At 62.2% G+C, this 113,152-nt stretch carries 102 protein-coding genes and 3 pseudogenes (1 of these 105 only partly in view); 66 read left to right on the top strand and 39 right to left on the bottom strand.

Features of this window, described 5'->3' with window-relative positions:
- The 3 genes from AC3A4M_RS15605 to AC3A4M_RS15595 all read right to left on the bottom strand — a co-directional run.
- Window positions 1-294, bottom strand: a 294-nt coding sequence (locus tag AC3A4M_RS15605) for a formate/nitrite transporter family protein (protein WP_498736724.1), incomplete at its 3' end; no start/stop codon positions are given.
- 426 nt (window positions 295-720) lie between these two features.
- Complete coding sequence (locus tag AC3A4M_RS15600) at window positions 721-819, bottom strand: DUF4193 family protein (protein ID WP_498736740.1); 99 nt, start codon at window positions 817-819, stop codon at window positions 721-723.
- A gap of 206 nt (window positions 820-1,025) precedes the next feature.
- Window positions 1,026-1,919 carry a LysR family transcriptional regulator gene (locus AC3A4M_RS15595; RefSeq protein ID WP_498736723.1) on the bottom strand — a complete coding sequence of 298 codons (894 nt, stop codon included), beginning with the start codon at window positions 1,917-1,919 and terminating at the stop codon, window positions 1,026-1,028.
- Between the two features lie 216 nt (window positions 1,920-2,135).
- On the opposite strand from AC3A4M_RS15595, the gene AC3A4M_RS15590 reads away from it, so the two are divergent.
- The 6 genes from AC3A4M_RS15590 (at window position 2,136) to AC3A4M_RS15565 (ending at window position 9,651) form a co-directional block, all read left to right on the top strand.
- A complete protein-coding gene (locus AC3A4M_RS15590) occupies window positions 2,136-3,857 on the top strand; it encodes an alpha/beta hydrolase fold domain-containing protein (protein ID WP_498736721.1) in 1,722 nt (573 codons plus the stop codon).
- Between the two features lie 50 nt (window positions 3,858-3,907).
- On the top strand, window positions 3,908-5,476 hold the full coding sequence (locus tag AC3A4M_RS15585) for an ABC transporter substrate-binding protein (RefSeq protein ID WP_498736719.1): 1,569 nt from the start codon (window positions 3,908-3,910) through the stop codon (window positions 5,474-5,476).
- A gap of 60 nt (window positions 5,477-5,536) precedes the next feature.
- On the top strand, window positions 5,537-6,478 hold the full coding sequence (locus AC3A4M_RS15580; RefSeq protein ID WP_498736717.1) for an ABC transporter permease: 942 nt from the start codon (window positions 5,537-5,539) through the stop codon (window positions 6,476-6,478).
- On the top strand, window positions 6,475-8,316 hold the full coding sequence (locus tag AC3A4M_RS15575; RefSeq protein ID WP_498736715.1) for a dipeptide/oligopeptide/nickel ABC transporter permease/ATP-binding protein: 1,842 nt from the start codon (window positions 6,475-6,477) through the stop codon (window positions 8,314-8,316). Before AC3A4M_RS15580 ends, AC3A4M_RS15575 begins: the two co-directional genes overlap by 4 nt.
- Window positions 8,313-9,167 (top strand): ABC transporter ATP-binding protein, encoded by an 855-nt coding sequence (locus AC3A4M_RS15570; protein ID WP_498736713.1) that lies wholly within the window; start codon window positions 8,313-8,315, stop codon window positions 9,165-9,167. The genes AC3A4M_RS15575 and AC3A4M_RS15570 overlap by 4 nt, the downstream gene beginning before the upstream one ends.
- A 316-nt stretch (window positions 9,168-9,483) precedes the next feature.
- Window positions 9,484-9,651: a hypothetical protein gene (locus tag AC3A4M_RS15565; RefSeq protein ID WP_498736711.1), complete on the top strand. Its 168-nt coding sequence runs from the start codon at window positions 9,484-9,486 to the stop codon at window positions 9,649-9,651.
- A gap of 243 nt (window positions 9,652-9,894) precedes the next feature.
- Here the strand turns inward: AC3A4M_RS15565 and AC3A4M_RS15560 are convergent, their stop codons facing one another.
- Window positions 9,895-10,860, bottom strand: a complete 966-nt coding sequence (locus AC3A4M_RS15560; protein WP_498736710.1) for a PaaX family transcriptional regulator — start codon at window positions 10,858-10,860, stop codon at window positions 9,895-9,897.
- A gap of 186 nt (window positions 10,861-11,046) precedes the next feature.
- Here AC3A4M_RS15560 and AC3A4M_RS15555 point away from each other — a divergent pair, with 186 nt between their 5' ends.
- The 3 genes from AC3A4M_RS15555 to AC3A4M_RS15545 all read left to right on the top strand — a co-directional run bounded on the left by AC3A4M_RS15555 (window position 11,047) and on the right by AC3A4M_RS15545 (window position 14,421).
- On the top strand, window positions 11,047-12,414 hold the full coding sequence (locus AC3A4M_RS15555) for an MFS transporter (RefSeq protein ID WP_498736708.1): 1,368 nt from the start codon (window positions 11,047-11,049) through the stop codon (window positions 12,412-12,414).
- Window positions 12,415-12,508: 94 nt separating this feature from the next.
- Window positions 12,509-14,251: a CocE/NonD family hydrolase gene (locus AC3A4M_RS15550; RefSeq protein WP_498736707.1), complete on the top strand. Its 1,743-nt coding sequence runs from the start codon at window positions 12,509-12,511 to the stop codon at window positions 14,249-14,251.
- A complete protein-coding gene (locus AC3A4M_RS15545; protein WP_498736705.1) occupies window positions 14,251-14,421 on the top strand; it encodes a DUF3237 family protein in 171 nt (56 codons plus the stop codon). The genes AC3A4M_RS15550 and AC3A4M_RS15545 overlap by 1 nt, the downstream gene beginning before the upstream one ends.
- Before the next feature lie 78 nt (window positions 14,422-14,499).
- Here AC3A4M_RS15545 and AC3A4M_RS15540 read toward each other — a convergent pair whose 3' ends face one another.
- On the bottom strand, window positions 14,500-15,210 hold the full coding sequence (locus AC3A4M_RS15540) for a hypothetical protein (RefSeq protein ID WP_498736703.1): 711 nt from the start codon (window positions 15,208-15,210) through the stop codon (window positions 14,500-14,502).
- 227 nt (window positions 15,211-15,437) lie between these two features.
- Here AC3A4M_RS15540 and AC3A4M_RS15535 point away from each other — a divergent pair, with 227 nt between their 5' ends.
- From AC3A4M_RS15535 to AC3A4M_RS15500, 8 genes are all read left to right on the top strand, one after another.
- Window positions 15,438-16,187 carry a response regulator transcription factor gene (locus AC3A4M_RS15535; protein WP_498736701.1) on the top strand — a complete coding sequence of 250 codons (750 nt, stop codon included), beginning with the start codon at window positions 15,438-15,440 and terminating at the stop codon, window positions 16,185-16,187.
- On the top strand, window positions 16,184-17,755 hold the full coding sequence (locus tag AC3A4M_RS15530) for a sensor histidine kinase (RefSeq protein WP_498736700.1): 1,572 nt from the start codon (window positions 16,184-16,186) through the stop codon (window positions 17,753-17,755). Before AC3A4M_RS15535 ends, AC3A4M_RS15530 begins: the two co-directional genes overlap by 4 nt.
- Before the next feature lie 22 nt (window positions 17,756-17,777).
- The gene (locus AC3A4M_RS15525; RefSeq protein ID WP_498736699.1) at window positions 17,778-18,788 is read left to right on the top strand and encodes a phosphodiester glycosidase family protein; all 1,011 of its coding nucleotides are present in this window, start codon (window positions 17,778-17,780) and stop codon (window positions 18,786-18,788) included.
- Window positions 18,785-19,933 carry a GtrA family protein gene (locus AC3A4M_RS15520; RefSeq protein WP_498736698.1) on the top strand — a complete coding sequence of 383 codons (1,149 nt, stop codon included), beginning with the start codon at window positions 18,785-18,787 and terminating at the stop codon, window positions 19,931-19,933. The genes AC3A4M_RS15525 and AC3A4M_RS15520 overlap by 4 nt, the downstream gene beginning before the upstream one ends.
- Window positions 19,930-20,565 (top strand): DUF4956 domain-containing protein, encoded by a 636-nt coding sequence (locus AC3A4M_RS15515; RefSeq protein WP_498736696.1) that lies wholly within the window; start codon window positions 19,930-19,932, stop codon window positions 20,563-20,565. The genes AC3A4M_RS15520 and AC3A4M_RS15515 overlap by 4 nt, the downstream gene beginning before the upstream one ends.
- A complete protein-coding gene (locus tag AC3A4M_RS15510) occupies window positions 20,562-21,353 on the top strand; it encodes a polyphosphate polymerase domain-containing protein (RefSeq protein WP_498736695.1) in 792 nt (263 codons plus the stop codon). The genes AC3A4M_RS15515 and AC3A4M_RS15510 overlap by 4 nt, the downstream gene beginning before the upstream one ends.
- 40 nt (window positions 21,354-21,393) lie before the next feature.
- Window positions 21,394-22,998 carry a carbohydrate-binding domain-containing protein gene (locus AC3A4M_RS15505; RefSeq protein WP_498736694.1) on the top strand — a complete coding sequence of 535 codons (1,605 nt, stop codon included), beginning with the start codon at window positions 21,394-21,396 and terminating at the stop codon, window positions 22,996-22,998.
- Between the two features lie 81 nt (window positions 22,999-23,079).
- Window positions 23,080-23,217, top strand: a complete 138-nt coding sequence (locus AC3A4M_RS15500) for a hypothetical protein (protein WP_498736692.1) — start codon at window positions 23,080-23,082, stop codon at window positions 23,215-23,217.
- A gap of 462 nt (window positions 23,218-23,679) precedes the next feature.
- Here the strand turns inward: AC3A4M_RS15500 and AC3A4M_RS15495 are convergent, their stop codons facing one another.
- Window positions 23,680-23,865, bottom strand: a complete 186-nt coding sequence (locus tag AC3A4M_RS15495) for a hypothetical protein (RefSeq protein ID WP_498736690.1) — start codon at window positions 23,863-23,865, stop codon at window positions 23,680-23,682.
- 325 nt (window positions 23,866-24,190) lie between these two features.
- Here AC3A4M_RS15495 and AC3A4M_RS15490 point away from each other — a divergent pair, with 325 nt between their 5' ends.
- The 3 genes from AC3A4M_RS15490 (at window position 24,191) to AC3A4M_RS15480 (ending at window position 26,741) form a co-directional block, all read left to right on the top strand.
- On the top strand, window positions 24,191-24,988 hold the full coding sequence (locus AC3A4M_RS15490; protein ID WP_498736739.1) for a hypothetical protein: 798 nt from the start codon (window positions 24,191-24,193) through the stop codon (window positions 24,986-24,988).
- A gap of 1,080 nt (window positions 24,989-26,068) precedes the next feature.
- Entirely contained in the window at window positions 26,069-26,536 is a 468-nt protein-coding gene (locus AC3A4M_RS15485) for a hypothetical protein (protein ID WP_498736689.1), read from the top strand.
- A gap of 1 nt (window position 26,537) precedes the next feature.
- Window positions 26,538-26,741, top strand: a complete 204-nt coding sequence (locus AC3A4M_RS15480; RefSeq protein WP_498736687.1) for a helix-turn-helix transcriptional regulator — start codon at window positions 26,538-26,540, stop codon at window positions 26,739-26,741.
- 108 nt (window positions 26,742-26,849) lie between these two features.
- On the opposite strand, the gene AC3A4M_RS15475 is transcribed toward AC3A4M_RS15480, so the two are convergent.
- Both AC3A4M_RS15475 and AC3A4M_RS15470 read right to left on the bottom strand, forming a co-directional pair.
- A complete protein-coding gene (locus AC3A4M_RS15475) occupies window positions 26,850-27,071 on the bottom strand; it encodes a hypothetical protein (protein ID WP_498736686.1) in 222 nt (73 codons plus the stop codon).
- Between the two features lie 1,295 nt (window positions 27,072-28,366).
- Window positions 28,367-29,134, bottom strand: coding sequence for a YoaK family protein (locus AC3A4M_RS15470; RefSeq protein WP_498736684.1), 768 nt, complete (start codon window positions 29,132-29,134; stop codon window positions 28,367-28,369).
- 236 nt (window positions 29,135-29,370) lie between these two features.
- Between AC3A4M_RS15470 and solA the strand changes: the two genes are divergently transcribed.
- From solA to ligK, 8 genes are all read left to right on the top strand, one after another.
- A complete protein-coding gene (solA, locus tag AC3A4M_RS15465) occupies window positions 29,371-30,567 on the top strand; it encodes an N-methyl-L-tryptophan oxidase (RefSeq protein ID WP_498736682.1) in 1,197 nt (398 codons plus the stop codon).
- 387 nt (window positions 30,568-30,954) lie between these two features.
- Window positions 30,955-31,614 carry a GntR family transcriptional regulator gene (locus AC3A4M_RS15460; protein ID WP_498736738.1) on the top strand — a complete coding sequence of 220 codons (660 nt, stop codon included), beginning with the start codon at window positions 30,955-30,957 and terminating at the stop codon, window positions 31,612-31,614.
- Between the two features lie 188 nt (window positions 31,615-31,802).
- On the top strand, window positions 31,803-32,774 hold the full coding sequence (locus AC3A4M_RS15455) for a DUF6282 family protein (RefSeq protein WP_498736680.1): 972 nt from the start codon (window positions 31,803-31,805) through the stop codon (window positions 32,772-32,774).
- Entirely contained in the window at window positions 32,771-33,538 is a 768-nt protein-coding gene (locus AC3A4M_RS15450; protein ID WP_498736678.1) for an ABC transporter ATP-binding protein, read from the top strand. The genes AC3A4M_RS15455 and AC3A4M_RS15450 overlap by 4 nt, the downstream gene beginning before the upstream one ends.
- Window positions 33,535-34,425, top strand: coding sequence for an ABC transporter permease (locus tag AC3A4M_RS15445; protein ID WP_498736676.1), 891 nt, complete (start codon window positions 33,535-33,537; stop codon window positions 34,423-34,425). Before AC3A4M_RS15450 ends, AC3A4M_RS15445 begins: the two co-directional genes overlap by 4 nt.
- A gap of 32 nt (window positions 34,426-34,457) precedes the next feature.
- The gene (locus AC3A4M_RS15440; protein ID WP_498736674.1) at window positions 34,458-35,516 is read left to right on the top strand and encodes an ABC transporter substrate-binding protein; all 1,059 of its coding nucleotides are present in this window, start codon (window positions 34,458-34,460) and stop codon (window positions 35,514-35,516) included.
- A 191-nt stretch (window positions 35,517-35,707) separates the two neighbouring features.
- Window positions 35,708-36,757 carry an amidohydrolase family protein gene (locus tag AC3A4M_RS15435; protein WP_498736672.1) on the top strand — a complete coding sequence of 350 codons (1,050 nt, stop codon included), beginning with the start codon at window positions 35,708-35,710 and terminating at the stop codon, window positions 36,755-36,757.
- A gap of 92 nt (window positions 36,758-36,849) precedes the next feature.
- A complete protein-coding gene (gene ligK, locus AC3A4M_RS15430; RefSeq protein WP_498736737.1) occupies window positions 36,850-37,533 on the top strand; it encodes a 4-carboxy-4-hydroxy-2-oxoadipate aldolase/oxaloacetate decarboxylase in 684 nt (227 codons plus the stop codon).
- Window positions 37,534-37,695: 162 nt separating this feature from the next.
- On the opposite strand, the gene AC3A4M_RS15425 is transcribed toward ligK, so the two are convergent.
- On the bottom strand, window positions 37,696-38,586 hold the full coding sequence (locus AC3A4M_RS15425; RefSeq protein ID WP_498736670.1) for a LysR family transcriptional regulator: 891 nt from the start codon (window positions 38,584-38,586) through the stop codon (window positions 37,696-37,698).
- A gap of 23 nt (window positions 38,587-38,609) precedes the next feature.
- Between AC3A4M_RS15425 and AC3A4M_RS15420 the strand changes: the two genes are divergently transcribed.
- The 6 genes from AC3A4M_RS15420 to AC3A4M_RS15395 all read left to right on the top strand — a co-directional run bounded on the left by AC3A4M_RS15420 (window position 38,610) and on the right by AC3A4M_RS15395 (window position 45,500).
- Window positions 38,610-39,890 carry a CaiB/BaiF CoA transferase family protein gene (locus AC3A4M_RS15420; RefSeq protein WP_498736668.1) on the top strand — a complete coding sequence of 427 codons (1,281 nt, stop codon included), beginning with the start codon at window positions 38,610-38,612 and terminating at the stop codon, window positions 39,888-39,890.
- A 39-nt stretch (window positions 39,891-39,929) separates the two neighbouring features.
- Window positions 39,930-41,312, top strand: a complete 1,383-nt coding sequence (locus AC3A4M_RS15415) for an SLC13 family permease (RefSeq protein WP_498736666.1) — start codon at window positions 39,930-39,932, stop codon at window positions 41,310-41,312.
- 132 nt (window positions 41,313-41,444) lie between these two features.
- Window positions 41,445-42,647, top strand: coding sequence for an acetyl-CoA C-acetyltransferase (locus AC3A4M_RS15410; protein WP_498736664.1), 1,203 nt, complete (start codon window positions 41,445-41,447; stop codon window positions 42,645-42,647).
- 438 nt (window positions 42,648-43,085) lie between these two features.
- Entirely contained in the window at window positions 43,086-43,883 is a 798-nt protein-coding gene (locus tag AC3A4M_RS15405) for a hypothetical protein (protein ID WP_498736662.1), read from the top strand.
- Window positions 43,876-44,982 (top strand): ImmA/IrrE family metallo-endopeptidase, encoded by a 1,107-nt coding sequence (locus tag AC3A4M_RS15400; RefSeq protein WP_498736660.1) that lies wholly within the window; start codon window positions 43,876-43,878, stop codon window positions 44,980-44,982. The genes AC3A4M_RS15405 and AC3A4M_RS15400 overlap by 8 nt, the downstream gene beginning before the upstream one ends.
- A 62-nt stretch (window positions 44,983-45,044) precedes the next feature.
- Window positions 45,045-45,500 (top strand): ATP-binding domain-containing protein, encoded by a 456-nt coding sequence (locus tag AC3A4M_RS15395; RefSeq protein WP_498736658.1) that lies wholly within the window; start codon window positions 45,045-45,047, stop codon window positions 45,498-45,500.
- A gap of 412 nt (window positions 45,501-45,912) precedes the next feature.
- Here AC3A4M_RS15395 and AC3A4M_RS15390 read toward each other — a convergent pair whose 3' ends face one another.
- The 3 genes from AC3A4M_RS15390 to AC3A4M_RS15380 form a co-directional block, all read right to left on the bottom strand.
- Complete coding sequence (locus AC3A4M_RS15390; protein ID WP_498736656.1) at window positions 45,913-47,079, bottom strand: HNH endonuclease family protein; 1,167 nt, start codon at window positions 47,077-47,079, stop codon at window positions 45,913-45,915.
- On the bottom strand, window positions 47,076-48,296 hold the full coding sequence (locus tag AC3A4M_RS15385) for an adenine-specific methyltransferase EcoRI family protein (RefSeq protein ID WP_498736654.1): 1,221 nt from the start codon (window positions 48,294-48,296) through the stop codon (window positions 47,076-47,078). The genes AC3A4M_RS15390 and AC3A4M_RS15385 overlap by 4 nt, the downstream gene beginning before the upstream one ends.
- A gap of 262 nt (window positions 48,297-48,558) precedes the next feature.
- Window positions 48,559-48,945 carry a MerR family transcriptional regulator gene (locus AC3A4M_RS15380; RefSeq protein ID WP_498736652.1) on the bottom strand — a complete coding sequence of 129 codons (387 nt, stop codon included), beginning with the start codon at window positions 48,943-48,945 and terminating at the stop codon, window positions 48,559-48,561.
- Window positions 48,946-49,273: 328 nt separating this feature from the next.
- Here AC3A4M_RS15380 and AC3A4M_RS15375 point away from each other — a divergent pair, with 328 nt between their 5' ends.
- From AC3A4M_RS15375 to AC3A4M_RS15360, 4 genes are all read left to right on the top strand, one after another.
- Window positions 49,274-50,095, top strand: coding sequence for an enoyl-CoA hydratase/isomerase family protein (locus AC3A4M_RS15375; RefSeq protein WP_498736650.1), 822 nt, complete (start codon window positions 49,274-49,276; stop codon window positions 50,093-50,095).
- Between the two features lie 57 nt (window positions 50,096-50,152).
- Window positions 50,153-50,446 (top strand): DUF1330 domain-containing protein, encoded by a 294-nt coding sequence (locus tag AC3A4M_RS15370; protein WP_498736648.1) that lies wholly within the window; start codon window positions 50,153-50,155, stop codon window positions 50,444-50,446.
- 97 nt (window positions 50,447-50,543) lie between these two features.
- Window positions 50,544-51,662 (top strand): Gfo/Idh/MocA family protein, encoded by a 1,119-nt coding sequence (locus tag AC3A4M_RS15365; protein ID WP_498736646.1) that lies wholly within the window; start codon window positions 50,544-50,546, stop codon window positions 51,660-51,662.
- Window positions 51,663-51,802: 140 nt separating this feature from the next.
- Window positions 51,803-52,381 (top strand): recombinase family protein, encoded by a 579-nt coding sequence (locus tag AC3A4M_RS15360; protein ID WP_498736644.1) that lies wholly within the window; start codon window positions 51,803-51,805, stop codon window positions 52,379-52,381.
- Between the two features lie 180 nt (window positions 52,382-52,561).
- On the opposite strand, the gene acnA is transcribed toward AC3A4M_RS15360, so the two are convergent.
- The 4 genes from acnA to AC3A4M_RS15340 all read right to left on the bottom strand — a co-directional run bounded on the left by acnA (window position 52,562) and on the right by AC3A4M_RS15340 (window position 57,901).
- Window positions 52,562-55,249: an aconitate hydratase AcnA gene (acnA, locus tag AC3A4M_RS15355; RefSeq protein ID WP_498736642.1), complete on the bottom strand. Its 2,688-nt coding sequence runs from the start codon at window positions 55,247-55,249 to the stop codon at window positions 52,562-52,564.
- Between the two features lie 299 nt (window positions 55,250-55,548).
- Window positions 55,549-56,343 carry a citryl-CoA lyase gene (locus AC3A4M_RS15350; protein ID WP_498736641.1) on the bottom strand — a complete coding sequence of 265 codons (795 nt, stop codon included), beginning with the start codon at window positions 56,341-56,343 and terminating at the stop codon, window positions 55,549-55,551.
- Window positions 56,343-57,575 carry a CaiB/BaiF CoA transferase family protein gene (locus AC3A4M_RS15345; RefSeq protein WP_498736639.1) on the bottom strand — a complete coding sequence of 411 codons (1,233 nt, stop codon included), beginning with the start codon at window positions 57,573-57,575 and terminating at the stop codon, window positions 56,343-56,345. Before AC3A4M_RS15345 ends, AC3A4M_RS15350 begins: the two co-directional genes overlap by 1 nt.
- On the bottom strand, window positions 57,572-57,901 hold the full coding sequence (locus tag AC3A4M_RS15340) for an IclR family transcriptional regulator domain-containing protein (RefSeq protein ID WP_498736637.1): 330 nt from the start codon (window positions 57,899-57,901) through the stop codon (window positions 57,572-57,574). The genes AC3A4M_RS15345 and AC3A4M_RS15340 overlap by 4 nt, the downstream gene beginning before the upstream one ends.
- Before the next feature lie 154 nt (window positions 57,902-58,055).
- Between AC3A4M_RS15340 and AC3A4M_RS15335 the strand changes: the two genes are divergently transcribed.
- The 4 genes from AC3A4M_RS15335 to AC3A4M_RS15320 are packed head-to-tail and all read left to right on the top strand — an operon-like array spanning window position 58,056 to window position 63,102.
- Complete coding sequence (locus AC3A4M_RS15335) at window positions 58,056-59,468, top strand: FAD-dependent oxidoreductase (RefSeq protein WP_498736636.1); 1,413 nt, start codon at window positions 58,056-58,058, stop codon at window positions 59,466-59,468.
- Entirely contained in the window at window positions 59,452-60,807 is a 1,356-nt protein-coding gene (locus AC3A4M_RS15330; protein WP_498736634.1) for an MFS transporter, read from the top strand. The genes AC3A4M_RS15335 and AC3A4M_RS15330 overlap by 17 nt, the downstream gene beginning before the upstream one ends.
- Window positions 60,797-61,591 (top strand): IclR family transcriptional regulator, encoded by a 795-nt coding sequence (locus AC3A4M_RS15325; RefSeq protein ID WP_498736632.1) that lies wholly within the window; start codon window positions 60,797-60,799, stop codon window positions 61,589-61,591. The genes AC3A4M_RS15330 and AC3A4M_RS15325 overlap by 11 nt, the downstream gene beginning before the upstream one ends.
- An 11-nt stretch (window positions 61,592-61,602) precedes the next feature.
- Window positions 61,603-63,102, top strand: a complete 1,500-nt coding sequence (locus AC3A4M_RS15320; RefSeq protein ID WP_498736630.1) for an aldehyde dehydrogenase — start codon at window positions 61,603-61,605, stop codon at window positions 63,100-63,102.
- Window positions 63,103-64,151: 1,049 nt separating this feature from the next.
- Here the strand turns inward: AC3A4M_RS15320 and AC3A4M_RS15315 are convergent.
- Entirely contained in the window at window positions 64,152-65,273 is a 1,122-nt protein-coding gene (locus AC3A4M_RS15315; protein ID WP_498736628.1) for an NADH:flavin oxidoreductase/NADH oxidase, read from the bottom strand.
- 62 nt (window positions 65,274-65,335) lie between these two features.
- On the opposite strand from AC3A4M_RS15315, the gene AC3A4M_RS15310 reads away from it, so the two are divergent.
- Complete coding sequence (locus AC3A4M_RS15310; RefSeq protein ID WP_498736626.1) at window positions 65,336-65,650, top strand: ArsR/SmtB family transcription factor; 315 nt, start codon at window positions 65,336-65,338, stop codon at window positions 65,648-65,650.
- 475 nt (window positions 65,651-66,125) lie between these two features.
- Here the strand turns inward: AC3A4M_RS15310 and AC3A4M_RS15305 are convergent.
- Both AC3A4M_RS15305 and AC3A4M_RS15300 read right to left on the bottom strand, forming a co-directional pair.
- Window positions 66,126-66,285 (bottom strand): annotated as a pseudogene (locus AC3A4M_RS15305) (IS30 family transposase); the annotation flags it as partial.
- 257 nt (window positions 66,286-66,542) lie between these two features.
- Window positions 66,543-66,995: a MerR family transcriptional regulator gene (locus AC3A4M_RS15300; protein ID WP_498736624.1), complete on the bottom strand. Its 453-nt coding sequence runs from the start codon at window positions 66,993-66,995 to the stop codon at window positions 66,543-66,545.
- A gap of 14 nt (window positions 66,996-67,009) precedes the next feature.
- Here AC3A4M_RS15300 and AC3A4M_RS15295 point away from each other — a divergent pair, with 14 nt between their 5' ends.
- Window positions 67,010-68,206 (top strand): MFS transporter, encoded by a 1,197-nt coding sequence (locus tag AC3A4M_RS15295; protein WP_498736622.1) that lies wholly within the window; start codon window positions 67,010-67,012, stop codon window positions 68,204-68,206.
- A gap of 76 nt (window positions 68,207-68,282) precedes the next feature.
- Entirely contained in the window at window positions 68,283-68,705 is a 423-nt protein-coding gene (locus AC3A4M_RS15290) for a Gfo/Idh/MocA family oxidoreductase (RefSeq protein ID WP_498736620.1), read from the top strand.
- An 86-nt stretch (window positions 68,706-68,791) separates the two neighbouring features.
- Here AC3A4M_RS15290 and AC3A4M_RS15285 read toward each other — a convergent pair whose 3' ends face one another.
- The 12 genes from AC3A4M_RS15285 to AC3A4M_RS15230 all read right to left on the bottom strand — a co-directional run bounded on the left by AC3A4M_RS15285 (window position 68,792) and on the right by AC3A4M_RS15230 (window position 82,078).
- Window positions 68,792-69,607 carry an HpcH/HpaI aldolase/citrate lyase family protein gene (locus AC3A4M_RS15285; protein ID WP_498736618.1) on the bottom strand — a complete coding sequence of 272 codons (816 nt, stop codon included), beginning with the start codon at window positions 69,605-69,607 and terminating at the stop codon, window positions 68,792-68,794.
- 2 nt (window positions 69,608-69,609) lie between these two features.
- Entirely contained in the window at window positions 69,610-70,125 is a 516-nt protein-coding gene (locus AC3A4M_RS15280; protein WP_498736617.1) for a MaoC family dehydratase, read from the bottom strand.
- Window positions 70,122-72,224 carry an acetyl/propionyl/methylcrotonyl-CoA carboxylase subunit alpha gene (locus tag AC3A4M_RS15275; protein WP_498736615.1) on the bottom strand — a complete coding sequence of 701 codons (2,103 nt, stop codon included), beginning with the start codon at window positions 72,222-72,224 and terminating at the stop codon, window positions 70,122-70,124. Before AC3A4M_RS15275 ends, AC3A4M_RS15280 begins: the two co-directional genes overlap by 4 nt.
- Before the next feature lie 9 nt (window positions 72,225-72,233).
- Window positions 72,234-73,844: a carboxyl transferase domain-containing protein gene (locus AC3A4M_RS15270; protein WP_498736613.1), complete on the bottom strand. Its 1,611-nt coding sequence runs from the start codon at window positions 73,842-73,844 to the stop codon at window positions 72,234-72,236.
- Window positions 73,845-73,899: 55 nt separating this feature from the next.
- Window positions 73,900-74,097, bottom strand: a complete 198-nt coding sequence (locus AC3A4M_RS15265; protein WP_498736735.1) for a hypothetical protein — start codon at window positions 74,095-74,097, stop codon at window positions 73,900-73,902.
- Entirely contained in the window at window positions 74,046-74,213 is a 168-nt protein-coding gene (locus AC3A4M_RS15260) for a hypothetical protein (RefSeq protein WP_498736741.1), read from the bottom strand. Before AC3A4M_RS15260 ends, AC3A4M_RS15265 begins: the two co-directional genes overlap by 52 nt.
- A gap of 101 nt (window positions 74,214-74,314) precedes the next feature.
- Window positions 74,315-75,850, bottom strand: coding sequence for a class I adenylate-forming enzyme family protein (locus AC3A4M_RS15255; protein WP_498736611.1), 1,536 nt, complete (start codon window positions 75,848-75,850; stop codon window positions 74,315-74,317).
- 430 nt (window positions 75,851-76,280) lie between these two features.
- Window positions 76,281-77,996 carry an acetolactate synthase catalytic subunit gene (locus AC3A4M_RS15250; protein ID WP_498736609.1) on the bottom strand — a complete coding sequence of 572 codons (1,716 nt, stop codon included), beginning with the start codon at window positions 77,994-77,996 and terminating at the stop codon, window positions 76,281-76,283.
- Window positions 77,997-78,160: 164 nt separating this feature from the next.
- A complete protein-coding gene (locus tag AC3A4M_RS15245) occupies window positions 78,161-78,970 on the bottom strand; it encodes an SDR family NAD(P)-dependent oxidoreductase (RefSeq protein WP_498736607.1) in 810 nt (269 codons plus the stop codon).
- 67 nt (window positions 78,971-79,037) lie between these two features.
- Window positions 79,038-80,120 carry an amidohydrolase family protein gene (locus AC3A4M_RS15240; RefSeq protein ID WP_498736605.1) on the bottom strand — a complete coding sequence of 361 codons (1,083 nt, stop codon included), beginning with the start codon at window positions 80,118-80,120 and terminating at the stop codon, window positions 79,038-79,040.
- On the bottom strand, window positions 80,121-80,735 hold the full coding sequence (locus AC3A4M_RS15235) for a carboxymuconolactone decarboxylase family protein (protein ID WP_498736603.1): 615 nt from the start codon (window positions 80,733-80,735) through the stop codon (window positions 80,121-80,123).
- 119 nt (window positions 80,736-80,854) lie between these two features.
- On the bottom strand, window positions 80,855-82,078 hold the full coding sequence (locus tag AC3A4M_RS15230; protein WP_498736601.1) for an MFS transporter: 1,224 nt from the start codon (window positions 82,076-82,078) through the stop codon (window positions 80,855-80,857).
- Window positions 82,079-82,537: 459 nt separating this feature from the next.
- On the opposite strand from AC3A4M_RS15230, the gene AC3A4M_RS15225 reads away from it, so the two are divergent.
- The 4 genes from AC3A4M_RS15225 (at window position 82,538) to AC3A4M_RS15210 (ending at window position 88,232) form a co-directional block, all read left to right on the top strand.
- Window positions 82,538-83,413: a LysR family transcriptional regulator gene (locus tag AC3A4M_RS15225; protein WP_498736599.1), complete on the top strand. Its 876-nt coding sequence runs from the start codon at window positions 82,538-82,540 to the stop codon at window positions 83,411-83,413.
- Window positions 83,414-83,783: 370 nt separating this feature from the next.
- Window positions 83,784-85,244 carry an aldehyde dehydrogenase family protein gene (locus AC3A4M_RS15220; RefSeq protein WP_498736598.1) on the top strand — a complete coding sequence of 487 codons (1,461 nt, stop codon included), beginning with the start codon at window positions 83,784-83,786 and terminating at the stop codon, window positions 85,242-85,244.
- A gap of 424 nt (window positions 85,245-85,668) precedes the next feature.
- The gene (locus tag AC3A4M_RS15215; RefSeq protein WP_498736596.1) at window positions 85,669-86,994 is read left to right on the top strand and encodes an SLC13 family permease; all 1,326 of its coding nucleotides are present in this window, start codon (window positions 85,669-85,671) and stop codon (window positions 86,992-86,994) included.
- A gap of 278 nt (window positions 86,995-87,272) precedes the next feature.
- Window positions 87,273-88,232 carry a D-2-hydroxyacid dehydrogenase family protein gene (locus AC3A4M_RS15210; protein WP_498736593.1) on the top strand — a complete coding sequence of 320 codons (960 nt, stop codon included), beginning with the start codon at window positions 87,273-87,275 and terminating at the stop codon, window positions 88,230-88,232.
- A gap of 123 nt (window positions 88,233-88,355) precedes the next feature.
- Here the strand turns inward: AC3A4M_RS15210 and AC3A4M_RS15205 are convergent, their stop codons facing one another.
- Window positions 88,356-88,613 (bottom strand): hypothetical protein, encoded by a 258-nt coding sequence (locus AC3A4M_RS15205; RefSeq protein WP_498736591.1) that lies wholly within the window; start codon window positions 88,611-88,613, stop codon window positions 88,356-88,358.
- A 257-nt stretch (window positions 88,614-88,870) separates the two neighbouring features.
- Here AC3A4M_RS15205 and AC3A4M_RS15200 point away from each other — a divergent pair, with 257 nt between their 5' ends.
- From AC3A4M_RS15200 to AC3A4M_RS15190, 3 genes are all read left to right on the top strand, one after another.
- A complete protein-coding gene (locus AC3A4M_RS15200; RefSeq protein WP_498736589.1) occupies window positions 88,871-89,101 on the top strand; it encodes a colicin E3/pyocin S6 family cytotoxin in 231 nt (76 codons plus the stop codon).
- The gene (locus tag AC3A4M_RS15195; RefSeq protein WP_498736588.1) at window positions 89,094-89,417 is read left to right on the top strand and encodes a hypothetical protein; all 324 of its coding nucleotides are present in this window, start codon (window positions 89,094-89,096) and stop codon (window positions 89,415-89,417) included. Before AC3A4M_RS15200 ends, AC3A4M_RS15195 begins: the two co-directional genes overlap by 8 nt.
- Window positions 89,418-89,609: 192 nt before the next feature.
- On the top strand, window positions 89,610-90,410 hold the full coding sequence (locus AC3A4M_RS15190) for an ImmA/IrrE family metallo-endopeptidase (RefSeq protein WP_498736586.1): 801 nt from the start codon (window positions 89,610-89,612) through the stop codon (window positions 90,408-90,410).
- 481 nt (window positions 90,411-90,891) lie between these two features.
- Here the strand turns inward: AC3A4M_RS15190 and AC3A4M_RS15185 are convergent, their stop codons facing one another.
- Both AC3A4M_RS15185 and AC3A4M_RS15180 read right to left on the bottom strand, forming a co-directional pair.
- A complete protein-coding gene (locus AC3A4M_RS15185) occupies window positions 90,892-91,803 on the bottom strand; it encodes a TIR domain-containing protein (protein ID WP_498736584.1) in 912 nt (303 codons plus the stop codon).
- Between the two features lie 435 nt (window positions 91,804-92,238).
- Window positions 92,239-94,230, bottom strand: a complete 1,992-nt coding sequence (locus AC3A4M_RS15180; protein WP_498736582.1) for an ATP-binding protein — start codon at window positions 94,228-94,230, stop codon at window positions 92,239-92,241.
- Between the two features lie 487 nt (window positions 94,231-94,717).
- Here AC3A4M_RS15180 and dprA point away from each other — a divergent pair, with 487 nt between their 5' ends.
- Together dprA and AC3A4M_RS15170 are read left to right on the top strand one after the other, a co-directional pair.
- Window positions 94,718-95,629, top strand: a complete 912-nt coding sequence (gene dprA, locus AC3A4M_RS15175) for a DNA-processing protein DprA (protein WP_498736580.1) — start codon at window positions 94,718-94,720, stop codon at window positions 95,627-95,629.
- 578 nt (window positions 95,630-96,207) lie between these two features.
- Complete coding sequence (locus AC3A4M_RS15170; protein WP_498736578.1) at window positions 96,208-97,260, top strand: DUF4192 domain-containing protein; 1,053 nt, start codon at window positions 96,208-96,210, stop codon at window positions 97,258-97,260.
- 616 nt (window positions 97,261-97,876) lie between these two features.
- Here AC3A4M_RS15170 and AC3A4M_RS15165 read toward each other — a convergent pair.
- Window positions 97,877-98,182, bottom strand: a complete 306-nt coding sequence (locus tag AC3A4M_RS15165; RefSeq protein WP_498736576.1) for a hypothetical protein — start codon at window positions 98,180-98,182, stop codon at window positions 97,877-97,879.
- Window positions 98,183-98,192: 10 nt separating this feature from the next.
- The gene (locus tag AC3A4M_RS15160) at window positions 98,193-98,459 is read right to left on the bottom strand and encodes a helix-turn-helix transcriptional regulator (RefSeq protein ID WP_498736574.1); all 267 of its coding nucleotides are present in this window, start codon (window positions 98,457-98,459) and stop codon (window positions 98,193-98,195) included.
- A gap of 387 nt (window positions 98,460-98,846) precedes the next feature.
- On the opposite strand from AC3A4M_RS15160, the gene AC3A4M_RS15155 reads away from it, so the two are divergent.
- The 10 genes and pseudogenes from AC3A4M_RS15155 to AC3A4M_RS15110 all read left to right on the top strand — a co-directional run.
- Window positions 98,847-99,308 carry a MobC family plasmid mobilization relaxosome protein gene (locus AC3A4M_RS15155; protein ID WP_498736572.1) on the top strand — a complete coding sequence of 154 codons (462 nt, stop codon included), beginning with the start codon at window positions 98,847-98,849 and terminating at the stop codon, window positions 99,306-99,308.
- Between the two features lie 5 nt (window positions 99,309-99,313).
- On the top strand, window positions 99,314-100,954 hold the full coding sequence (locus AC3A4M_RS15150) for a relaxase/mobilization nuclease domain-containing protein (RefSeq protein ID WP_498736569.1): 1,641 nt from the start codon (window positions 99,314-99,316) through the stop codon (window positions 100,952-100,954).
- A 30-nt stretch (window positions 100,955-100,984) separates the two neighbouring features.
- The gene (locus AC3A4M_RS15145) at window positions 100,985-102,217 is read left to right on the top strand and encodes a hypothetical protein (protein ID WP_498736567.1); all 1,233 of its coding nucleotides are present in this window, start codon (window positions 100,985-100,987) and stop codon (window positions 102,215-102,217) included.
- A gap of 197 nt (window positions 102,218-102,414) precedes the next feature.
- On the top strand, window positions 102,415-102,624 hold the full coding sequence (locus tag AC3A4M_RS15140; protein WP_498736565.1) for a hypothetical protein: 210 nt from the start codon (window positions 102,415-102,417) through the stop codon (window positions 102,622-102,624).
- A 164-nt stretch (window positions 102,625-102,788) separates the two neighbouring features.
- Window positions 102,789-103,856, top strand: a complete 1,068-nt coding sequence (locus AC3A4M_RS15135) for a PDDEXK nuclease domain-containing protein (RefSeq protein WP_498736563.1) — start codon at window positions 102,789-102,791, stop codon at window positions 103,854-103,856.
- Between the two features lie 853 nt (window positions 103,857-104,709).
- Window positions 104,710-105,075, top strand: a complete 366-nt coding sequence (locus AC3A4M_RS15130; protein WP_498736561.1) for a hypothetical protein — start codon at window positions 104,710-104,712, stop codon at window positions 105,073-105,075.
- A gap of 32 nt (window positions 105,076-105,107) precedes the next feature.
- On the top strand, window positions 105,108-105,644 hold the full coding sequence (locus tag AC3A4M_RS15125; protein WP_498736559.1) for a hypothetical protein: 537 nt from the start codon (window positions 105,108-105,110) through the stop codon (window positions 105,642-105,644).
- 473 nt (window positions 105,645-106,117) lie between these two features.
- A complete protein-coding gene (locus AC3A4M_RS15120) occupies window positions 106,118-107,011 on the top strand; it encodes a dihydrodipicolinate synthase family protein (RefSeq protein ID WP_498736557.1) in 894 nt (297 codons plus the stop codon).
- A 415-nt stretch (window positions 107,012-107,426) separates the two neighbouring features.
- Window positions 107,427-107,987: an HD domain-containing protein gene (locus AC3A4M_RS15115; RefSeq protein ID WP_498736555.1), complete on the top strand. Its 561-nt coding sequence runs from the start codon at window positions 107,427-107,429 to the stop codon at window positions 107,985-107,987.
- 66 nt (window positions 107,988-108,053) lie between these two features.
- A pseudogene (locus AC3A4M_RS15110) lies at window positions 108,054-108,304 on the top strand (helix-turn-helix domain-containing protein); the annotation flags it as partial.
- Window positions 108,305-108,371: 67 nt separating this feature from the next.
- Here AC3A4M_RS15110 and AC3A4M_RS15105 read toward each other — a convergent pair.
- Together AC3A4M_RS15105 and AC3A4M_RS15100 are read right to left on the bottom strand one after the other, a co-directional pair.
- Window positions 108,372-108,611, bottom strand: a pseudogene (locus AC3A4M_RS15105) (IS110 family transposase); the annotation flags it as partial.
- 272 nt (window positions 108,612-108,883) lie between these two features.
- Entirely contained in the window at window positions 108,884-109,486 is a 603-nt protein-coding gene (locus AC3A4M_RS15100; protein WP_498736553.1) for an NAD(P)H-dependent oxidoreductase, read from the bottom strand.
- A gap of 643 nt (window positions 109,487-110,129) precedes the next feature.
- Between AC3A4M_RS15100 and AC3A4M_RS15095 the strand changes: the two genes are divergently transcribed.
- Complete coding sequence (locus AC3A4M_RS15095) at window positions 110,130-110,918, top strand: MOSC domain-containing protein (RefSeq protein WP_498736551.1); 789 nt, start codon at window positions 110,130-110,132, stop codon at window positions 110,916-110,918.
- Complete coding sequence (locus tag AC3A4M_RS15090; protein WP_498736549.1) at window positions 110,915-111,853, top strand: PDR/VanB family oxidoreductase; 939 nt, start codon at window positions 110,915-110,917, stop codon at window positions 111,851-111,853. The genes AC3A4M_RS15095 and AC3A4M_RS15090 overlap by 4 nt, the downstream gene beginning before the upstream one ends.
- A 977-nt stretch (window positions 111,854-112,830) precedes the next feature.
- Here AC3A4M_RS15090 and AC3A4M_RS15085 read toward each other — a convergent pair.
- Window positions 112,831-113,152, bottom strand: partial view of a GntR family transcriptional regulator gene (locus tag AC3A4M_RS15085; protein WP_498736547.1) — the 3' end only. It continues 365 nt past the right edge of the window; only the last 322 of its 687 coding nucleotides appear in the window; its start codon lies off the right edge, out of view; its stop codon occupies window positions 112,831-112,833.

Below are 113,152 nucleotides of genomic sequence, written 5' to 3'. Positions count from 1 at the left end.
GACGGTCACGCCGGGTCGCTTGTCCAGCAGCGCCAGGGGCGTCAGGACGAACACCCCGGTCAGCAGGTCGTAGCCGAGCAGGTACAGCAGGATGAAGCCGACAGGGAAGAGGATCGCCCCCGCCAGCGGAATACCGGTAGTCACGCTGACCGTGACGGCGAACGCGGCCGCCAGGGAAAGCAGCGCACCGGCCATCGCCGCGCGCACCACCGTGTCACGGGTGGACATGAATACCTTCGACTCACCCGCGTCGATCATCGTCGTGATCAGATCACTGGGCTTCACATAGGACATAGGGATAGGCTCCAGGGGCTCAGGCATTTTATGCGGCCCAGGCTGGGCAGCATGGGAAGACTCTATTTGTCCGGTATTTCGGCCAGGTTTCCTCAGGGTTCTGCCGCGTTACTTTTGGTCCACCCTGTCGGGTCGTCTGCGGTGAGAAGCCTGCCCTGTCCTTGCCTCTGCAACTCCTGGATACGCCTAGGGATCCTTGCTGTTCAGACGACCCGGCGTAGACCATGCGGTAGGGCCGTGGTCCAGCCGATACGTCGGCGCCTGCCCACCGCCAGTCCGACCATTCCCACGGCTGTGGTGGACAGCAGGAACCCGTCATATGCGCCCTTATCGGCGTTAGGCGGATGTCGAACAACGTTCAAGGGCCTCTGTTCCGGGATGAGCGCTTGCGGTTTAGCGGACAGCCTTCGCAGTCCCGGCAGTACTTCATTCCGTCCTTCTCACTGGCGACTTGGAGCGGGGGATAAGGAAGCAGGACATGCAGGTGATCTCGTCCTGGCGCGGCGGAACGGTGGTGACGACCAATTCCTCGGCGCACAGCTCGGCCCTGGGAGGTTCGATGCCTGCAGCGGTGTCGGCCTCCGGGCAGTTGAGGTTGTACCTTCGCAACTCTGGTCAACCAGAGTCGTGCTCCAAGCCCTGACATCCTCCGGTTGGAGTTTCGGCAAGCCGGACCATGATGCGTTGGAAGGGCGGGTCTCCGCTAACGTTTCTTCTCCCCTAGGGGCAGTCTACTCACGCGTACTCTGCGGGCCCGGTCGATCGGCGATCACTTCTTCAGCGGCCCTGAGGAAGTTCAGTAGGGTGGGTGTTTCGCGAGAGGCCTTCCATACCATGGAGGTGTCCAACGCGAGATGTCCGGCGAGGGGGACGATCGTGAGGCCATCGGGTGTCAGCATGGTGCTTCCCATGGTGGAGAAGCTCAATCCCAAGCCTGCCCGCGTGAGCGCGATGGCCGTCATTCCATCCCGGACCTCGGTGATCCTGAACGGTCGCATTCCTGACATTTCCAGCTCCGATTCAACGGCGCTGCGCATCGTGAGGCCGGGTCCGTCCGGAAGCAGGATCAATGGTTCCTGCCGAAGTAATTCGACCGGTACGGCTTTCCACCGTTCGAGCCGATGGCCGTGGGGGAGCAGCACCGCCAAACGGGTTGTGCCCACCTTCCGGTGAACGTGTCCGGGTCCGGCCGGGCCTCCTACAAACGCGACGTCCACATCGTCGTCGTCGAGCCGGTTCAGGACCTCGTGGTTGCGGCGCGTGGAGTCAACGAGAAGTTCGATCTGCGGATAGCGGTCGCGGACGGCAGCCGCCACGTCAACCAGCACGTCCGTTGCGAAACCCGCATTGAAGCCGATGCGTACGATCCCGGATTCGCCCTGTCCTGAGTTGCGGGCCTGGATGCCGGCAAACCGAGCGGCTTTAAGGGCTGCCTGGCATGGCCCCATGAATGCCCTGCCGGCATCGGTCATGCGCACCGTGCGGCGGTCCCGTTCCAGCAGCCGTACCCCGAGCTCTTTTTCCAAGTGGGCGATGTGCTGGCTGACCGCAGGCTGCGCTATATAGAGCCTCAGTGCGGCTCGGCGGAAGTTCAACTCCTCTGCCACGACTAAAAACGTTTCCATCCATCGAAGCTGCATCCGTCACCCTGATTCGTTTTTACGATCACAGTAGTCGATTTTTATTGTTGGACGCTTATCAATTCGCGCTGCAGAATCTTAGAGATCGAATGTGACCGGCGCCACCGCCGTTCAGTGCCCCTTTGAAGGAGAAATGAAGTGACCATGTGGCCCACCGCCCCGGGACGCCTTGCCGACGGACCTCGAGCCTATCCTTGGCCGTTGCCAGAAAGCGGTCCGGACGGGGAGACGTTGTACGAGCACCTTGTCTACTCCTGCGAAGCGGGCTACCGCCCGCTTTTCCTTGACCTGCGCGTTCCCGGCCCCGGGCGCAATCCTCGTCCCGTCGTCGTCTGGATTCACGGCGGGGGATGGCTGCATGGATCCCGGCGCCGCCGCGCCCCTGACCTGCACGAGCACCGGGTCGTCGAGACGATCGTCGGTGCCGGATATGCGGTTGCGCTTATCGATTACCGCCTGGCCCGTGAAGCGGCACACCCCGCCCAAGTCGACGACGTCCGCTCCGCTTATTCCTGGCTCAGGAGCAATGCTGGGGCGTTCGGGCTCGACCCCGAGCGGATGGTTCTCTGGGGTGAGTCCGCGGGGGCACACCTGGCGCTGATGGCGGCGGTTTTGGGCAACGGCGGCCAGCCCCTTCCCGGGCTCCGCTGCATCGTCGACTGGTACGGCCCGACCAACCTCGAGGCGATGGGAGGCAGGGAACAACCCGGCTTCAATGCCGAGGATGATCCCGTCACGGCACTGGGCGGGGGCCGATGGCATGCCCGTGATCTTTCGCCCCTCCACCACGCGGGCGGAAACCTGCCTCCCACGTTCATTGCCCATGGCCGGCAGGACGACGTAGTTCCCCCGGAACAAAGCCGGGCCCTGCACAACGCCTTGCGCGCAGCCGGAGTGGAGTGCGATCTTCTGGAGGCCGAAGGCGGTCATGTCTTCGCCGGCGGAAATGCACTGCCGCTGGTGACGGCGGCATCGCTGGACTTTATCGAGCATCACCTCGGGCAGGAACCGCTGGAGCCCTTGGATCCCCAACTCGTGGATCTGAACCACGCCATGGAGGCCAGCGGAGACACCCCCATCTACACGGACCCAGCCGGACTCCCGGTGGATCCTGTAACGGCCCGGGCCCGCGGAGTGAGACTGCGCGATACTTTCTACCCGCGCCAGTTCTTTCCCGTGGCACGGGTCGAGGACATCACCATCCAAGGACCAGGTGGTGACCTTGCCCTTCGCGTCCAGCATCCGCTGGAGACCAGCGATGCCACTGTCCTGTACCTGCATGGAGGCGGATTCATCATCGGCGACCTCGATTCGCACCAGGCCAACGCAAGCCGCATCGTGGCCGAGGCCGGGGCGCACCTGGTCCAGGTGGATTACCGGTTGGCCCCCGAAAACCCCTTCCCCGCCGGGTTGGAGGATGCCATCGCGGCTCTCGAATGGACCCTCGCCCACCTGCACGAATTGGGAGGGAACCCGGCGAAGGTCGTCGTCGCCGGAGACAGCGCCGGAGGCAGCCTCGCCGCGATGCTGGCCCAGTGGTGCCGGGACCGTGGCATCCCCCTGGCCGCACAGTTCCTGATCTACCCGTCCACCGATCTCACCCGGATGGCGGGTGATGTCGTCACCCTCCAGTACCTCGGACATGACAAGGCGCACGACCCGGCCAGCCAACGCGCGGCGTCCCCGGCACACGGGAACCTTGTCGGGTTGGCCCCGGCCCTGATCGGCGTGGGGCGGCACGATTTCCTTTACTCCGATAACGCTTCCTTCGCCCGACGGCTAAACGACGCCGGAAACCCCGTTTTGTTCCGGCGTTTCCCCACCCTCAACCACGGGTTCTTCAGCTACGGCACGGTCTCGCCGACCTCGGATCAAGCGGCGGGACTGCTGTGCCGGGACCTGCACCGGATCCTCCACGGCTAGTGCCCCGACTACACATCAACCATTCACACCAAGAAAGAGACATGACACCAATGAACAAGCGGACCCGCGCCATTAGCGCCCTGGCAGCCGGCATCGCCGCCTCGACCCTCGTCCTGAGCGGATGCGCCGCTTCCGGCTCCTCTGCGGGCGGGGCAACCGGCGCCGCCGCGGACAAGACCCTGAACGTATCCACCAGCTTCGCACCCATCAGCATGGACCCCTCCAACAGCGGCAACGGCCGCGCCGGCAGCATGCTGCTTCCCGCCTACGAACCCCTGGTGCGTACGAACTCCGAGGGCGAACTCATCCCGGCCCTGGCCACGGAATGGAAGGTGGCGGACGACAACAAGTCTGTGACCTTCACCCTGCGCGAGGATGCCAAGTTCAGCGACGGTGAACCGGTCACCGCCCAGACGGCGAAGGAATCCATCGAATACTTCGTCGAGGCCGGCGGGCCCTTCTCCGTCAACCTGTCCTCCATGGAAGAGATCACCGTCGAGGGCGACCACACGCTCACGGTGAAGATGTCCACCCCGAATCCCGACCTTGCCAGCATCTTCAGCTCGTACTGGCTCGCGGGCGATTTGATCAGCCCCGCCGGCCTCGAGGACCCGGAAGCCCTCGGCACGCAGACCTTCGGTGCAGGCCCCTACGTCCTGGACCCCGCGGCGACGGTATCGGGCAAGACATACACCTATGTCCCGAACGAGCACTACTACGACCAGGACGCCATCGAGTGGGACAAGGTGGTCATCGGTGTCTACGAGGACCAGAACTCGGCGGTCCAGGCATTCAAGACCGGCCAGCTCGACATGATGATCTCCGACCCGATCACAGCGAACGCCAACAAGGACGGCCTGCCCGAGGGCGCCCGCATCGTTTCGGACCCCGTGCAGTGGACCGGCCTGATCCTCAACGACCGCGCCGGCGATGTCGCCGAGCCGCTGGGCGACATCCGCGTCCGCCAAGCGATCAACCACGCCTTGGACCGCGAGACGATCACCACGGCCCTGTTCGGGGACTTCGGAACCCCCAACGCACAACTGCAGGTCGAAGGCTTCACCGGCCATGACCCGGCCAACGACACCGCATACCCCTACGACCCGGAAAAGGCCAAGACGCTCCTCGCCGAAGCCGGGTACGCGGACGGATTCGCCATGAAGATCGGTTACGTCAACAACACGCTGAACTCCACCCAGGCCCAGGCCATCGCCGGCCAGCTGCAGCAGGTCGGCATCACCGTGACCTTCGGCGAAGCCCAGAACTTCGGCGACCTCCAGACCCGGATGAACCAGAACGAGTTCGCCGGCGTGATCGGCCAATCCAACTCCGGCGCCCCGTTCATGGCGAAGTTCCAAACCCTGGATCCCAACGGCTCGTTCAACTACTACCACTCCCAGGACCCCGAACTGACGTCGCTGCTCGACGCGGCCGCGGCCAAGCCGGCCGGTGAGGCCGAAGATGAGTGGAAGGCCGTCTACGCCAAGGCGAACGAGCTGGCCTGGTTCGCTCTGGTATCCGCCCTGGACGTGACCTATTTCGCCGGTCCGGGCATCGACGTTCCGCAGCCAGGACAGGCCCTGATCGTGGACCTGGTCGACGTCAAGCCCGCCTCCTAGCAATCATGCCGGGGACCGCCCGCGGTCCCCGGCAACACCTTCGCCCATTCGAGGAAAGATATGATCCGCCTCATCATCAACCGACTGTTGTGGTCGGTCCCACTGATGTTCGTCGTCACCTTCCTGACGTTCGTACTCAACGCGCTCTCCCCCGGCGACCTCGCCCAAACCATGCTTCAGGGCAACGGCAGCCCGGAACAAGTCGAAGCGCTGCGGCGCGAACTAGGCCTGGACCAGCCATTGTTCGTCCAATACGCCAACTGGGTCGGTCAGGCCCTGCGCGGCGACCTCGGCGCCTCCGCGTTCACCGGTGAATCCGTCGCCGCACTGCTCAACAGCCGGATCGGGGTGACCTTGTCCATTATGTTCGGTGTTCTCGTCGTCTGCCTGGTCGCGGGCATCGGACTGGGTGTCCTCAGCGCGCTCCGCGGCGGCGCCGTCGGCCGAGCCATCGACGTTCTGTCCCTCGGCGGCCTCGTCTTCCCTTCGTTCTGGGTGGCCCTGGTCCTGATCGCCGTATTCGCTGTGACGCTGCGCTGGTTCCCCGCCACCGGCTACACCCCGCTCACTGCCGACCCTGCCGCATGGTTCATGTGCCTGGTTCTGCCGGTAGTGGCCGTGGCCCTCCAAGCCATCACCCGCGTCGCCAAGCAGACCCGCGACGCGATGGCCGACGCCATGACCCGGGACTACATCCGCAGCCTCCAGGCCTGCGGACTGCCCTGGGCAACAATCGTCTTCAAGCACGCGCTGCGCAACGCCTCACTGCCCGTGGTCACCGTACTCGGACTCGTCATGGTCGCCGCCATCACCGGCACCGTGTTCGTGGAGAAAGTCTTCGTCCTGCCCGGGCTGGGAAGCCTCGCCGTGCAGGCAACCCAGCAGTTCGACATCTTCCTGCTGCAGGGCGCCACCCTCTACTTCACCCTCATCACCGTTATTATCAACCTGGTCGTGGACCTCAGCTACGGCTGGCTCAACCCGAAGGTACGTGTCTCGTGAGCGAAGCCACCGAAACAGACGTGAATTTCAAGGCGCAGGGGCCAGCCGCCCAGGCAAAGCCCTCCACCTACCTCAGCCGGCTGCTGCGCAAACCCCTCGCCGTCGCATCCATCGCGTGGATTATCCTGATTTTCGCCGCAGGGCTGCTGGCCCAGTGGATCACACCGTTCGACCCTCTCGAGCAGAACCTCTTAACCATCAAGCAAACCCCGGGTGCTGAACACCTGCTCGGCACGGACGCCTTCGGCCGAGACGTCCTCTCCCGCCTGATCCACGGCACCATGCCCACCCTGGTCGGCAGCGTCCAGGCCGTCCTGGTCGCGTGCATCCTCGGCTTCCTCCTCGGTCTCGCGGCCGGGTTCTGGGGCGGCTGGTGGGACAAGGTCATCAACCAGGTCATCGACCTGCTCCTGGCCCTGCCGATGCTCGTGATCCTGCTCTCAATTCTCGCCGTCTTCAACCGCGACATGACTGCGGCGATGGTGACCTTCGGGCTCATGGGATGTGCCGGCATCGCCCGCGTCGTCCGCTCGTCGGTACTCAGCGTCCGCGAAGAGCTCTACATCGACGCCGCACGCATCTCCGGCCTGGGAGACCTCGCCATCATCGCCCAGCATGTCGTCCCGCGGGCCGTAGGCCCGATGATCGTCCAGGCCTCACTTTTCGCAGCCTTCGCCGTCCTCACCCAGACCGGCATCAGCTTCCTTGGCCTCGGCGTGCAACCGCCCGCCCCCACCTGGGGAGGGATGGTCTTCGAAGCGGCGGCTGCCATCAACGACTTCCCATGGCTCCTGGTCCCCTCAGGAACGGCGATCGCCGTCACCGTCCTGGCCTTCGGCCTGCTCGGTGACGCCACACGGGACGCGGCAGCCGAAGGCTGGACGCGCTCCACGGCCCGCCGGTCCAAAGACGACGCTGTCCCCGCCTCCGTCCCCGGCGAACCCTCGGCGGCGTTCCTCTCCGTGCGCGGATTGACGATCGTCGCTGACTCCGATGCCGGACCGAGGACCCTGGTGAAGGGTCTCGACCTCGACCTGGAGCGCGGTCGGACATTGGGCATCGTCGGCGAATCCGGATCCGGCAAGACTCTGTCCAGTCTTGCCCTGATGGGCCTTCTGCCGGCCGGCACGCACGTTACGGCCGGAACCATGCGGCTGGACGGCAAGGACTACGACCTGCGCGATGCCAGCAAGATCCGCCGGCTCCGTGGCAACACCATCGGCATGATTTTTCAGGAGCCCATGGCCGCGCTGGATCCATGCTTCACCATCGAGCATCACCTCGTCGAAGTCATCCGGCTCCACACGAAGCTTTCACGCACCGCCGCACGGGAGAAAGCCGTCCAACTTCTCGAACTGGTCCGCATACCCAACGCCCGGGATGTGGCCCGGCGCTACCCGCACCAGATCTCAGGAGGCATGGCCCAGCGCGTCGGCATCGCCCGGACCCTGGCCGCCGGGCCAAGGCTGCTGCTTGCCGACGAGCCGACGACCGCCTTGGACGTCACTGTACAGGCCGAGATCCTGGACCTTATCCGAGACCTCAGCACCGTCGAAGACCTCGCCGTCGTCCTCGTGACCCACGACTGGGGCGTCGTCGCTGACATCTGCGACCACGCGCTCGTCCTGTATCACGGCGACACTCTCGAGTCGGCGCCCGTGGAAGCCATTTTCAGCGCCCCGCGCCATCCCTACACGCGAGCACTGCTGCGGGCCAACCCCCACAATGCCGTCGTCGGGCAGCCCCTGCCCACCATCCAGGATTCGTTGCAACAACTGCTCAGGGTAGAGCGCGACGAAGCAGAACCCGTCGAAATGGCCGAGGAGAGCGCCCGATGAATCGACACCTACTCGAAGTCAAGGATCTCAACGTCGTCTACCGCTCGTCCCGCAAGCGCACGTTCCATGCGCTCAAGGACATCAACCTCGCCATCGCGCCCGGCGAAACGGTAGGGCTCGTCGGCGAGTCCGGCTCCGGTAAGAGCACCATTGGCAAGGCCGTCCTCGGCCAAGTGCCCGCAGCTTCCGGCCAGATACTGTTCGACGGCGAAGACATTACCCACGCCCCACGCCGGCGACGCCGCGACATGGGCCGAGACCTGCAAGTGGTGTTCCAGGACCCCTACTCATCGCTGAACCCGACGCGCACAATCGGCCAGACATTGGCGGAACCCCTCCTGCGCGGTTCCGGCCTTGACCGCAGCGGCATCCGCCAGCGCATCAACGAGATCCTCGAGCGGGTAGGCATGCCCGCTGACACGGCCGACCGCCATCCCGGACAGTTCTCAGGAGGGCAGCGCCAACGCATCGCGATCGCCCGCGCCGTTATCGCCAAACCCCGATTGATTATCTGCGACGAACCCGTCAGCGCCCTGGACTTGTCCGTCCAGGCGCAAGTTCTCAACCTCCTCAACGAACTACAGCAGGACATGGGCCTGGCAATGCTCTTCATCTCGCACGACCTGACGGTAGTAAGACACATCTCCCACCGAACCGTCGTCCTCTACCAAGGCCAGATCGTGGAGCAAGGCGACGCCCAAACAGTGCACGACGAACCCGACCATGACTACACGAAGGCCCTGATCGATGCCGCCCCAGTGCCCGATCCCACCCTCCAAAGGGCCCGCCGCGAGGCCCGGCGCCGCCGGCGCGCCGCCTCGGAACACCCGGTTCCATCTCCCGTCGCCTAGACAGGACGGAAAAGACCGCCGCCACTATTGACACAACCATTGTCCGCAATGAGTGCCCGTACCGATGCCTCGGTGCGGGTACTCGCGCTCCCGACCATCGTTCCTCTCGTCCACTGTCCGCACCCGCACTCGCACTCGCTAGTGGGGATTTCCAAAGCGACAATTCCTGCCACACCACGCCGTTACACTTCTTCCATACGAAAGGTAGACCTTGTCCACTCCCACCACCGTCACTGGTGACGGACAAACGCCACCCCTCGACGGATGCCCCGCAGGGCAGCCACCGGCGCCTGGATCGGCAGCGTCCCGGAATACTATGACTTTTTCATCTACGCGCCGCCGCGCTGATCTTCCCCGCTTTTTCTTCGGGCCTCTCGGGGAGGCCAGCGTGGTACTGGCCTCCTTTGGCACCTTCGGGGTCGCCTACGTGATGCGCCGGCTCGGTTCGTTCATCATGGGGCACTTTGGTGTGATGCACCCCTGAGGCCGCGTCCCGCTCGAGGAGGCTTGGAGGCGTACAGCCCCTTGGTGGGTCATGCGCTGTTATCGGCGTTCGCAGTCGCTGTAACGCGAAGATGCCTCAACAGAAAAAGTCTCCACAGATACCTGGGCCATGCCGCAGATGGTCTCCGACAGGCGTCCGTCAGGTTCTTCGATTCGGTGCTCCGGCTCGACGGGTTTTTGCGTTGGTACGCTCCTGTGCGTGGATCATTTTGTGATTCAAGTGTCATGACGGAGTGAAGATGCTGGGGGTTTCATGGCCGGCTGGTTCCGGGATGGCCTCCATGCGCATTTCGGTGGCCGCATTCGGCGCTGTGTCTTCGAGGATTCGCTGGATGTGAAGGGCTGCCAGATCTGTCAGGCCGGAGTGGACCTGCAGGAAGACCTCGCGTGCCGTGGCCAGGGGCCAGTCTGGCGGGAGCAGCTCGTGGGGGAGTCCGGGGTCGTCCCACGGGAAGGCCCGCCACTGGTCCATCGCCTCGACCCGGGCCGTGAAGGCCTCGGTGGCATCAACTGAGCGGTTTGCTATTTTTCCCAGCCATGTTGAGTACTTTGTGATGAACCGGTCGTAGTGTTCAGGGGCGTATTCCAGCGGCCACGCGGCGATTGGGTGTTTGCCTAACCGGTCGGAGTCTTCCATCCGGAAGAGCATGTAGTCCTCCAGGCCGAAGGCGGTGCAGGTCTGCTCCGTCGCCTCCAGCCGGTCCTGCGGTGAGACCCAGAGTGCGCCGTAGGCGGGGGCGAAACCTAGCCATCTGAGCCGTGCCCGGAACAGTTCGCGTACTTCCCTGGCGGTTTCCGGGATGGTGAAGGCAATGACGGTCCAGCGCTTATCCCATCGCTGGGACGGATCACCGAAAGCGGAAATCTGTTCGAAGCCAACCTGAAGTCTTGCCCGCGAAATGTCCGTGAAGCGGTAGGCGGAATTCCTTCCGGCGCCGCTGTTTTCGAGCACCCCTCGTGCGGTCAACCGGCTGAGGGCCGTGGTGGCCGCAGACCGGGTCAGGCCAAGATCCGCCGCCAGCCGGAGGATAGCGCGGGCCGGCAGGAACTGGTCGGTATGCCGCCAGAACTCGCCGAGCATGGTGACCAGCAGGTGCTGGCTGTTGCCGCCCTTCTGCGGGCGGGGAAAATCGACGGCGATGTCGCCTATCCCGTGGGCGGCCGTGGTGGGGGATCGTTCATCAGGCACGCTCCTATCTTCCACCGGAGCAGTGCAGGGACAAAACAAATCGAACAGATGTTTGCACTTATATTGACGCTCGCTGGAATAACTGCTTAACATGATTGTGAAGGGTGACGCAGGGCACAATCCGCCGGGCAAGCCCTCGCCGGCATTTTTTTACCTTCCAATCCACGATTTTCCAGGAGATCCGCTATGTCCGCAGGTCCCGCTTCGCCTTCTCCCGGCCCGTCTGCGATGATGCAGGAGCCGGTCCCGTCGCAGGAAGGCCGTTATGCCCGCAAGGCGGCAACGGCCAGCTTCGTCGGAAGCACCCTTGAGTATTACGATTTCTTCATTTACGGGTCGGCCTCGGCCCTGGTCTTTAACCGTATTTTCTTCCCCGGCATCGACCCTTACCTGGGAACCATCCTCTCGATGGCAACTATCGGCATCGGATATGTGATCCGGCCGCTGGCAGCCGGATTCATCGGGCACTTCGGCGACCGGCTGGGCCGCAAAAAAATGCTGGTTTTCACCCTGGTCCTGATGGGCGTCTCGACCTTCCTGATCGGCTGCCTGCCGCCTACAGCGGCGATCGGTGCCCTGGCCCCGGTCCTGCTGGTCTTCCTGCGGGTGCTGCAGGGCATCTCGGCGGCCGGTGAATCCATTGGCGCTGTCACCATTTCGATGGAGCATGCTCCCAGCCACCGGCGTGCCTTCTACAGCAGCTGGGTCAACACCGGCGCGGTGGCCGGCATCCTGCTGGCATCCCTGGCATTCCTGGCCGTGTCCACGCTGCCCGAAGAGCAGCTGCTCTCCTGGGGCTGGCGTATTCCCTTCCTTGCCAGCATCGTGGTGGCCGCCATTGGCCTCTACATCCGGGCAACTCTGCCGGAACCGGAAGTGTTTGAACATGCCAAGGAAGAAGATGTCCGCCATGAACTTCCCCTGAAGGTCGTCTTCCGTGACCACTGGTCCACGGTCGTGAAAGTCATTTTCTTCGGGCTGTGGTCCGTGGTGTCCTCCATCTTCGCTGCCTTCGGCCTGGCCTACGCCACCGGTGAGCACGGCATCCCGGGAAGCACGATGCTCATCGTGACCATCGTTACCGCCGCCTGCGGCATCATCGCACAGCCGGCCTTCGGGCTGCTGGCGGACCGGATCGGCCGCAAGCCGGTCTTCATCAGCGGCAACCTCATCGTCGCAGCCGGGATCTTCGCCTACTTCTGGTCGATCAGCCAGGGCAACATCCCGCTGATCTTCGCCACCGGCATTCTCGTCATGGTCGTCGGCTACGGCATGGTGAACCCGCTGGGCCCGGCCATGACCGCCGAAATGTTCGAGACCAGAATCCGATACTCCGGGGCAGCCATCGCCTCCCAGCTCGGGCTGGTCGTCACCGGATTCGCGCCGACCGTCGCCGCCGCCGTCGTCCGCCCCGGCCCCGACGGCTGGATCCCCGTCGCTATCTTCACGGCAGCCTGCTGCCTGGTCTCGGCGCTGGTCACCCTGATCTGGGTCAAGGAAACCTACCGCATCCGCACAGAGGACCTGGGCAGGAAACCCCTTCCCATCCGCTAAACCCCGCGGCACCGCCCCGGGGAGCTGCCCTGCCCGGCGGGCAGCTCTCAGGCGCTTCTACCCCAGTACCATCACCGATTCGAGGACAACCATCGTGGCACCGGCCTACCCAGTACTGATCGAAAACGCGGAAACCGCCATGAGCGACGGCACCATCCTGCGCTCAACCGTCTACCGCCCCGCGGCCGAGGGTGACAGGTTCCCGGTGCTGCTGACCCGGACTCCCTACGGGCGCGACCTCGCCGTGAACTCGGCCTACCTGAACCCGGCCACGGTCGCCGCCCGCGGCTTCGCGGTCATTCTGCAGGACTGCCGCGGCCGCTTCGGCTCCGACGGCACCTTCATCCCGTCCGTCCATGAAGACTCGGACGGGGCGGACACCGTCGCCTGGGCAGCCCGACTGCCCTACTCCAACGGCGCGGTGGGCATGTGGGGCCGATCCTACTTCGCCGAAACCCAATGGCGCGCAGCCCGCAGCCGCCCAGCAGCACTGAAAGCCATCGCACCCGGCGTGTCCGCCGGAGGCAACGCGAACAACGGCGCCCTGTACCGCGGCGGCGCCTTTGAACTGGGGTCGCGGCTGAACTGGGGACACGCCTCCGCCTCCCTGAATGAAATCCGCCGCGAACACAACGGCACGGCGCTGGACCGCGAACTGGCCGCCTGGAAAGAAGCCGACGCGGCCTTCGCCGACGGCAGCATCTTCGACGTCCTGCCGCTGCGCGACCTGAAATCCAGGGTCGGTTCCTTCATGAACACGCACATCCTGCCCAGCGCGGGGGAGGGGCCGGGCAGCGACACCGCGCTACTGTGGGACAGCGCCTCCGCAGAGCCGATCGACGTCCCCACCCTGCACATCGGCGGATGGTTCGACATCTTCGCCCCGAACACCCTGGACCAGTACCGGCGCCAACAAGAACACAGCCGCACCCGGCCCGACATCACCCCCAGAATCATCATGGGGCCATGGAGCCACACCAACTTCACCGGCACCTTCCCGGACGTGTCCTTCGGGCTGACCGCCTCCGCCTCCGCCATCGACGGCTACGGAGACCTCTCCGCCATCCACACCGCCTGGTTCGACGCCGTCCTCAACCAAAACCCCGCCGCACTGGAACACATCCCCGCGGCCCTCGTGTTCTTCATGGGCGAGAACCGCTGGCGCGGCTTCGACCAACTACCCGAACCGCAAGGACGCCTGGAACTCTACCTGGCAGCGGCCGAGTCCCTCCTATCCAGCCCAGATGCCACCGGCACGGCCGAATATTTCTACGATCCCCTGGACCCGGTTCCCACCACCGGCGGCGCCACCATGCTCTACGGTGCCGCGTACCCCGGGCCGGCCAACCAAAGCGAAGTCGAGGCCCGGGACGACGTCCTCGTCTTCACCTCAGCCCCCCTCGACGCCCCGCTCACCGTGTTCGGCGAAGTAACAGCCACCCTGCACGCATCCTCTACCGCCACAGACACAGACTTCGTGGTCCGGCTATGCCGCGTGGCCCCCGACGGGACCTCCACCAGCATCACCGACGGCATCATCCGTGCCTCCTGGCGCGACGCCTGCACGCCGGACGGCCGGTTCACTGACGGTGTTGCCCGGACTCCGATTGAGCCCGGCAAGGTCTACGAATACGCCGTCAGCCTCTGGTCCACCGCATACACCTTCGCCCCCGGAGACCGGATCCGCGTCCAGGTCACCTCCAGCTGCCATCCCCGCTGGGACAGGAACCTCAACACCGGCGCCCTGCCCTACGATTCCTCCGACGCCGTCATCGCCCGCCAGAGCATCAGATACGGACCCAGCACCCCGAGCCGGCTGACCTTAGGGACCCTCTAATGAGCCCCGCACCAGTACCGGGTTTGGATTTCTTCGCAAGCCTGACGATCCACGTCGGCCCGCCCATGGACATCGACCCGACCCCGTCCGGGCACCGCACTATCATCCCCATCACCGGCGGATCCGTCGAAGGACCAGAGCTGAGCGGGATTATCCTCCGCTGGAGCTGACTACCAGATCCTTTGAAGCCCGACCCTGACCGAGCCGGAAGCCAAAAACGCCATCGAAACCGACGACGGCGAACAGATCTACGTTGAAAACGTCGGGCTGCGCTCCGGCAGCCGGGCAGACGTCGAGCGGCTCGTCCGCGCGGTTGGACTGGCGGACTGTTCAATGTACTGGGAGTACGACGCTCCGGTCGGTACCCCGGTGTCCCGCCCCAAAACTCCCGCGGCGGCCCGCAGGACTTCCCTCAGCAGCTGCCCGGCCCCGTAGATACGGAAATTGCCCACACGGCCGGGGTTACCCGCCCTGTGCTCCAGCATCACAGACACCCGTTGGAGGGTGCCGTGTTCCTCATTCAACTGGCTGCAGAACTCCAGACCTGACTCAATGGGATAGGAATACTCCTCTTCATCGTCCTCATCGAGCACGAACATTTCCAGTTCCAGGGGCAAAGAAATGCTGCGCATGACGGCCGCATCCGTGATCGTGTACAGGGCGGCGACGAGCTTCTCGTTTACATGCTCGTCGCTTGCATAGTCCTGGTCAGGGATGCTTCCGACCGGCAGCGGCTCGGCGACAAACTGGCCGCGGAGCAGTTCTTCGACGTCCCGTAGGAGCGGGCACGGGCCCACTCCGGCTGCTTCACGTGCTGCGGCTATCAGCCGCGGGCCGACGGTATCTGACATGATCGCGGCGCCTTTCTCCTCGAGCGGCAGGACTGGCAGAAACGGCACCATGTCGGTGTCGCCCTGCTGCGCCACCATTCCGGGCCTGCAATTAAAGCGAGCTCCCAAGGATCAAATTTAGCGGCTTGTCGTATGCGCCGTTATCGGAAGGAAAAGATAGCGGGTGGCACACAGTTTCGTCACAGGTTCAAGACAGGTACGGATAATGTGCGCGGGACAGAATTAGGGTTAACCCAGCGGCAGGCGTCCGACGCTGCCGATGCTTTTGTCGTGCGGCAAGGCGCGCAATCCGCAGGAATGCCGTCGGACCGCTACCCGATCTGAAGGTCATCTACATGCCCGATTTCCCGCACCAGTCCACGACCCGCGAGCTGCCGCGTCTCGCGCACCCGGACGGCAGCCCGATCCGTGCGCTGGTTGTCGACGACGAGGCAAGCCTGGCTGAACTGGTCAGCATGGCACTTGGCATGATCGGCTGGGACGTCGTCACCGTGGGAGACGGGCAGGCGGCGGTCAGCGCCGCCCGCGAGTTCCGCCCCGACGTTCTGGTCCTTGATGTGATGATGCCCGGCCTTGACGGCTTGGAAGCGCTCGAAAAGATCCGTGCCTTTGCGCCCGAGGTGCCGGCGTTGTTCCTGACGGCTAAGGACGCGGTGCGGGACCGGATTTCGGGACTGTCAGCGGGTGGAGATGACTACGTGACCAAGCCTTTCAGCATGGAGGAACTCGTCCTGCGGCTGCATCGCCTGGTCCGGCGGTCGGGCGTGGCGGCCTCCGATTCGGCGGAGTTGGTGGTGGGCGATCTGGTGCTGAACCTTGACACCCGCGAGGTCAGCCGCGGCGGCGAGGACATCCCGCTCACCTCCCGACAGTGGGAACTGCTGCGTTACCTGATGGAGAATCCCAGGCATGTGTTGAGCAAGTCCCAGATCCTGGACAACGTCTGGCGGTATGACTTCGGCGGCCAGGCCAACGTCGTCGAACTCTATATCTCCTACCTGCGCAAGAAGATCGACGCCGGCCGCGCGCCCATGATCCACACCGTCCGGGGCGTCGGCTATGTCCTGAAACCCGCCGCTTCGTGAGCGCCCGTAATACCTCGAAGTCCCCACAGCGGGCGCCCGGGGGCGACCGCCACCTTCGCACCAGGCTGATTCTCGCCACGCTGGCCCTGCTGACGGCCATCTGCGTAGCGATCGGCGTCTTCAGCCATCTGTCAATGAGCAGCTACCTCACGGGCGAGATCGACGACGGACTGACCCACGCGGCGGGGCGCGCCGGCTTCCCGGGCGGGCCGCGGCCGGGAGACGACCAGCCGCCCCCCGGGGGCGTCAACCCGGAAAACGCAGCCGGGCAGCGTCCGGGCACCCTTAACGCGCTGCTCAGGGATGGAGCCGTGCAGAATTCGGCCCTGGTGCAGGACGATGGCGGCACCCAGCCGCTGTCCGAGGCGGACCTGGCGGTGCTGGCGGGCGTCGATCCGGCCAAGGGACCCATGGACCTGGTCCTCTCCACCGGACGCTACCGCGTGGACGCGGCAGTACTGCCCATGCAGGTGGCACCCGACGGCACCGTCCTGGTCACCGGCCTGTCAACGGCCGAGAGGGACCGCGCCCTGGCCTCGCTCGATATCACGATGGCGGGCCTGTCCTTGGCCGGCCTGTTGGCCACCGGGCTTGTCGGTACCCTGATCATCCGCCGCTCCCTGCGTCCGCTGGAAGAGCTCGCCGCCGTTGCGAACTCCGTCTCGCAGCTGCCGCTCGAGTCGGGCGAAGTGGAAATTCCCGTGCGGGTTCCGCCGGCCGTGTCACACCCGGGATCTGAAGTGGGGACGGTCGGCCTGGCGCTCAACAAAATGATTGACCATGTCACGAACGCCCTCCGCGCCCGGCATGCGAGCGAAACGAAGGTCCGGCAGTTCGTTGCCGATGCCAGCCACGAACTGCGCACCCCGCTGACGGCCATCCGCGGCTACACTGAGCTCGTCCTGGGCAGCGCACAGGTCAGCCCTTCCGAGCGGGCCGCGCTGGAACGCGTGGACAGCGAGTCCAAACGCATGTCCGCACTCGTAGAAGACCTCCTGCTGCTCGCCCGGCTGGACGAGGGTCAACGCGGGGAGCCGTCCGAAGTGGAGCTCACAGAACTGATCATCGAGGCAACCAGCGACGCCCAGGTGTCCGCCCCGAACTACGAGTGGAAACTGGAGCTGCCGGAGGAGCCCGTGGTCGTTCCCGCTGTGGAAGACGAGCTGCGGCAAGTGCTGATCAATTTGCTCTCCAACGCGCACAAGCACGCACCCCCGGGGACCAGGGTGGTGACCGCGCTTCGGGTAGCCGACGGCAAGGCCCGGATGACGGTAACTGACAACGGCCCCGGCATCGACCCGGCTTTCGTCGACACTGTCTTCTCCCGGTTCAGCAGGGGAGACTCGGCCCGCACCGGCTCTGCCGGCGGCACCACCGGCACCGGAAAAACCGGCAGTTCGGGGTTGGGGCTGGCCATTGTCCAGGCCCTGCTGGCGGCGAACGGCGGGACGATCAGCGTTGACAGCCGGCCCGGCTGCACCCGCTTCACCGTGGTTCTCCCGACGGGCGTCCCCGACCAAGGGAACGTTTCACAGGAGCGGCACAAGAACGGTCAATTCCGGGCATAGGGTACCTCCGTAAAACGGAGGTATGACACCAAACAGCACCCGTCCCCTGGGGCGCATCCGCAAAACGGTCCTCGCCTCCACCCTGGCCCTGGCCCTCGCGGCAGGCGGCGCCGCCGTCTGGGCCGTCGACCGGTTCGTGGTCGAAAAGGTCGAGATCTCGAACGTCTCCGACTATGAGGCAAGCCGGACCACGGCCATGACATCCGCCGGCTCGGCCACCACGGACTCCACCGCCGACGAGCCCGGCATAACCGAACCCGCCGGCACAGAAGAAATACTTACGGACACTTCCTACCAGTCCGGCGGCGACAGCATCGACATCTCCACTGTGGTGACCGGCTCCGGAGACGAGCAGGTCACCTACTACGTGGCGGACGTGGTTGTCTCCGACGCCACCACTCTCCGATCCGCCTTCGCCCAGGACAGCTTCGGCGAAAACATCACGGAAACGACATCGGACGTCGCCGAAGACAACAACGCGGTCTTTGCCATCAACGGCGACTACTACGGCTTCCGGGACACCGGAATCGTGATCCGCAACGGTGTCGTCTACCGGGACGAGGGCGCCCGCCAGGGTCTCGCCTTCTACAAGGACGGCACCGTCGCGGTTTATGACGAGACCACCACGACCGCCCGGCGGCTGGTGGACGACGGCGTGTGGAACACCCTCTCGTTCGGGCCGGCGCTGCTGGAAAACGGCGAGATCATCGACGGCATCGAGGACGTCGAGGTGGACACCAACTTCGGCAACCACTCCGTCCAGGGCGAACAGCCGCGCACCGCCGTCGGCGTGATCGAGGAGAACCACCTGGTGTTCGTCGTCGTTGACGGCCGCGCCGCCGGTTACAGCGCCGGCGTCACGATGACCGGACTGGCCGGCATCATGCAGGAGTTGGGCGCGGTCACCGCGTACAACATCGATGGCGGCGGCTCCTCGAGCATGTACTTCAACGGCGAACTGGTGAACAACCCGCTGGGCAAGGGCGAGGAACGCGGCACTTCCGATATTCTCTACATCGGGCAGCAGCGATGATCATCCTGATTCCCGCCTTCGAGCCGGACTTGAAGCTCATCACCCTCGTCGAAGGCCTGCGCGGCGCCGATCCGCGGCTCACCGTCCTGGTGGTCGACGACGGCAGCGGACCGGACTTCGGCCCGGTGTTCGCCGCCGCACGGTCGGCCGGCGCCACCGTCATCGGCTACCCGCGCAACCGGGGCAAGGGCCAGGCGCTCAAGACCGGTTTCAACTACCTGGCCCGGCACTATCCGGGCGTAGGCGTTGTCTGCGCGGACAGCGACGGCCAGCACACGGTTCCGGACATCCTTCGCGTAGCGGCCCGGGTCAGAGACATCAGCAACGACGACGGCGGTACCGGGGAAGTGCCGGGAGGTTACATTATGGTGTTGGGGGAGCGGCGTTTCGATGGCGCCGTTCCGGCCCTGAGCCGGATCGGCAACACCGTGACCCGGGCGCTGTTCCGGCTGGCATCCGGCACGGCGCTGCACGATACCCAGACCGGACTGCGCGGCTATCCGGCGGCGATGCTGCCGTGGCTGCAGAGTGTGCGCGGGGACCGCTACGAGTACGAGCTCAACCTGCTGCTCCGCGCCGGTGAGGCCGGACACCGGATCGACACCATCGGGATCGCCACGGTCTACCTGTCCGGGAACCAGTCCTCGCACTTCCGTCCGCTGGCCGACTCCGCCCGGATCTACCTCCCCCTGCTGAAGTTCGCGCTGTCGTCCTTCGCCGCTTTCGGCATCGACCTCGCCGCGTTCATCGTCCTCGGCTTCGTCCTGGATTCGCTGCTGGCGGCCGTGGTCGGCGCACGCATCATCAGCTCAACGGCCAATTTCCTGGTCAACCGCAGCCTGGTGTTCCCCGGCGGCCGGCATACGCGGCTCGCCGCAGCCGGCCTGCGGTATTTCGGCCTCGTCGCCGCGCTGATGGGCTGCAATTACGCGCTGCTCTTCCTGCTGACCACCACAGGCCTGCCGGAGGTTCCCGCGAAGGTGCTGACCGAAGCGCTGCTCTTCGGCGCGAGCTTCACCCTCCAGCGGCGGTTCCTGTCGGCTGAAGCTCATATGCCCGGTTTGGGTTCGACACAGGAACGGCATAGCAACGTCCCGGATCGTAGAAAACGAACACCACACCATCATCTGGAGAACATCGCATGAACATCCTCATCCTGATCGCAGCGGACCTGGCCGCGATTACCCTGCTGACCTTCGCCCTCTACCTGCGCCGGCACCGCCGCCGCGACCTCGCGGTTTCCTACCTCGGCATGAACGTCGGCGTGCTCGCCGTCGCTACTGCCTTGTCCGGTTCCTCGGCCGCCCTCGGCCTCGGCCTGGGCCTGTTCGGTGTTTTGTCCATCATCCGCCTCCGGTCCTCGGAACTGGCGCAGCATGAGGTGGCCTATTACTTTTCCGCCCTGGCCCTCGGGCTGATCGCCGGCGTGGGCAGCGACCCGCTCTGGCTCCCGCTGGTCCTCATGGCCCTGATCCTCGTCGTCATGTTCGTCGGCGACCACTCCCGGGTGCTGCCCGGGTACCGCCACCAGATCGTGGTGCTGGACCAGGCGATCAGCGACGAAGCGCTCCTGCGGGAACGGCTCGCCCTGGTGCTCGGCGCGCGGATCCATTCCGCCACCGTGTCCGAACTGGACCTCGTGAATGACAAGACCATCGTCGAGGTGCGTTACGAGGCCGCCCCGCAGCCCGGACAGGCCAGGTTCGCCCGGCAGTTGCCGTTCGAAGCTCCCCAGCCGCTGCGCGTGACCGATCCGGCCGCAGTGAGGGTTCCGTGAACGCCGCGGCCCGGCTGGCGGACGATCTTTACGGCCGCCCGTCGGTGGGACTGGAGGAGCTCAACGCCGCAGCTGCCTTGCAGACCAGGGTCGACCGGAAATACGTGGTCGGCGAAGACGAGGCGGCGCTGGTCCTGGGCAGCTTCCACACGGAGGTCCGCGTGCTCGAAATGCAGGGCAAGAGGTCCTTCGCCTACGACTCCGTCTACTTCGATACCCCGCATCTGGAGAGCTACCTGCTGGCGGCCCACGGACGCCGGCGACGCTACAAGATCCGGACCCGCACGTATGTGGACAGCGCCCTCAGCTTCCTGGAAGTTAAAACTGAGGGGGCCCAGGCCGCTACCGTCAAGGAACGCATTCCCTACGGGCTCGGCGACAGCCACCGCATCAATACCGAAGGCCTGGCCTACATCAACGAAACCCTGCAGGCGGCGGTGGGGACCACGCCGTCGGACGCCCTTTCCCCGGTCCTCGAGACGGGCTATGACCGCTTCACCCTGTACCTGCCGACCTCCGGCAGCCGGGCCACCATCGACGTCGGGGTTGCCTTCCGCCAGCCTGACGGTCCGGCGAAGGTCCTCCACCGGGCGGTGATCCTCGAAACGAAATCCGGATCCGCCGTCAGCGGGCTCGACCGCCACTTGTGGGCGCACGGGATCCGGCCCAGCAGGATCTCGAAGTTCGCCACCGGATTGGCCGCCCTGAACCCCGGGCTGCCGGCGAACCGCTGGCACCGCACCCTTGCCAACAGCCTGACCCTGCGGTCCCTGAGCCGCGCCAGCTGACCCACCCACACCTTCACCCAAGACGTTCAAAGGAACTCCCATGCCCAATCAGAACTCCTCCGTCCGCCGGATCACCGGCCGCGCCGCTGCCCTGAAGACCTCGGTGGGAGCACTCGCCCTTGCCGTGTCGTTGGCAGGATGCAGCGCGGCTGCATCCACCACGGGCTCCTCAAGCATCAACACCGCCGGGTCGGCCACAGCCGCTACCGCTGCTGGGACCTCGCAGAACTCCGCCACGGACGCCAGCGCGGACGCCATCACCGAGGACACCCACTACGATGCCGACGACCTCACCTGGGACTCGGCAGACGAAGTGGGTGTCACGCTCGCTGACGCGGCGAGCAGCGCAGACAGTGACGGTGTCACAATCGACGGCGACACCGTCACCATCACCGCGGCGGGCACCTACCGGCTTTCCGGCAGCCTGTCCGACGGGCAGATCGTCATCACCGCGGGAGAGGAAGACGTGGTCCGCGTCATCCTCGACGACGTGGAGCTAACCAGCAGCACCGGTTCACCGTTCGTGGTCAATTCCGCCAACGAAGCCTTGGTCTTCCTAGCGGACGGCAGCACCAACAGCCTCACCGACGCCGGGACCTACTCAGACACCGGCACCGACGCCCCGAACGCACCCCTGTACTCCATGGCGGACCTGACTATCGCCGGCACCGGAGCGCTGACGGTCAACGGCAACTCAAACAACGGCATCGTCTCCAAAGACGGCCTGGTCCTGGCCGCAGGCGACGTCACGGTAAACGCAGCCGATGACGGCATCGTGGGCAAGGACTATCTGGCCCTGCTTGGCGGCCGCTACAACGTCAGGGCCGGCGGGGACGGCGTGAAGGCAACCAACGAGGAGGACGAGGGCCGCGGCTGGTTCACCGTCTACGGCGGGGAGCTGACCGCGTCCTCCGGCGATGACGGCCTCAAGGCGGCCACACTGCTCACCGTCAACGCGGGAACAGTGAACGTCATCGACTCGGTGGAGGCAGTCGAAGCGCAGCACATCGCGATCAACGGCGGCACTGTGGACGTCACCGCCAGTAACGACGGCGTAAATGCCGCGGGCGGCACCACGTCCACGGCCGCAACACAGGGCGGAGCCGGCGGCGGAATGGGCGGCCCGGGCGGTGGCGGTTCGATGGAAGTCGGCGACTACACCGTCAGCGTGACAGGCGGAGAGCTCACGATCAACTCCGAAGGTGACGGCCTGGACTCCAACGGGAACGCCAGCATCACCGGCGGCACCGTGGTGGTCAACGGCCCCACTAGCGACGGCAACGGCGCGCTGGATGTGAACGGCGATTTGACCGTCGACGGCGGAACGCTCGCGGCCGCAGGAAGTGCAGGGATGGCGGGAACGCCGGCGGAATCCTCGACGCAGTCGGGGATACAAGTAACCTTCGGATCCGCCGTTCCGGCTGGAACGCTCATCCAGATAGCCGACGCCGACGGCAACATCGTCGCCTCCTTCACCCCGGCCAAAGACACCGCATCGCTCGTCTACTCCACGGCGGAAATTACGGCCGGCGAAACCTACACCGTCCACACCGGCGGCACCGAGGGAAGCCTCGACGGGGCAGAAGAAGCCGGTACGGTCGTCGCCGGAGAGTACTCGCAGCAGCACTTCGGTCCCGGCTTCTAATACTCGCGCCCGCAGCAGCCGCCGCCGTCCCCAGAGGACGGCGGCGGCCTCTGGGGACGGCAGAGGCCAGCGGGAATATCCATGAGGCATATAAGAGAACAACGACGTGAACTTTCCGGGCGGACCACGTGCGCCATCGACGGCCAGCCCGAGTGCCGGTTCTGGGCCAGCCACTCGGTCTCCGACGTGTCGGACAAGTTCCATACCTTCAACCAGTAGATGACAGCGCCGCCAGCGCGTTTGGTGCACCGCCACCACCGGGCGGCGTTCCTCAGGCGAGTACTCGCTGAGCATCGGAGTACCCTACAGAGACGTCAAATGGTTCCCTGGCAGGGACACCCAGAACGGTCCAAGTCGCGCTCTGGCCGTACGTATCATGCTGCCGCGGCCCGTCCGCCGACCTGGCCGCCCAGTGCGGCGGCCACGTCTGGCCCGCTGGCTGCGCCAACACCCACCTCCTCGCTACCCTCCCGCCCAGTGCCTTCCCCGGCTGCGACGAAACTGAGGTCCACCAGTTCCTCCGGGCCTACGCCGCCCGGTAGGCGACCTCGCCCCTTGGTCCTGCTGTCATATGCGCCGTTATCGGCGGTTGAGTCCGGGGCGTGACCGTCTTGAGGTGAAGGTCCGGGTTGTGGCCGGTGGGGTGGAGGGTTGCCGCGTGGGAGGACGGGGTGGCCGCGGTTATTGGGTGCAGGCCTGGACCCCTATTTCCGGGGCGGTCTCTTCCACCCGGCCGCGGTAGCGGACATCGTCGGGCCCGGTGGCTTCGATCTGGTCGCCAGGACGAAGGTCGAGGCCATCAAGGCGGGCAGGAGTGGGAGTACGTTCGACCGGTTCGGTTTCGGACGTCATGGAGGGAACAGTCACGGGTGTTCCTGCTTTCGTAAGGTGGGTAGCAGTGAGCCGGGTAAGTCTCTGCCGCCCGCCATTTCCGGCTGGCCGCTGCATCCGGCGAGGCATCGGTGCCTGACGTGTTGACGGGTGCAGCGCTTCGGAATACTCCCTTACGTATTTTCACTCCAACCGGGGTGTTGGGCGGCAGACGAATCAGTAGGCCCGGCGCGGTGCAGCGTCCTTCTTTTCCTTGATGGCAGGGGAGCGGGGCGGAACTTCCCTGCATCTGGGCCAGTTGTAGAGGTAGGCTGCGGTGATTCCGCCGGCCAGCCCGAGTAACAAGGAGCGCGACGTGGGAATGTTCGACAAGCTGGTCCAAAAGGGCAAGAAAATGGCCGTTGACTATGCCAAGGAACAACTGTCCGGGCGTGACAGTAAGCAGCGCAGCGACGACGGCTACCGCAGCGATGCCGGGTACCGGCAGGACAACCGGTACGCTCAGCCGTATCCTTCCGCCGGCGGCCCGCAGAACAACCAGCAACCAGGCGCGGGCAGGCCGATGCAGGGCACCGGCCAAGGCACCAACGCGGACCAAGAGGCGATCGCCAAGTACAAGTACATGCTGCGCACGGCACCGCCGGAAGACATGGAAAGGGCGCATGCCGAGGCCTTCGCCCGGCTGAGCCCGCAGCAGCGCAGGATGCTGCAAGAGGAGTTGAACACCCAGCTGCCCTCATCCGAACGTCCCCGTTCCGACGCTCCCAACGACTTGGCCAGATCAGCGACACGGGCCGAAATGTCGAGGCCCGGGTTCATGGAGAAGATCCTTGGTTCCGGCACCAAGAGCGGCCCCGGACGCCGTACAGGCGCAGGACTGGCCGCAGGAGCGGCAGGTGGCCTGGGCCTCGGGCTGCTGGCAGGAGTCGCCGGCGGTTTCGCCGCCTCCGCCATCGCCGGTCCCTTGCTGGACGGTTTCTCCGGACTCGAAGAGGGGATCACCGGCGCAACTGAAGGACTCGACGAGGGGATCACCGGTGCCACCGAGGGACTGAGCGACGGTGTCACAGCCGCCGGAGAAGGCCTCACCGATCAAGCCCGAGGACTCTTCGACGGTCTGCTCGGCGGCGGTGAACTCCCAAACGACTGGCAACTCTGAAACCCCTGCCAAGCTGAAGAGCCGGTATCGCGCGGTCGTCGTGCAGGCCGTGGAGCATGGCCTGTTGCGATGGGCGGGCGCCGTACGCGCTCCGAACGGTCATGCCCTGGGCTTGAGCCCGCGAGGATGTGTGGGCACTGGCACTCAGACGAGGGCGCTGAAGGCCTCGGCTTTGTCCTTTGTTCCCTGGACGATGATTTGGTCATGTAGAGCACGGTCTGCGGGGTGGTGTGTTCCCCTTGCCCGCCTCTGCGTTTTACGGCGACCACGGTGATGTATTTGGAGCGAAGCTGCAGTACGTCCAGCGGGCGGTCCTGTGCCACGGCGGCCGGGTGGTGCGGATCATGACGAAGTTGTCTTCGAATTCGACGTGTTCAGCATGGCCCCGCGGACCAGGCCCAAGTCATGTTCAGGCCGGATCACGTGGTGCACCGCGCTACCAGCCAGTTGCGCTGGACGCTAAAGAGAGTTGTGTTTGCGCCGGTACATTGGCAGGTTTCTGCCATCAATTACCCTGTCTATTCCCCTGGATGCGGTGCTACGTTTGACCCCAGATGCTCTACCGGGATACCGCATTTAGAAGAACTCTTGGGGAGGTTGGCTAAATGTTCGCGGGGCGTCTCAAAGGGTGTGCTCCCTCGATGATGTTGGGGATCCGAGGGAGCCGCACCTTTGCCAGGAATGCGGCTTCCAAACGCGTCATATGCGCCGTTATCGGCATTTCCGCCGTCGATGCTGGTTGGCCCAGACGTCGGGAACGGGGCCACAGGCCTTTTTGGTTCCATTCGGTTGCTTTCGAATGTTGGGTCGTCGTTAGGCGATTCCGGCTGTATTGGCATCCTTCGATCGTGGGGCGTCTCCTTTTTGACGATGAGGACGACAAAGGTTATGAGTGTTGGCATGATGCAGGACGCCCGGTGAGGAGGTAGGCGGCCGCTGTGGAGGGACCCGCGCCTATGGGTGCGGTTGTAGCCCCGTCGCAGCGCGTTTATAAAGCACCGCAGCTGATTTGACACGGCCCGGGGAGTAAAAGAAACTTTACATGTAAAGTGGACTGTACACGCATAGGGGGAGCCAGACATGACGATCCAACGGGCGCGCACTAAATGGGGACGCACAAAGTTCGGAACCGGGCGCACGCCGGCTATGGCTATCGCCATTCCTTGCGGCTTGATCCTCGGTGCAGCGCTGGGCGGACTGTCCGTTCTCGTTGGTATCACTGAATCGAACCCCGTACTCGGTGGCTTGGTATTCGCCCTCTGCCTCACCATGCCGGCAATCGCCCTTGTGTACGTCCTTATTGTTGATCGGAACACGCTCGACGGAGCGGCTGAACGACCGGAGGATTCCGTCGAATCCGGATGGTATGACCGCGCGGCTGCAGGTTCCTTCACAGATCTCATCCTCGCGCTCGGAGTGGGCGCGACTATTCTTGCGTTCATACCCCGCGACTTCCCTGCAGACCTGAAGCTCGTCCTTCCAGCAGTCATCGCGTTGTGCTTCGCCTCCTTCGGCATCCGGTACCTGATCCTTCGACAAAAGGGCTGAGGTGAGGAACCTCGTCAACGAATCCCGTCAACGGCTCCAGTGGTCCCAACAACGGCTCGCCGACGAACTAGGCGTATCGCGTCAAACCATCATTTCCATCGAACGCGGGAAATTTGACCCGTCGCTGCCGCTGGCCTTCCGGCTGGCAGCGATCTTCGGCAGCACGATCGAGGAGCTCTTTTTCCCTGACGACCAAACGTCCTGACGACGACTGAACAGTCAGATGACCCGCTGCCTCGGCCACTCATCCTCAGTTACCGCTGCCCTCGAAGACGAAAGTCTCCGGCATCAGTGAACGTCTGCCAGGCCAGGCCTATGGTTCCTGATGTCCCAGGCTCAAGGTCATCTCCCAGTCCTTTTTGCTGTAGCGCAGGGCAGTGGCTTCCTTCTTGAACCGGACGGATACGCGGGAGTTCCCATGGACGTCTTCTATCCGTCCGGCCTCCCTGACCTGACCGTCCCGGCCGCGGAGATTCACCGTCGCACCGATCAGTGCAGTTTGGTTCCAATCGTGAACTATCCGGGAAATGGTCATCTTGTCCTGGTCGCATCGGCTATGGCGGGGCTTCTCCGGCCGCGGGCCGGTGTGCTGGGATCCGGGCGGGCGCGCCTCCACTGATCCCCCCGGATCACAATTACTCTATCAATTAGATTTATCCCAGTCACCACCCGGAAGCTAGAAACGTACTGCGGTGCTAAAGCGTGCCTCTGGTACCGGTAGGGCTGCAGGATGCTGCCGGGACAGCCGCGGCGGAGAAGGGATCAGCATGCAAACAGTAATGATGGACGGCGGCGAAGGGGGAGCGTTGGAAGCGCTGGTTGGTGAGGCCATGGTGGCGCTCCTTGCTGCCGCAGGGGTGGTCCATGTGTTGGCATCGCTGGTGATGCTGGCCAGTACGAAACGCATGCGTCCGGGTGCCAGGACTTTTTTACTGGCTGTGTCCCTCTTGGTCCCTGTTATCGGGCCGGTCCTGGCTGTGTTCACAGCCTGGTCGGCACGTCAAGCCGCCAGCTCTGGACAACAGTCAGGGCGGTGGGTCTGACCGTTGGCCGTTACGAGGCTACCGTCTTGCGGCGACAAAGCCGGGTTATGGCTCTTTCAGCCGATACAGACAGGGTACGAACTATACGAAGTCCTGACAGGAGAATGACGTCTTAGACTGCAAACAGAATCTTCGTAAGTGGCAGGAAACAGTAATCCAAAGGCACTGACTCCTTTACTCATTTTGAGTAGAGGAGTCAGATTCCATCGTTGCTCCAACCGGCCTTGGGCATCGCTTACCCGTCCGCCACGGCTTCTCCCGTGACGCCGTACGGTAATGCCCTCGCCCAGTTCAACGGTGAAGGACGCTGCCAAACCATGCACGGTTAGGTCGAAACACACCTTCCCGAACACTTCTCCCAAGCGCCGAACGCGTACCTCACAAAGCATTGTGGGCAGCAAAGTTCCGCTGCCCACAACCGGGGACAATCCTCATAGGTTATCCACCGCTACGGCTGCCGGGGAGCTACCCCAACGGCTCCCAAATCTTCAGCCGTGGATAACCCGAATTGACCCCAATCATGGACATCTCAAAGCCACCGTAGGTTCCGGCATGACAACCAGAAATCAATCAACGATTGTCTTTGGCAATCCCCACTGAGATTTCCTAGGGTCGAAAGTAGGAACGGCTTTGCTGCTTTGCAACTTGTCTCGCCCTCATACAGCACCATCGTGCGTCCGAAGTTCTGACACCTTCAGACCATTACTGGGCCGCAGAGGGTCACAACAGCCGACGAACCGCGTCATATGCTCCGTTATCGTTCGTTTGAAGGCGGTCCGTTGCTGGCTCACACCGATACCCTGGCCCTCAGGGCGGGTCGAGTACCGCGGCCTAGGAAATCGCGAACCACTGGCGGCAGGGAAACCAACAGAATGAGGCAGGAACCGAAGATCAGCACGCCAAATCCGAGCCACCAGTAGCCGACTGTTCCCACGATCCCGCCCACAAAGAAGAGCCCGACCAGGGCACTGAGTACACCAAGCTTTTCGCTATCGGCAGCTACGCGGGGTGCATTGCCAGTGCGATAGACCAATCGACCCAGCTCCGCGGCAATATCCGTGACCATACCCGTGACATGCGTGGTGCGCACGGGGAAGTCTCGAATCCTGGTGATGAGAGCATTCTGCAACCCCATAGTGAAGCACAGCGGCGCCACGAGCACTTCTTCGTACCAGGGGCCCTCCACCATGCCGGCGAGCAGCCCGATGAGTAACATCAACAGTCCCTCGATCACCAAGACATTTGCATAGCGGCTGGAAAGCCGTCGTCGTCGGCCCCAGATGAAGACGACGGTGCAGGTCATAGCCCCGAGCACGAACGAAAAAATGCTCAGTAGGCCCGCGCCAACCATTCCCCAGTCGGCAGCCATGACATGATCGGCCGACGATGCAGTCATGCCGGTCATATGGGAGGTGTACAGTCCGACTGCGACGAAGCCGACTGAATTCAGGGCGCCTGCGATCACGACCAGGAGGTAGGCCAGATGCCGATCGAACAGCGGTGTGCGCCGTGGGCCGGAGAGCAACTGGGCGTAGCGGAATATCCGGGGCAACATGCAGCCACAGTAGTGACACCGGGTAACGGCAAGATTATATCCGCGTAAAGATTCCTCGTAACTTCAGGCTAAACGAGCTGCAAATAACCGCCCGTTTCCTGATCGCCAGTCACAGCCCTGACCACATAATGGAGCTCAATGGGAGTGAGCCAATTTTCAAGGACGGGGTCGTCGCGGTAGGCCAGAAAATGGGATCAAGATTCAGGCATGATGGAAAGGCAATGAGAGGAGGGGCCATGCCCCAGGGGTACACCCATATTGTGGTAGGTGCCGGAGCGATCGGCTCCGCAGCTGCCTATTGGCTGTCTCGACGGCCCGGAACCCGCGTTCTGGTCATAGAACAGTTCGATCTTGTCAACACGCTTAATTCTTCCGGCGATGTTTCCCGGATCATCCGCCATGCCTACCACAGCACGGACTACACCAGGCTGACGGGCGCGATGTTTGAAACCTGGTCGGAGATCGAGGAACGCTCCGGCTTGAAGCTGTACACCAAGACCGGCGGCCTCGACATGGCCACATCGTCGGACGAAAGCCGGGCAGAACTTGATACATACCGCAGTGCACTGGCTGCTGAAGGTATTCCTTACGAAGATCTCACGGCCGCTGAAATTCGCGCCCGGTATCCTCAGTGGCGCGTGGACGACGACGTCACCGGCATGTATCAGGAAGCCGGTGGTCTGGTTGATATCCGAAAGACGGTGGCGGCCCATACGTCCCTGGCCATGGCCAACGGAGCTGAATTCCGTCCCCATACTAAGGTCACCGGCATTGATGTGCACGCCGCAAGCGTTACCGTGCGGACTTCGGCAGGGCAGTTCCATGCGGACAACCTGGTCGTTGCGGCTGCATCCTGGCTTAGTGAGCTCATGCCTGATCTCGGCCTCAACTACCGGCTTACCCTGTCGCAGGAGCAGGTTAGCTATTTCACGTCCCGGAACCTTCCCGAGTACACGCCTGAGAAGTTCCCCATTTGGATTTTCCATGGGGAGCAGACCTTCTATGGTTTCCCCGTCTACGGAGAGCCTGCCATCAAACTAGCCCGTGATCTACGTGGCCGATTCATCAGCAGTGACGAACGCGTCTATGAAGGAGACGATGCGGAGGCGGTCGTCCTTCGCAGCTTCCTTGAACGGTACCTGCCGGGTGCTGTTGGTCCTGTGTATGCCAATAAGACCTGCGTGTATGACATGGCACCGGATAGGGATTTTGTCATGGACACCCTTCCCGGAAGTCCGCACGTCGCTGTATTCAATGGAGCAGGTCATGCCGGAAAATTCGCAAGCCTCGCCGGCAAGATCCTTGCCGAGCTGGTCACTGACGGAAGCACTGCCCTTCCGATCGAGCCGTTCTCGCTTCTTCGCCCGGCAATCACGGATCCCGCCTTCAAACCTGTTTTCCGATTTGCTGAAAAACACCAGGATCTGCTCTAACCACTCGCTAGCGTGCTCATGATCTAGCCAGCGTGGAACTAGAGGAATCGTTGCTGGCTCCACCGAGTGCACCGCCGCGCTCCGGTGACATCAAGGTCCGGGCCAGCTCGGTTTTTTGTCACGACCCAACAATCGGGTCCTGACTTCGAGAGAGACCGCTGGGCTCGACCTCTTTCTCTAGCCGTTGACGTATGCGCCGTTATCGGCGGTTGTTCTTTGAACCGTGGCTGCGAGGCGGTTTTGAAGCCAGCTTTTCCGGGGCAGGACCGTCGCCTTTCGAGCGAGGGTTTGATTGGAAACTTTCTTCTGCAGAGGAACGGTTGAGTATTGTAAACGATATTGTTTACAATACCCTAAGTGGCCGTACTAGTTGTGGAGGCGAACGGGATGACAGCCATTGACGGAGTGGGGAGCAGGGCTCTTCCGGCCAGTGAGCTTGCCGGGGTGCTGCGGGAGGCCATTGTCCGTGGAGAGTTTGTGCCCAAGCAGCGGTTGGTGGAGGCTGATCTTGCGGCTGAGTATGGTTCCAGCCGGGGTAATGTGCGCGTGGCTCTTTCGGAGCTGATCGTCGAGGGTCTCGTGGAGAAGATCCAGAACCGGGGTGCACGGGTCAGAGCGGTTTCGGTCGAGGAAGCCGTGGAGATCACTGAGGTCCGCGGGGCATTGGAAGCACTATGTGCGCGGAAGGCGGCGGAGCGTATTTCCGATCCGGACGCGGACGAGCTACGCGGGCTCGCTCACCGCATGGAGGACGCCGTTACGCGAGGGGACCGGGAGACGTATTCGGAGTGCAACCAGCGGCTTCATGCCAAGATCATTGAAATCAGTGCCCAGCACACGGCGGCGGCCACGATCGACCGGTTGCGGGGGCAGGCTGTGCGTTTCCAGTTCCGTCTGGCCAGGCAGCCGGGCCGCCCCAGCGTCTCCCTCCCGCAACACCTTGCGATTATCGATGCGGTGTGCAGGCACGACCCGGATGCGGCATCAGAAGCCATGAGGCTGCACCTGGAAAGCGTCGCTGACGCGATCCGTGCCGCGGGCGCATGATAAGCCGCGCCTCCTTGTGACCGACCCGCAACGGATATAGAGCCCCGGCAAGTGATGAGCCGGGGCTCTTCTTTTTATCGTGATGTGCTTCTCCTGTGGAAACCGGTACTGCCCCGGAACGGCGTGACTCTTGACACATGTTGCCACGATTGCTAACAATAGTGCTAACAAACTTTCGAAGGAGGCCCATGTCACATCATCCTCAGCCCACCGAACGCGCACGGGAACTTGTGCGGAACTCGTACGACGTCCACGTCCACATCGCACCGGATGTGATGAAGCGGCGCATTGATGACATTGGTCTGGCGGCCCGTTACGCACAGCTGGGTCTGGCCGGGTTCGTCATCAAGTCCCACTACACTCCGACCGCCGAGCGTGCAGAGCAGGTGCGGAAGATCCAGCCCGGGGTGGATGCCCTGGGCGCCATCACGCTGAACGCCTCGGTGGGCGGATTGAACCCGGTTGCTGTCGAAATCGCCGCCCGCGGCGGAGCCCAGTTCGTGTGGCTGCCCACGGTGGACAGCTCCAATCAGCGCTCGTGCCTCGCGGAGGAACCCGAGGGCGCCAAGCCTCCCATGTGGGCGCAGCTGCAGGAGGACCTGAAGGCGGCGGGCATGGAAGCACCGTCTGTAAACCTCTTCGGCGAGGACGGGGAACCGGTCCTCGCCGCCCGCCAGGTGCTCGAGGTGATCGCGAAACATGACATGACGCTGGCCACCGGTCACCTGCACTCGAACGAGTCCGGGCAGATCGTCCCGGTGGCTGTGGATGCCGGCGTCAAGCGGATAGTGATTACCCACCCCGAATTCACGTCGCAGCGCATGGTCCTGGATCGACAGCGCGAACTTGCCGACCGGGGTGCTTTGCTGGAGCGCTGCCTGACGACTCCGCTGACCGGCAAAGTTTCCTGGGACGTTTGGTTTGACCACATCCGTGATGCCGGCCCGGAGAACTCCGTCGTCAGCAGCGACCTGGGTCAGCCGTTCAATCCGCCGGTCGAGGACGGGCTCGCGATCGCCGCGGACCTGTTGCTTGAGCGCGGATTTACCGAAGAAGAGGTGCGGATCATGACGGTGCACAACAGCCGCTGGCTCGCCGGCGCCGAACCGCTTGACGATGCCCCGTCGCATCACCACGCCAAAAAGGGGGCAACGGTATGAGCGCAGTGCTGGAGGTCAAAGGGCTAACCAAAAGATTCCTTCGCGAGGACACCGCAACGATAGCCTTGCGGGACTTCAACCTCTCGATCGAGGAGGGCAGCTTCGTCACGATCCTGGGCCGCAGCGGCTGCGGGAAGTCGACCATGCTGAACCTGCTCTCCGGGTTGACGAAACCAAGTTCCGGCACCGTGGAGTACCAGGGGGTCCCGCATACGGGGCCGACCGTCGACATCGGTTACCTCACCCAGTCCGACACGCTGATGCCGTGGCGCGAGGTGCTGCGCAACGTCGAAATGCCGATGGAACTGCAGGGCGTGCCCCAGCAGGAGCGGAAGCGCCGCGCGATGGAGCTGATCGGCAAGGTAGGGCTGTCCGGGTTCGAGCACACCTATCCGGCCGAGCTGTCCGGCGGCATGCGACGCCGGGCCAGCCTAGCGCGCATGCTCGCAGGCGGGGCGGGCACAGTGCTCATGGACGAGCCTTTCGGGGCTCTTGACGCGCAATTGCGCAGCGAGCTGCAGGAGGAGCTGCTGGAGCTGTGGCAGGCGGAGAGGTTCACGGTCGTCTTCGTGACCCACGACATTGAAGAGGCGCTTATTCTCGCCGACCGCGTCGTGGTGCTGGGTCCGCTGGGCCGGTTCCTGCGCGATGAACAAATCAACATCGAGCGTCCGCGGTCCCTCGACGAGACCCGCGTGCACCCGGAATTCGTCCGGCTCCACAAGGAGCTTGCAACTGCCCTGAAGGAAGGAGCCACGGCATGATCATCAGCAAGAAGGCACCGGAAGCCACCGAGGTCGCCACCGAGATCGAGCCCGACGCGCCGCGCCAGGCCTCCGCCGGCGGGCCCATCCGGGAGACCGTGCAACGCACATGGTGGGACAGGAACCGCCGCGAAGTCGTGGTCTGGGCGCTGCGCGCCCTGTTGCTCGGAACGTTTCTCATCGTCTGGGAGCTTGCTTCCGGGACGCTGATCGACGGCACATTCATCAGCAAGCCCACCGACATCGCCGAGCGCCTCGTCGAATGGATCCAAGACGGCACCCTGGCCATTCACACCTGGATCACACTCCAGGAGATTCTCCTGGGCTTCTTCATCGGCGCGCTGGTCGGCGCCGTCGTCGGATACATCCTGGCCTCCATCAACCTGCTCTATCAGGTACTGGACCCCTTCATGCTGGCCCTGTACTCGATCCCCAAGGTGGCGCTGGCTCCGCTGTTCATCGTGTGGTTCGGCATCGGTATCGAGATGAAGGTGCTCCTCGCCGCGGTCAGCGTTTTCTTCCTCGTCTTCCTCAACACTGCGGCCGGCGTCCGCGAGGTGGACAAGGGCCTCATCGACGCTGTTCGGCTCATGGGCGGCACACGCTGGGACATCGTGCGCAAAGTCGTGCTGCCCGCTTCGATGACAGGGTTGCTCACCGGCCTGAAAGTGGCCATCCCCTACGCGCTGATCGGTGCGGTCATCGGCGAGCTCGTCGCCTCCAACCAGGGACTGGGCTACCTCATCAACGCAGCGGCTGCACAGTTCGACACCGCCGGCGTCTTCGCGACCATCGTGGTGCTCACCATCGTCGCGGCCATCCTCAACCTCGGCGTCACTACCTTGGGGCGCCGCGTCAACAAATGGAAGCCCGCGGACCAGCACTAGCGTGCCGGTCCTGACAGAAAGTGGATGAAAACATGACCCTGACCCCCACCACCCGCGGACTCAGCCGACGGCACTTCCTGGCCTCCGTCGGAGCCGTCTCCGCCCTTGGCGTCTTGACCGCGTGCAATCCGGCCGTCACCGGCGGCGGGGAAGGCGGAAATTCCACAGCGGCCCTGAACATCGGCCAGATCAGCGATTCCGTGGCCTTCTTCCCGCTCTTCGTGGCGGAGCAACAGGGATTCTTCACGGAGGAGAACGTCACCCTGGGCGACCGTCCGCGTCTGGGCACCGGCGCCAAGCTGGCGGCCGCCCTGAGGTCCGGCAGCATTGACCTCGGTGCCGGCGTCATCACCGACGCCTTTAACCTGGCATCCATCGACGACAACGCCCGCCTCGTCTCGTCCCTGGTATCTGAGTACTACGTCGACGTCGTGGTGGGCTCAGGATTCACCGGAGCAGACGCAGAATCTTCTCTGGAAGAGAAGATCAATGCCCTCGTCGGCAAGAATATCGGCATCACCGGACCCGGCTCCGGAACCGAAGCGGTGCTGACGTACCTCTTCCAACTGGTGGGCAAAGACGCGCAACGGGACGCCACGCTGGTCAACCTCGGCGCCGCCGCATCGGCGGCAGTCGGAGCGCTGACTGCCGGCCGGGTCGACGCCCTGTCGTTCTTCCAACCCATCGGCCAGATGGTGGAGACCGCCGGCGACGGCTCGATCCTGATCTCTCCGCAGCGCGGTGACGTCCCGCAGCTGGCCGGGGCGCTGCACGGCGTGGTGTTCAGCTCAGAGGCCCTGATCGGACAGAAGGCGGAGCAGGTGGCCGGCTTCAACCGGGCCATCGACAAGGCCCTCGCCTTCGTCCGCGACGACAGGGAAGCGGCCCGGAGCCTGCTCGAGGAATACCTGCAGCAAACCTCAGCTCCCACCCTGGATGCGCTGATGGAGATCCTTCCGCAGGAGCTGGCGGAGTCCTCGGCGATCAACCAAGAGGCCTACGAGACCGCCCGCACCTTCCACTTGGAGAGCGGGCTGGTCGAGGACGCACCGGAGTACGACACCTTCGTGCTCGAAAGCGCCGCCGGGTAACTGTAACTTCATCCCGGATAACACCACCGGCCCCGCCGGCCCCGCGCACCGCCATCCGTCCTCGCTACTGCGGATGGAGGTGACTCTTCCACGGCTGGCGAGGTCATGGTCCGGTCCCTGAGGCCGCCCCCGGCCGGCACCGTTCACGCCGCATTTTCCTAGTGCAGCACTTTTTTCGAGGAGGACCACCGATGATCATCGACTGTCACGGCCACTACACCACCGCACCCCCGGCACTGGGGGCGTGGCGCGACCAGCAGATCGCCGGCCTTGAGGACCCGTCGGTGGCTGCCAGCCCCACAGACCTGCAGATCAGCGATGACGAGTTGCGGGAAAGCATCGAGGGCAACCAGCTGCGGCTGATGGATGAGCGCGGGATCGACATGACGGTCTTCTCGCCCCGTGCGTCCTTCATGGCCCACCACGTCGGGGATTTCGAGACATCCTCGCAGTGGGCGGCGATCTGCAACGAGCTCTGCTACCGGGTCAGCGCACTCTACCCGGAGCGTTTCGTGCCCGCAGCGATGCTGCCTCAGTCCCCCGGCGCGGACCCGGCCACCTGCCTGCCGGAGCTCACGCGGTGCGTCGAGGAGTACGGAGCCGTCGCCCTGAACCTCAACCCAGACCCCTCGGGCGGGCACTGGAGCGCTCCACCGCTGACGGACCGTTCGTGGTACCCCATCTACGAGAAGATGGTCGAGTACGACATCCCGGCGATGGTCCATGTCAGCACCAGCATCAATCCGGCCTTCCACACGACCGGCGCCCACTACCTCAACGCCGACACCACCGCGTTCATGCAACTGGTGCAGGGCGACCTGTTCGCCGACTTCCCGACGTTGCGCCTAATCATCCCGCACGGCGGCGGCGCGGTGCCCTACCACTGGGGCCGCTTCCGCGGCCTGGCCATGGCGCTGGGCAAGCCGCCGCTGGAGGAACACGTACTGGGCAACGTCTTTTTCGACACCTGCGTCTACCACCAGCCCGGTATCGACCTGCTGCTCAAAGTCGTCCCGAGCCAAAACATCCTCTTCGCCTCCGAGATGATCGGCGCTGTCCGCGATATCGACCCGTGCAGCGGTCACCACTTCGACGACACCCGCCGTTACACCGAAGCGGCCGGGCTGTCGGCGGCCGACCTGTCCGCCGTCCAGGAGCATAACGCCCGCACCGTCTATCCACGCCTCGACGCCCTGCTCACCGCGCAGGATCGCCGGTCCCGCGCGAAGACCGCACCATGACCGCCCAGGCAAGCCCACCCGAGGAGCGCCCAGTGACGCCAGAACCCGCAGGCATCGACCAAACCATCGACCATCAGAGGAGCCGGCCCGCCATGCAGGAGCTCGGAGTTGTCCACCGCACCATCGCCCGAGCGGCACGTGCCGACGTCGAGGCACTGGCGCCGTTCGGGGTCAGCACCATCCACGAGGCCATGGGCCGACTGGGCCTGATGCGCCCCTACATCCGGCCGGTTTACCCGTCCGCCAAAATGTGCGGCACGGCGGTGACCGTGCTGCTGCAGCCCGGCGACAACTGGATGCTCCACGTTGCCGCCGAACAGGTACAGCCCGGCGACGTCCTCGTGGCCGCGTGCACGACCGAGAGCGAGGACGGCTTCTTCGGCGAACTGCTGGCCACCTCCGTGCGCGCCCGCGGCGCGGCCGGACTCGTGATCGACGGCGGCTGCCGCGACGTCGGAGCGCTGCAGGAAATGGACTTCCCCGTCTTCAGCCGTGCGATCAACTCCAAGGGCACCATCAAAGCCACCCTCGGCTCGGTCAACGTCCCTGTCGTGTGCGCCAACGCCCTGGTCAACCCCGGCGACGTGGTCATCGCCGACATCGATGGCGTTGTCGTCGTCCCCGCCGCCCGGGCCGCCCAAGTTGCCGAAGCGGCCCGTCAGCGCGAAGACAGAGAAGAGTCCAAGCGCCAGCGCTTCGCCGCAGGCGAGCTCGGTCTCGATATCTACTCAATGCGGGAACCCCTGGCAGCCGCCGGCCTGCGCTACATCGACTAACAAGAAGCCCGACCGGGACCGAACCTAAAGTCATATCAATCGGGACGCGCAGGGGCCATTTCTATCCTGCGATAGAAACACCGGCTGCAGTTCTTCCCGCACACACAGCGTGACAGAAGCGCCGTTATCGGATGGGAGGATCATTCGGGGGCCGAAGCGCTTTTAGGAGTCCACGACGTCGAATTGCTTCGCTCTGGCCTGCACGGCGTCACGCACGAGTCGAACCGATCGTGTTACAGGTTTGCTTCCTGAGCGCACAAGATCGATGTTAATGCGTTCGTGCGGGTGGATTGGTACCCACCGGCCCAAAGGACTGCCGAAAGACCTCGGCTGAGGCGCCGCAACTCCAATCCCCATGTCACTTTCCACCATGAAGATCACGTGCCTGATGCTGGAGACCTGTGCAACGATTTTCGCCTTTGGGAGGTGCCTGATGAGACCGGCGCCGACCGTTGTGTCCGGGCGCATGGCCACCAGGGGGAACTCGCCGAGTTCGTCCCAGGTAATCCGGTCGCGGGTGTAGAGCGAGTGCCCTGGCATCACATAAGCCGACATCACAGTTGAAGCCAGAGTTGATTGCGGTGCCAAGCCCTGTGAGAGGGAAGCGGGGCCCGTCAGCAGTGCGAAGTCCAGGGATCCGCGCTCAACATGCTCCAGAAGTTCGGGGGACGCCGCCTCGAGAAGCACAGGCTGGATGCCCATGTGGATCTTCCGCAGTTCGGCGATGACCGGAGTGACGATGGAGGCGGCCAAGGCTGGGTTCGCGCCGATGTTGACGACACCTGACAGGTCGTCGGTCAATCCAAGGGCGGTCTCAACAAGGGTGCGTTGGGCAGCTATCAGTCCCAGCGCATCCTCGAAGATCCTTTTTCCCGCGTCGGTGATCGAGACTCCGTGGCGCCCTCTGTTTAGGAGGACTATGTTGAGTTCCTCCTCCAACGCCGTGATTTGACCGCTCATCACAGACTGGGCCACACCGAGGTGCTCGGCGGCGGCACGCATCGATCCCGAACGCGCCGCTTCCACAAAGTAAATCACTCGCTCAACCCGCATGTGTTCACTATATGCAGTCACCCGTGTTCAATAATCCCTTCTTCCGACGAACACCTTTAGCTGCCAGAGTGGTTTGCATCACTGTTAGACGTCGAATCGAGGCAGCCATGGAGAAACCGACTCCTCCACCACTTACAGGCATCCGTGTGCTGGATGTTTCAACCGTGTTAGCGGCTCCTCTGACTGCCGCACTGCTCGGCGAGCTCGGAGCGGACGTCATCAAGGTCGAGCAACCCGGCCGCGGTGATCCCGCACGCCAATATCCACCTCTCGTTGATGGCACAGCAGCGACCTGGGAACAACATGGACTGGGAAAACGCAGTGTTGCCATCGATCTCCATACCAGCGCAGGGATTGATCTGCTGCATTCGCTGGTCAAGGAGTGCGAGATCATCATCACCAACTTCCGCCTCCCGACCCTCGCTCGTTTCGGGTTAGAGTTCGACGATCTGACACGGCTGCGAAAGGACGTGGTGATGCTGCACCTCACCGCGTTCGGACGCACAGGCCCCTACTCAGATCTGCCCGGTTTCGCCCGGGTCGTGGAGGCCTTCGCGGGCCTGACGCATCGGACCGGCCATCCGGATGGCTCACCCATGTTCTCCGGCTATCCGATAGCGGATGGAGTCGGAGGTATCTACGGAGCTTTTGCAGTCATGACCGCGCTGCGCCAACGGGACCTGACCGGCCAACCGCAGCTGGTGGACCTCGGACTGTACGAGCCGATGCTCAGAATGATGGAGGATTCGATCCCTGCCTATCAGGCCACAGGCGAGTCCCCGGGCAGAATCGGCAATGACAATCCCTCGATCGTGCCGAACGGCCTCTTCAGAACCCGGGACGACCGGTGGGTGGTTCTACCGGTCTCCACCGACCAGATGTGGCAACGACTCGTCAAGCTCCTCGACAACTCTGAGCTTTCCCAGTTGACGACGATGGAGCACCGTCTGGCAAGACGAAGCGAGGTTAACGAGGCCGTGTCGGAATTCGCCGCCAGCCACGACCTCGACGAGCTCCTCGTGCTCCTGCACGGGGCCGGACTCGCAGCCGGGCCGGTCAACACAGCCGAAGACATCGTGCACGATCAGCACATCGTAGCCCGCGGTTCAGTACTCAATGCCAGGGATAGACATGGACGGGAAACTCTCCTCGTCGCCCCTGCCGGCCGGTACTCAGGCTTTGACCATGTTGACCGCTCTCCGGCGCCGGAAGTCGGCGAGCAAACCAACGACATTCTCGGCAGGCTTGCCGGACTCCCTCCCGAGCAGATCGCCCACTTGCGGGATCGCGGAGTGATCCAGTGATGCCTCCCGCCTCGATCCTTCCTATTGCTGGAGACTTCCATGACCCCTGCTGACCTGTCCATCATTGTTCTCGTCGGTTTGTTCCTGCTGGCACTGGTGCCCCGTGCGCACATGGGCCTGGCCGCCTTTACCGGATCCTTGATCGTCGCGTTATACGCGGGCATATCAACGGACCAGCTCGTCTCGTACTTCCCCTCGAACTTCGTCATCCTGATCGTGGGAGTGATGTGCCTGTTCGGAATACTCCAGGTGACCGGTGCAATGGACTGGTTCCTCAGGGGTGCGACCCGAGCCGTGGGAAACAGACGAGTACTGATTCCCGTTGTGCCGTTTGTCCTGGGAGCCGTGATTGCCGGCGTCGGCACCCTCCCATTAGCGGCCTGTGCCATCGTCGCGCCAATCGGAATGGCTCTGGCGCGGCAGCACCGGATCCCTACGTTCCTCATGGCATTCGTGGTGATGAACGGGGTCCTCAGCGGCCTGTTCTCACCGGTCGCGGTGTTCGGCCTGACCGCGAACAAGCAGCTAGCCGACCTTGGCGTTCCGTTGCCAACGCACAGCAGCTTGGTGATCTTCCTGGCATCCGTCGCCATCGGTCTGCTGCTAACAGTTGCCTTGATGGTGGTCTACCGCAAGCAGCTGCTGTCCACGGAAACGACAAGTCCAGGATCAACGCTGCCGGGTCCGGCTGCAGGCATTGTTGCCCAAGGCCCCGTCTCCGGCACGTTGTCTCCTCTCAACAAGTCGACGGGATCGCAGACATCGGCGGCGCCAACTGCCGGCATCGCAACGCAGGTCTCCTCCGAGGCCCAGGAAACGACGTCGGGAACAGAGCACCCGAAATCCGCGAAGATCCTCTCCATCGTCGCCTTTGCCGTACTTGTCGTAGCAGGCGTCGGATTCCGCCTCGATCTGGGTTACACAGCATTCGTTCTCGCTTTCATCCTGATCCTCGTTCTTCGACTCGAGCCCACCAAGATCATCGAAAAGGTCCCCTGGGGCGTTGTCGTCCTGATCGGCGGTCTGCTCACCTACGTGGGCCTGATGCAGGAACTCGGTGCCTTCGAAAGACTGAGCGAGATCCTTTCCGTTGACGACTCTCCGGCACTCTCCCTCCTGGTCCTGTGCTACATCGCCGCTCTTACCTCGTTCCTGGCAAATTCGATTGCGGTGATTGTCACCACGCTGCCGTTGCTGCCACCACTCATCGCGGCCGGTGTGGACCCCCTCGGCGCGGTCATGGCGTTGCTGTTCTCGGCCGTGCTTGTCGATAACAATCCGGTGGGATCAGCAGGCGGACTGGTGATCGGTGCCACCGCCGCGGAAGACCGCCAGGGGCTGTTCAGGCGGATGCTGGGATACGGACTGGGCGCTGTGGTCCTGGCACCGGCAGCCATGTGGGCAATCTTTGGCCTCTGGTGAGATAGACGGCCAGCTAACCCAAGGGGCCAAGCCCTGCAGCAGCGGGTTGGCCCTGTTCAGACACACTCCCCTTCGGCCCGAACCGGCCGCCTCGAGCACGAATAACTACCTCTACCCAAGGAGCGGGTTCCCATGCCAGAAGCAGTGATCGTTTCCGCTGCACGCACTCCGATAGGCCGCGCCTTCAAAGGGTCGCTGAAAGACCTGCGCCCGGACGACCTGGCCGCCTTCGCTATCCAAGCAGCCCTTGAAAAGGTACCAGCACTGGACCCAGGCACAATTGATGACGTCTATATTGGCTGCGGCCTGCCTGCCGGAGAGGCAGGCTTCAACATCGCGAAGGTAGTCAACACCCTGCTTGGCCTCGACACTGTCCCCGGCGCGACAGTAAACCGCTACTGTGCTTCCTCGGTACAGACAACCCGGATGGCTTTCCACGCGATCAAAAGCGGGGAAGGCGACGTATTCGTCTCCGCCGGGGTCGAGGCAGTATCGCGCTCCGGCAACGGCAACGCTGACATCGCGGGGTGCGAGAATCCGCTTTTCGAGGACGCTCGTGCCCGTACCGAAGCCGCCGGCTCGCCCTGGCACGATCCGCGGCGGGACGGCAAGCTCCCGGACCCATACATCAGCATGGGCCACACTGCAGAGAACATCGCCGCGCTGCGCGGAATCTCCCGCACAGAGCTTGACGAGTTCGCTGTTCGCTCACAAAACTTCGCAGAGAAGGCAATCGCAGACGGTTTCTGGACACGGGAAATCACCCCGGTTCCCCTCCCCGACGGTAGATCCGTTTCTACAGACGACAGCCCCCGCCCTGGCGTCACCTACGAAAACGTCTCGCAACTCGCACCCATCTTCCGACCGGACGGAGTCGTCACCGCGGGCAACGCCTGCCCGCTCAATGACGGCGCCGCCGCCGTGCTAATCACCAGCGACACCAAAGCTTCCGAACTGGGACTCAAACCGCTGGCCCGCATCGTCTCCACCGGCGTGTCGGGTCTCTCCCCGGAGATCATGGGACTAGGCCCAGTCGACGCAACCCGCAACGCGCTCAAGCACGCAGGCATGACCATCAACGACATAGACCTCGTCGAGATCAACGAGGCTTTCGCAGCCCAAGTCATCCCCTCCTACCAGGACCTCGGAATCGATCTGGACCGCCTGAACGTAAACGGAGGCGCCATCGCGCTCGGGCACCCCTTCGGCATGACCGGAGCCCGCCTGCAGGCCACTATGCTCAACTCCCTCGACTTCCACGACAAAACGACCGGACTGATCACCATGTGCGTCGGCGGAGGGCAAGGCATGGCGCTAATTCTCGAACGGATATAACGCAAGCAATATCCGCAAAGGTCAGACGGAGGAACAGGCGATCAGATAATCGTGGGCCGGCTTATCGCCGATGCTCGATTAGAGGCAATCGAACACGTCTCTTCCTGCCGCGCTGTCCCGACCGAAGATCATCGGACATGGCAACCTATGTGCCCTTCAGTAAACGGCGAGAACTGCTCAGCGGTAGAACAAATCCGGTGGATCGCACTCAATGCGATTCCCAATTTCATAGGCGCCGTTATCGGCGCTTCGAGCTTCTACTGAAGCTTCCTGGAATCGTTATAGGCCTTATTTCTTCGCCTGTCGGGAGGGAGATGCGCAAACATTTGGATTCTCTCGCTCTCTGAGAGACCCGAGGAAGTGACAGTTTCATCAGGAGTGACACGCAGAGAGTAAAAATTAGAACTCTAGTTACTGGCGATACTGTAGGCTGGCGTTATGACTGCTGAAGATGAAGCAATCGCAAGCCTCCGGGACTCCGGACTGCTCGACCTTCTGACCTGGGCTGCCCCGGCCGCCTTCGCTGCCACCGATCAGATCTACGACGAGGACGCAGGGCACGACCAGGGAGTCATCGGCTACCTCAACTTCAAACATCTGACTGATTTGATGGATCGTGCGACGTCGAATGGGCGGTTCGTGCTGGGAGAGGATGTGGATGGAACTGGGACGGACGTTCTGGCGCGCGGGATCGCTCCTGAGGCGTTCCGCTCCATGCCGGCCCTTTCCCCTAATGCGATCGCTCGAAGCAGCTACCGGCAGTCACCGGGCTGGGTCGCTGAGGGCTACCGCGTGCTGCTGCAGTCCTACATCTTCGGCCGCATCGACGACATAAAATGGGGGCAGCGCAGCGACGCCAAACGCCGGGTCGCGTCGCAGTCCTTCAACGGCCAGGACGTATTATTCGACGATACCGACTTCGGGCTGGAGTCCATTCCCGGCATTCCTGATAGTGACGACTTCGTCGGCGTGACGCTCGTAGCAGCGCATGCCTTCAATCCGACGACGAAGCAGTTCGAGCTCTACATCGGCCAGAGCAAGAACCCTGTGTACCCGATGGACACTTGTTGGTACTGGCGTCAGCTGCTGCTTTCAGGCGGTACTCCGATGGTCGGCTCGAGCATGACGGCGCCACCGGTCCCACTTGGGGACGCAGCATCGACCGATGTGGAGGATGTCGTCGTGCGTATCAAGAAGCCGCTCGCGGGCCAGGGGACGGGCGCGTCGAATGGATAGCCTGCGTCGGCCTTCACAGACGCTAGCCGCGGCAGCTTCATTCTTCAACGGCGAGCGTCTGGCAATGGCGCGCCAACTCGCAGGATTGAAGAAGGCTCATCTCGCCGCACTGATCGAGATGTCACCAGCCTCGGTGACCGCCTGGGAGAGCGGCGCAAAGCAACCTAACCGTGCGACCTTGGCCAAACTGGCACTCGCGCTGAAGGTCGAGCCACAGTTCTTCGGGGGTGGCGCGCCGCCCCACGTGAACAAGCCTCACTTCCGGTCGCTTCGCTCCACGCCACAGATCGCACAGGACGAGGCTGAAGCCTACGGACAGTTCGTCGCTGAGGTAGCTGACATGCTGGAAAACGCAGTTGAGTTTCCCGAAGTGTCGCTGCCCGATCTCCCTGTGGACCCCGAAGGGCGCTCCATGACTCCGGAGGAGGCGGCCAGGGAGGCCCGTGAGTTCTTTGGCGTCGGCCCAGGCCCGATCCAGCATGCTATCCGCCTCGCCGAGCGGGCAGGAGTGGTCGTCGTCTTCAGCGAGCCTGGGATCGTAGCCATCGACGCCTACTCGCTCCACACTGCAACGAGGCCGATTATCGTTCTGAATCCCGTCAAGGATGACTATTACCGGCAGCGGTTCGACGTCGCTCACGAGCTCGGGCACCTGATCATGCATCACGATGCCGAGCCCGGCGGCAAGGTCGCAGAGGAGCAAGCCAATCGTTTTGCATCTGAATTCCTGATGCCCGCCGAGGAGATTGCACAACTCCTGCCGGCCTCCACGGCTGGACGGGCATGGGCACAGCTTGCCGAGCTAAAAGAGCATTGGGGGGTGAGTCTGGCCGCACTGCTGTACCGGGCTCGCGCTCTCGGCATAATGGGGGACGTCTCGTACCGTAATGCCGTGATTCGCATGTCACAAAACGGCTGGCGCCGGGCCGAGCCCGGCCGAGTGGCATCGCTTGAGATGCCATCGATGTTGCCCCGCGCACGCGAGGTCATGAGCTCGGTAGGAATCAACGACGATGAGTTTCTATCAGGTTCCGGACTCCCCACTGATCTTTATCAAATCGCGGCATCTCGTGTGCCTCTGTCCGAGGCCCGATCGTGAGGTAGTCCGAGGCATTTGGCTAAGCGCCGGCAGATCGGATCAACGGGGCTCGACGCCGACGCTTGAAGGGCAGGATCGTCGACATTGTCGTCGATGAGAACCGCATCCAGTTCGATGTATGGCTGGACCGCACCGTTACCGAATTGGACGTTGACGGTTACGACCTGCGATACGTCGCGGAATCCACGGTCAGCTTCGATGTATTTCTACAGGGCAGCACCGATGAGGACGACGAGACCGCCTACACCTCGGTGCCATTCCAGGTCGCCTATGCCGTTTCGATTCACAAGGCGCAGGGTCTCGAGTACGACTCGGTGAAGGTAGTAATCACCCATACCAGTGAGGACGACATCTCGCACAACATCTTCTACACCGCGATCACGAGGGCGCGTGAGCACCTCAAGATCTTTTGGTCTCCGGAAACCCAGAAGGCGGTTCTTGAAAAGCTGGAGCACAGTCGTAGCGGCAAGGACGTCGCCCTCCTGAAAGCGCGGCGTGGTGTTGTCCCCGCCCGCTAACCTGTATGAGACAAGGTGGGTTTCTTGGCTCTTGTAAATTTTGGGCCGCTTGCCGCGGTGCCCAGCCCTTGGCCTAGGCGACTTTGCGAGCAGTCGCGGCGGACGACGACGAGAGCTTCGCGGAGGACGGACCGGTCCTAGTTGGTGCCGGTAAGTCCGAGATTGGTTCGTCTATACACCCCGAGCGCAGCAAGTCTCGCATTACACCGCGAGGCCCTGAAGACCGGTGTCAAACGCCCGGCACGAAGTGCGCCGCAGGTCGCAATTTCACGCCATAATGTCGGGCAGGCGCAGGGGTTGAACCTGCCGTTGGCACCGGGCCTACCTGCGCTATGCCTCTCGCGGCAGCGTCGCGTCTCTGCGCGGAGCGTTCACATCCCGTCGCATTGACTGGATCCTCTTCTGCCGATCTCTACTTGTTGCCCTTGGCACGGTTGTGCGTCTGGCACAACATCGTCAAGTTCGAGAGGTTTGTTGCCCCGCCCTTCGACCATGCGGTCACGTGGTCGGCGTCCATCTCTTTAAGGTTGTAGATACGGATCTTGTTGGTGTCATGGCCAATCGCACAAAGCGGGCAATTTGAGACGGAGTCGGCCTTGGCCTTGGTTGTCTGCTGCTCGTAGGCGACTCGCTTCATCTTGTCGTCGAACATGCGGATTGACAGCAGCTGCGGCTCGGTCTCGCCGCTGAGCAGAAACTCGTAGATTCCCTTGCCATTGTGCACCGCGGAGTCGGCGCGCAGCTCCTCGACCTTAGTATCGATCTTGGCAGCGCTGTAGGACTGCGAGTGATAGCGCTCGTACAGCCGACCCCATTCCAGACCCCGCATCTCCCTGTCAGGCGGACGGGCGAAAACGGATCCGATCCAGTCTATAACTGATGTGAAGTAGGTCTTCAAACCGTTGATGTTCTGGTCCTGCCGGTGTTGCGCAAGGTAGGCGTCGACGCTTACGCCTTGAGACGAAGAAACCCAGTCCAGCGCGACAGCGAGTATGTCCTGACGCTTGGGGTCGCCCTGGATATACGACTGCCACTTCTGCATGTTCGCGTTGTGTGAGTTGCTGAACTCAGCCTTCGCCATGGTGATGAAAGGCCCGGAGTAAATCGCGTTCAAAAGCTCCTGCTTGTTGAGTGGAAGGCCAGCGATGTTGATTGTCTGGAACCACGCCTTGATCTCGTTCTCGGTGCCCTCGCACTCATAGATGTCGAGTTTGGTGTTGAGGATCTTTTGCTGTTGGTCCTTCGACAGTGAGGAGAAGGTCTGCTCCTTACCATCAACTTTGATCGCGAACTTGCCGGTTACGAACCGTCCGAAACTGGTGATGCGTTGCTGACCGTCCAGGACCTCGAGCACCCCGTCTTCGACGTTGAAGTACATCAGCCCGAGCGGGTAACGCTTCAGCAATGAGTCGATGACCGCCACGTCACGCTTGCCGTCGTTGTAGATGTAATTACGCTGGTACTCGGGCTGGATGACGAGCTTGCCGTCCAGGCCGAACAAGCCCTTGCCCTCGAGCTCGTTGTATACGAAGCCCTCTACTACCCGTTCCACGGTGTAGTGCTTGAGTTCAGTCTTCATGGGCAGTTCTTCTTCCTGACGAGGATGCGGTGGTAGGTCAATACGAAGAATTCGCCCTCTACTTCGTAATGCGTTTTACCGGCGGGCGGAGTCTCGACCTTAACCGCAGGCGCATCGTTCAGTTTGCCGACTTGTTTCCTCGTGCCATCGGCACTGACTTGAGTCTGTTTGGGGTACTTCTTCGACTGTTGACCGCCGAAGCTCGTCGTAATGCCCACGATCTCGAACTGATCGGGGTTATAGCGGTCGAGGAATGTGATCGGAACGCCCATCAGGTCGGAGTAATCGCTTGGAATAGCATCAACGAAGCCAACTTCGAGAGCATTGAAGTTGTCGTATTGCCGATATCCGAGGCCGCGCACTTCCTTGTGCTTGCTGAACTTGATGTTGTCCGCCATGGTCATCAGTTGAAGGGGCTCGTGGCGGCGACCGTGCTCCAAGTTTGTGAACCAACAGGAGTTACCCAAGCGCGTGTAGTCGTAATCGTCGTCCGATGGGTAGCCAAGCTTCGCTGCTTTGGTCCGATCGGCTTCCTTAATCGGAGCTCCCTTGGGCACACCGAAGACCATGTCGGTGTTGTTGGCTGTCGCACCCTTCCATAGCTTGTTCGCTTTGATGAGCGGAAAGATCTCCTTGGCGGTTGAAGCATTGCTGTTACCTATGATGGAGAACTTCTTGTTGGCTTGGACGAGCCAGCCGACAAACTCCCGGAACAACGAGAAGGGTGGGTTGGTAATGACGATGTCGGCCTCGTCGCGTAGCGCCGTTACCTCAGCGCTGCGGAAGTCCCCGTTGCCCTCGAGATACTCCCACTGGAGGTCGTCGATGTTGACGACGCCGTCGCCGTTTATGTCGTTCGACTCTAGCGTGAACTTCTTGCCGTTGACCCGAGTTTTCGCGGCGTCGAACTTCGGGTCGGCAGTCTCGAACAAGGTCGGAGCGTAGAACGCGCCAGCAGGGTTACTGTCAGGAGCATACGACGTCGAGATGAGCCTCTTTATCCCGAAGTCAACGAAGTGCAGAGCAAAGAACTTCGCAAAGTTGCTCCACTCCGGGTCGTCGCATGGCAGCAGGATCACCTTGTCTCGGAAGACGTCGCGGTCATACTCGAGATACGCGTTCATCTCGCGCTCGATGTCAGCCCACTGAGTGTAGAACTCGTCGTTCTTCGCGTTCTTCGCCGCTGAAAAATTGCTGTTCAGCGCCAGAGTGGTCATGCTTGTTCTGCCCCATTCACCCGGATCTTCCGCACCACAGGGTATGGGGCGCGTGATACATCGTCATCCTATCGACTGGAAGCGGTTCCCCTGACATACGACGCGGCATCGACGCCGTGTGCCTGGAGGCTCAACGCTTCTCCATGGACTGCAACGTCGATGATCGGCAAGAAAATGGATTGAGACGTTGTCTCAAATAAGGATCGTTTGATGGGACGGCGGCGAGTGCGTGGTGGAACTAGTGCGTTCCGTGACGGCCGACTCAGGCGGCCGGCGTGGTGCGGCGCGCGAGGGTCTCGTTCGCAGCCTCGATGTAGCTGGCGATGGAGTCGCGGTTGCGGGTGAGGAAATCGATGCGTTGGGTCATCCGGTCGCGTTCGTCGCCGAGGATGGCGAGCAGTTCCGGCTGGATGTCCTCGGGGACGATTCCGCGCGGCTTGTCCAGGCAGGGCAGGATCAGGGCGATGATCTTGGTCGGGACGCCGCTGTCGATGAGGCCGCGGATCTGGATGGCGCGGTCGATCAGGTACGGGTCGTATTCCCGGTAGCCGTTCTCGAGACGCCGGGGGATGATCAGCCCCTGCTCCTCGTAGTAGCGGAGCGACCGGGTGGGCGTGTTTGAGAGTTTCGCGAGCTCTCCGATTCGCATGTCGTGCACCTTCGAACGGGGTGAGGCGGCGTCCGGCTTGACCTTCACACTAGTGTCAACCATATACCGTAAGGTTTATGACCCTAGTACAACACAGCCCCGCAGAGACGGGTGTAGGAACACATTCCCCCGCCGAAGACGGTCCCACCCGGCGCGTCGAGCCGATCGCGGCACCAGTGCCCGCAGCACCGTCCCATTGATCCAGCGCCCACGAGCGCGCATTCCCGAGCCGAACCTTCGGCCCCATGATCTAGCTGGCAGTCATCTAGCCGATGACCCAGCTTTCACAGCCAGCCCGCCGCGGGCTGCGAGCAGAGAAGGAACACCCATGTCAGACAAGATCGTCACCGTCATCCACGAATCGCCCTCCTACTGGCGAGTCATCATCGACAACCCGCCCATCAACCTGTGGGACCCGTCGCTGTTCGCTGACCTGAACGTCCTCATGGACGACATCGAGGGCGACGCCGACCTGAAGGTCATCGTATTCGAGAGCGCCAACGAGGACTTCTTCGTCAATCACCACGACCTTGGCAACAGCGAGCTCCCCGACCGTCCCGGCGCCAAGCCGTTCTCCTCCTGGCCAACGTTCGTTACGCGCCTGTCGAACTCCTCTGTCCTCAGCATCGCAAAGGTACGCGGCCGCGCACGAGCCCAGGGGTTCGAGTTCGCCCTCGCGAGCGACATCCGCTTCGCCTCCCGCGAACGAGCACTCTTCGCGCTCGTGGAAGCCGCCGGCGCGTCCGTCCCCGGTGGCGGCGGCACCGAATGGCTCGTCGCGCTCGTGGGACGCTCCCGGGCCCTCGAGATCGTCCTCGGGGCCGACGATTTCGACGCCGACACAGCCGAGCTCTACGGCTTCGTCAACCGGTCCATCCCGGACAGCGAGCTCGACGACTACGTCGACGCCTTCGCCCGCCGCGTCAGCCGCTTCGAAAAGCGCGCCCTGCAGTTGGCCAAGAAGATGGTCAACGCCCGCGCCGGCGTGCCCTCGGAAGCGGACCTCTGGACCTCCAACCACATCCTCTCCGAGGTCAACAACTGGCCAGAAGGTGCGGCAGCACTCACCAAGCTCCAAGCCGCCGGGTTCGGCAAGGAAGGCGAGTTCGAGCTGAACCTCGGACACCAGATCGGCAACCTCCCCGCCTGACCCGGCCGACGTATCCCACCACGCCACCACTCTCGAATCGCCTTGGAAGGACCTGCCATGAGTGCTTACGTCGTCTACGTCCGGGACCGCATCACCGACCCCGATGAGTTCCGCAGGTACGAGGAAAAAGCTCCTCCCGCGTCGGCCGGGCACACCGTGAACCCGCTCGCCTTCTACGGCGCCGTCGAGACCCTCGAGGGCGCACCCGTCGACGGTGCCGTCATCCTCGAGTTCGCCACCATCGACGAGGCCCGCGCCCTGTACGACAGCCCCCTCTACCAGGAGGCCATGAAGCACCGCCTCAAGGGAGCCGAGTACCGCGTTTTCATCGTTGAGGGTGTCCCGGCCTGACCCGCGTTCCCGTGCCTTCGGCGGCCGGTTCATCCGACCGGGCCGCCGACGGCACCCCCGCGGAGCACCCATCAGGCACGAAAAAAGGAGAACAGCGATGACACAAAACAAGAAGATCGGCGTCGGCATCATCGGCGTCGGCGGATGGGCCACGTACGGCCACCTTCCCGCGGTGAAAACCGTCCACAGCATCGAGGTCGTCGCGGTCTCGAGCCGCACGAAGGCCAAAGCCGAAGAACTTGCCGCAGAGCACGGCATTGCGCACGCCTTCGACGACTACAACGACCTCATCGCCCACCCCGATGTCGACCTGGTGGTCATCCCCGCGCCCGCACCCCAGCACAAGGAGTTGATCCAGGCCGTCATCGTCGGTGGCAAGGACGTCTACAGCGAGTGGCCCCTCACCACCAACACGGCCGACTCCGAAGAGATGCTTGCCCTGGCCGAGGCGAAGGGAGTCCGACACGTCGTTGGACTGCAACGCCGGCTCTCTCCCAGCGCCCAATACACCGCCGAACTCATCAAACAGGGGTTCATCGGCCAGATCCGCGGCGTGACCATGTCGGTCGGCGTCGACGCGTTCGGCGCCGAGCTGCCCGAGAGCGTGTCTTGGGTGCTCGACCCGACGAACTTTGTCCACCTCCTGCCCGTCTACTTCGGGCACTTCGGCGACCTGCTCTTCACCACGGTCGGGCCGCCGGCGACCCTCACGGCCCTGACCTCAAACCACATCCCGGAAGTCACCATCAAAGAGACCGGAGAGAAGGCGACGAGCGGCGTACCGACAGAGGTTGTGGCCATCGGCGAACTTCGTGACGGGGGGCTGTACTCCATCCAGCTCGAGGGCGGCCAGAAACACAAGACGGGCCTGCAGATAGTCATCACCGGTTCCGATGGCGCTCTGCGCATCACCAATCCCCGCGGCTTCCAGAACGAGAACGACAACACCGTCGAGGCCATGGCCTCAGACGCGACCACCTTTAGCGCCATGCCAATCCCGGACGAGTACACGTACCTCGACCAGGGCAACCTCGACGCCAGCGTCCACGACGTCTCCTACCTCTACGCCGCCTACGCCAACGACGTGCTCGAGGGCACCTCGACCGCCCCCGACTTCCGTGACGGCGTCCGCATGCATCACCTCATCGACCAGATCACCCGCACAGCCGGGCACTTGACCGCCCGGCGTTACACCGCGGTTACGCCGCGCTCATGATGTCTCATCAAACGTTCGTTTGCTAAGACCTAAGCTTGGCTTGTCGCCGAGCAGAAGCAGTCGCGGGGTTCCGCAGGCTGCATCGTCTCATCAATATGTCTCACTTCTGATACTCTCAGGAAAAGGAAATATCACCTCTAATGGGACGAGGGGGAATGGCTAGCATCGGATACGCCAGGGTCAGCACTCTGGATCAGAACGCGGACCTGCAACACACTGCGCTAAAGGCGGCGGGCTGCAAAAGGATTTTCACGGATCATGGGGTGAGCGGAACGAGGGCAAGCCGGCCTGAACTCGAGAAGCTCCTCGATCACCTGCGGGACGGTGACGAGGTGGTGGTCTGGAAGCTGGACCGGCTGGGCCGCAATACGCGCAACCTGCTGGCGCTCATCGATAATTTGGAGGGGCGGGGTGTCCATTTCCGCAGCGTCACGGAAGGCATCAGTACGACGGGGCCTATGGGCAAGGCCATGCTCACCGTAATGTCCGCATTCGCCCAGCTGGAACGTGACCAGCTGGCCGAGCGCACCAGGGCAGGTATGGCGGCGGCCGCTGCCAACGGCCGGAGGGCAGGGAGGCGCGAAATCAGTGCAGGGGACCGCAACGTTAAACGCGCCTGTGAACTGAAATCCCAGGGCCTTAAGCCTGCCGACATCGGCAAGATCATCGGAGCCAGCCGCGCCACCGTCTACCGGTACCTCAGCCTGGACGCCGACTGAGGGGAGGTGACGTCAGCCGTGATGAACCAACGCGCTGTTATGCACGGGAAGGCGTCCGCAAAGAGTTGGGAAGGGCAAACAGGACCGCATCAATGAGGATGTTCGGCTGCTCGACCGCTTTCTCGCGACTGATTGCATCGTAGGGTCCCCGACAGGGCTCCTGAACAACGCCCTTTACAGCTACTGAATTAGAGATTCCTTCTTGAGGCTGGACCGCAGGACGTAGGGGAGGATGCCGCCGTGGCGGATGTAGGTGGCTTCCAGGGGTGTATCGACCCGCACTGTGACAGTGAACGACGTGGTCTTCCCGTCTGCATGGAGGGCCTGGACACGGGCTGTGTCCGGCCACCCGCCGCCGGTGAACTCCGTCAGTCCTGTGATCGAGAGCTCTTCGGTGCCGTCCAGGCCGAGCGTCTCGGCGGTTTCGCCTTCAAAGTACTCCAACGGCACCACACCCATGCCGACGAGATTCGATCGGTGGATCCGCTCGAAGGACTCGGCCAACACTGCTCGGACCCCCATCAGCCGGGTGCCTTTGGCTGCATAGTCACGTGCAGAGCCGGTGCCGTATTCACGACCGGCCAGCACCACCAGGGGCGTGCCGCGCTCGGCGTACCGGGTGGCAGCGTCGAAGATGGTCATCTCTTCGCCATCGGGAAGCAGCCGGGTGAACCCGCCCTCGGTGTCCTTAGCGAGGTGGTTGCGCAGCCGGGCGTTCGCGAAGGTCCCGCGCACCATGGCCTCGTGGTTGCCCCGTCGCGAGCCGTAGGTGTTGAAGTCCCGGCGCGCCACGCCCCGGTCCAACAGGTATTGGCCGGCCGGGCTATCGGAACGGATCTGGCCCACCGGGCTGATGTGGTCGGTGGTGACGGAGTCCCCGAGTTTTACCAGGACACGTGCTCCGGTCAGGTCCCGGACGGACTCCGGCTCGAGGCCGACCCCCTTGAGGAAGGGTGAGCTGCGCATGTAGGTCGATTCGGTGCCGAAGTCATAGGTAGCACCGGAAGGGGCATCCAAGTCCTGCCACTGCCCCGATCCGGAGTAGGCGTCGCCGTAGTTGTCCAAGTACATCTGGCGGGTGACGACCCGGGAGAGTTCACGTTCGACTTCTTCCGGGGAGGGCCAGAGGTCGCCCAGATAGACGTCCCGTCCGTCGCCGTCATGTCCGAGCGGATCCTTCTGGATGTCGACGTCCATGGTGCCGGCCAGGGCATAGGCGATTACGAGCGGCGGGGACGCCAGGTAGTTCATGCGCACGTCCGGGCTGACCCTGCCCTCGAAGTTCCGGTTGCCCGAGAGGATCGATGCGAGCGTCAGGCTCTTCTCTCGGGCGGCTGCCGAGATCCGTTGCGGCAGTGGCCCGGAATTGCCCATGCAGGTGGTGCATCCGTAGCCGACGACGTGGAAGCCCAGCTTCTCCAGGCACGGCAGCAGTCCGGCCTTCTCAAGGTACTTGGTCACTACTTGGGATCCCGGGGCCATCGAGGTTTTCACCCACGGCGGGACCGCGAGTCCGCGGTCCACGGCGTTCTTCGCCAGCAGGGCAGCAGTCATCATCATTTGGGGGTTGGACGTGTTGGTGCAGCTAGTGATCGCGGCAATAGCCAGCGTTCCGTGCTTGAGGGTAATCGGGGTTCCGTCTAGGTCCACCTCGACGGGCAAGTCAGCGGATCTGCCCGAGTGCAGGTCCGTCAGGTCCGCACGGAACTGCTCGTGGGCCCGATTCAGCTCGATCCGGTCCTGGGGCCGGTATGGACCGGCAATGGACGGGACCACGGTGGACAGGTTCAATCGGAGGTACTCCGAATAAAGCGCCGGCCTGCTGTTCCCGTCACTCCATAGCCCCTGCGCTCGGGAGTATGCCTCGATCAGTTCGACCTGCTCCGAGGAGCGGCCGGTCAGCCGGTAGTAGTCGATCGTGGCCGCGTCGATCGGGAACATCGCCGCGGTGGAGCCGAACTCGGGAGACATATTGGCGATGGTGGTCCGGTCGGCCACCGGGACCTGGGCCAGTGCCGGTCCGTAGAATTCGACTATCTTGCCGACCACGCCGTGCTTCCGGAGCATTTCCGTTACCGTCAGCACCACGTCGGTCGCTGTCGTTCCGGCCGGCAGGTCCCCGACGATCTCGACGCCGACCACCGGGGGGATGAGCATGGACAGCGGCTGGCCGAGCAGCGCGGCGGTGGCTTCGATGCCCCCGACACCCCAGCCGAGCACCCCGAGGCCGTTGACCATGGTCGTGTGGCTGTCCGTTCCGATACATGTGTCGGGGTAGGCCAGGACCTTCCCGTCCACCTCGGTCGTCATCACGCCCCGGGTCAGGTGCTCGATGTTGATCTGGTGAATGATGCCGGTGCCCGGTGGGACGACGCGGAAGTTGTCGAGGGCATCCTGGGCCCAGCGCAGGAAGCGGAACCTCTCCCGGTTGCGCTCGAATTCCAGCTCTGTGTTGCGTTGCAACGCGGAGGGGTTCCCGAAGCTGTCCACGATCACCGAATGGTCAATGACCAGCTCGCCCGGGATCACCGGATTGATCAGGGAGGCATCCCCGCCGAAGCGCTCCACCGTCTCGCGGAGGGTGACCAGGTCGTGGACCACCGGGGCACCTGCCATATCTTGCATGACCACTCGGGCCGGCCTGAACGGGATCTCTGCGCCCGAATGTCGGCCGTCCCGTTCATTCCGGTGCAGCAGGGCCTCGATGCTGTCAGTGCTGCCACCGTGGCGGATGACGTTCTCGAGCAGCACCTTGAGGCTGAACGGCAGGGAGTCCGCACCCTCAATGGAGGCGACGTCGATGTACTGGATTTCTCTGCCGCCGATGGTGAGGGTGGACCTGAGTGTGCTGTCGATAGTGGATGTCATGACCGTCTTTTTCCTGCCTCTTGCTGTTCGGCGTCGTTGCCTGCCCGGCCCCACCCGGCCTGTGCCTCAGTGGATTCCGAGGCGGACTGTGCCGCATTATGCCGCGAAGGCAGCTGGGGCATGATTTTCTCCCGGAGTATGGGACTGTCCATGGTTTCTCCAATTGGCATGGTTTCTGGCAGCACCGCATTGGTGGGCAATGAATTGTCCGGTGCGCCGCAGCGACCGGACACGCGGCACGACTGTGGACAGCTGGTCGGGAGTGGCCGGCCCCGGGCGCGCGGCGTCGGCTGGCTCTATTAAGGGACGTCTCGGGGTTCGGGTCCCAGATAGTCGGGTAGGACGGACCGGTGTTCCGGTCCCTTGTTGCGCAGGCCCGACCGGGATTCCTCCCAGGCATGCGCGAGGGCTCCAATGGATCGGGACAGGATGAACAGGCCACGGCCGAGGACCGGTTCGAAGCCCAGTTCTGCGTAGATGATGGCGGTGGCGCCGTCGATGTTCATCGGGATGGGCCGATCACGGTTCAGGTTGATCTGTCGTTCGATCTCCAGTGCCACCTCCAGGTGCCGCCCCTCGACGACCCCTTCGTCGCGGGCCGTCTCGACGGCGGAGACCAGCGGCTCCCGCCGGGGATCGACCGGATGGAAACGGTGGCCGAAGCCCGGCACGTATCGGTTGTCGGAGCGCAGGCGCGCAATTTCGACCCCGACGGCCTCCGGAAGAGGCCTGGAATCGTCGAGGATGGTCCGGAAGACTTCCATGAGTTCCTGGCCGGCGCCGCCGTGGACATCACCGAGGACGTTGGTCGCGGACGCCATGGCGCTGTTGATGCCGACCCCGCAGGTCATGGCCATGCGGGCGATGGCGATCGAGGGGGCCTGCGGCCCATGGTCGACGCCGGCCACGAGGGCACGCTCCAACAGTTGCGCCTGGGGCACGGTCGGCAGCTCCCCGCGGGTCATCAGCCAGATCATCGAGGCCATTCCCACGTGCTCTGAGGAGATCAGCTGCTCCACCGGGTAGCCGTAGTACCGGATGATGCCGGGCGAGATGTCGGAGATGGAGGTTTTCCACCAGTCGGAGCGGCTCATCAGATAACCCCTTCGGATCGGAAGGACTCGATGTCATTAGTCGAATATCCGAGCGCGACGAGCACGTCGTCGGTGTGTTCTCCCAGGAGTGGGGGCCTAGTAGTGGGTCCTACGGCGGCGCCGTCCACGTGGACCGGCGCGCCGAGCAGGCGGACGGATCCCCCGGGGCCGATCGTTGCGTCTGTAACGCCCTGAAGCGCTTCGATCTGCAGGGTGGACACGAGTCCCCGCTCGGTAATCTGCTCAGACTCCAAGGCGTCGGCGACGTCCATGACAGGGCCCCCCGGGATTCCGGCCGCGGACAGGACCTCGTTCCAGTGAGAACTGGGTTGCTGTTTGAGGACGCCCTCAATCTCCTTCTTGAGTTCTTCGCGATTGGCCTTGCGGTTTTCCCGCTCGGCGAACCGCGGGTCGGTGGCAAGTTCAGGGCAGTCCAGGCGGCGGCACAGGTCCTCGAACTGCTCCTGCTTGTTGGCCGAGATGTTGAACTTGCCGTCTGCCGTGGTGAATGTTCCCGACGGCGCCGCCGTGCGGTTCTCGTTCCCCATCGGGATGGGGAGGCTGCCGCCCACGAGGTAGTCGGAAGCTACCCAGCCCATGGCGGTGAGGGTGGCTTCCAACATGGAGACGTCGAGGAAAGCGCCTTCGCCTGTGCGGCCACGGCGCACCAGGGCAGAGGAGATGGCGAATGCGGCCGCGAAGCCGCCGACCGTGTCGCTGATGGGGGCTCCCACCCGCAACGGCGCGGTTTCGCTGTCGCCGGTGACCGACATGAGTCCGGACATCCCCTGGATGATCTGGTCGTAGGCAGGGCGGTCGCGCAGCGGGCCGGTTTGACCGAATCCGGAGATGGCGCAGTAGACGAGCCCCGGGTTGATTTCCCGCAGGGTGTCCCAGCTGAATCCCAGGCGGGAGAGCACACCGGGGCGGAAGTTTTCCAGCACCACGTCGTGGGTCTCGACCAGCTGCCGGAAGACCTCCTTACCGCGCTCGGACTTCAGATTCAGCGTCATCGACCGCTTCGCGCTGTTCTGCGCGAGGAATGAGATCCCCAGGTGCCGTTCGCTCAGCTCGGGTGAGGATCCGAGCTTGCGGGCCAAGTCGCCGTTGGTCCGGGCCTCAACCTTGAGCACATCGGCACCCATGAGGGCGAGCTGGTACCCGGCAAACGGACCGGACAATACATTGGCGAGGTCGAGGACCTTTACGCCTTCCAACAGATTCGACTTCACGTCAGTCCTCCTACAGGGCCGATGACATTGATTCTTAGCAGGTCGCCGGCAGATTTCAGCCGGGTCAACGCACGCCGACGTGCCTTCGCCGTGAGCAGGGAGACGGGGCCGGAGATGGACGGGGCAGCGCTGATCCCGCAGGCCTGGTTCCGGATCGACATGGCAACAGATGCCGCGCTGACCTCACGCTCCCCTTCCGTGAACGCATAGCTGTTCTCGAGGACGTTCCGGGCCTGTGCGCGCAACGAGCCGTATGCTACCCGGCACAGTTCCGGGAATGCGGCCGGATCTGCACCCGTCCGGGCTGTTTCGTATGCACTTCTCATCGCATCTCCATTTCGCTGAGCGAATCGGCACATTTCGACCGCTTCCGTTAACAGCCTAAGAAGTTCTTGACACTTTCCGCAAGATCTGATGATCTAGTGTCACGAATCACAGCAAATCATTTCTTCTAGCGAAATACAAAAAAGGGGAGATTCTATGAACCGCATTGAGCGGAAGGATCTGGTTATTGTTGGCTGCGGAGCCGGAGGGCTCTCCACGGCAGTAAGCTTTTTGGAACTGCGTCCGGGTGCCAAGGTCGTGGTCCTTGAGCGCGCTGCGCGTGAAGACCGGGGCGGCAATACCCGATGGACAAAGGGTTTCTTCCGGCTGCATGAGGACGGCCGTCCAACCGAAGACTTCGCAGAGCGCATCGATCGGTACAGTCTCGGCCAGGCCGATTCCGCCATTGTGGAGACGCTTACCGATGAGGCCCAGGCGACCGTGGCATGGGCGCGGAGCAACGGCGTTGACATGGGCTTGGCTGACACCTACTTCCTGACTTCGAAGGGAAGCCGGATGATGCCACGCGGGGGAGGGGCCGCAGTTGTGGAAGCCCTGGCCGCCCGATTTGAGCAACTCGGCGGACAGATCGAATACCAAGCAGAAGCCCTTGACCTCGTTGTCGAGAAGAGCAGAGTGGTCGGGGTAACGGGGCGAGATTCAACCGGAGCGGAAACTACATGGCACGCCCCGACTGTCGTCCTGGCCAGTGGCGGCTTCCAAGGAAACAAGGACCTGTTGGCCCAACACCTCGGCGAACGTGGCAGGACACTCGAAACCATCTGCCCCGGTGGCGCCAACAATCGCGGCGAGGGCATCAGCATGGCACTGCGGGCGGGCGCCGACCAAGCCGGCCAATTCGACATGTTCCACGGAGAGCCAAGTGATCCGCGTGCCTCGAAGGCGGAGGCCCTGGTCATGGTCTACCCCTACGGCATCCTGGTGAACCAGGAAGGGCGGCGCTTCCTTGACGAAGGGCGGGATTCCGTCGACGAGACCTTCGAGGATGTCGCTTACCACATCTGGAGGGACGCCAATCAGCACGCCTACCTCATCGTCGACCAGCGACTCCTGCAGTCCGAATACCAGAAAGCCGTACTCTCCGAAACCGAAGCGATCCTCGCCGATTCCATCGAGGAACTGGCGAGTGCACTCGGCATCGATCCCGATGCACTGACCGCCACAGTGGAGTCCTACAACGCTGCATGCCAGCCAGGCCCCATGGACGTCACCACCAAGGACGGAGCTGCAACCCGAGGGCTCAACCCGCCCAAGTCCAACTGGGCACGTCCCATTGACCAAGGCCCCTTCGGCGCTTGGCCCATGTCCGCAGTCATTACCTTCACCTTCGGCGGTGTCAAAACCGATACTGCAGGCCGGGCCGTTGACCCGGATGGTGAGCCTATTCCGGGCCTCTACGTAGTCGGCGAGGCCGCGGGTCTTTACCACCACAGCTATCCGGGAGCTTCATCAATGCTCAGGGCAATGGTCTTTGGCCGTCTGGCCGCCGCCGACGCCTCCGCCAACCTCGTAGGGAAACCAGGAGATACCCATGCGTACAACGTCTAGTGCCGCACCCAATACTCCGCAGGTCCAGGCGCGACGAGCTACTGTCGCCAGCCTTGTTGGAACCAGCATCGAGTGGTACGAATTCTTCATCTACGGCACCGCGGCCGCCCTCTATTTCGGGCCCCTTTTCTTTCCCAGCGGAGACCCCGCGGTCGGTCGACTTCTGGCGTTCGCGAGCTTCGGGGTGGCGTTCATCGCCCGCCCGCTCGGAGCGATCGTCTTCGGTCACCTTGGCGACAGGATCGGCCGCCGCGCCACTCTCATCGTGACCCTGTCGCTCATGGGCGGCGCCACTGGCCTGATCGGCCTGCTGCCCACCTATGAACAAGTTGGCGTACTTGCCCCGACACTCCTGGTCGCCATGCGCTTTCTACAGGGATTTGCCGTTGGCGGCGAATGGGGCGGCGCTGTCTTGATGTCGGTCGAGAATGCGCCGCCGAACAAGGTCCGCCTCTACGGCTCGGCGCCTCAAATGGGGTCCCCCATAGGCCTCATCACTGCCACCGGGGTCATGGCCTTGGTGGCCCTGATGCCGGAAGCCGAACGTCTTGCTTGGGGCTGGCGCCTTCCCTTCATTTTCGGGTTCGTCCTTGTCATCGTCGGTCTGATCATCAGGCTGGGGGTCGAAGAGTCGAAGTCTTTCACAACGGTTAAGGCAGGCAAGGATCAGCCCAAGGTCCCTCTTGGCCAGCTCCTGCGGTATGCCAAGCTTCCGTTGGTGATTGGCATTGGCTTGCAGGCCTCCGTAAACGTGGTCTTTTACATTGTGGCGACCTACTTCGTCTCCTATGCGGTCAATGTCCTCGACATGGCCCAGGGAACCGCTCTGCTGATCGTCATGTTGGCCGCGGTAGTCGACGTCATCGCATTGCCCCTCCTCGCTTCGCTGGCGGACCGGGTTGGGGCTGGCCGGGTGTTTACCGGGGGTGCCATCGCGGCCGTCGTGATGGGTTTCCCCTTCTTCTGGGGGGTGAACTCCGGCAACCCAGTCTTGATTTTCGTTTCGATCGCGGCAGGAATGGTCGCTGCCCACGCCACCACTTACTCGGTCCTCTCATCAATGATCGCGGAACTGTACCCCGTACAGTTCCGATACTCAGGTACGGCAGTCACCTACGCCATTGCTGCGCTGGTATGGAGTGCCCCGACCCCGATCATCGCCGAAGCCCTCGTATCCGGCACTGGCCGGTGGGAGACTCTGGTGGCAATGATGGTGATCGCAGGCGTAGTCTCGCTGGGGTCAGCCTACGGGTACCGGCGAATCGCGCATCGACGCAGCACCCTAGGCTATGAAGAAGCCGCAACGATCGAAAAAGGAACCCCTGAAAATGTCCGCTGATGCAGGAACCGAATCTGCCCGCCGCGTCGCAGACATCCTCATTGCTCTGGGAGATGCCCACAGCCCGATCGGCGTCAACGAACTCGCGCGGCGGACCGGTTTGAGTCCCACGGTGGCCCACCGCATCCTGCGCGCCCTGATGACACGGTCCCTCGTGGACCAGAACCCGGCAAATCAGCAGTACTCCTTGGGGCTAGCCTCGCTCTTCCTGTCCAGCAACCGGGTGACCAGGAACTCCCTCAGTGAGCTTGCCCGTCCCATGCTCGAGCGCCTCGTGGCTGAGACCGGTCAGACTGCAACCCTGAGCGTGCTCGGAGGACTGCGCAGGATGTACATCGACCAGGTCCTGCCGGATTCCGAAATGAAAATGTCCGTGGAGCTGGGCCGGCCTTACGGCCTTCAGCGCGGCTCGGTTGGTCGGGCAATCTTGGCAGGACTGCCGGACGAAATCGTCAATAAGGCCCTTGAACTGCCGTTCCTGGGCGATGCGGGCACAGCGGAATCCTTCGATAGGTCTGCCGTGATGAAGCGCATCGACGAGGTCCGAAGGTCAGGGGTTGCAGTATCCCGGGGCGAACGCATCCAAGGGGCCGGCGGCGTGGCCGCAGCTATCCATGGGGTCCAGGGGCAAGTCGTCGGGGCGATAAACATCATTGGACCGGTCCACGAATTCACTGAAGTGCGAGTCAAGAAGTTTCGCCAGCTCGTTCTTCAAGCCGCTAAAGACATCGAAGAAACCGCGGTAGCCATGCTCGACGAGCAAGCCAGCGACCAAATACTCTGACAAGGACAAACATGCCGAACAAAGTTCTGACTCCCGAAACCTTCCAGATGCACATTGGCGGAGAATGGGTAGAATCCGAATCCGCCGCAAGATTCGAATCAATCAACCCATACACCAATGAACCCTGGGCCTCCGTGCCTGAAGCAAGCCCCGCCGACGTGGACAGGGCCGTGTGCGCCGCACGTGAGGCCTTCCAGTCAGGGCCATGGGCCTCCTCAACACCCGCGACGCGTGCTGCGCTTCTCAGGAAGTTTGGCGACCTCATCCTTGAAAACGTCGACGAACTCACCCGCGTCCAAGTCATGGAAAACGGCAAACTCATCCGAGAGGTTCACGGGCAAACGCGAGCCCTGGCTAACCACTGCTACTTTTTTGCAGGTGCCGCCGAGAACATCACGGGACAGACACTGGCCAGCAGCGTCCCTAACTTTCAGGTCTACACTGTGCGGGAGCCGATCGGTGTCATCGCCGCCATAACGCCATGGAACAGTCCGCTGGCATTATTGCTCTGGAAGCTTTGCCCGGCCCTCGCGGCTGGCAACACGGTTGTCATCAAGCCATCGGAAATCACTCCAGTATCAACCCTGGTACTGATGCGCTTGCTGGAAGAGGCTGGGTTGCCTACTGGTGTTGTCAGCGTCGTGACTGGCCACGGAGCTGTTGGAGCTGCGCTGGCCCAGCACCCACAGGTGGACAAGATTGCGTTCACCGGTTCCACCCAGGTCGGCCGTATCATCGCAGAATCCGCTGGCCGCCACCTGAAGCGAGTGTCCCTGGAACTCGGCGGAAAATCGCCGAACATCCTCTTCGAGGACGCCGAGATTGACAACGCGGTCAACGGAATCGTTGCCGGCATCTTCGCCGCCACCGGCCAGACCTGCATGGCTGGCTCGCGCATCCTGGTGCAGGAAACGATCTACGACGAGGTTGTTCAAAAACTGGCCGAGAAGGCGAACCAGATCCGCTTGGGTGATCCGTTGGACCAGCATACTGAGATGGGCACGGTGGCCTGCAAAGCCCAGTTCGACAAGGTGCTGTCCTATATCGATATAGCAACGGCCGAGGGAGCCCGGCTCGTGGCGGGAGGTTTTCATCCAGAGGATCCGGGACTGGACCAAGGCCTGTTCGTTCGGCCCACGGTTTTCGCTGACGTTGATAACACCATGAGAATTGCACGGGAAGAAGTGTTCGGACCCGTCGCCTCAGTCATCCGTTTCAAAGACGAGGAAGACGCTGTCAGGATTGCCAACGATACCAACTTCGGTCTCGCTGCCGGAGTCTGGACGCGTGACATCGCCCGCGGAATTCGGATGACCCGATCGCTGAGAGCAGGAACAGTCTGGATCAACAACTACAGGAAGACCAACTACATCGCTCCGTTCGGCGGCTTCGGAGACAGCGGCCTGGGCCGTGAAAACGGGCCCGAAGCCATCTACGAATACACCGAAACAAAAACAGTCTGGATCGATTTGGGCAACAAGATCAACGACCCGTTCAACCCACGGGCCTGACCGACCAACGTACGAGTGGGCTGGCGAAGGGCGGATCGTTCCGGTCCTTCGCCAGCCCGGGCTTTTCTACCTATTCCCGTTCGCGCGGGATCTTCTCCATCCAATAAAACTTCCGTGCATGAAACGCCGCTAGCCGCCGATAGATATGTTGATCCTGTTCCAGTCAGGCTCTCCCGAAAGCCGGCATAGGAGAACCTATGTCAGATTCGGTTGTATTTGAACCTGACACACGGCAACAGCTGCAAGATTGAGCTTCAGCCGCCCGCGACGCCACTCTGAGGCCCAAAAAAGATCGGAACATACCCATGACATACGTTGCCGTCACCGACTGGTCCGAATTAGATGGCCAGCAGGTGCAAATACGGCGAGGCGGCGCGACAATCGATACAGGAACTGTCGATGCCGTAACGGAGGACGGCTCCGTCCTGTGGCTTCAGGGAAACGGAGCGGTCAGCCGGAGGCTCTACGCCGAGACAGAACTCTATGAAGCTTGGAAGAGGGCTCTGCCTAAGTCCGAGTGCAATGAAGATGCCCGACCGGATGGGTGAATCTCTCTTAGACCCGTCCTGCTTTTACTCGATAACCGCTGATATTTCTGCACCTCTTCTCAAATTCCTTCGCCGCGCCCGATAAAATCCGCCGCCCCGTAGCGGGCATTTTTACGGGCGGGGCATATGCCAATTCGAGAACCCTGGAAACACGGCGTTTCCAGCGTTTGCCATTTTGCCGTGGAGTGGTGCATTGAAGGACCGGCTTATGCGACGCGGCCCCGAAGATGGCTGGAAGCCGTTAGCCACCAGCGCCGGGTTGTTACGCAGGCAATTATCCGTCCGGTACTGAGCGGGCATGGAAGTGTGTGGACCCTGGCGTTCCTCATCAGGCCAGGGTCCCCACTCTTACCATCGGCCAACGCTGCATGCCGGTGTCTCCCATGAACCACCGGCGCTTATTGATGTGTGCCGTGCACCGGCGAAAATGAAAGCCGCTGCCGCCGCTGTGCACACGTACGAGGCAACTAGTGTGCACCAACAGCGGAGCAGCCAGGGGCATCAGCGGTAAGCACGTTCGTACTGAATGGGGCGGTACGGCATGTCGTAACGGAGGGCCTCGGCTGCGCGGATGGGGAAGTTGGGGTCCCTGAGTGATTCCCGTCCCACTAGGACGACGTCGGCCTGCCCCGTTGCGATGATTTGTTCGGCCTGGAAGGGCTGATCAATCATCCCTACGGCGGCGACGGGGACGCTGGTGCTGGCCTTGATCACGGAGGCGAAGGGCAGCTGATAGCCGGGGCCGACAGGGATCATGGCATCAGCTACGTTACCTCCGGTAGAGATGTCCACCATGTCGGCGCTGTGCTCACTGAGCCAGCGGACCACTTGCTCGGTGTCCTCAAGCGTCAGCCCGTCGGTGGTCCAGTCGGTGGCAGACAGGCGGACAATAAGGGGTACGCTGTCGCCGACCTCGGCGCGAACGGAGTCCAAGACTTCCAGCACAATTCGCGCCCGGTTTTCGAGCGAGCCACCATACGGGTCCTGCCGTACGTTGCTCAAGGGCGAGAGGAACTCGTGTAGCAGGTAACCATGGGCAGCGTGGATTTCGAGCAGGTCGAAACCAGCGTCGACAGCGCGGCGTGCGGCGGCTGCGAAGGCTGAAATGACCTCGTGGATTCCCTGGGCGTCAAGCTCCTTCGGCGTGGCGAGGCCGGGATATGCAATGGGCGAAGGACCTACCACGTCCCAGCCGCCGTCAGCCGATGGGACGTTGCCTTCCTTGCGTTCACCCCAAGCACGCCAGGTCGATGCCTTCCGGCCGGCATGTGCCAACTGGATGGCGGCCGCAGCCCCTTGGGAGTGAACCAGGTCCGTGATGCGCCGGAAGCCTTCCCGTTGCTCATCATTCCAGAGGCCGAGATCCTGTGGGCTGACACGGCCTTCCGGAAGGACGGCCGTGGCCTCAACAATGACAGCACCGGCCCCGCCTCGAGCTAGCGAACCCAGGTGCATGAGATGCCAGTCTGTGGGCACGCCATCCTGCGCATCAACAGCGTACTGGCACATCGGCGGAATCCAGATACGGTTGCGGATCTCCAAGCCGCGGAGGGTGATCGGTTCGAACAGGGCGTGTGTCAAGGCGTGCTCCTCGTGGCGAAAACGGCGTAGTTCGATAGTCATCGTACTACGATGGATTTCGTAGTACCAGCCGTTCTGCGACATGCGTAAGGGACAATGATGTTGTGCGGACCCTTGATCACCCCTGCCGGAACGACATCAAAATCGACGACGTGCTGAGCGCGTTGGCCGATCCTGTGCGCCGCACGATCGTGAGGCAGTTGGCAGAGGGGCACAGCGACCTAGCCTGCATTTCCTTCGATCTGCCGGTCAGCAAATCCACGAAGACGCACCACTTTCGCGTCCTGCGCCAAGCAGGCCTGATAGAGCAGCACTATCGCGGAACATCGATTCACAATACCCTCCGGCAGGACGACCTCGACGAGCGATTCCCCGGCCTGCTCGGCGCCGTCCTGCGCGCCGAACTGCCACACGAATAGCTACAACGTTCCGACTGCCGTAACCCCGCAGATGACGGCATCACTTCTGCTCAAGGCGGGCGACTTGATAGCAGGCATTAGGGAAGAGTCAGCTGAGCCATCACGCCCACAGGCGTTTCAGCTCAGCTGACGTAAGCCACTTATCATTTCGCCTGGACTTACGCATAGGAGACCCGATTCCGATAGCCCCTCCCATCAACGCCTACTAATTGAGAGTCAACTACCCATGACCGTGACTACGACTGGCTGACATAGTCTTTTGCATCCAGGTGTCCCTTTTGCGGCGCCGGTAGGTGGGGCCTCTCTGTCAAGGGCGAAAGTTGCTTTTGCCAGACCTGATCGAAAAACCTGTAATCGAGAGCTGATACCTCTCAATGAGCCTGCATGGTACACACAGTTTCTCGTTGGAGGGCGGCTCTGAGTTGCGTTAGACCCGCCCGAGAAAGTGTCCGTTGAAGGCTGGCGGTTCAGGTGTTTATTGCAACAGGAGGTCCTCGATCAGTTCCTTCGGTTTCCTGAAATCTAGTCTTTACGCGGTCGGTCGTTCAGTTCCTGGGCGACCAGTCGAGGTCAGCGGCGCTGTGGATGCTCAGGTCCGTGCCCTTGGGGAAATACTGGGGCAGCAGACCGTTGGACGCTCCTACGTTTGTCAACAGTGCCTAGGTGCCGGAAATTTGGCGTTCGCGGACTCCACAGCACTTTTGTGCGGACGGGGCATACGCGAATCCGAGACGTCAGTAGCTGCTTTTTCTCGGCGAAATCGTTAGTGGGTGTCACGGTGGAGGACCGTCGGCGAGACAACTCGCCTACATGAGGAGCCCCGCGGGGGAACGGCAGACTTCTCTCCCATAAAGACGCAGCGGCATGCGCTTGGAGAGCAACAATTCCACGCTTAGGCGGCGGTGCCGGCGGTTCGGCGTTCCAGCGCGGCGTCGGCGGCGTCGATGTAGGCGGTGATGGAGTCGCGGTTGCGGGTGAGGAAGTCGATGCGGTGGCTCATCCTCTCGTGCTCGTCCCGGAGGATGGTCAGCAGTTCCGGCTCGATGTCGTCGGGCACGATGCCGCGGGGCTTGTCCAGGCAGGGCAGGATCAGTGCGATGATCTTCGTCGGGACGCCGCTGTCGATCAGGCCGCGTATCTGGATGGCCCTGTCGATCAGGTGTGGGTCGTATTCCCGGTACCCGTTCTCCAGTCGCCGGGGAACGATTAGGCCCTGTTCCTCGTAATAGCGCAGCGAACGGGTAGGGGTGTTCGAGAGTTTCGCGAGCTCTCCAATCCGCATGATTTTCCCTTCATGCTCGGAGCGCTTGGCGTCCGGCTTGACCTTCACATTAGTGTCAATCATCTACGGTAACGTTCATGACGCAAATTGACCACATCCAGACGGAGATGCCAACCTCTCAGCGCCTCCCCCTGTGGAGCCTGCTCGCGCTGACCGCCAGTGGCTTCCTCACCATCATGCTGGAAACGATGCCGGCCGGGATCCTGCCCGAGATGAGCCAAGGACTGGGCGTGAGTGAATCCGCCGCCGGCCAGTTCATCACGGTGTACGCGATCGGATCGATCGTGGGAGCTATCCCGATCATCAGCTCGACGATGGGGTGGCCGCGCCGTCGCCTGCTGATCGGGTCCCTGATCGGGTACGTGGTCACATGCCTCGTGGTCGCAGTTTCCCCTAGCTACGCGCTAACACTCGGGACCCGTTTCGTGGCCGGCATTTTCGCCGGCGTAGTGTGGGCCATCATCGCCGGGATCGCGGGCCGGCTGGTTCGCAGCGACCAGCGCGGCCGTGCCCTGACCATTGCGCTGGCGGGCACACCGATCGCCCTGGCCATCGGCACACCCGCAGGAACCCTGCTGGCGAGTCTGGTCGGGTGGCGGTTCACCTTCGTCATGATGGCAGTGTTCGCCGCGCTGATCATCGGCTGGGTGCTGGCAACCCTGCCCGCTCTGCCCGGGCAGGAAAAAGGACAGCGGACCCCTATCTCCCGGGTCTTCACTCTGCCCGGTCTTGTGCCCGTCCTGGTCACCGCGATGCTGTACGTCACCGCACACAACATTCTCTACACCTACATCGCACCATTCCTGACACCCATCGGCATGGGCGACGCAGTCAGCGCCGTCCTGCTGGTCTTCGGCATCGCGTCCCTCCTGAGTCTGGTCATTACCGGGGCCCTGATAGACCGGCGCCTACGCACGCTGATGATCATCAGCAACGCGCTATTCGCCCTCGCTACCCTCACCCTCGGACTCGCCGGTGGGTCGCCCGTGATCGTGTACGCGAGTGCCGCCGCCTGGGGTCTGGCATTCGGGGGCGCTGCCAGTCTCCTGCAGACAGCGATGATGAACGCAGCCGGTACCGCTGTTGACGCCGCGCAAAGCGTCATGGTCACCGGATGGAACATTGGCATCGCCGGAGGCGGCATCATCGGCGGCGCCCTTCTGAGCGCCCTGGGAGCACCGGCACTCGGCTGGGCCACCATGATCCTGCTCGTCACCGCCCTCATCATGGTGATCCTCGGACGACGCCATGCCTTCCCTCCCGCTCGCGGCTGACCTGTCTGCCTCTCCATGCAGGCAAATCAAGCACATCCACAAGGCACGTACACAGCACCGAGACCGTGGCAGCATTATGAGCACGGACACCATCGGAGTAGGCGGTATCGGCGCTGGCGGGTGGGGGAAGTACGGCCACATTCCTGCCCGGCGCACCCTTGATCAGTTCGAACTGGTCGCCGTATCCAGCCGTGCGCAGGACCGCGCTGACCTGCTTGCCGACGAGCTGGAAGTCCCTCACGGGTTCGGTGACTACAACGACTTCATCAACCATCCTGACGTCGACCACGTTGTCATCACGACCCTGGGACCGGAACACGCGCACCTCGTCCGGGCAGCCATTGCAACAGGCAGGGACGTCGCGTTCGGCACGTTATCGGCTTGCAGCGCCGTTTTGCTCCTAGCGGCAGTTATGCTCGGGACCTCCTTGCGGTTTCGCTACCGCCTGGCGACTCTTTCTGTGTCATTTTCTCTGCAGGTATTTGGCACACTTGTATAGCGCGTCATGCGGCGCCACGATTCGGCATCCAGGTAACGCCTGACCTTGGACGGCGGTTCTCTGGCTGGTCCGGCATCTGGCTATGCTTATTGGAGACGGCCAACGTTCGCTAATGTGGCCCGCGCATGGCGCAGCAGTGGCTCGTCAACCATCTGCCCCTCGAAGGTGAAAACACCGGTGGCATTCTCGGCCGCGGCAAGGACGCGCACTGCGCGATCGACCTGCTCGAGAGTGGGCGTGAAGGCCTGACGGATGATCGGCATTTGCCCGGGATGGATCGAGGCCTTGGCCCCGAAGCCCGAGGCCGCCGCATCAATGGACTCACGCATCAACCCCGCGTGGTCAGGGATGTTGATGTAGACGGAGTCGATGGCAACCTTGCCGTAGGCGACGGCGGCCAGCAGCACTTGGGAACGGGCATGCATGGCCACGTCCCGGTAGGCGCCGGAATCGTGCCGGGAGGAGGATCCTCCGAGGGACGCAACTAGGTCCTCGGCGCCCCACATCACGCCCACGACGTGGCGGGCGGCAGCAATTTGCGGCGCATTGATGACCCCCAGCGCTGTCTCGCAAAGTGCCACGACGTTGAAATCGGCGACAGTGGCCAAGTCATCGAGCGTCTCGGTCTTGGCAAGCATGATGGTGCGGTACTCGGTCCGCTGGACCGCGGCCATGTCCGCGGCGAAGTCCATGGTGCTGACCGGATTGACCCGCACGATGGTGCGTTCCGGATCCAGGGGGCAATCGATAAGCATGCGACGCGCCTCAGCGCGGTTCTCCGCCGCGACGGCGTCCTCCAGGTCCAGGATGACGGCATCGGCTCGTTCCAGCGCCTTGGCATATCGGTCCGACCGGTCCGCGGGGCAAAACAGGATTGCCGGTCCCATGATGAAGTTTCCCATGCCTAGTCTTTTTCCGCGGTGTTCATGGATGCCGCATGGGCGTCCCTGGTCCACATCATGCAGGTGCGGGTTGCTGTGGCCACGACCACGCCGTCCTGATTCCTGCCGGTGTGCATCATCGTGACAATTCCCTGCCCCGGGCGGGAGTTGGACAGCCGGATGTCCGTGACCGCGGTTTCGGTGTAGAGCGTGTCGCCGTGGAACATCGGATGCGGGAACTTCACCGCGTCGATGCCGAGCTGGCCGATGATGGTTCCCTCGGTCATCTGCGGCACCGATTGCCCGATCATGGTTCCCAGGGTGAACAGGGAATTCATGAGCCGTTGCCCGAAGGGCTGGGTGGCACTCCAAGCAGCGTCCAGGTGCAGGCCCTGGTTGTTCATCGTCAGCGAGGTGAACAGGACGTTGTCGGTCTCGGTCAGAGTGCGCCCGGGACGGTGCGCGTAGACCACACCCTCGCGCAACTCGTCGAGGTAGAAACCGCGTTGCTCCACGCGCTCGGGGGTCTGGGTGCTCATGCGCTGTGCTCCAATTCGGGTCGGATAATTTCGGTGTCGTTGGCTTCGGCTTCCACGATTTTCACTGTGGCAATGATCTGGTTGGCCTTGACTAGGTCGCCGACCTTGAGGTGGCTCATGTGAACGACGCCGTCGCTGGGCGAGAGCATTTGGTGCTCCATCTTCATGGCCTCAATCGATGCCAGGACCTGTCCGGCTATCACCTGCTGCCGGTCACTTACCTGCACGGCTATGACAGTTCCGGGCATGGGGGAACGCACCTCCGGGGACAGCGTTCCTGCGCCGCGGTCCATGGCAGCGAGTTCGCGGGCCAGATGTTCCCGGCGGCTCAATGGGTGGATGGCGGCGGCCCAGCCGTCGCAGGAGAGCCAGATGGTGCCGTCGGCGGCAATCGAGATGCCCACTGGCCGGGTCACCCCGTTGACGGATATGGCACCGGACGTGCTGGGCAGCACCGTGAATTCGTTGCCGTCAACCAGGACGGTGGTTCCAGCACCGGCGGAGCGGACCCGCAGGGACACGACGTGCCCGTCGATCTCGATATACAGTGCGGAATCGACAGGCGTGCCCAGGCGCCACCCGTCTCCCCGGTGCCAGGTGCCGCCAGTGTGTTCCCTGGAGCCCAAGGCCAGGTGCGCGGCCAGCGCCAGATCGCTGTCGTCCACGGAACGGAAGTGCATCTGCTGCATCTTGCGCCCGATCAAGTTGGTGTCCAGCTTGCCCGCCGCAACGTCCTGGTCATTGATGAGCAGCCGCAGGTATTCGATGTTGGTCAGCACGCCCAGCACAACGGTTTGGGACAGAGCCCGGTCCAGCAGGGTGAGGGCATCGGCGCGGTCGGCGCCCCAGGTGATGACCTTGGCGAGCATCGGATCGTAGTGGGCGGAAATTTCCAGGCCGTTGCGCAGCGAACTATCCACACGCACGTGCTCACCCGTTGGTTCCTGCACTTGCAGGATAGTGCCGATGGACGGCAGGAAGTCATGGGATGGGTCCTCGGCATAGAGCCGTGCCTCCACCGCATGGCCGTGCAATTCCACCTGCTCCTGGGTGAAATCGATGGCCTCGCCGGCGGCAATGCGGACCTGCCATTCGACCAGGTCGATGCGCCGGCCGTCGATCCGGACGACCTGCTCGGTCACCGGGTGCTCGACCTGCAAGCGCGTGTTCATCTCCATGAAGAAGAATTCGTCCGGGTTCTCATCGGAGACCAGGAACTCCACTGTTCCAGCTCCCACGTAGTCCACGGAGCGTGCGGCCGCCACAGCGGCCGCACCCAGCTCGGCTCGAATCCTGGCGCCGTAGGCCAGGTTTTCCAGCAGTGGCGCAGGAGCTTCCTCGATGACCTTTTGGTGGCGGCGCTGCAGGGAGCATTCGCGTTCTCCCAGATGCACCGTGTTTCCGTGCCGGTCGGCAAGGACCTGCACCTCGATGTGGCGCGGGTTGCGCACCAAGCGTTCAAGGAACAGCGTGTCGTCGCCGAAGGCGCTTCGTGCGGTACGCCGCGCGCTGGCCAGGTTTTCTGGCAGGTCTTCGGCCGATTCGACGACGAACATGCCTTTGCCCCCGCCCCCGGCGGACGGCTTGATCAGGAGCGGGAAACCGATGTCCAGGGCCGCGGCACCGAGCCGTTCGTCGCTCAGGCCGGGTTCGGCGATGCCCGGCACGACGGGAACGCCGTGGGCAACCACGTGGTTTTTGGAGCGGATCTTGTCGCCCATGAGATTGATGGATTTCACGTCCGGGCCGATGAACGTGATGCCGGCATCCTGCAGGGCCTGGCCGAAGTCGACGTTTTCGGAGAGGAACCCGTAGCCGGGGTGTACAGCCTGGGCGCCGCTGCGCCGGGCGGCATCCACGATTGCCTCGATGCTCAGGTAGCTTTCGGTGGCGGGGCCCGGCCCGACGCGCAGGGCAATGTCGGCCTCGGCAACGTGGCGGGCTCCCGCGTCGGCATCGGAGTAGACGGCGACCGAGCGGATGCCCAGGGCGCGCAGCGTGCGGATGACGCGGACGGCGATTTCCCCGCGGTTGGCCACGAGCACCGTTTGGAAGAGTTCGTTTTTCACGGTTGATCCGTTCTGGAGTCGGGTTCTCATGGTGGGCTGTTACATCCGGAAGACGCCGAAGGATGTCTCCGGCAGTGGCTGGTTGGCGCACACGTCCAGGGCCATGCCCAAGACACGGCGGGTGTCGACTGGATCGATGACACCGTCGTCCCAGATCCGCGCCGTGGAGTAGTAGGGGTTGCCCTGGGCTTCGTACTGTTCCTTGATGGGTGCCTTGAAGGTGTCCTCGTCGGCGGCATCCCAGCTCTGGCCAGCGCCCTCGATCTGGTCGCGCTTTACGGTAGCCAGTACGGAGGAGGCCTGCGCGCCGCCCATGACGGAGATGCGGGCGGCCGGCCACATCCACAGGAAACGCGGCGAATACGCCCGCCCGCACATCGAGTAGTTTCCCGCACCGAATGAGCCCCCGATGACGACCGTCAGTTTGGGGACCCGGGCTGTGGCCACCGCGGTGACCATCTTGGCGCCGTTCTTAGCGATGCCGGCCGCCTCGTAGTCGCGACCGACCATGAATCCGGCAAGGTTCTGCAGGAAGACCAGCGGTATGCCGCGTTGGTCGCACAGCTCAATGAAGTGGGCTCCCTTGAGCGCGGACTCCGAGAAGAGCACACCGTTGTTGGCAATGATTCCGACCTTGTGGCCGTGAATGCGAGCAAACCCTGTCACTAGGGTGGTGCCGTAGTTGGCCTTGAATTCATGGAACTCGCTGCCGTCGGTGACCCTCGCGATGACTTCGCGGACGTCGTAGGGCGCATTCACGTCGGTGGGTACCGCGCCGTAGAGCTCTTCGACGTCGGCCAGCGGCTCGGCGACCTGTGCGGCAATGTCCCAAGGTGGTGCCGGGGAAGGTGGCAGGGTTTCAATGATGTTCCGGACGATCGACAAGGCATGTGCATCGTTTTCGGCCAAGTGATCCACGACCCCGGAAGTCATGGCGTGCAGGTCGCCGCCGCCCAGTTCCTCGGCCGTAACGACTTCACCAATGGCTGCCTTCACCAGGGGAGGCCCGCCCAGGAATATCGTTCCCTGGTTGCGAACAATGACGGTCTCGTCACTCATGGCTGGAACGTAGGCGCCTCCTGCGGTGCAGGAGCCTAGGACGGCCGCGATCTGCGGGATCTTGCGGGCCGACATGTTGGCTTGGTTGTAGAAGATGCGTCCAAAGTGGTCGCGGTCGGGGAAGACCTCGTCCTGCTTGGGCAGAAAGGCCCCGCCGGAGTCAACGAGGTAAACGCAGGGCAACCCGTTTTCCATGGCGATTTCCTGCGCCCGCAGGTGTTTCTTCACCGTCATTGGGAAGTAAGTGCCGCCCTTGACCGTGGCGTCGTTGGAGATCACCAGGACATGGCGTCCGTGCACCAATCCGATTCCGGCAATGATGCCGGCACCGGGACATTCCCCGCCGTACATGTCCTCGGCAGCGAGGGGTGCAATCTCAAGGAACGGGGAGCCCTCGTCGAACAGGGTGTTAACTCGTTCGCGGGGCAGGAGCTTCCCGCGGTTCAGATGGCGCTGGCGTGACTTTTCCGAACCACCCAGGGCCGCGCGGGCCAAGCGGCTACGGAGCTCGTCGACTAGGAGCGATTGCCGCTCGGCGTTCTGCACAAAAGTTGGGTCGGTGATGTCAACGCTGCTGCTCAATGTATCCACGGTTTCTCTTTCGTCGCGGGAATCAAGAATGGGAGTGAAGAAAAGCCGGCGGGCACTAGGACGCGTGTGCGCGTCCCGGTACGGGTTCGGGCTCGCTTTCAAGTCGGCGCGGGGCAACGATGAAGTCGACCCCGTCGAGGGCGGAGCTGCCCACGGCGAGGATTCTGTCTGCTATGTTCACGAAGTATTGCTGCACTTGCTTCAGATGAAGGCGCCCATCGTGGCGGAACCAACGAGCGACACCTGTTCCCATTTCCATGAGCGCCAGACGGGCCATGGTGAGGTCGCCTGCTTGAAGGTACAGACGCGTGTCCCGCGTTCGAGCACCTGGGCGAAGAGCGACTCGTATTTGTCACGGAGCTCCTGCATGGCGGGACGGCTTGCCTCTGAGAGTGCGCGCTTTCGTGCTCGGCGACCTTATCGGTGAATTGTAGGTTCGTGGCTGTGAGGCCAACGTGTGAAGAAGCGCTTCACAGTTCCTGGCCGAAGGTGCTGAGTTTCCTGCGCATGATCTTTCCAGTGGAGGTTTGTGGGAGTGACTTGACGAAGACCACCTTGCGTGGCACCTTGTATGCGGCCAGATGCTCCCGTGAGTAGGCAATGACCTGTTCGGCATCCAGCCCCTGCCCATCGCGGCGCACCACATAGGCACAGGCGAATTCACCCTTGACAGGGTCGGGCAGCGACCCGACTGCGACCATGGCCACGGCCGGGTGGGCGGCAACGACCCGCTCGATTTCCGCCGGATAAATGTTGTAGCCTCCGGTGATGATCATGTCTTTGCGACGATCCACGATGAAGAAGTAGCCCGCCTCATCTTGTATGGCAACGTCTCCCGTGTGTAACCAACCATCGGCTTCGAGTGCCTCCGCGGTGGCCGGTGGATTGCCGAAGTATTCCATCATCACCATGGGTCCGCGCGCCATGAGTTCACCGGGCTGCCCCGGTCCGGCATTTTTGTGGGGGTCGTCGAGATCCGCGACGCGCAGTTCCAGCCCCGGAAGCGCCACGCCTATGGAGCCGCGCACAGGCTCCTTGTCGTGCCAATGTGTGGAGCCCAGCCCGGCTAGTTCCGTCATTCCCCACAGCTCGAGCATCGGGGCATTGGTCAATTTTTCCCAGGCTTCGATCACGGACGTGGAAATGGTCTGTCCGCCGACGGTACTTCGGGTGATCGACGTGAGGTTGGCGGAGGAAACCGTCGGCTCGTTGAGCATCATTGAATACATGGCGGGCACTCCCTCAAACAGGGTGGCGCGGTGTTCAGCAACCAGTTTGAGAGCATCCTTGACATCGAAACGGGCCATTAGCACCACGGTGCCGCCCTGGAGCAACGTCGCGTTGATGACCACGTTTCCATAAACATGAGGTGCCGGGAGTGCCGAAATTACGACGTCGTCATGTGTGCGCCCATGCATCTGGGCGGTTGATTGGCAATTAAGCAGCACGGCCTGCTGGGACTGGACCGCTCCCTTGGGGTGACCGGTGGTTCCTGAAGTGTAGCCAATGGTGGATGGGGAATCGCGAAGGACTTCGGGCCGATGGAAATCAGTAGAGGCATCTGGGGACAGCAAGGATTCGAATGAATCAGTCGCATTATCGGGTCCGTCAAAGCCAACCACGAGCTTCAAGCCTTCCATTTCTTGCCCTATCCCGGCCATCGCCTCAAGCTTGTCGGCCGAGGCAAACAACGCCGAGGACGAGCAGTCGCGCAGCACGAAACGTACCTCTTCAGGGGTCAGCATCACGTTGATGGGGTTGACCACGGCCCCTGCCTTGAGCGCGCCGTGATAGGCCACGACCCACTCCCACCTGTTGCCTGCGTAGATTGAGACCCGGTCCCCGGGGACGATGCCGCGTTCCCACAATCGGGATGCGATGCGGGTGGAGAGCTCGTCGAGTTCGTTGAAACTCAGGGTGCGGGTCGGGGTGATCAATGCAACCTTGTCCCCATATTGTGCTGCGCTAGCGGGAAGTATCTCCCCTGGTCCGTTAAGCGGGCGCATGTCATGTCCTTTGTTCGAGAGGGTGGTCGTGTGGGAATCCCGGCGGGGAGTCAGTCTTGACGGCGAACATATGGTCGGCTTCGTTCCTCGGGCCATCCCTCCGACTTGGATGCCGACTGCGCTGCTGGCCAAGGAACACCGGTTCACCCCGAACCGCTGCTGAAGTTGGACCAGCATGAGAGCGTATCCAAGCAGAGAACCGTAGGAACCCAGCAGGGGCACATCCTGCACTCTTTGAACGCCGCCGTGCGAGGAGACTATTCAGCGCGTCCGGCAGGGATAACGACGTCGGCCCCTGCGGCGATCAGCCTCGCTGATTTTTGCCTCAGACGTTCCAAAATGTGTGAAGGGCGGCGAATGCCTCATTAAGCTCGTTCCCGCGAAGCGGAGGTTTCGGAGAAACGATGGAACTGGTAGTTGCGCGTCGGCGTCAGGATGTTGCGTAGGCATTGATTCGCTCCTCGCCGGCGTCCCAGGCTCGCACGGGCGCGTACGCGTCCGGGTCCGTGATGACATCGATAACGGTTGTGGTGTTGGACGCGAGTGCGTCTGCCAGTGCGGCATGGAGGTCCTCGGCCTTGTCCACGAGCACACCGGCTGCGCCTGTAGACCGTGCCATCGCGCCGTGGTCGACCGGTGCAAAGGCGATGGCGGTGGTTGTCTGGTCGAAGAAGAAGTTCTCGGCGTGACGCTGGTATCCGAGCAGGGCGTTGTTCAGGACGATAACGACTACCGGGATGTTTTCGCGAACTGCTGTCTCCAGTTCGGACCAGACGTGGGCGAATCCGCCGTCGCCCACGATGGCGACCACTCGGGAGGCAGGGCTAGCCAGTTTGGCGCCCATTCCTAGTGGAAGGCCCCACCCGAGACCAGCCAAGCCCCGTGGTACGAGGAAGCGCTGCCCGGGGCGGCGGGATGTGAGGTAGCTGGTAACCCAGATCGAAGCGTAGCTCGCGTCCGCCACAACGATGTCGGTCGGTTCGAGTAGAGAGTCCAACTCTGCCATAATCCGTTCGGGCGCGACTGGCGTTGAGTCTGAAGCCGAGAGTGTCGCTGTCGCGGCCTTGTGCTGGCGCCGCCCGTCCTCGATCGTGGCAACAAGGCCGGCTAGCGCAGCCTCACGTTTTGTCAGGTCGAGCTGGCCCAGCGCTGCCGTGAGGTCTTCTATGGCCGCGCGAGCGTCACCGAGCAGACGGATGGATTCGTAGTTCCGGCCGATCTCGAGACCGTCGACGTCGATGTGGATATACGTTGCGTCCGGTGAGGTCAGCGTCCAGTTGTCGGTGCCATTCTCGTTCGTCCGGGTACCGATTAGTACGACGACGTCGGCATTGGAGATGAGCGGCAGGTGGAAGTGCGCGGGACCATTCTTGCCGGTGACGTTCGCCGCGACACCAAGCGAGAGCGGGGCAGTCTCATCGACGGCGCCCTTGCCCATGTTGGTCGTGGCCACCGGGAGGTATCCGCGTTCCTGAAGCTGTGCGAGTTCTTCAACGGCATCCGAGACATGAACTCCGCCGCCGGCGATGATCAGAGGCGACTTTGCGTTCGCGATAAGGTTTGCCGCGCGAGCGACTGCTTCGGCAGCCGGCCGCGGACGATCCAGCGGGAATTGGCCGAGGTTCTGGGTGCGCCGGAATCTGCTTGGCAACGACTCAAGACTAAGGACGTCCTTGGGTAGCAACAAGACCACCGGGCCGGGTCGGCCGCTGTTGGCGATGGTCATGGCAAGATCGACGTAATCTTCGGCCCGGGAGGGGTCGTCGATCCGACGTGTCCACTTCGATACACCTGCGAACAACGCCTCGTGGTCGAGTTCCTGGAACGCATTGCGATCGCGAACGGATGAGGGCACTTCTTGAACGAGAACGAGCATGGGGATGGAGGCCTTCAGCGCCTCCGCCATTGGTGCGACGAACAGCGTGGCTGCCGGTCCGTTCTGGGCGGCTACCACTCCGATCTGCCCTGAGATGCGGGAGAAGCCGTCCGACATGACTCCGGCAGCGTTCTCGGTGCGGTAGAAGATTTGTCGGATGCCGATCTTTTCGGCTGCCAGCAGCAAGGCCGTCGGATTGCTCTGGCCGAAGATGGCTTTTACACCGTGACGGCTCAGGGCCGCCGCGATGACGTCAGCGACAGTACTCATGGGTTTTCCTCCTGGTTTCTCCACAGTTGGAGTAGATCTCGTAGCGCATGCATCGGAGATGATCGATAACAGAGCGAGGCGTGTGCGCCGGTAATACGGGGCGGCGTCGTCACGGACTGTGCCTTTAGGCCCAAGGCCATCGACAGCGGCGCCGGATGTTGTCGTCAGGCGTTGACGGTGATGCTGCTGCCCCCATCGACGGGCAGTGCCGCGCCGGTGATGAAGGAGGCGTCGTCGGACGCGAGAAACACTGCGGCTCGTGCGACGTCCCACGCCGTCCCCATCGTGTGGCGCAACGGGACTCGCGCGGCACGGGATCGCACGACGTCCTCACGGGTGGCGCCGCCGAGGCCGATCCGGTTTTCGACTGCCATCGGCGTGTCCATGATGCCAGGAATGATGGCGTTCGCCCGGATGCCGAACTCGGCGTTGGTGATGGCTACGTGTTCTGTCATGCGCAGGACGCCTGCCTTTGATGTGCTGTACGCGATGCCGGGGTGGTGCATCACGGCGGCGAGTGAGGCGATGTTAATGATGGTGCCACTGCCTTGTGGCCGCATTACGCGCAGCGCGTGCTTGCAGGTGAGGACCATGCCCGTCAGGTTGACGGCGGTGATGTGAGCGAAAGCTTCCGCTTCGATATCAATGACGGGGGCGTCGCCGCCGGTGATGCTGATACCTACGTTGTTGTGCAGGATGTCCAGCCGTCCCCAACGATCTGTGCACGCTGCGATCATTGCCTCGATGTCGCTCTCGGCAGTTACTTCCACGCGGATGGCTGTGGCTTCGCCGCCATCCTCGGTGATCGCGCGCACGGTGTCTTCTGCGGCGGCAAGGTCTCGGTCTGCGACCAGGACCTTGGCGCCCTCCCGGGCGAAGAGCGCGGCCGTGGCCCGTCCGTTGCCGATCGTCTGGCCGGGCGTCTGCCCACCGCCGACCACGATGGCCACTTTGTCCTTCAATCGCTGAGTCATTGAACTAGTCCTTTTTTACCTGGTGAGATGATAAGAGGCATAAGCCCCCTCGGGGTTTCGAATCGCGTCACGGCGCACCTTGGGCGTTCGGCAGTTTGTAGATCCGTTCGGCCGTGCCGACGAATAACGCCTTGCGCTCATCGTCGGAGGCGCTGCGAGTGATGCGCTTGTACGCGTTCCAAAGGACGGTGTAGCTGACACCCATTTTGTCCACGGGAAAGTTGCTTTCGAACATGCACCGATCCACTCCGAACGCCTCGATGCAGGTCAGAAACCAGGGGCGCCAGAGCTCTTCGAGAAGCTGGGAGCTGGGAGGCGCGTCGGCGTGGAGGTAATCGAATGCCGCGCCGCGGGCCATGACTCCGCCGATTTTGCAGACTACGTTCGGACGCTCGGCGAGACCTCGAATCCCACGTTCCCACGTCCGGAAGTGCTCCGCCTGATCGTGTGAGTAGGGGCCGTGGCCGATCGGACCGCCGCAGTGGCCGACCACGATGCGGAGGTCGGGAAGAGCATCAGCCAAGGCCGCCACCTCATCGAGCTGGTGGAAAAAAACCATGACGTCCAATGACAAGGACATGTCACGCAGCACCGCGGCACCGCTGCGGACGGCTGGGTCGGCGAGCAAGTTCGGCCGGCTGGCAGTGTGATTGTTGGGAACATCCGGATTGTCGTCCCACCCTGTGGCGAACCGTGTGCCCTTAAACCGGCCCCCGCCGACTTGAAGGTGGGTCTCGAGCACCTCGCGAACGTCACTGCCCAGCGTCAGGTCGGCGAATCCGATGATCCCATCGCAGATCCGGGTCGGGCCAAAGTCTCCGGCGGCAGCCTTGGCCGCCAGGCCCCCGACGAACTGTGTCTCGCCGACCGGTCGCAATTGTTCGGGCCCGTCGGCCCAATACATCGACATGCACTCGTTATGTACGGTGCTGACGATCCGGTGTCCTCCGGCGAGATCGTCAGCGAATTCTTCCAGCAGGTACCGGTTGCCCGGGAAATCGAAGAGATGATGGTGCGCATCCACGATTGGCAAGGCAGGGTCAATCACTTCTTCAAGCGGGCCCCGCGCCAGCCATTCGAGGTCCGGTGGATGGATACGACCCCAGGTGGCTGGGCGACCGGTAGTGGGTCCAAAGAGGTTGCTCGACATCTACGTGCCTTGAATCTTCGTACGGGTATCGGCGCGTTCGGTTGGCCCGCCGGTCATGGAGGTCTTTGACGCATCGAGCGGGTAGGTCGTCAGATAGTGGGCGTATTCGTGTTCGAGATCTATCTGGAGGGTCGAGAGCACTCGGGCGTTGCAACCGTAGAAGGTCACAATCATGACGAGCTCAACCATGCGGGCCACGTCCAGGTGGCTTGAGAGCGCCGACCAGACGTCGTCCGAGATTGTACCGTTGTCCGTCATCTGTCGAGAAGCGGCCAGGACGAGCCGTTCAACTTCACCGAGCTCGTTGGGTTCCCCCTCGTTGGAGGCGATGAGCGCGCGGATGTCCTCGTCAGAAACCCCGTAGTCGCCTCCGATCTTGAGGTGGTGGCTGTACTCGTACTCGTTCTTCATCATGTAACTGACCTGAAGGATCGCCAGCTCGCGCAACCTCGGATCCAGAACGCACTCCGTTCGCATCCACATGCCGAACTGCATGTAAGCGCGCAGCAGGTCGGGGCTGTTGGCCAGAGCCCTGAAGACGTTCGCTGGCCGACTCAGCAGATCGCGGTACTCCGTGGGAAGCTCTGACTGGTTGATGTATGGCACTCGAGCCATGTCTGGGTCTCCGTTCCTTGTTGCGTTGTCCACTTGTAGTTAATGGGGTACGAGTCGCGTCCTGGCCTCCGCCCGACTCAGCGGAAGGATGCACCGTACGTGCCGGTCCTCGATCCCGTTCAACGCGGCAAGGGCAGGTTGCGGGTCTCCCGGCTGAAGCAGGTGACGACGAGCAGAACGGCACTGGTAAGAATGATCCAGAACGCCGGCGACGTATTGCTGCCTGTCCAGATGGTGACTTGCAGCGTTAACACAGGGGCCACGCCGCCGGCGATTGCAGCGCCAATGTTCGCACCCAGCGCTGTTCCGGTCGCCCTGACCTTCGCTGGGAACCACTCGGAGAGCAGAGTGAACGCTACGCCGTATAGCGGTCCTTGCAGAGTGAAGAGCACAAACAGGGCTCCAGCGATTGCGGGCAATGACGAGGTTTGCGACAGCACCATAAGCATGGGTACGGCACCCATAATTAGACCGATGGTCGTGACGATCACGACTGGCCGGCGTCCGAAGCGATCAGCAAGGATGCCACCGATTATTCCGGTCACCGCACCCCACAGGAGCCCAAGTCCCATCATCACGAACACCACTGTTGACGGGATTTGTCGCGTCTGGATCAATAGCCCCACGATGAAGATTAAGAGGACGAAGACGGGGGCAAAGGATCCGACCGTGATGGCCATCGCCTTGAGCACGGCCCGCCAGTGCAGGCGGATAGTCTCCATGAACGGCGACTTCGCAACTTCGTCGGTTGACTCAATCGCAGTGAACTCCGGGGACTCCTCCAGCCGACGACGCATGTAGAGGACAACGATTGTCAGCAGTGAGCAGACGATGAATGGAACGCGCCACCCGAAGTCAGACATCTGCGCAGGGGTCAGGGTGAAGGCCAACAGCCCCGCTACCAATGCACCTAAACCGTATCCGACGAGGCTGAAGGCCGGCACGATCGAACCGAACCGCCCGCGGCGCTTCTGCGGCGCCGACTCAATGACGTACGCCGCGGCAGTCGTACCTTCCCCAGCAGCAGAGATACCCTGACACGCTCGAAGCAAAACCAACAAAATTGGCGCAGCCAAACCGATCTGGGAGAAAGTGGGAAGAAGTCCCATCCCCAGGCTCGCGACGCCCATCAGGACGATGGTTGCGACCAAGACGGTCCGTCGCCCCTTCCTGTCAGCAATCCAACCCCACATCACAGCTGCGAACGGCCTGACCACGTAAGCGACGCCGAGTGTGGCCACGGCAGACAGGGTCGATGCCGCCGCGTTGTCTGAGGGGAAGAACAGCGGTGCGAAGTACACCAGCAGAAATGTATACGCCGTCAGCTCAAAGTATTCGATCACAGTCCCTACGGCCGAGGCGGCCAAGATGGTCCTGGGACCCTGTTTCGGAAGGGCTGGCGCCGATTCCGCAATTGTTGTTTCAGGAGTCGCCACGTTGATTCTCCAGTGTCAGTGTCGAGCGGGTTATAAGTGTCGAGTTGCGTTCTGGACCTGGGTCGAGCAGCACATCTGACGAAGCGGTCCGTGTCCCACGCGTCGATGCCATAAGCCTGCGGGGTGACCAGTGTGGAGATTTCTCCGCCCAGGCCGCTGCATCGATTGTGCGCGGAGCACTATATCGAGGTCCAATACACAGTTTCACTCAGACGATAAGCAATGCTTATTGGACATCGTGTTGGCGCAGCTTTGAGCGCATCTGCCTTGCGATAGAAACTATTCCCTTGACGGAGCACCAAGTCACGCGCAGTGGGGATGTAGCGCACTTGTGCTGGCCGGATAACCACAGGTTATCGTGTCCCTATGGATCTTCGGCGGCTCGAGTACTTTATGGTGTTGGCGGAGGAACTCAACTTCCGGCGCGCTGCGGAGCGCCTGCACATCTCTCAGCCTGGGCTCTCACAACAGACCCGAGTCCTAGAAAGGGACCTCGGCGTCACTCTCTTCGACCGCAGCACACAGGGCGTCGTCCTAACCGAGCCGGGTCGCGCTCTTCTCGAGGAGGGTGCCCAGCTTCTACAGCAGGCGGAACGTGTTGCGGCCCATGTACGCGCCGCGGCCAAAGGACGGACAGGCATCCTTCGCATCGTGCATTCGCGATCGTTGACGGGCGGTGCCCCGGATGAAATCGTACGCCGCTTCCGACTGTCAAATCCCAACGTCGAGATCATAGTGGAGACTGCATGGACGTCTCGCAACATCGCCATGCTCCGGGCCGGGGAGGTGGACGCCGCATTCGTCCGGATGCCACTGTTGGACGCGGACGATCTCCGTCAGCTAACGCTAGGTCATACGGAACTTGCTGCGGCCATACCGGCGCATTTCCCGCTCGCCCGAAGGCGCACCCTCCAGGCAGCCGACCTGCGCGGAATACCTGTGGTTACCTTTCCCCGCGAACAGGCGCCTGGGTATTTCGATCACATCATGTCCATGGTGTGGGGTGCCGAAGCGCCGCTTATCAGCACTACAGAACCAGATCCCGAGCACCTGCTGGACGCGGTTGCCGCTGGAGCGGGTGTGAGCGTATTCGACGTCCAGCGCGCCATTAAGCTGCGGCCAAAGGGCGTCGTTGTACGTCGGTTCACCCCCTCACTTAACGCTGATTTTGGGCTGCTCTGGAGCCCTCATCGCATGACTTCTTTACTCGAATCCTTCATCGCCGAGGCCTCGCGCGCGTAATTCGTTTGAGAAGTCCCACTAGTGAACCGAGGATTTCTTCGACGGCCATGGCTCTGAAGCCCGGGGCACCCCGAGGTCCTGCCTCGAGCTTGAATTCCCTTAGGCCATGTGTGCTGGTCCCGCCAGGGACTGGCATACGGGCCCTCCGGCACAATAGCGCGCCCTGAGCAGCCTCCCAAGGCAGGCCTCATGCTCAGCGAGGATCTCGTCCTCGTACTTTGTCGCATACGTCCAGTAAGTCGATACGGCAGCATCTTGATAAGTGTCAGTTATCACCTGAGCGAGATTATGTATTGGCCATCTTCCAGCGCGCATCACACACTTGTGTGATGCGTACAACAGCGCAAGGATGCGACAGACGGAGGTTCTGATGACCAATACACAGATTGAACGGAATGCAGTTTCCTTTGAGGGGGATTGGGCCTTGACGATTGACGGACAGGCTGTCAGCGCCGAGACAACCTTTGACGTCTTCAACCCGGCAACCGGAGAAGTCATCGCCCAAGCCCCGGCCGCTTCGGTGGAACAGCTTGATGTAGCCGTTGAAGCTGCAGCCAAGGCATTCCCATCCTGGGCAGCCACGCCAATCGAGGTACGTGCTGCGGCCTTGACTGCCATTGGTGAGCGAATCGAAGAACACTCCGAGCACCTTATGGCTCTTCTCACCCGTGAGCAGGGCAAACCGCGAGCGGGTGCGGAATGGGAGATTTTCGGCTCGGCAATCTGGTGCAAAGAGATTGCCAAACAGCGGCTCGAAACCGAGGTGCTGGTGGACGACGAAAACCGGCGCGTCATCACCAAGCACACACCTCTGGGAGTGGTCGGGGCTATTGCTCCCTGGAACTTCCCAATATTGCTCTCGATATGGAAAATTGCACCGGCGCTCATGGCAGGCAACACCATTGTCGTCAAACCGAGCCCCTTCACCCCGTTGACAACTCTTAAGCTTGCGGAGTTGGTCCAGGATCTCTTGCCCGCGGGCGTATTCAGTGTCGTCACAGGTGGAGCCGACCTCGGGAAGCGAATGACTACGCATCCGGGCATCGCCAAGATTGCTTTCACCGGCAGCACTGAAACCGGCCGCCACGTCATGGCCTCTGCTGCCGAATCGATCAAGCGAGTGACCCTCGAACTCGGTGGGAACGACCCGGCCATTGTCCTGCCTGACGTTGACGCGGCCAAGGTCGCCCCTCAGTTGTTCTGGGCAGCCTTCCAGAATAATGCCCAGTTCTGCAACGCGACGAAGCGTCTGTACATTCATGAGGACGTCTACGAAGAGGTCAAGGATGCTCTGGTTGAGTACGCCAAGACCATCACGGTGGGAAATGGTGCGGAGCAGGGCACTGACTTGGGTCCAATTCAGAACGCGCCGCAGTTCGCGAAGGTGAAGGAGTTCTTCGAGGATTGCCGTGAGCAAGGCCATGAATTTGCCCTCGGTGGCCAAATCGAAGAATCACAGCCGGGGTGGTTCATTCCGGTTACGTTGGTGGACAATCCGCCAGAGGATTCACGGATCGTCCAGGAGGAACCCTTCGGCCCGATTCTTCCGCTGCTCAAATGGCGTGATGAAGAGGACGTAATTACTCGGGCCAACGACACGCAGTGGGGCTTGGGCGCTTCTGTCTGGGGCAAGGATGAGGTCGTTCTGGAACGCCTCGCTTCGCAAATTGATGCCGGTACTGTCTGGATCAATGAGGTGCACCAGTACTCACCTGATCAGGCGTTCGGGGGTCACAAACAATCGGGTCTCGGGTGCGAGAACTCCTTGCATGGCCTCATGGAGTACACAAACTGGCAAACAATCACCTTGAACAAATCCGCAGACGTCTAAACCGGGAAGCGTTGCTCTTTTGAATCGGATCACGGGCGGTGCCTCTCTAAGACGATCAGGCACCGTCAGCGATCCATCTCTCGAGGTGCACATGGAGACGGTGTCTATGGACGAGGTCAATCCCCACGTAAGCCCGAGTCGCCGCAGGCGACGTGGTCGGTCGCGCGGTGTTGGTTCCCTAACCATGGGCTGATCTCATGGTTGAAGCCGTTGCCGCAGGTAACCTGCCAGCCATTGTCTGTCGAGATGCCCGCAGACCGAGTCATATAGAAGTCGGCGTCACCGCCGTTTAGACCACTTGAGCAGTCCACTTGAGTCAATACTTTCCCCTGCCAGCTACGGACCACGACGGCCGAGTATGAACTGGCAATGAAACCGATCGGCGCAACGATGCGTCGCTCACTTTTGCACACGAAAGGCCACCATGGGTCCCGAAATAATATCCGTAATCGTCCTTGTCATCATGTTCGTTATCGCCACTTGGCGAGACGTCAACATGGGCTTGCTGGGGATCATCGCCGCAGTAGGTGTTGGGTCGTTGGTCCTTGGGCAGGATCTCGGCGAGTCTCTGGCCGGCTTCCCTGTCGAACTGTTCCTCATGCTCGTGGGTCTGACGTATTTGTTTGGGTTCGCGCAGAATAATGGGTCCCTCGAAGTTATTGTCAATTGGAGCCTGAAGTTGGTCCGAGGCCGAAAGGGGCTCCTGCCGTGGGTGTTTTTCGGGCTCACGGCCGCGCTGACAGGATTCGGAGCCCTGGCGGTGGTGGGGATCGTGGCCCCGCTGGCGCTCACTACTGCCCGTCGTCACGGCATCAACCAGTTCATGGTGGGTTTGATGGTGGTCCACGGCGGCGCAGCCGGGACATTTTCCCCGTTAAGTCCCCTTGGAATTTTTGTCAATGGATATCTCGATAGCGTCGGGATCCCTACGACCCCGCTTATGTTGTTTCTGTCGTCGCTGGTATTCAACACGATTTTCGCCGCCGTTATCTACGCGGTCCTGCGCAAGCGGCCGGGTTTGCGGGCGGAAGGTGACCTGGGTTTGGGTGCAGAAGGCTATGCCGGTTCGGACCTGACCGGGTTTCCCTACTCGGGCCCCGGAACCTCGAACCAGGCCGGGGGAACAATGGTCGATGTGAAAACTCGAGTGACCGGCGAACAGGTCCTCACTCTGTTGGGCCTCGCCGCGATGGTGCTTTCGGTGCTGGTGTTCGGTTTGAATTTGGGAATCGTGACCATTGTGATCTCGATGATCCTGGCGATCATCAATCCGGCCGCGGGCAAAGCCGCTTTGTCGAAGGTGTCGTGGTCGATCGTCTTGCTGGTCACCGGCGTAGTGTCTTACGTTTTCGTGCTGCAGTCCGCTGGCGCGGTGGAGTGGGTCTCCGGCGGGATCTCCGCGATTGGCGTTCCATTGCTGGCAGTGCTCCTGCTGCTTTACATAACGGGACTGGTCTCCGCGCTGGCCTCCTCGCTGGCGATTATAGGCGTGATGCTGGCACTTGGCCTGCCATTCCTGCAGTCCGGGGATGTGCACGTGGGAGGATTCGTCGCAGCCTTGGCAATCGCGGCGACGATTGTGGACATCAGCCCGTTCTCCGCCAACGGAGCAATGGTGCTGGCCAATGTGGAAGCTTCGATCCGCGATCGCTACTATAAGCAGCTGGTCGGTTATGCAGGTCTTATGTGCCTCATCGGACCGGGTTTGGCATGGGTCATCACGGCGGTCCCGACATGGCTCGGGGTGTAGCGGAACACCTTGAGGTGAAAATGCCGATTTTATCCACAAGATGCTGAGACCAGTGGTTTGTAGCCAGTCCGTCCATGAAGGGCGAAATCTGGATCTCGTGGGCCTGGTCATCATTGTTGTAATGCTCATGCCCTTGATCAAACGCCGCGGCCAGAGAGGGAGCATGGTCGATGCTGCTGACATGCTCGATGCGCACTGAGGGGCAGCCCGCTAGCAGACTCGAAAGGCAAACCATGACAACATCGGGACTACATTCGTGCACACCCATACGGGTAGCGGTGCTGGACGACTATCAGTCAGTAGCTGAGTCCATGGCCGACTGGCATGGAACCAGCTATCCCTTGGACGTTACCTTCATTACGGAGCACATCGAGGACTCAGCTGTTCTGGTAGATCGTCTCAAGGACATCGACATCATCGTCGCCATGCGGGAACGTACGCCTTTGACAGCGACTGTGCTAAATCGACTGCCACACCTGCGCCTGATCATCACCACAGGCATGCATAACGCATCAATCGACATGACCACCGGCCTGCTCGTTTGCGGTACACCGGCGCTCAGCACACCGGCCGTAGAGATGACCTGGGCGCTGATCATGGGACTTGCCCGCAACCTCCATACCGAGGCTGAGTCGCTTCGTGCCGGCACCTGGCAGTCGACCGTTGGAGAAGGTCTCGCAGGATCGACGCTGGGCCTGCTCGGACTGGGAACGATCGGTTCCCGAGTAGCCAAAGTCGGGCAAGCCTTCGGCATGCGGGTTATAGCATGGAGCCAAAACCTTGATACTTCCACAGCCGAGGTACATGGTGTCCAGCGCGTTGATGCAGAAGAACTGTTTGCAGAAGCTGACTTCTTTTCCATTCACCTGCGGCTAAGCTCCCGGACGACGAACCTAGTCAATGAAGACCGGTTGCGCACGATGAAATCCTCAGCCCGACTTATCAATACCTCCCGGGCGGAGATTATCGATCAGCAGGCACTCATCCGAGCCTTGTCTGAGCACTGGATTACGGCCGCTGGCTTGGACGTCTTCGACCAGGAACCAATCCCGGCTACTCACCCGCTTCTCGGGCTACCAAACGTTCTCCTTACTCCCCACCTCGGATACGTCGTGCGGCAAAACTATGAAGGGTTCTTCCGAGGCGTTCTGGAAGACATTGTTGCCTACCTCGATGGAAATCCGATTCGAGTCATCTCCTCGTACCCCGCAAGCCGAGCGGAACGTAAAGGGGAATGACCTATGGCCGCTGACCGGCGGCCGACGATTGTAGGATCTCGCTTCTGTCCGTATATCGCTACAACCGGGAGGCCGTCAGACTGCTTCCCCGTGTGTGTCATTGGTACGAGCCTGCGAAGGTTTTTAGGGCTGGACTGAGGTCCGCTTGCGGCGCTTGGCTGTTGCGTTTTCCAAGCCGAGCTTTTTGAGTTCTTCTTCAATCCAGCCGTCCCGAGTGGCACGGACGTAGGCACGCTTGTCTTCGCGTTCGGCTTCGGTCAGCTGTTCTTTCAGGTCGACGATCCGCTGCCGTGCCTGGACGAGTGCGGTAACGGATTCGATTCGGGAGTTGAGCAGCTGCCGGGCTTTTTCCTGGGTGCTTTCAATGTTGATGTTCGCCATGGTTAGCTCAAGTCCTAAGTTTGTAAGGCTTCAAAGTCAGCGTGGTCTTGTTCGAGATAGCATTCTGACTTAGCGCCCACATGGATCCCGTAATGGCCATGCGCGAGGGAAGCTTGATTGGGAGTTCACTCTTTCCCGCCAGGTGACAGAGTTCACTCTTTCCCGCCAGGTGACGGCGGGTCGGGCGACGAATTACACTTGGGTAGTTAGCATGGCAGAGAGTAAGACTGATCTGGCATGGGGGACTCCGCTCAAATATGGCACCTGTACCCCGGCCAGTGAACGGATTCCTTGAGTCGCAGGAAAGGATCTCCAGAAAGGGAGGCGCCCGCTGGCGCAACGAGGATGGCACTCGGCTGTGGGAGTGGGATTCATTGCACGGCCACATCGAGGGCTATACAAAGCGCGGATACCACATTGGTGTCTTCGATGCCATGACGGGTGAACGGATCGGAGAAGCAGTGGCAGGGAGGAGGATCGATGTCTGACGCAACTAAGACGTTTGTGTCTGCCTGTCTCTCGGGAACGGCCCTACTCGATGACGTCGACGATTGGGTTGAGACGTGGCACGAGTCACCCAACGGTGTAAGTCTCGATGAGTATCTTGGGTTCAATGACGGAGAGGGCGCCCTGTGGGCTGAGCGTCCCGAGTCCCTCCGTTTCATTGTGGCGGCGCACAGGTACGGCACACCGGTAGAAACCATCCTGCAGAGCAGGGACGACTTTGCGTTGGCGGCTCGAGCTAGCGATTCTGCGAAAGCGACAGCTGTACTGGAGTGGCTTCGTAAGACCAACCGGCTCTGAACCGCATTGCCGATACCAGCACCAGCCACCGCTGCTCGCCGTCTCGCCTCGACTGTGGTTGAGCGGCTAGATCTAAACCCGCCGGTGGACGTCGAATCGCTCCTGCGCTCTAGGGCCGAGCTCACGAGGGTCGATTGGCCTATCGAGGGTGTGGACGCAGTTCTCACTGGATTGGCTGGCGATCCTCGTCTAGTGGCTGTCTACATCCGTGCGACCGATAACCTCCTGCGCGAGCGATTCACCATGGCTCACGAATTGGGCCATCTTCTGCTGCCTTGGCACCTTCCTAACGCCAATTGCGAGGTTGGAGAGGGCGCCCTCGATTTAGTGACTTTCTCTTTGGAAGATGAGGCGGACGTATTCGCTTCATGCCTACTCGTGCCGGACGCTTGGTTGCTGCGCCAGGTGCATCGCTTTGGGGACGACATGTCGCAACTACTGCGCGAAATGAATGCTGCGGAGGTTACCACTTCGGCTGCCTTACAAGCGCTGCGTCGGTACTTACTCGCAGGCTGGGTTTTCGTGAGTTATGGCGGGCGGTCCATAACTGCCACTCGCGGTACACGGCTACCTGACGTCCCGGCCGACGAAATCGTCAAAGTCCTGTCGGCTGAGTGCTACGCTCAGGGCGAGGCATCGCTCAACGGATTCCCTGTGTTTTGGTACCGAATGGTTGAGCCGTTGGCGTTGCCTGAAAAGGACTATGAGGATCCAAGGTCTGATTATCTGATCCTTCTTGACGCCATCGCGATGATCGAGCCAGATTTGGAGCGGCGCAAATCAATAGCGCAATCGGCGAATGGCAAGGTGGGCGGCACTCTCAGGGAGGCCGCGGGGCGTCCGGCCAGGGAGACCTTCCAAGCCGTTAGACATCGATGCGAGCAGTGGGAGCACGGGAAGTTGCTGGAGCAGCCAGATTTTCTGCTCTGGCTGGCTCAGCGATCCCGAGCAGTGGAGACCGGGACAACTAAGCGGCGTCGCTCCAGAGGGTAAGTGCGCCAAAATGACGCCCAACACCTTGAGTTCCGTTCCATTTTGATCATGGCCCAACGCGGGACTGCGATGTGAACTGCATGCTCAAATGTCAGAGTGAAGCCTAGGATTTTATCGTTGGGTGTCAGAGTTAGCGCATTTGCGACCTATCCCGACAGGGCTTGGCAGTCGATCTGACGTCAGGCTGGAGCGTGCTCCAACCTGACGGACTGTTTTCCAGAGCCAGTCATTGCCGGTGGCTTGTTGGGCTCCCGATTGACAGTCTCTCGTAGAAGATCGCGTATCCTTCTAGGGTTGAGTTACAAGTTGTACGGGAGGCACCCCGGAGGTGCAGTGGCGCGACGCCGTCTCCCAAGCGGCTCAGTGACGAAGCCAAGGCGCGGCGGCCGAAAGGTGCTCTCGGTAAGTGGCCGGGTTTGAGCGCTGTTCCCCTCGCGATGACTGTGACATTGAGTTGGCAGAAGGCGCGAGGGGAGCCCACCTAACCGAAGGGGGAGTCCTCGACGGTACCCTGAAGTGCGCGGTTGACACGTAACCCGTTGGCTCGTAGCTCGGCAACGAACTTTCTCAGATCAGCTCGGGTACCAGCCGGACGCCTGCGGGGAAGCGTGTATTCTTTTCCCTTTGGCGAAATCAGGCGGAGCATCGTTGGGTTGCTCTTGAGCACGGACCACCCTTGGTCCTTTGCGTTGCTGCAGAGCCACTCGATCTCTTCCTCTAATGCCTTGAGCGTCTGTTCTGCGTGACCTGCCGCCATGGAACCCGACGTCACATCATGTGTGGCCTTCGCCGATACCTGTGTGTTCTGTGAAAGGGGTTGTGGGGGTAGCCACCCTCCCGGTGGGAACTCAGCCAGTGAGTCTTTGGCGACCTTTGCCACGAGAGAGTTTGCGTCCACTAGCTGTTTCGGCCGGGCCCCGTGTTCACGCGGTCCGAGCTTCCCTATGACCTCTTCCGCCCTCAGTACGGCGTCATTGAGTGCAGCCCTGATGTTGCCATCCGGGCGCTCACGGTATACGAGCCTAGTCAGACCAAGAAGGTCAGACGGCAGCTTGGCATCGCCGACGCTGAGCAAGTAAACGCGTTCCCGCCCAAGAGCTCCAAGGAACAGGCCGAACTCCAAGATGATGTTGTCTCGAACTGCTGCCGTTTCGGTGCCTCGAGTGGTGATGGTGTCATCGCCTGTAGCAACAAGGATCGCAAAATCGACCGTTTTCGCTGTCTCGAGTAACGCGTCCAGGGTGAAGCTGCCTGGGTCAAAAGTGGAGGCATCCCACCGATTGACTGTGCAGCCTGTAGCTGATTCGAGTTCAGCCTGAAGGGTCCGGGCGATTTTGAGGCCCTCAGTCGAGGAACCGATGAACACCTGTACGTGATGGGGTGCATTCGTCATATGTTCAAAGATAGGCGAGCTCTGGCGGCTAAAGAGCGCAGCACAGGGAACGCCCTAAGTTTCCACGACTCACGCACCGGCTGCGTAGCAGACCCTAGCTGTGTCGCTGCTGTTTCTTGTCTTGATATTGGTGTCACAGAGACGCCTAGCCTAGTAGATGCAGCACTTAAGGTACCTTCACGGGCATTTTTACGGGCGGGGTAACCGCAAGTCTGAGAACCTCGGAAACCGGTGTTTCTAACGTCTTGTTTTTGCCGGGGGATTGATGCGCTGAGGGACCGGGTTAAGCGACAGTCTGGACGTCTCGGAACGGACCGATTCGAGCGTAACCATCCAGCTCATCTTTTATGACACGTTTGCGGGGAATAGTAACTCTCAGCGGCTCCACCGCATCTCCACACAGGACTCAGGCGAGGAGGGGGAAGGCCTTATTCCTTAGGCTGTGTCCCGGGTGTCTTCCTCCCAAGATGCATCCAACAACAATTCTTTGGGGATGACGTCTCCGTGGATGCGCGTTAGGTACTCGCGCGCATCGGCGAGAGAAGCGTCGTGTTGAAGGCTTTCTTGGAAATACGACAGCCGGCGAGTGGCCTCTTGGATGATTTCTCCCCATGTCTTGACCCACACGCGAACTTTCGCATGAGGAGCACCGGCGAGTTCAGGCTCAAAAGCGATCCCTCTAGTTCGGCCCCGCTGTGTGCGCTCTTGCTGAACGTCGTCGTCCACCGTCGCAGTGATCAGCCAAAAATCCCAGATTGTGTTCGTGTCTGCGAACCTCGGATCTGCGGCGACTGCCTTTGCGTACGATTTAACCTGGCTTAGCTCTTTGTTCGTCGCTTCAATCTTCGGGGCTTTGAGCTCGACAACGAGGTGGCGGTTGCGGTCGTGTTCGGTAGCGGCAGCGGAAAGTAACAGATCGAGCCTCCCTGTTGTTCCGTCCAGGCGTCTCACCGCCGCCTTGTCAGTACGATCCTCGCCGAGCAGTTTAAGGTGCCGGTCCAGCGCGTGGGTAAGGCCTCGTTCACTGACCATGAGGTTGTATTCTTCCCCGAAAATCCACAGCTCGTTTTCTAGAATCTTGTGTAGATTCTCTCGCTCCCCGACCATTTTGTTTGTCTCCGGATCGAAGACCATTAGCTCAAGCGCACGGATGAACTCCAAACGGTTCGTCACGCTGGTCGTCGCCTGAATCACTCGCGAAAGACTGGTCCGTTTGAGTAACCGATCGAGCTGTTCGCGTTCTTCTGCGGGAAGACCCAGGAACTGGTCCAAGAGCGCGCTGACATCGGCAGGCCTTTGCTGTAGTGACTCCTTGAGGAGACCGAGGGTCAACTTTTGCTGCTTTTTCGCCTTCGGTACATGTCGGCGGATGGATGTGGCAACAACATCAAACGCCGCGCGTTCTACTTTTTCTTCTTCGGAATCGGGCTCTCCCGCGTAGGGGTAAGTGTTGTCGTTCTTCCACTCCTCGACCAGCTCGCGCCGACGGTGCGAACGACGCTCCTCAAAGTGTTCTAGAAGCTTTCGGTCGGCAGCCTTAAGCAGCCCTCCTATCAAAGACTCTTCTTCGTCCTTGAACTTGGCGACGAGCCATTCGCCTTGATGCTCTGGCATCGACTCCCACATTATGTATGCCGAGTAACGGAAATCGGCAGCTGGTGGAGAATCCCATTCGTCTACGGTCACGCCGTCCGCGTCGCATAGATGAACTGTGCGGAGGGATGCTTGCACCCATTCGATAACGCGCAGCTTGGCGCTCTGAATAGCGCTTTCGTGCGTCCAAGTCAGGTCGTATGTAACGTCGTGATCAATATTTTCCGAAGGCTTGATGATCTTGCCGTCATAGGTGACCTGAACTGATGGGTGAGAAATAAGGTAGGGCGCCAGCGCGGAAACGATCTGCGCTCGAGAAGCTTCTGTCTCCAACCGATCCAGTCCAGTCTTTCCTGCTGCCTCGAACTGAGTGCCACGTTCATCCGACGAGGAGGCTGGGTCTGTGATCTCAAAGTCATTGCGACTCGCTGAGCTGGCGCGAACCACAGTTCGTACACGTTTTTTTGCAGTGTCTTCCGACACTGACGTCCATCGAATTTCAGTCCCAAGAGCAAAAGCGCGTAGGCGTCCCTGCCCTGACTGCCCGTGCAGTGGCCTGCCCTTTTCCTGGCTTCGCCGGGCTGCTCGCTTCCAAGAACCACCTATCCAGCGGAAAGCCGACTGGGCGGCCTCGGGCGACATCCCGTGGCCGTTGTCTTTTATCGTCACTCCGTCGATGCCAGATGCATCATTTCGTCGAAAAATGACTTCTACTCGTTCAGAATCAGCGTCGAGGGCATTCCAAATAAGCTCGATCACGGCGCGGACGATATCGCCTTCGTGGGCGAGGCCTTCGACGTGATCGGCTGCAGCTTCCAATTGAAATGTCCCCATCGCACTAGCATGCCATCTCATTCGCTCAATGGTTGCGGCCGGAGCAGGGCAAAGAAGCGAAAGGAGCGCCCGGGGACTGAGCGTGGTGCGGTCTCGTGTTTCATCCGACGACGGAAGCGGATCGGCCGCTGGCGCGGCCGGCTGTTAGGCCCGTGCCCGTTGTCGCAGCGCTCCGCCGCGCCCGGCCCTTGGTTTCGTCTGCGACGTTTTTTGCTGCTGTCCTTCGGATCGTACGTGCCCGCTCCGCACCGTCAACCGGACTCCGTCCGGCCGCGGACCCAGGGATTTTCGTCCGGCGCTCCTGCGTCGCTTATTTCCTCCCGAAATTCCCCTTAGCCCTTGCCCCTCGCGGGATTGAGCAGTACTCCGTCGGGCACAGCTCCGCAAGCTTCGCCAGCAGGCAAAAAACAACCGGGGGAGAGGGGAAGCTGGCCGGTCACCACGTCTGGCCCCCGCCCACCGGAATCCTCAGCAAAGGACGAAGAAAATGAATGATGACCGCACAGCACGCGCTGCCCTGACCCGCCTGTTCGAACCCGGCGACACCGTGGGCCTGGCCCTGGTCGCCAAACACGGCGCCCACGCTGCCTTGAGAATCGCGATCGGCGCCCGCCCGGCCTACCCGTTCGCCGACGTGACAGCCGGGGAGCTGGCCGCCGCCCTGAACCGGTGGGCGCCGCGCATCCGGGAGCTGGACGCTAACGCGGACCTGGCCGCCATCGAACGCCTTGGCGGCGGATTCCTGACCCCGGACGACGAACACTGGCCCGCCGTATTGAACGACCTGCCGGCCCCGCCGCTCGGGCTCTGGTACCGGGGAAACATCACGCACGGTTTCCCCTTCCCGGCGCAGTCCGCTGCCGTGATCGGCTCCCGCGACAGCACTGCCTACGGGGCATCCGTGGCCGGGGAAATCGCGCATGGGCTGGCCCAGCGCGGTATCTGCGTCATCGCCGGTCTCGGCTACGGAATCGACGCCCAAGCGCACAGGTCGGCACTGGCGGGACACCAAGGCACCGGCCCGGCGACCATCGCCGTTGCAGCTGGGGGACTTGACCGCGATTATCCGGCCGGGAACGCCGACCTTGCCGCCGGCATCCGCGAGACCGGGGTGACGCTCTCGGAACTGCCGCCGGGATCCGCACCCACCCGGCACCGGTTCCTTATCCGTAACCGCCTCATCGCCGCACTGTCCGGTGTGACCGTCGTGGTGGAGGCGCGCTGGCGCTCCGGCGCCCTGAACACAGCACACCACGCAGAAAACCTGGGCCGATATGTTGGGGCTGTGCCGGGCAGCGTCCACAGTGCCAACTCGGCAGGCTGCCACCGGCTACTGAAGGAGGGCAGCGCCGTGCTCGTGTCCGGTGCGGCCGACGTCGCGGAGCTGCTCGCCCGCTAGAACCCGTCGGTGGCCGGCACCCTTGGGCGCCGGTCACCGCGGCGGTCCGCCGCAACGGGCCGGCTTGTGTTGTTGGTTGCCGGCGGCGGACCGCCACCCGCCCAAGTCATCACGGGGGAGCCACGGGAGCGCGGCCCGCCGCCCCTCGTCGGGAACCCCGCGTGAAAGCCGGGGTCCTGAGGCTTGGGCTCGCGGGGCTCGCCTGGAAGCGGATCGTCCGCTGGCGCGGCCGGCTGTGAGGCCCGGGACCGTTGTCGCAGCGCTCCGCCGTGCCCGGCCTGGCTGTCTACGACGTTTTTTGCTGCTGTCCTTCGGATCATACGTGCCCGCTCCGCACCGTCAACCGGACTCCGTCCGGCTGCGCGCCCAGGATTTTCGTCCGGCGCTCCTGCGTCGCTTATTTCCTTGCCGAAATTCCCCGCGGCCTTGCCCCTGACGGGGTTGAGCAGTGACTCCGACGCGCACAGCTCCGCAAGCTTCGCCAGCAGGCAAAAAACAACCGGGGGAGAGGGGAAGCTGGCCGGTCACCGCGACTGCCCCCGCCCACCCGGAAATCCTCAGCAAAGGACACGAAAACCATGAACAACAAGATCAAAGCCACCGGTGCCGCCGACATCCTCAGCTACGTTCCCCACACGCTCGGTTTCCAGCCGCAGGACTCCATTGTGCTGGTCACCCTGACCGGGGCACTGCTCGGCGCGACGCTGCGCATGGACGCACCCACACCGGGCAGCGATGTGCGTTCGTTCGCACAGACGCTGACCTCGTACGTCTGCAAGGACGAGACGGCGGACGCCACCCTGTTCATCGTCTACAGCGACGAGAACACCCCGTCGGGTTCGCGCCCGCAGGCGGCCCTGATCGACGCCCTCGGCGAGGAACTCGAGACGGCGGGCATGCCTGTCCGCGACGGATGGATTGTCACCACAGGTGGGTGGGCGAAGTACCGGTGCGAACCCGGCTGCGAGGTACCGGACTGCACCGGCTGGCAGGACACGGCGCTGATCGAGCACAGTGTCGTGAGCGCGGAAATGATCTACCGCGGATCCAACCCCGGCACCACGGACCACGCACCGGCACCGGAGTTCAGCAGCTCCACCAGCAACGCCGACACCATCGACCTCCTCACCCGCCGCTACATAGTAACGGATCCGGTCGACTTCGCCGCCGAGGCCATGCTCGCCGCCCGCCACGCCTTCGATGCCGCGATCGGCAACGGCGGACAACCCGACGAGCAGGAAGCGCTCGAGCTCTGCGCGGCGTTCCAGATTAAGGCGGTGCGGGACCGGCTGATGGCCGACATCATCGACAGCAGCGACGACGAAACCGTGTTCGGGAAAGTCGTGATCGGCCTCGCCGAGACGGTGCCGGACTGGGAGCGGGTTGATACCGCGGAGCGGTTGCTGGTGCACATGCTGCGGTTCACTCCCGGCGCCTACCGGGCGCCGCTGCTGACCGGGCTGGGCTGGATCAACTGGTACAAGGGCAAGGGCACCCCGGCGGGCCTGTACACGGACAAGGCCCTCGACGCGGACCCCGGTTACCGGCTGGCGGAACTGCTGGGCAAGTTCTACAACATGGGTATCCTGCCCCGCCCGGCCCTGAACAAGGAAACCGCTTACAAACACTAACCGCGCCAGGACGGCCCGCCCAGTCACGGGCGGGCCGAACCCTGTTCCGGAATTCGTCGGCCGGCTGCCTCCTCCGCTGCGCTCCTCCGGCAGCCGGCCGACACGCTGCTGCGGGCGCAGCCCCTGACCACCTACAGGGAAACCGGGGTGCCAGACTGGAGTGAAACTACTCCGAAAGGCCTCACCCTATGGGATCCGATTACCAGCGGCCCGTCGCCGACGTCGAGTATCGCCAGGACAGCAGAGCGGACAGCATCGCAGAGGAGCAGCTGGAGGCATTTAACTTCCAACATGCCACGCCAGTTGGCCGGTCGATGCGGTCCGGATCGACCGGCAGGACCTTCCCTAACCCCGACCACAGAAGTACACGATGCCACTTAAGGAGAGAGGCTGCCCACTGTCAGTGCGGCCGGTAGAGTTCTGCAAGGAAGACCACCGGCCCAAGCGGCCGTAACACCGATGCGGCGACGACGCTGCACCACAAATTTCCTTTTGCTGAGGGAAAAACAGGAAGGACCAGCGAACAAGCTGGTCCTTCCTGTTTTTAAATGCCCGGAACGAAGGCGGCGGGTCCGGACTTGCCCGCCGGCATTGAGTCGACTGAATCGGGTGCAGGTCAGGCGGGCACCGATGCGTCCGCCGGTACATCTTCGGCTTGGGGTGCGGGCTGGTTTTTGCGAGCGGCGTTGCGTTTGGTGGCGGTGGGGTTTTCGAGCCCGAGTTTCTTAAGTTCCTCGGGTGTCCAGCCGTCCTTAGTGGCGCGGATGTAGGCTTTTTTGCTCTCGCGTTCGGCGTCGGCGAGCTGGTCTTTGAGGTCGGCAACGCGCTGCCTGGCCGTGACCAGTCCGGTGACGGACGCGATGCGGGAATCGAGCAGGCGGCGGGCCTGCTCCTGTGTTTGTTCGATGCTGAGGTTAGCCATGTCTTCGAGCTTAACCGTTCCACCATGTCGGCGCACTGCCGCCGTTGTTGCCAGCCAGCACGTCCTGGTCCACGTGTAGCCCCGCCGTTCCAGCGTGCCCTTCCGGGTGTTGGGTTTGGTGGGTGAGCCGGTCGTCGATGTCGGCGGGGTAGTAGCGGATGCTGCGGTGCCCGAGGGTGAAGTACTCGGGGCCGGTGCCCTGGCGCCGCCACTGCGCGAGCCGGGTGGTGGGGATGCCGTAGTGCTGCTGCACTGCGGCCGGCGGGATGAATGCCATGGCGAGTTGCTCCTGACTGCTTTTTGTTTGGATACCCGTTCCTTTCGGCACGTTTGTGTCGACTTGCCCGTCGAAGTGAATTGGCAGGTCATAGACCGGTGGAACGTGGAATACCGCAGGGAGCGCCAGCGAGTGAGGATATGCCGCGAAAGCCGCCGGCGCAGACTTGCCAAGAGAAGGGCGGGCAGTACACTCAGCAGCCGAAACGGAACGGCTTCAGCCGTTCAAGAGAACCCCGGTCCGCGCAGCGGATCCGCGTGGGTGCAACCCGACCCCGCCACCAGAGTGCCAATGCCGCGTCCACGGAAGTCGGCGGAGCAAGCTATATACTTACGTACCCGTAACTGGTGAAACCTTTCGACAAATTGTCTCGGGTCGGGCACACTGGTGGTGTGGTCCCCGGTTTCCGGGGTCGCTGCGCTGGGCATTGAAGGGCGTTGGAAGGGCGGTGGAAGCGCGTTGGTGGAGGAACCGGCCGGACGGGGCCGCTTGGGGAAGCGGCGGCGGGAGAACGCGCCGGCGGGTTCGAAGAAGCGCCGCACCGTGTGGGTGACCGCGGAGGAGGAAGCCCGGCTGGTGGCGCGGGCTGCGCGTGAGCGGGTGACGGTGCCGAACCTGCTGATGTCCGCGGCCCTGTCCGAGTCATCGGAGACGCCGACGCAGCGCAAGGCCGCGATGGCCGAGCTGATGGCCCTGCACACCCTGCTGGCGCGGGTGTCGAACAACGTAAACCAGATCGCCCGGCACGCCAACGCGGGGGAGGACTTCCCGCAGGATGCAGCCGCGGTGCTCGCGTATGTGCGGCAGGTGGCGGGGCGGATCGACCGGACCATTGAGGGGCTGATGTAGGGGAGATGATTCCGAACATTACCCGCGGCTCGAGGATGGCCGGGCTCATGGTGTATCTGGCGTCGACGGATGCGGATAAGACGAAGAACGCGCACACCGATCCGCACCTGGTCGCCGGGGATGCCGCGATTATGGCGTGGTACGACGACGGGGTCCTGGACCACGCCGACGCCTTGGCGGTCGCGAAGCATCTGGACCAGCCGCGCAAGGCCTACGGGGTCGAGGTCCGGCAGAAAGATTTCCGCTGGGACCAGGCAACAAGGCGGCGGGTGGAGAACGGGTACAAGCAGGCCGACGTGTGGCACTGCTCCCTGAGCCTGCGCGCCGAAGAAGGCGCGCTGACGGATCAGCAGTGGGGCGACATCGCCAACGACTTCGTGGACGCGATGGGCTTCACCGAGGCCAGCGGCAAGGCACAGTGCCGGTGGGCCGCGATCAACCACGGCACCAGCGAAAACGGGAACCACCACATCCATATCGCGGTGTCCCTGGTCCGCGAGGACGGCACCAAAGCCTCCACGCACGGGGATTACAAGCGCGCCCAGAAAACCTGCCGCGAACTCGAGGTCAAGTACGGGCTCGAGCAGCTTTCTTCGGTGCACGCCACCCGTGGCTACGAGCGCGCCGAGAAGGCCACGGCGATCAGGGAGGAGCGGGAGATGCACCGTGCGTCGCTGGCCCGTAAGGTCCGTGCCAGCGCCGGCGCCTCCGTGACGGAGGCGGAGTTCGTCCGCCGGGCCCGCGAAACCGGACTCCTGGTCCGCCCGCGCTACGCGAAGAACACCACCGACGTCATTGTCGGGTACTCCGTCGCCGAGCGGCCGAAGCCGGGGGAGCGGCCGATCTGGTTCGGCGGCGGCAGCCTCGCCTCCGACCTCACCCTTGGCCAGCTTCGCCAACAATGGCCAGACACACCCCAGGCGGCGACGGAGGCCGCGGCGGAGTGGAACGCGGCGGCCCGCAACAAGCGCAAGGTGTCCAGGACCGGCCGCGAGAAGGCGGCACCGCCGGCGCAGGCATGGGTGGACTACACGCGCAACGCCACGGCTTTGGCGGACCGGCTCCGGGCCATTCCGCGTGATGATCACGCGACCTGGGCGAAAGCCGCCCGGGAAGTGTCGGGCGCCTTCGCGGCATGGTCCTGCCGGCTCGAACCGGTCCCCGGGCCGTTGGCGGCCACCGCCGCTGAACTGTCCCGCACAGCACAGCTGCGTGCACCGCGTCAGCACGGCAAGCCCGCCGCGCTGCCGTCCATCGCCGGGACCGCCATGTTGTTCATGGCAGCGTCCAGCGAGAACAAGACAGCAGCGCAGACGGCACTGATGGTGCAGCTGATCAACACGGCCTTCGCCGTGTACGAAATGCATCAGCAATCAGGCCGGACACGGGAAGCCCAACGCATCCGGTCAGTGGTCGAGAACCAGCTGGCCCACTTTACCGCCACGATGCCCAAGGCCGTACCAGTAGCAGCAGAACGGCAGCCCGCCGCAGCGGCTGCCGTGCCGCGGAGGGCCGTTGATATCGCGCGCCGCGGCATTGCCCCCATCCGTCCCGGCTCCGTGGTGCCCGCAACGCCCACTCCGGCGACACCGGCGAAGACCTATCAGCCCAGCCGGCGCGACACCGGGCCGGGCCTCGACCGATGATAATCACACCACCAGTGCAAGGGGAACACCTTGAGTGAAGCAGACGGCATCGACGACTTCCTGGACAACGGCATGCGGCAATCCTTGCTGATCGCCTCGCGCATTGCCGAAACGCTGGCACGCCGCCGGCAAGAGGCCCAGCGACAGCAGGAACACCAGGACTCCCGGGCAGCACACGAAGCCCGGGCCCGGCTCGCGGCCGAGCGCAGCGCAGCACACGCGGCATTCGCCGCCGTCCACAAGGATCAGTGGTGGGAGAAGGCGCAACCGGCCGACATTGCCGCCGCCCACGCTGTCGCTGAGGGCTGGAAAGACCACGACCCGGCTGCCCTGGCAGCCGCCGAAAGAATCCGCCAGGAGGTCCTCGCCCGGTACGGCATCGACACACACGACGTCGGCCCGGATATCGCCTATCTCGAATCCGGGATTGAAACCATCGCGACCGAAAAGGCCCGGCAGGATGAGCTGGCGCGCAGCCAGGAACAGTCCCGCAAGGCCGCCGCCGAACACGAAAAAGCCATGCAGCTGCTCGCAGCGGCCCGCGCCGAGGAACTCCGCGCACAGGCCGAAAAACTCGCCCCTGAAATGGAACGCCATCAGGTACCCGTTGAATACCTGGCCAACCCCGAACTGGCACAGGCCCTGCAGCGGGCCCACAACGCGAAAACCCCCAAAGCCGTGACCGCTGCCGACGCCGAAGTGAAGGAACGCATGTTCCTCATCGGCAAAGACGGGATCAACGGCCCCGACATCGACCAGCTCCGCGAAGAAACCACCGCTAACGTCAATGGTGCCGGAGATGAGCACTTCAAGGATCCCGCGTTCGTGAAAGCAGCCAAGGAAATGTACGAAGCAAAGCTCCTGGCCGAGGGCGGGTTCACCGGCTCCCAGCAGGCGTCAATGGAACAGCGGTACGAACGGGCCGAAAGGGAACTCTTCGCCCGCCTGGAAGGCATCGGCCGCGAGATCGAAAACCGCGTCACCGGCAACGACAGCGCCCGGCTCCAAGACCAGGGCCAGAAAACCGGCACTGCGTCGGCCGCCGACTACGGCTCAACCGCACACCATGAGAAGTTCGCAGAATCTTTGGAGAACAGCGGGGCCAACGAAACCCAGGTCCGGGGCCGCCTGGCCGCCGCCCGTGGCGAGGGCACGCATCCGAGCGCAGCCCTCACCCTAGGTAAAGGCGCAGCCAAAGCCAAAAAGACCCGCACGGGGGCAGCCATGGGTGCGGAGCGAACCAAGAGCGGCCCCTCCCGATAGGGGGCCCGGCCAACGAATGGCGAGACTTCCCGTGGCGGTGTCCCCATTCTCAGGAGTGTGTGGAGGCGTAGAGAACGGCCCTCTATCCGCTTTCTGCCGGTTCCCTTCGGGGATTTCTCCGAACGCCATACTGCCGCGGCAGTTCATCGGTAAGCAGACGTTAGGTGTCAGTCCATAGCGCCCGCAAAGGAATGCCCATGATGAAGGACTTCACGGACAACGAATCTTTGCCAGGTACCGGCGAGGATGACGCGGAGATTATCGCTCAGACGTTGCAGATGTTGAAAGAGCTCGACAACACCCCCCTCACCGAGATGAGTCCGCTGTTCTACCAGCATTGGTTCGAGCAGTTGAATATGGCCACCCGTGATCTGCTCCGTATCCTGGGCCACGATCCTGATGCTTAGCACCGGAAAACGCGAACGGGTGAGCTCGGCTGGATAGTCCAAAGTTCTTTGGACTATCCAAAGACAAACGTCTGGCCCGTGCAGTAATTGTCCAAAGAACTTTGGACAATTGACGGCGCCTTCGGCTTCACGGCCCTATCAGAGTGAGCGACTAGGGTAGGGGAGTGTCCAGAATCGAGCCAGAACTACCCAGCAGCTATGCCGGCACCCTCGCTTCCCTGAAGGAACTTGTCGCCTCCGCCCAATCGCGGGCTCAACAGGCAGCGAGCAGTGCAATGATCGAAATGTACTGGGGAATTGGCGCGACCCTCCTGCAGCGTCAGGCACAGGAACCGTGGGGGAGTAAAGTGCTGCAGCGTCTGGCAACAGACCTCAAGGCAACCTTTCCGCAAATGCGCGGCTTTTCCCGCTCCAACTTGTTCTATATGCGCTCCTTCGCAGCCGCCTGGGACTTGTCGGAGCCGGCCGTTCGCGGTCGCGTTGGCGCCCTGCCTTGGGGACACATCATTGAATTGCTGAAGCTGAAGGACCCTGAGGTCCGCGACTGGTATGCGGAAAGAGCGCTTGAACATAATTGGAAGCTTGAGGTCCTGGAGCACCAGATAGCCACTGGACTCCACCGACGGATCGGGGCCGCTCCAAACAACCTGGAGGCACGCCTTCCGTCCGAAGGTGCTGAACTTGCCCGCAACGTCGCCAAAGATCCCCTGGTCCTCGACTTCCTCGGCCTGACCACGGAGGCAGAGGAACTCGCCATCGAGGAGGCCATGACGCAGCGCATGTCGCAAACACTGGCAGAGTTCGGGCGGGGTTTCGCCTTTTACGGACGACAGTTTCACCTCGATGTGGAAGGAGACGACTTCTATATCGACCTGCTCCTGGTGCACGTTCCGACCAACCGGTTCGTAGTCGTGGAACTCAAGTCCGGGAAGTTTAGGCCCGAACACCTGGGCCAGCTCAATTTCTACGTGGCCGCCGTCAACGACATGGTTAGGTTCCCTGGGATGGCGCCGACTGTAGGGATCCTCGTCTGCGGCTCCAAGCATGACCCCACTGTTCGATATGCACTCGACGGCTCATCCCAGCCCATCGCCGTGACCTCCTACACCTACGACACCCTTCCGGCTGAGGAACGTGCCGCCCTCCCTTCTCCGGCAGCCATCACCGCGGCCCTCGAACAGGGAACTGTCGGACAACCCGGGGAGCCAGACGGACAGGGGACCGAGTCCTAGAGGAAGTTGCGTCAGGCGATTTACTGCTAGCGGTAAGTGCATAGCCGAGGGCGGTTCCGCAGGCTGCAGCGATGCGGCGGAAGGCGATTGCCGTGGTGGTCCGGATGTTAAAAGCAGCGCAGCCAAAGAGGTGAGTGTGCGTCCGCCTCGTCGTTCCGCGCGGTACGACTGCAGCTATCTATGCAGCAGGAAAGCTGCTCAAGGTGAACCTCTGGAGCGGTGCTTCACCTGACATAACTGTGAGAGTCGCCGAAAAGGTCCCCACAGGCCCGCCCACAGGATTTCAGCTCGTTGCCGCTTGATGTGGAGAGTTCCAGCCTCAATCACCTCGATTCACCAGTGGCCGTTGATTGGCGCCGCCTCGGAAATCGATAAAGATCAAACCCCAAATTGTGTAGACAGCGCTGGGCATCCACGTCGGCAACGGTTCAGGCGACGGGCGCCAGGACGGCCCCTTTTTCAGCCCATCCGCCGCCGAAGCGAAAGCGTTGCACTAGCCAAACTCACTGATACCACCAGCTGGTGGGGGATGAAGTCCGCCCAGCTAGCAGCCAGAAGGACGACGAAGTATAATACCTTAACGGCATCAATGAACCCATGTTGATGCTAGGTTGACATAACGTCCGTTATCGGCGAAAAACTAGAAGTAGCTGCGAAAACTCCCGTTCCATGACTAAATCGGTGTTTCCGCTGGTCAGGTGTCCTTAGTGGCGACGACTGCATCCGCACGGCGGAACCCGAATGCCCTTGGATCGCTTGCCGCTGTAGGTTTCCTGCATCTAATGCATCTAATGCATGTTTCCATGGTTCAGCGGTTGCAGTGCGCGGTGCCGTTCCGGGGTTTGTCCCGCGGATGCTGGTGAATCGTGTTGTTGGGCTTTTCAGGGCTGACGAGCGGGTTTTCACGGCCATGCTGGACGGCTGGCGGGCAGAGATGCTGGCCCGTGGGCTCACGACGCAGACCATCAAGCAGCGATGCCAGTTGCTGGAACGGTTCAAAGAGTTCGCCGGTGAGTTTCCCCGGCAGTGGCGGCCCGTTGACATTGAGGAATTCCTCGCTGGCCTGCGGTCCGGTGAAAGGCAGATCAGCCTGAAGACTCTGCGCTCGTACAGCAATGCCGTGGCAAATGTTCTGCGCCTACCTGACACATCCGGGCTATGGATGGGGCGAGTTCTGCGAACGCACTTTCGGCTATATCCCAAGCCAGATCTGCTTTGAATGGAACACGCCCAGGCGCGACCGATGATGCCGTGCCGGCACGGCGGCGGGCGTTCACCCGGGCAGAGCTGCAACGGCTTTTCGATCACATCGACGATCTCATCGACCGCGAGTACGCGGGCGGCAGCAAGCGCTGGCTGCCCCTGTTCCGTGATTCGGTGGCGTTCAAGGTCTGTTATGCCTATGGGCTTCGCCACAGGGAGATGACGATGCTGGATCTGGAGGACTTCGGCCCGAATCCATACGTCACTGATTATGGCCGCTTCGGAGCCGTCCAGATGCGGTTTGCCGAAGTCACCGCCGGTTCCGGGCCCAGACGGCGCACCGTTTTGATCGTCCCGGAATTCGACTGGGTTGTCGATCAGGCATCCCCGGAAGCACCCCGCGACATCCTTTCGGCCCCCTCGCTGGGCCAGAGAGCCGAGGACCGGTCCGCTGTTGGGAACCGCGCCCGCATCCCTCCGGCGGTCCACGTCTTCAGCTTGACAACATGCCGGTTCGAAAGTGCCGGTAGATCGCCTATATTAGGTGCATCCGTCCCAGGAATCCTTCCAGCCTTGGTTGATTAGGTCGTGATCGTCGAGCCGCTCGTACTCGACAAAGCCGTCGCCGTCCTGAGAATCAGGTAGCAGTCATGAGTGAACAAGCGATCATTGAGCAGAAAAGCCAGGACTGGGACAATCCGCTGCAAACTAGTCCAAGTCCCGGGCGTACGATCTCCAGCGCCCGAAAAACACGGCTCCACTTCCGAACGTCCCCGCCGCATCCCGGCAATACCATATCTGCCGTTCTAGGAGGTAGCCAAGGGTTTTGATCAAATAATTTTGATCAAAAATCGTTGACATACGGTGTGATGCGCTGCAGGGTGGGTGCTGTGACGTCACCACCAATCGGAGCCTGTTAGCCGCTGATCCTATGCTCTCACCGTCCCAGACCGAGGGCGCCAGAGACGTCAGAGCTTCCCTAACCGCCTAATGCCAGCCGCATGCACAAAGTCCAGCCGGCAAACCTAGCGTTAACGGTCCCCCACAGGAGGAAATTCATGAGCACGAAGCTTTACGGTATTTTGACGCCGCTCGTCACGCCCTTTGGCGCTGACGGCGAGATCGACGAAAAACTGCTGCGCGCAGTTGTGGACCGCACCATTGATGGCGGCGTGCATGGGGTGGTCGCCAACGGAACCAGTGGTGAGTTCCAAACATTGACTCACGCAGAACGCCGTTTTGTTGTAGAGACGGTAGTTCAGCAGGCGGCCGGACGTGTGCCTGTCGTTGCGCAGACCGGAGCCCTCACGACGAAGGAAGCAGTCGAGCTCACCCGCCACGCGGAGCAGGCTGGCGCGGACGTCGCGATGGTTATCGCCCCTTACTTCGACCCGCTGAGCCTGGATGCAGTCAAGGCCTACTACCGCGCCGTCGCGGAGAGTGTTGACATCCCGATCATGCTGTATAACATCCCGTCGGTCACGGGTGTGGATCTGCAGGCGGACACAATCCGGGAACTGGCCGAGCAGTGCCCGAACATCAAGTACGTCAAAAACACCAGTCCGGACATGGCGCAAGCCGTTCAATTCGTCCACGAACTCGGTGACGTTGTCGACACCATCGTCGGGTGGGACACCCTGGCCCTTGCTTGCTTCGTAGAGGGCGCCGGACTTATGGCAATCACCGCGAACGTTGTGCCCGGCCAATTGGTAGCCGTCTACGATGCCATCCAGAAAAAGGATCTGCCCAAGGCACAGCAGTTGTGGAAGGACTTGTACCCGTTCGTGAACGGAATTGATTCCGAACCGTTCATCGCGGCCACCAAGTACTGCCTCGAATCCGTTGGTGTACCTGTTGGTGATACCCGCGTTGCTACGGCTGCCATCTCTGATGCGGGCAAGGAATTCCTGGCGAAGATCACTTCCCATGCCCTCACCTTGCCGCGCGCCTGAGCAAGCTCATGCGCGTAGCCGATGCCGCTACTGGCAAAGCCTCTTTTGAAAACTACAAGGTTGGGCGGTGCCGGGGCCGCGTGCGTTGCATGTTGATTAGTGCTATAGGTGGGCTTCACCCTCGTCAAGCAACTCCTGCGCCTCCACACGCGCTGGCTAACCCATCAGTCGCGAAATGCGCAGGTTAATGAAGCGTTGAAGCGCAAAGTAGCCGGGGCACAAGCATTGCACTGGCCTTCTGGTCTCGGTCACGACGACCGGAAACGTACGAGCGAATTGGAAATCAATCAGAGTCGACAGAACCCAGGACACAATCTTCCCCAACAAAGCGCTAGTCGCCTACACGACCTCCGAGCAGACAAACAATGACGCGTACCCAGTGAGCACGCTGAAACGCAACAAAGGAGCATGAAAGATGGACGTCGTATCATTCACGAAAATGCACGAGGGCACCCGGGAGGACTATGCTCTTCTGAGCTCTCTTGAGGAGGAATTCAGTAGGGCGCTTCCTGACCGGATTCTCGCCTCACTGAGAGAAATGGAAGAGGGGCTTGGCGGCTACCGAATCAGTCGCCTGGAACATAGCTTGCAATCCGCAACGCGCGCTCACCGGGACGGACGGGACGAAGAGTATGTCGTCGCCGCCCTGATCCACGACATGGGTGACGGACTGGCCCCTCATACGCACGGCGAGATGATGGCAGCTGTCATGCGCCCATACTTTCCCGAACGCCTGTGCTGGATTGTCAAGCATCATCCTGCATTTCAGCAGTACTACTACGGCCACCTTGCGGGCCTCGACCAGAATGCTCGCGAAAAGTGGCGGGGGCACCAGTGGTTCGACGACTGCGTCGAATTCTGCGAGCTCTACGACGAGAACTGCTTTGACCCAGCATACGAGAACTTGCCCCTTGACTTCTTCGAGCCCATGGTCCGCCGCGTTTTCGTCGAACCACGCTATGAACATCGGAACTGACCGGACCATTTGACACTGCTTGCCAAACGCACAAGCCCTCAGGAGATTTGCGATCTGGAAGGCCCTGTCATGCTCTCCGTTATGGGTGCCTTCGCCGAGTTCGAACGATCCTCATCAGGGAGCGGCAGCGGGAAGGCATCGCCCTGGCCCAGCAGCGCGGCGCCTACAAAGGAAGGAAAAAGACCCTCACGCCGGAACGGGCCGCCGAACTGGTCCATCGCGCCGGCACCGGTGTTCCGAAAGCAGTCCTTGCCCGGAACTATGGAATCAGCAGGGAAACCGTCTACCAGTACCTGCGCCAGGCCAAGCTGGAGTGAGCCGCTCCCCTGCCTGCGCCGTCGATGTGCGATAGTTCGCGCGGCCGTGGCTTGACGAAGGTCCATGTTCTTTCAAGGGAAGGACGGCAGAAGCGATCCGATGCGCGTCCAACGGATCGGACTTGCCAACCCCACGACGCGGCATGGCGGCCATGCGCGCGGCTTCTGCGACCTGGTAGCCGGCAGCTGCGACAGCACCGGCCAGCACGGCACCATAGGAAGCCGCGCCCTCGATCACCCACAAGGTGGCCAGATCGGCGCCGGTACGACGCGCAACCCAAGCAATGGCGCGGTTGATCCCGGCGCCGCATCGCTACCGGCACCCTGCTCCAACCCGAAGACATGGAACGGGCTGATGAATCGCTCGATATTTCGGCAGGTACCTCAGGGCACCTGCCGTGGAAACTCAGCAGCCTCCGCAACTGAAAGACGCGAGTCCTACCTACTCCCGGCCCTCGGGAAACCTAGGACACGTGAGCATCCCGGCTTCGAGTGAGCGCGGTGAGCGGAAGCGTTCGTGGAGGCTCTTGCCCCTACGTGACGCCACCACTGCTCACAGCGGGCCAAGGAATGAAGCTGCTAGACGACTTCTGGCTCGAGGGAACAGCTCAATGCGCGCGCCTCGGCCAAGACCGCTTCGGGCTGACGCTCAGCTTCCCATAGCCACGTTATGTCGACGTTTCGGATTCCGCAGTATTCGAACACTCCATGGCGAATCTGGGTCTCCGCGGACCGCTGGTATTCATGGCGGTCGTACAGGTCAGCATCACTGGCCGTAAGTGCCACGAGTTGGACTTTCAAGCGTTCGAGGACATTCGCCCTGTCGGAACCGTACGCCCAGCCCCCAGTGAAAACGCGTTCAAGCCAACCCTTGATGTGCGCCGGCATGGACCACCAGTAGACGGGGAAGACGATCACCAGGGCATCGGAGGAAGCTATCAGTTGCTGTTGCTCAAGTACGTCCTCGGGAAGCCTGGGCGGCCTACCGGCCGCAACGTCCCGGTAAGCGGCGAGGTCTTCCGCCGTGAAGGCAGGCCAGAAGTTAATCTCCGTGAGATTCTGGAATACGACATCATGGCCGCCGTCGCTGATAGTTGAACCAATGGCCTGCGCTACTGCGACGGTCAGGGAATCCGGATCCGGATGCGCGGTTAGGATCAGTACTTTCGATTGGGAATCCATGCTTCTCCATCTACGGTATTCGTTGCTTCGGTGCTTATTCGTGAATGATTGCTATGCCGGGCGTCGGAACGAAGGTGCCAAGCTTGCCAGCGATGGTACTGGGAGCTAGTCAGTCCGCGTCTTACATATGCAGCGCCTAACGCCCTTAGTCACATGTTCACCGTCCTGGATGCTCCACCGGCATTCCCCCGATCCGTAGGAGCAGTGCTATTTCATGCGGTTCCGCGGTTGTCCCTACAAATGTTGCCACAATTACTTGATCAAAAAAACTTGATCAAAGTTCTTGACCACCGCCATTGATGCGTCTCATAGTTACTTGTATGCCTGTACGAGGTCTTGAGCAGCCCATACGGCTGTCGTCCAACCCTTCAATGGCTGGCCGAGGCTGGTTACTGGCAGCAAGCGGTGGGAGAAGAACCTCACACATCTGTTTCGTCCAGCTAAACAGGTGGGCGGCATGAGGGTCCGCCGCCTAAACAACGCGCCTGACCAAGCACTTTTCCGAACGACTGAAAGCAGGATGTGAGCTAGGTCATTAGCGGCGCCACGGGAGCCACCATCGACATCTCCGGCGCCGATTACGTGCGCTGACAGTCCACTAGACCCAGACGGTAACGACCCCAACGGCCAAGGACAAAACCCATTGAAAATCGGCAAGGTGACGAGCCTCTACATCTACCCCATGAAATCAATGAGCGCGCAACCACTGGAATCCGTAAAAGTGAGCCCAGAGCGAGGATTCCCATACGATCGTGCGTTCGCTCTGGCTCACCACAACGCCGATCTCCAGAGAGCATTCTTCGAGCCACTGCAGCCAGAGTTCTTCAAGCTGACAGATGAATATCGTCTTGCGGGCCTACTAACCCGTTGTGATCCCGCAACGGGCCATTTTGAAGTCTTCGTTCAGGAACATCTTGTTCTCTCGGTCGACCTGATGGATAAAACTGACCGTTCTCGGGCGGAACAGTTTTTTGCCAGAGTTCTGGACCTTCCCAATGATAAGGCGCCAGTAATAGCGCACGCGCAAAACTACAACTACTCGTACTTGGACAGTTCATCGTGCCATGTCGTTAATCTCGCATCGGTCCGGGATCTGTCCGAACGTGCCGGAGTGGAGATCGATCCGTTGCGTTTCAGGGCCAACCTGTATATAGACACAGACGAACCCTGGGCAGAATTTGAGTGGATGGGGCACGACGTGGCAATCGGAGGCGAGGTGCGCGTAAGGCCGTCCAAGCGTGCTGGCCGCTGCGCAGCTACTGAAGTAAACCGTGTAAGCGCAGTGAGGGACCTGCCCATCCCCAGGCTCTTGAAGCGCTTTTACGGGCACACTTATTTTGGAGTGTATGCATCCATTACCCAGGGCGGTCTGCTTCAGCCAGGAATGACGGTGGAGCTGGCCCCCGCCCATGACCTGAAGCCCCGCCGATGATAGAGGAATACGTCAAAGTCCGGCTGGCAGGAAAGCGTCGTGTCGCAGAGAGTGTCATCGAGTTTCGTTTCGAGGCCCTCGACGGGTCAACTCTTTCGGCCCCTTCGCCGGGTGATCACATCGAGATAATCACGCCATCAGGAATGCCGAGGTGCTATTCGACCACGGAAGGCCCGCAGGGGTCCGACGGCTGCTGGATTGTGGCCGTCGCATTAGATCCCGCCGGGAGTGGCGGTTCGCTGAGCATGCACACGGACGCGACCCCAGGGGACGTCATGGACGTGAAACCGCCGACAGGCAACTTTCCCCTCAGTGATTCCCGCAGCGCTTTGTTGATCGCCGGCGGCATAGGGATCACGCCTATCCGATCCATGTACAACACGATTCGCCGGCAGGGTGGGCAGTGCGAGCTCCTGTACCTCGCGGCATCCAAGGCTGAGGCGGCATATGCGACCGAATTTACAGAGGACCCGCATTCCACGTTGTACATGCGTGATGAGCAAAGCGAGCGGTACGACCTCTGGAGCGTCTTGGAAAGCCCGGATGACAGAGACGTTTATTGCTGCGGGCCTCCTGGCCTGATGGCTCAAGTCCGGGCATTGACCATGCACTGGGGCCCCTCCCGCATTCATTTTGAGGACTTTGCCGGTGTTTCTCCCTTGGGTGAATTCAGCGGACCCTTCTCAGCCAGATGGGTACCCACAGGTGAACTGATTCCTGTTCCGGCTGAGAGCACTCTTCTGGCAGCGATGCGGGCCGCTGGCATTGAGTGGCCGAGCTCCTGTAACGCGGGGACTTGCGGGACATGCAAACTATCCCTGATCGGCGGTGACGCCGACCACAGGGACGCAGTGCTGACAGAGGATGAACAGGAAAAGCTACTCACTCCGTGTGTTTCACGCGGCGACGGCATCCTCGATATAGGACCCCTCTGAATCAGAGGAATTGGAAAGCGGGTAATTGACATGAACCACCGCCGCATCAGCGATTGGTGCACTCTCGACGGCGCTAACGTCGAAATCCGGCAGCAGGAACAGCCGTGTGCAGCGGAACCGTTGACGGCGTCGGGTCAATCCTCTGGGTGCTGTCGCCCATCGATGGGCGCCGGCATTTTGAAGAGGCAGCTTTTACCAGGCTTGGGCTGTGGAGGAGTGCCTCGGCTTCCACTACAAGGTGAACCAGTGCGAACGGGGGGCCTCTTCTCCCACATCGTCAGCTGCAGCCTGAGACTCATTCAGCATTCTTCACCAAGCCACGGCTTCCCGTGATACGTACAACTGCCTCAGGGGCCGAGGCCGCCGGATGGGGTTCGTTATCCAGCGCTCTGTGTATTGTGATTCCCTCGATGAGAGCGTCGAGCAGCCGCGCAGTCAGGGAGTCGAAGTGCTGTTCCAGTGCCCGGCGGCTGCATGCCATCCAGGTGTTCGTGAGTCACGGAAGGTAGAGTCACGGGCGGCCAGTGTGTACAGCTCGTGCGTGAGGACGAGTCCCGCTGGTTGCCGAAAACATTTTCGGTGATCACCGCAACCACGGCTGCTTGCGCCGACTCCCGGTCCGTTGCGGCGTTCATTCGCCGTTCGAATGACTTCGCGACGGCCCCGGCGAACCGCGTAAAGGCCTCGCGGAGGAGGTCCTCCATGTCACCGAAGTGATAGACCATGGAGCCAAGGGGGACGACTGCGGCAGCGGGAAGCGGAACGGACCCGCCGCGGTGAGTCGTCAGTCAGTTTCCAACAGGAATGGATGAACGAGGAATTTCCTCTCCTTGAGCACGGAAAGCCTTGGACTTGGGCTAACCTCGTCCTGACAGCAAATGAAGTCATCCCCGACGGCTTACTGGCCTTAGCTCCCGGCCAGTAGGGGCAGCCCTTGAACTGGCACTTTCTGCCCTCCGCGGGGAAAGGCCCGCCCTCTAGTCAAGCGTTGCCGCCTTGTGGGGTAGACGCGCCTTTATTCGGTCAATGGCGGCCAGGAGGGAGTCGTCGATGATCCGGCTGACAGCTTGGGAATCCTTCACTTCGGCTGCTGCGAGCAGTTCTTCGTGCGGCGTCCAGAACATCGAGGTGTCGTCGGATGTGAGAGCCTGGCGGGCGCCCAAAATTTTGTAGGAGCGGCAGCGGTTCCACAGGCCTTGGATCATGTCGACCAGAAGCAGGTTTCCCGTAGACGCATAGAGGATGCTGAGCATGCGTTCGTCGCGGTCGAGGTAGTCAGTGATGCGCTCTCGGCTCAGG

The organism is Arthrobacter sp. Soil_C_60 (assembly GCF_057656375.1).
Note: the sequence above shows the minus strand (reverse complement) of the source record. Positions and strands in the feature narration are given on the sequence as shown.

Bases quoted from the DNA above. Each gene is read 5' to 3' on its own strand.
- AC3A4M_RS15595 (WP_498736723.1), bottom strand. From the start codon at position 1,919: ATGGAAACGTTTTTAGTCGTGGCAGAGGAGTTGAACTTCCGCCGAGCC.
- AC3A4M_RS15585 (WP_498736719.1), top strand. From the start codon at position 3,908: ATGAACAAGCGGACCCGCGCCATTAGCGCCCTGGCAGCCGGCATCGCC.
- AC3A4M_RS15580 (WP_498736717.1), top strand. From the start codon at position 5,537: ATGATCCGCCTCATCATCAACCGACTGTTGTGGTCGGTCCCACTGATG.
- AC3A4M_RS15570 (WP_498736713.1), top strand. From the start codon at position 8,313: ATGAATCGACACCTACTCGAAGTCAAGGATCTCAACGTCGTCTACCGC.
- AC3A4M_RS15565 (WP_498736711.1), top strand. From the start codon at position 9,484: ATGACTTTTTCATCTACGCGCCGCCGCGCTGATCTTCCCCGCTTTTTC.
- AC3A4M_RS15555 (WP_498736708.1), top strand. From the start codon at position 11,047: ATGTCCGCAGGTCCCGCTTCGCCTTCTCCCGGCCCGTCTGCGATGATG.
- AC3A4M_RS15545 (WP_498736705.1), top strand. From the start codon at position 14,251: ATGAGCCCCGCACCAGTACCGGGTTTGGATTTCTTCGCAAGCCTGACG.
- AC3A4M_RS15535 (WP_498736701.1), top strand. From the start codon at position 15,438: ATGCCCGATTTCCCGCACCAGTCCACGACCCGCGAGCTGCCGCGTCTC.
- AC3A4M_RS15525 (WP_498736699.1), top strand. From the start codon at position 17,778: ATGACACCAAACAGCACCCGTCCCCTGGGGCGCATCCGCAAAACGGTC.
- AC3A4M_RS15520 (WP_498736698.1), top strand. From the start codon at position 18,785: ATGATCATCCTGATTCCCGCCTTCGAGCCGGACTTGAAGCTCATCACC.
- AC3A4M_RS15515 (WP_498736696.1), top strand. From the start codon at position 19,930: ATGAACATCCTCATCCTGATCGCAGCGGACCTGGCCGCGATTACCCTG.
- AC3A4M_RS15505 (WP_498736694.1), top strand. From the start codon at position 21,394: ATGCCCAATCAGAACTCCTCCGTCCGCCGGATCACCGGCCGCGCCGCT.
- AC3A4M_RS15500 (WP_498736692.1), top strand. From the start codon at position 23,080: ATGAGGCATATAAGAGAACAACGACGTGAACTTTCCGGGCGGACCACG.
- AC3A4M_RS15490 (WP_498736739.1), top strand. From the start codon at position 24,191: ATGTTCGACAAGCTGGTCCAAAAGGGCAAGAAAATGGCCGTTGACTAT.
- AC3A4M_RS15485 (WP_498736689.1), top strand. From the start codon at position 26,069: ATGACGATCCAACGGGCGCGCACTAAATGGGGACGCACAAAGTTCGGA.
- AC3A4M_RS15475 (WP_498736686.1), bottom strand. From the start codon at position 27,071: ATGACCATTTCCCGGATAGTTCACGATTGGAACCAAACTGCACTGATC.
- AC3A4M_RS15470 (WP_498736684.1), bottom strand. From the start codon at position 29,134: ATGTTGCCCCGGATATTCCGCTACGCCCAGTTGCTCTCCGGCCCACGG.
- solA (WP_498736682.1), top strand. From the start codon at position 29,371: ATGCCCCAGGGGTACACCCATATTGTGGTAGGTGCCGGAGCGATCGGC.
- AC3A4M_RS15460 (WP_498736738.1), top strand. From the start codon at position 30,955: ATGACAGCCATTGACGGAGTGGGGAGCAGGGCTCTTCCGGCCAGTGAG.
- AC3A4M_RS15455 (WP_498736680.1), top strand. From the start codon at position 31,803: ATGTCACATCATCCTCAGCCCACCGAACGCGCACGGGAACTTGTGCGG.
- AC3A4M_RS15450 (WP_498736678.1), top strand. From the start codon at position 32,771: ATGAGCGCAGTGCTGGAGGTCAAAGGGCTAACCAAAAGATTCCTTCGC.
- AC3A4M_RS15445 (WP_498736676.1), top strand. From the start codon at position 33,535: ATGATCATCAGCAAGAAGGCACCGGAAGCCACCGAGGTCGCCACCGAG.
- AC3A4M_RS15440 (WP_498736674.1), top strand. From the start codon at position 34,458: ATGACCCTGACCCCCACCACCCGCGGACTCAGCCGACGGCACTTCCTG.
- AC3A4M_RS15435 (WP_498736672.1), top strand. From the start codon at position 35,708: ATGATCATCGACTGTCACGGCCACTACACCACCGCACCCCCGGCACTG.
- ligK (WP_498736737.1), top strand. From the start codon at position 36,850: ATGCAGGAGCTCGGAGTTGTCCACCGCACCATCGCCCGAGCGGCACGT.
- AC3A4M_RS15425 (WP_498736670.1), bottom strand. From the start codon at position 38,586: ATGCGGGTTGAGCGAGTGATTTACTTTGTGGAAGCGGCGCGTTCGGGA.
- AC3A4M_RS15415 (WP_498736666.1), top strand. From the start codon at position 39,930: ATGACCCCTGCTGACCTGTCCATCATTGTTCTCGTCGGTTTGTTCCTG.
- AC3A4M_RS15410 (WP_498736664.1), top strand. From the start codon at position 41,445: ATGCCAGAAGCAGTGATCGTTTCCGCTGCACGCACTCCGATAGGCCGC.
- AC3A4M_RS15405 (WP_498736662.1), top strand. From the start codon at position 43,086: ATGACTGCTGAAGATGAAGCAATCGCAAGCCTCCGGGACTCCGGACTG.
- AC3A4M_RS15400 (WP_498736660.1), top strand. From the start codon at position 43,876: ATGGATAGCCTGCGTCGGCCTTCACAGACGCTAGCCGCGGCAGCTTCA.
- AC3A4M_RS15390 (WP_498736656.1), bottom strand. From the start codon at position 47,079: ATGAAGACTGAACTCAAGCACTACACCGTGGAACGGGTAGTAGAGGGC.
- AC3A4M_RS15385 (WP_498736654.1), bottom strand. From the start codon at position 48,296: ATGACCACTCTGGCGCTGAACAGCAATTTTTCAGCGGCGAAGAACGCG.
- AC3A4M_RS15380 (WP_498736652.1), bottom strand. From the start codon at position 48,945: ATGCGAATCGGAGAGCTCGCGAAACTCTCAAACACGCCCACCCGGTCG.
- AC3A4M_RS15375 (WP_498736650.1), top strand. From the start codon at position 49,274: ATGTCAGACAAGATCGTCACCGTCATCCACGAATCGCCCTCCTACTGG.
- AC3A4M_RS15370 (WP_498736648.1), top strand. From the start codon at position 50,153: ATGAGTGCTTACGTCGTCTACGTCCGGGACCGCATCACCGACCCCGAT.
- AC3A4M_RS15365 (WP_498736646.1), top strand. From the start codon at position 50,544: ATGACACAAAACAAGAAGATCGGCGTCGGCATCATCGGCGTCGGCGGA.
- AC3A4M_RS15360 (WP_498736644.1), top strand. From the start codon at position 51,803: ATGGGACGAGGGGGAATGGCTAGCATCGGATACGCCAGGGTCAGCACT.
- acnA (WP_498736642.1), bottom strand. From the start codon at position 55,249: ATGACATCCACTATCGACAGCACACTCAGGTCCACCCTCACCATCGGC.
- AC3A4M_RS15350 (WP_498736641.1), bottom strand. From the start codon at position 56,343: ATGAGCCGCTCCGACTGGTGGAAAACCTCCATCTCCGACATCTCGCCC.
- AC3A4M_RS15340 (WP_498736637.1), bottom strand. From the start codon at position 57,901: ATGAGAAGTGCATACGAAACAGCCCGGACGGGTGCAGATCCGGCCGCA.
- AC3A4M_RS15335 (WP_498736636.1), top strand. From the start codon at position 58,056: ATGAACCGCATTGAGCGGAAGGATCTGGTTATTGTTGGCTGCGGAGCC.
- AC3A4M_RS15330 (WP_498736634.1), top strand. From the start codon at position 59,452: ATGCGTACAACGTCTAGTGCCGCACCCAATACTCCGCAGGTCCAGGCG.
- AC3A4M_RS15325 (WP_498736632.1), top strand. From the start codon at position 60,797: ATGTCCGCTGATGCAGGAACCGAATCTGCCCGCCGCGTCGCAGACATC.
- AC3A4M_RS15320 (WP_498736630.1), top strand. From the start codon at position 61,603: ATGCCGAACAAAGTTCTGACTCCCGAAACCTTCCAGATGCACATTGGC.
- AC3A4M_RS15315 (WP_498736628.1), bottom strand. From the start codon at position 65,273: ATGACTATCGAACTACGCCGTTTTCGCCACGAGGAGCACGCCTTGACA.
- AC3A4M_RS15300 (WP_498736624.1), bottom strand. From the start codon at position 66,995: ATGATTGACACTAATGTGAAGGTCAAGCCGGACGCCAAGCGCTCCGAG.
- AC3A4M_RS15295 (WP_498736622.1), top strand. From the start codon at position 67,010: ATGACGCAAATTGACCACATCCAGACGGAGATGCCAACCTCTCAGCGC.
- AC3A4M_RS15290 (WP_498736620.1), top strand. From the start codon at position 68,283: ATGAGCACGGACACCATCGGAGTAGGCGGTATCGGCGCTGGCGGGTGG.
- AC3A4M_RS15285 (WP_498736618.1), bottom strand. From the start codon at position 69,607: ATGGGAAACTTCATCATGGGACCGGCAATCCTGTTTTGCCCCGCGGAC.
- AC3A4M_RS15280 (WP_498736617.1), bottom strand. From the start codon at position 70,125: ATGAGCACCCAGACCCCCGAGCGCGTGGAGCAACGCGGTTTCTACCTC.
- AC3A4M_RS15275 (WP_498736615.1), bottom strand. From the start codon at position 72,224: ATGAGAACCCGACTCCAGAACGGATCAACCGTGAAAAACGAACTCTTC.
- AC3A4M_RS15265 (WP_498736735.1), bottom strand. From the start codon at position 74,097: ATGGGAACAGGTGTCGCTCGTTGGTTCCGCCACGATGGGCGCCTTCAT.
- AC3A4M_RS15260 (WP_498736741.1), bottom strand. From the start codon at position 74,213: ATGCAGGAGCTCCGTGACAAATACGAGTCGCTCTTCGCCCAGGTGCTC.
- AC3A4M_RS15255 (WP_498736611.1), bottom strand. From the start codon at position 75,850: ATGCGCCCGCTTAACGGACCAGGGGAGATACTTCCCGCTAGCGCAGCA.
- AC3A4M_RS15250 (WP_498736609.1), bottom strand. From the start codon at position 77,996: ATGAGTACTGTCGCTGACGTCATCGCGGCGGCCCTGAGCCGTCACGGT.
- AC3A4M_RS15245 (WP_498736607.1), bottom strand. From the start codon at position 78,970: ATGACTCAGCGATTGAAGGACAAAGTGGCCATCGTGGTCGGCGGTGGG.
- AC3A4M_RS15240 (WP_498736605.1), bottom strand. From the start codon at position 80,120: ATGTCGAGCAACCTCTTTGGACCCACTACCGGTCGCCCAGCCACCTGG.
- AC3A4M_RS15235 (WP_498736603.1), bottom strand. From the start codon at position 80,735: ATGGCTCGAGTGCCATACATCAACCAGTCAGAGCTTCCCACGGAGTAC.
- AC3A4M_RS15225 (WP_498736599.1), top strand. From the start codon at position 82,538: ATGGATCTTCGGCGGCTCGAGTACTTTATGGTGTTGGCGGAGGAACTC.
- AC3A4M_RS15220 (WP_498736598.1), top strand. From the start codon at position 83,784: ATGACCAATACACAGATTGAACGGAATGCAGTTTCCTTTGAGGGGGAT.
- AC3A4M_RS15215 (WP_498736596.1), top strand. From the start codon at position 85,669: ATGGGTCCCGAAATAATATCCGTAATCGTCCTTGTCATCATGTTCGTT.
- AC3A4M_RS15205 (WP_498736591.1), bottom strand. From the start codon at position 88,613: ATGGCGAACATCAACATTGAAAGCACCCAGGAAAAAGCCCGGCAGCTG.
- AC3A4M_RS15200 (WP_498736589.1), top strand. From the start codon at position 88,871: ATGGCACCTGTACCCCGGCCAGTGAACGGATTCCTTGAGTCGCAGGAA.
- AC3A4M_RS15195 (WP_498736588.1), top strand. From the start codon at position 89,094: ATGTCTGACGCAACTAAGACGTTTGTGTCTGCCTGTCTCTCGGGAACG.
- AC3A4M_RS15185 (WP_498736584.1), bottom strand. From the start codon at position 91,803: ATGACGAATGCACCCCATCACGTACAGGTGTTCATCGGTTCCTCGACT.
- AC3A4M_RS15180 (WP_498736582.1), bottom strand. From the start codon at position 94,230: ATGGGGACATTTCAATTGGAAGCTGCAGCCGATCACGTCGAAGGCCTC.
- dprA (WP_498736580.1), top strand. From the start codon at position 94,718: ATGAATGATGACCGCACAGCACGCGCTGCCCTGACCCGCCTGTTCGAA.
- AC3A4M_RS15170 (WP_498736578.1), top strand. From the start codon at position 96,208: ATGAACAACAAGATCAAAGCCACCGGTGCCGCCGACATCCTCAGCTAC.
- AC3A4M_RS15165 (WP_498736576.1), bottom strand. From the start codon at position 98,182: ATGGCTAACCTCAGCATCGAACAAACACAGGAGCAGGCCCGCCGCCTG.
- AC3A4M_RS15160 (WP_498736574.1), bottom strand. From the start codon at position 98,459: ATGGCATTCATCCCGCCGGCCGCAGTGCAGCAGCACTACGGCATCCCC.
- AC3A4M_RS15150 (WP_498736569.1), top strand. From the start codon at position 99,314: ATGATTCCGAACATTACCCGCGGCTCGAGGATGGCCGGGCTCATGGTG.
- AC3A4M_RS15140 (WP_498736565.1), top strand. From the start codon at position 102,415: ATGATGAAGGACTTCACGGACAACGAATCTTTGCCAGGTACCGGCGAG.
- AC3A4M_RS15130 (WP_498736561.1), top strand. From the start codon at position 104,710: ATGCTGGTGAATCGTGTTGTTGGGCTTTTCAGGGCTGACGAGCGGGTT.
- AC3A4M_RS15120 (WP_498736557.1), top strand. From the start codon at position 106,118: ATGAGCACGAAGCTTTACGGTATTTTGACGCCGCTCGTCACGCCCTTT.
- AC3A4M_RS15115 (WP_498736555.1), top strand. From the start codon at position 107,427: ATGGACGTCGTATCATTCACGAAAATGCACGAGGGCACCCGGGAGGAC.
- AC3A4M_RS15100 (WP_498736553.1), bottom strand. From the start codon at position 109,486: ATGGATTCCCAATCGAAAGTACTGATCCTAACCGCGCATCCGGATCCG.
- AC3A4M_RS15090 (WP_498736549.1), top strand. From the start codon at position 110,915: ATGATAGAGGAATACGTCAAAGTCCGGCTGGCAGGAAAGCGTCGTGTC.